The 115,343-nt window shown below is 63.4% G+C and carries 99 protein-coding genes, 1 tRNA gene and 1 pseudogene (1 of these 101 running past the window's edge); 54 read left to right on the top strand and 47 right to left on the bottom strand.

Going from position 1 to position 115,343, the window contains the following annotated elements:
• Nucleotides 1–612: the 5' portion of a LysR family transcriptional regulator gene (locus tag PCO31010_RS17665; RefSeq protein ID WP_039395699.1), read on the bottom strand. It extends 312 nt beyond the left edge of the window; the window shows 612 of its 924 coding nt (coding positions 1–612); it begins with the start codon at nt 610–612; its stop codon lies off the left edge, out of view.
• Nucleotides 613–782: 170 nt separating this feature from the next.
• Between PCO31010_RS17665 and PCO31010_RS17660 the strand changes: the two genes are divergently transcribed.
• The 3 genes from PCO31010_RS17660 to PCO31010_RS17650 are packed head-to-tail and all read left to right on the top strand — an operon-like array spanning nt 783 to nt 4,562.
• Nucleotides 783–1,808, top strand: coding sequence for a DUF1338 domain-containing protein (locus PCO31010_RS17660; RefSeq protein ID WP_150665407.1), 1,026 nt, complete (start codon nt 783–785; stop codon nt 1,806–1,808).
• 37 nt (nt 1,809–1,845) lie between these two features.
• Nucleotides 1,846–3,345, top strand: a complete 1,500-nt coding sequence (amaB, locus tag PCO31010_RS17655) for an L-piperidine-6-carboxylate dehydrogenase (RefSeq protein ID WP_150665406.1) — start codon at nt 1,846–1,848, stop codon at nt 3,343–3,345.
• Nucleotides 3,346–3,365: 20 nt separating this feature from the next.
• Nucleotides 3,366–4,562 carry an aminotransferase-like domain-containing protein gene (locus PCO31010_RS17650; RefSeq protein ID WP_150665405.1) on the top strand — a complete coding sequence of 399 codons (1,197 nt, stop codon included), beginning with the start codon at nt 3,366–3,368 and terminating at the stop codon, nt 4,560–4,562.
• Between the two features lie 91 nt (nt 4,563–4,653).
• Here the strand turns inward: PCO31010_RS17650 and PCO31010_RS17645 are convergent, their stop codons facing one another.
• The gene (locus tag PCO31010_RS17645; protein ID WP_150665404.1) at nt 4,654–6,108 is read right to left on the bottom strand and encodes a 2-hydroxymuconic semialdehyde dehydrogenase; all 1,455 of its coding nucleotides are present in this window, start codon (nt 6,106–6,108) and stop codon (nt 4,654–4,656) included.
• 231 nt (nt 6,109–6,339) lie between these two features.
• Here PCO31010_RS17645 and PCO31010_RS17640 point away from each other — a divergent pair, with 231 nt between their 5' ends.
• Nucleotides 6,340–7,077, top strand: coding sequence for a GntR family transcriptional regulator (locus tag PCO31010_RS17640; protein ID WP_150665403.1), 738 nt, complete (start codon nt 6,340–6,342; stop codon nt 7,075–7,077).
• An 18-nt stretch (nt 7,078–7,095) separates the two neighbouring features.
• Here the strand turns inward: PCO31010_RS17640 and PCO31010_RS17635 are convergent, their stop codons facing one another.
• The 3 genes from PCO31010_RS17635 to PCO31010_RS17625 are packed head-to-tail and all read right to left on the bottom strand — an operon-like array spanning nt 7,096 to nt 10,876.
• Complete coding sequence (locus PCO31010_RS17635) at nt 7,096–8,274, bottom strand: M20 aminoacylase family protein (protein ID WP_150665402.1); 1,179 nt, start codon at nt 8,272–8,274, stop codon at nt 7,096–7,098.
• Between the two features lie 36 nt (nt 8,275–8,310).
• A complete protein-coding gene (locus PCO31010_RS17630; RefSeq protein WP_150665401.1) occupies nt 8,311–9,552 on the bottom strand; it encodes a diaminopropionate ammonia-lyase in 1,242 nt (413 codons plus the stop codon).
• Nucleotides 9,553–9,607: 55 nt separating this feature from the next.
• Entirely contained in the window at nt 9,608–10,876 is a 1,269-nt protein-coding gene (locus PCO31010_RS17625) for a Zn-dependent hydrolase (protein ID WP_150665400.1), read from the bottom strand.
• A 160-nt stretch (nt 10,877–11,036) separates the two neighbouring features.
• Here PCO31010_RS17625 and PCO31010_RS17620 point away from each other — a divergent pair, with 160 nt between their 5' ends.
• On the top strand, nt 11,037–11,510 hold the full coding sequence (locus tag PCO31010_RS17620; protein ID WP_150665399.1) for an Lrp/AsnC family transcriptional regulator: 474 nt from the start codon (nt 11,037–11,039) through the stop codon (nt 11,508–11,510).
• 35 nt (nt 11,511–11,545) lie between these two features.
• Here the strand turns inward: PCO31010_RS17620 and PCO31010_RS17615 are convergent, their stop codons facing one another.
• The 3 genes from PCO31010_RS17615 to PCO31010_RS17605 all read right to left on the bottom strand — a co-directional run bounded on the left by PCO31010_RS17615 (nt 11,546) and on the right by PCO31010_RS17605 (nt 15,011).
• Nucleotides 11,546–12,682 carry a porin gene (locus tag PCO31010_RS17615; protein ID WP_246184660.1) on the bottom strand — a complete coding sequence of 379 codons (1,137 nt, stop codon included), beginning with the start codon at nt 12,680–12,682 and terminating at the stop codon, nt 11,546–11,548.
• Between the two features lie 89 nt (nt 12,683–12,771).
• Nucleotides 12,772–13,473: an HD domain-containing protein gene (locus tag PCO31010_RS17610; protein ID WP_150665398.1), complete on the bottom strand. Its 702-nt coding sequence runs from the start codon at nt 13,471–13,473 to the stop codon at nt 12,772–12,774.
• Nucleotides 13,474–13,478: 5 nt separating this feature from the next.
• Nucleotides 13,479–15,011, bottom strand: a complete 1,533-nt coding sequence (locus PCO31010_RS17605) for an alkaline phosphatase D family protein (RefSeq protein ID WP_150665397.1) — start codon at nt 15,009–15,011, stop codon at nt 13,479–13,481.
• Between the two features lie 123 nt (nt 15,012–15,134).
• Between PCO31010_RS17605 and PCO31010_RS17600 the strand changes: the two genes are divergently transcribed.
• Nucleotides 15,135–16,154 carry a LacI family DNA-binding transcriptional regulator gene (locus PCO31010_RS17600; protein WP_174984888.1) on the top strand — a complete coding sequence of 340 codons (1,020 nt, stop codon included), beginning with the start codon at nt 15,135–15,137 and terminating at the stop codon, nt 16,152–16,154.
• 53 nt (nt 16,155–16,207) lie between these two features.
• Here the strand turns inward: PCO31010_RS17600 and PCO31010_RS17595 are convergent, their stop codons facing one another.
• The 5 genes from PCO31010_RS17595 to PCO31010_RS17575 form a co-directional block, all read right to left on the bottom strand.
• On the bottom strand, nt 16,208–16,951 hold the full coding sequence (locus PCO31010_RS17595; protein WP_039402185.1) for an amino acid ABC transporter ATP-binding protein: 744 nt from the start codon (nt 16,949–16,951) through the stop codon (nt 16,208–16,210).
• Nucleotides 16,952–16,964: 13 nt separating this feature from the next.
• Nucleotides 16,965–18,104 (bottom strand): amino acid ABC transporter permease, encoded by a 1,140-nt coding sequence (locus tag PCO31010_RS17590; RefSeq protein WP_150665395.1) that lies wholly within the window; start codon nt 18,102–18,104, stop codon nt 16,965–16,967.
• Between the two features lie 26 nt (nt 18,105–18,130).
• Nucleotides 18,131–19,024: an ABC transporter substrate-binding protein gene (locus tag PCO31010_RS17585; RefSeq protein WP_150665394.1), complete on the bottom strand. Its 894-nt coding sequence runs from the start codon at nt 19,022–19,024 to the stop codon at nt 18,131–18,133.
• An 80-nt stretch (nt 19,025–19,104) separates the two neighbouring features.
• On the bottom strand, nt 19,105–20,172 hold the full coding sequence (locus PCO31010_RS17580) for a TauD/TfdA family dioxygenase (RefSeq protein ID WP_150665393.1): 1,068 nt from the start codon (nt 20,170–20,172) through the stop codon (nt 19,105–19,107).
• Nucleotides 20,173–20,641: 469 nt separating this feature from the next.
• On the bottom strand, nt 20,642–21,346 hold the full coding sequence (locus PCO31010_RS17575) for a GntR family transcriptional regulator (protein ID WP_150665392.1): 705 nt from the start codon (nt 21,344–21,346) through the stop codon (nt 20,642–20,644).
• Between the two features lie 301 nt (nt 21,347–21,647).
• Here PCO31010_RS17575 and PCO31010_RS17570 point away from each other — a divergent pair, with 301 nt between their 5' ends.
• The 3 genes from PCO31010_RS17570 (at nt 21,648) to PCO31010_RS17560 (ending at nt 24,121) form a co-directional block, all read left to right on the top strand.
• Nucleotides 21,648–22,031 carry a DoxX family protein gene (locus tag PCO31010_RS17570; protein ID WP_246184659.1) on the top strand — a complete coding sequence of 128 codons (384 nt, stop codon included), beginning with the start codon at nt 21,648–21,650 and terminating at the stop codon, nt 22,029–22,031.
• A gap of 206 nt (nt 22,032–22,237) precedes the next feature.
• Entirely contained in the window at nt 22,238–22,942 is a 705-nt protein-coding gene (locus PCO31010_RS17565) for a response regulator (protein ID WP_150665390.1), read from the top strand.
• Between the two features lie 39 nt (nt 22,943–22,981).
• Nucleotides 22,982–24,121: an ATP-binding protein gene (locus tag PCO31010_RS17560; RefSeq protein ID WP_150665389.1), complete on the top strand. Its 1,140-nt coding sequence runs from the start codon at nt 22,982–22,984 to the stop codon at nt 24,119–24,121.
• 6 nt (nt 24,122–24,127) lie between these two features.
• Here the strand turns inward: PCO31010_RS17560 and PCO31010_RS17555 are convergent, their stop codons facing one another.
• The 5 genes from PCO31010_RS17555 to PCO31010_RS17535 all read right to left on the bottom strand — a co-directional run bounded on the left by PCO31010_RS17555 (nt 24,128) and on the right by PCO31010_RS17535 (nt 30,460).
• Nucleotides 24,128–26,470, bottom strand: a complete 2,343-nt coding sequence (locus PCO31010_RS17555; RefSeq protein WP_150665388.1) for a patatin-like phospholipase family protein — start codon at nt 26,468–26,470, stop codon at nt 24,128–24,130.
• A 161-nt stretch (nt 26,471–26,631) separates the two neighbouring features.
• Nucleotides 26,632–27,333 carry a polysaccharide deacetylase family protein gene (locus PCO31010_RS17550; RefSeq protein WP_150665387.1) on the bottom strand — a complete coding sequence of 234 codons (702 nt, stop codon included), beginning with the start codon at nt 27,331–27,333 and terminating at the stop codon, nt 26,632–26,634.
• Between the two features lie 10 nt (nt 27,334–27,343).
• Nucleotides 27,344–28,552, bottom strand: a complete 1,209-nt coding sequence (locus PCO31010_RS17545; protein ID WP_150665386.1) for a glycosyltransferase — start codon at nt 28,550–28,552, stop codon at nt 27,344–27,346.
• A gap of 201 nt (nt 28,553–28,753) precedes the next feature.
• Entirely contained in the window at nt 28,754–29,266 is a 513-nt protein-coding gene (locus PCO31010_RS17540) for a single-stranded DNA-binding protein (RefSeq protein WP_039395618.1), read from the bottom strand.
• Between the two features lie 30 nt (nt 29,267–29,296).
• Nucleotides 29,297–30,460 (bottom strand): MFS transporter, encoded by a 1,164-nt coding sequence (locus tag PCO31010_RS17535; RefSeq protein WP_150665385.1) that lies wholly within the window; start codon nt 30,458–30,460, stop codon nt 29,297–29,299.
• A gap of 520 nt (nt 30,461–30,980) precedes the next feature.
• On the opposite strand from PCO31010_RS17535, the gene uvrA reads away from it, so the two are divergent.
• The 5 genes from uvrA (at nt 30,981) to PCO31010_RS17510 (ending at nt 37,048) form a co-directional block, all read left to right on the top strand.
• Entirely contained in the window at nt 30,981–33,845 is a 2,865-nt protein-coding gene (uvrA, locus tag PCO31010_RS17530) for an excinuclease ABC subunit UvrA (protein WP_150665384.1), read from the top strand.
• Nucleotides 33,846–33,872: 27 nt separating this feature from the next.
• Entirely contained in the window at nt 33,873–34,901 is a 1,029-nt protein-coding gene (locus tag PCO31010_RS17525; RefSeq protein WP_150665383.1) for an AI-2E family transporter, read from the top strand.
• A 100-nt stretch (nt 34,902–35,001) separates the two neighbouring features.
• Complete coding sequence (locus PCO31010_RS17520) at nt 35,002–35,676, top strand: helix-turn-helix transcriptional regulator (protein WP_150665382.1); 675 nt, start codon at nt 35,002–35,004, stop codon at nt 35,674–35,676.
• Nucleotides 35,673–36,653 (top strand): threo-3-hydroxy-L-aspartate ammonia-lyase, encoded by a 981-nt coding sequence (locus PCO31010_RS17515; RefSeq protein ID WP_150665381.1) that lies wholly within the window; start codon nt 35,673–35,675, stop codon nt 36,651–36,653. Before PCO31010_RS17520 ends, PCO31010_RS17515 begins: the two co-directional genes overlap by 4 nt.
• Nucleotides 36,650–37,048, top strand: a complete 399-nt coding sequence (locus PCO31010_RS17510) for a RidA family protein (protein WP_039395603.1) — start codon at nt 36,650–36,652, stop codon at nt 37,046–37,048. The genes PCO31010_RS17515 and PCO31010_RS17510 overlap by 4 nt, the downstream gene beginning before the upstream one ends.
• 110 nt (nt 37,049–37,158) lie before the next feature.
• Here PCO31010_RS17510 and PCO31010_RS17505 read toward each other — a convergent pair whose 3' ends face one another.
• Together PCO31010_RS17505 and PCO31010_RS17500 are read right to left on the bottom strand one after the other, a co-directional pair.
• A complete protein-coding gene (locus tag PCO31010_RS17505) occupies nt 37,159–37,623 on the bottom strand; it encodes a hypothetical protein (RefSeq protein WP_150665380.1) in 465 nt (154 codons plus the stop codon).
• A gap of 33 nt (nt 37,624–37,656) precedes the next feature.
• Nucleotides 37,657–38,109: a hypothetical protein gene (locus tag PCO31010_RS17500; RefSeq protein WP_150665379.1), complete on the bottom strand. Its 453-nt coding sequence runs from the start codon at nt 38,107–38,109 to the stop codon at nt 37,657–37,659.
• A gap of 278 nt (nt 38,110–38,387) precedes the next feature.
• On the opposite strand from PCO31010_RS17500, the gene PCO31010_RS17495 reads away from it, so the two are divergent.
• Complete coding sequence (locus PCO31010_RS17495; protein WP_150665378.1) at nt 38,388–39,389, top strand: hypothetical protein; 1,002 nt, start codon at nt 38,388–38,390, stop codon at nt 39,387–39,389.
• A gap of 74 nt (nt 39,390–39,463) precedes the next feature.
• Here the strand turns inward: PCO31010_RS17495 and PCO31010_RS17490 are convergent, their stop codons facing one another.
• The 5 genes from PCO31010_RS17490 to PCO31010_RS17470 all read right to left on the bottom strand — a co-directional run bounded on the left by PCO31010_RS17490 (nt 39,464) and on the right by PCO31010_RS17470 (nt 45,695).
• On the bottom strand, nt 39,464–40,012 hold the full coding sequence (locus tag PCO31010_RS17490; RefSeq protein ID WP_150665377.1) for a phosphonate degradation HD-domain oxygenase: 549 nt from the start codon (nt 40,010–40,012) through the stop codon (nt 39,464–39,466).
• Nucleotides 39,972–41,798: a Na/Pi cotransporter family protein gene (locus tag PCO31010_RS17485; RefSeq protein WP_150665376.1), complete on the bottom strand. Its 1,827-nt coding sequence runs from the start codon at nt 41,796–41,798 to the stop codon at nt 39,972–39,974. Before PCO31010_RS17485 ends, PCO31010_RS17490 begins: the two co-directional genes overlap by 41 nt.
• 252 nt (nt 41,799–42,050) lie before the next feature.
• Nucleotides 42,051–43,505, bottom strand: a complete 1,455-nt coding sequence (gene phnY / locus PCO31010_RS17480) for a phosphonoacetaldehyde dehydrogenase (protein ID WP_150665375.1) — start codon at nt 43,503–43,505, stop codon at nt 42,051–42,053.
• 116 nt (nt 43,506–43,621) lie between these two features.
• Nucleotides 43,622–44,875, bottom strand: a complete 1,254-nt coding sequence (gene phnA, locus PCO31010_RS17475; RefSeq protein WP_150665374.1) for a phosphonoacetate hydrolase — start codon at nt 44,873–44,875, stop codon at nt 43,622–43,624.
• Between the two features lie 94 nt (nt 44,876–44,969).
• The gene (locus tag PCO31010_RS17470) at nt 44,970–45,695 is read right to left on the bottom strand and encodes a phosphonate utilization associated transcriptional regulator (RefSeq protein WP_150665373.1); all 726 of its coding nucleotides are present in this window, start codon (nt 45,693–45,695) and stop codon (nt 44,970–44,972) included.
• 416 nt (nt 45,696–46,111) lie between these two features.
• Here PCO31010_RS17470 and PCO31010_RS17465 point away from each other — a divergent pair, with 416 nt between their 5' ends.
• The 7 genes from PCO31010_RS17465 (at nt 46,112) to PCO31010_RS17435 (ending at nt 63,790) form a co-directional block, all read left to right on the top strand.
• Nucleotides 46,112–47,152 carry a putative 2-aminoethylphosphonate ABC transporter substrate-binding protein gene (locus tag PCO31010_RS17465; protein WP_150665372.1) on the top strand — a complete coding sequence of 347 codons (1,041 nt, stop codon included), beginning with the start codon at nt 46,112–46,114 and terminating at the stop codon, nt 47,150–47,152.
• 106 nt (nt 47,153–47,258) lie between these two features.
• On the top strand, nt 47,259–48,341 hold the full coding sequence (locus tag PCO31010_RS17460; RefSeq protein WP_150665588.1) for a putative 2-aminoethylphosphonate ABC transporter ATP-binding protein: 1,083 nt from the start codon (nt 47,259–47,261) through the stop codon (nt 48,339–48,341).
• A gap of 5 nt (nt 48,342–48,346) precedes the next feature.
• Nucleotides 48,347–50,140: a putative 2-aminoethylphosphonate ABC transporter permease subunit gene (locus PCO31010_RS17455; protein ID WP_150665371.1), complete on the top strand. Its 1,794-nt coding sequence runs from the start codon at nt 48,347–48,349 to the stop codon at nt 50,138–50,140.
• 65 nt (nt 50,141–50,205) lie between these two features.
• On the top strand, nt 50,206–51,339 hold the full coding sequence (locus tag PCO31010_RS17450; RefSeq protein WP_150665370.1) for a 2-aminoethylphosphonate--pyruvate transaminase: 1,134 nt from the start codon (nt 50,206–50,208) through the stop codon (nt 51,337–51,339).
• A gap of 553 nt (nt 51,340–51,892) precedes the next feature.
• Nucleotides 51,893–61,648 (top strand): autotransporter-associated beta strand repeat-containing protein, encoded by a 9,756-nt coding sequence (locus tag PCO31010_RS17445; protein WP_174984885.1) that lies wholly within the window; start codon nt 51,893–51,895, stop codon nt 61,646–61,648.
• Between the two features lie 118 nt (nt 61,649–61,766).
• Nucleotides 61,767–62,147, top strand: coding sequence for a DUF488 domain-containing protein (locus tag PCO31010_RS17440; RefSeq protein ID WP_150665368.1), 381 nt, complete (start codon nt 61,767–61,769; stop codon nt 62,145–62,147).
• Between the two features lie 272 nt (nt 62,148–62,419).
• Complete coding sequence (locus PCO31010_RS17435) at nt 62,420–63,790, top strand: DHA2 family efflux MFS transporter permease subunit (RefSeq protein ID WP_150665367.1); 1,371 nt, start codon at nt 62,420–62,422, stop codon at nt 63,788–63,790.
• 87 nt (nt 63,791–63,877) lie between these two features.
• On the opposite strand, the pseudogene PCO31010_RS17430 reads toward PCO31010_RS17435, so the two are convergent.
• From PCO31010_RS17430 to PCO31010_RS17415, 4 genes and pseudogenes are all read right to left on the bottom strand, one after another.
• Nucleotides 63,878–65,160, bottom strand: a pseudogene (locus PCO31010_RS17430) (MFS transporter).
• 138 nt (nt 65,161–65,298) lie between these two features.
• Nucleotides 65,299–66,399, bottom strand: a complete 1,101-nt coding sequence (locus tag PCO31010_RS17425; protein ID WP_150665366.1) for a M14 family metallopeptidase — start codon at nt 66,397–66,399, stop codon at nt 65,299–65,301.
• A 243-nt stretch (nt 66,400–66,642) separates the two neighbouring features.
• Nucleotides 66,643–67,551: a LysR family transcriptional regulator gene (locus PCO31010_RS17420; protein ID WP_150665365.1), complete on the bottom strand. Its 909-nt coding sequence runs from the start codon at nt 67,549–67,551 to the stop codon at nt 66,643–66,645.
• Between the two features lie 158 nt (nt 67,552–67,709).
• On the bottom strand, nt 67,710–69,065 hold the full coding sequence (locus tag PCO31010_RS17415) for an MFS transporter (protein WP_150665364.1): 1,356 nt from the start codon (nt 69,063–69,065) through the stop codon (nt 67,710–67,712).
• A gap of 113 nt (nt 69,066–69,178) precedes the next feature.
• Here PCO31010_RS17415 and PCO31010_RS17410 point away from each other — a divergent pair, with 113 nt between their 5' ends.
• Both PCO31010_RS17410 and PCO31010_RS17405 read left to right on the top strand, forming a co-directional pair.
• Nucleotides 69,179–70,189 carry an asparaginase gene (locus PCO31010_RS17410; RefSeq protein ID WP_150665363.1) on the top strand — a complete coding sequence of 337 codons (1,011 nt, stop codon included), beginning with the start codon at nt 69,179–69,181 and terminating at the stop codon, nt 70,187–70,189.
• Nucleotides 70,190–70,237: 48 nt separating this feature from the next.
• A complete protein-coding gene (locus tag PCO31010_RS17405; RefSeq protein WP_174984882.1) occupies nt 70,238–70,918 on the top strand; it encodes a GntR family transcriptional regulator in 681 nt (226 codons plus the stop codon).
• A 48-nt stretch (nt 70,919–70,966) separates the two neighbouring features.
• Here PCO31010_RS17405 and purU read toward each other — a convergent pair whose 3' ends face one another.
• The 3 genes from purU to PCO31010_RS17390 form a co-directional block, all read right to left on the bottom strand.
• The gene (purU, locus tag PCO31010_RS17400) at nt 70,967–71,839 is read right to left on the bottom strand and encodes a formyltetrahydrofolate deformylase (RefSeq protein ID WP_046290690.1); all 873 of its coding nucleotides are present in this window, start codon (nt 71,837–71,839) and stop codon (nt 70,967–70,969) included.
• A gap of 141 nt (nt 71,840–71,980) precedes the next feature.
• Complete coding sequence (locus tag PCO31010_RS17395; protein ID WP_150665361.1) at nt 71,981–72,832, bottom strand: NUDIX hydrolase; 852 nt, start codon at nt 72,830–72,832, stop codon at nt 71,981–71,983.
• A 109-nt stretch (nt 72,833–72,941) separates the two neighbouring features.
• Nucleotides 72,942–75,431 (bottom strand): GcvT family protein, encoded by a 2,490-nt coding sequence (locus PCO31010_RS17390; RefSeq protein ID WP_150665360.1) that lies wholly within the window; start codon nt 75,429–75,431, stop codon nt 72,942–72,944.
• Nucleotides 75,432–75,696: 265 nt separating this feature from the next.
• Here PCO31010_RS17390 and PCO31010_RS17385 point away from each other — a divergent pair, with 265 nt between their 5' ends.
• Both PCO31010_RS17385 and PCO31010_RS26665 read left to right on the top strand, forming a co-directional pair.
• A complete protein-coding gene (locus PCO31010_RS17385) occupies nt 75,697–76,233 on the top strand; it encodes a dihydrofolate reductase family protein (protein ID WP_150665359.1) in 537 nt (178 codons plus the stop codon).
• The gene (locus PCO31010_RS26665; RefSeq protein ID WP_174984879.1) at nt 76,230–76,802 is read left to right on the top strand and encodes a TetR/AcrR family transcriptional regulator; all 573 of its coding nucleotides are present in this window, start codon (nt 76,230–76,232) and stop codon (nt 76,800–76,802) included. The genes PCO31010_RS17385 and PCO31010_RS26665 overlap by 4 nt, the downstream gene beginning before the upstream one ends.
• Here PCO31010_RS26665 and phnN read toward each other — a convergent pair.
• From phnN to phnF, 3 genes are read right to left on the bottom strand one after another with little or no spacing between them, the layout of a single operon-like run.
• Nucleotides 76,776–77,348, bottom strand: coding sequence for a phosphonate metabolism protein/1,5-bisphosphokinase (PRPP-forming) PhnN (gene phnN, locus PCO31010_RS17375; RefSeq protein WP_150665358.1), 573 nt, complete (start codon nt 77,346–77,348; stop codon nt 76,776–76,778). The two genes, PCO31010_RS26665 and phnN, sit on opposite strands and share 27 nt — an antisense overlap.
• The gene (locus PCO31010_RS17370) at nt 77,345–78,094 is read right to left on the bottom strand and encodes a DUF1045 domain-containing protein (RefSeq protein WP_150665357.1); all 750 of its coding nucleotides are present in this window, start codon (nt 78,092–78,094) and stop codon (nt 77,345–77,347) included. The genes phnN and PCO31010_RS17370 overlap by 4 nt, the downstream gene beginning before the upstream one ends.
• Nucleotides 78,091–78,852 carry a phosphonate metabolism transcriptional regulator PhnF gene (gene phnF, locus PCO31010_RS17365; RefSeq protein WP_150665356.1) on the bottom strand — a complete coding sequence of 254 codons (762 nt, stop codon included), beginning with the start codon at nt 78,850–78,852 and terminating at the stop codon, nt 78,091–78,093. The genes PCO31010_RS17370 and phnF overlap by 4 nt, the downstream gene beginning before the upstream one ends.
• Before the next feature lie 94 nt (nt 78,853–78,946).
• Between phnF and phnG the strand changes: the two genes are divergently transcribed.
• From phnG to PCO31010_RS17330, 7 genes are all read left to right on the top strand, one after another.
• Nucleotides 78,947–79,438, top strand: a complete 492-nt coding sequence (phnG, locus tag PCO31010_RS17360) for a phosphonate C-P lyase system protein PhnG (protein WP_150665355.1) — start codon at nt 78,947–78,949, stop codon at nt 79,436–79,438.
• Nucleotides 79,439–80,071, top strand: a complete 633-nt coding sequence (phnH, locus tag PCO31010_RS17355) for a phosphonate C-P lyase system protein PhnH (RefSeq protein ID WP_150665354.1) — start codon at nt 79,439–79,441, stop codon at nt 80,069–80,071.
• Nucleotides 80,071–81,273 (top strand): carbon-phosphorus lyase complex subunit, encoded by a 1,203-nt coding sequence (locus tag PCO31010_RS17350; RefSeq protein ID WP_150665353.1) that lies wholly within the window; start codon nt 80,071–80,073, stop codon nt 81,271–81,273. The genes phnH and PCO31010_RS17350 overlap by 1 nt, the downstream gene beginning before the upstream one ends.
• Nucleotides 81,270–82,196, top strand: a complete 927-nt coding sequence (locus tag PCO31010_RS17345; protein WP_150665352.1) for an alpha-D-ribose 1-methylphosphonate 5-phosphate C-P-lyase PhnJ — start codon at nt 81,270–81,272, stop codon at nt 82,194–82,196. The genes PCO31010_RS17350 and PCO31010_RS17345 overlap by 4 nt, the downstream gene beginning before the upstream one ends.
• An 8-nt stretch (nt 82,197–82,204) precedes the next feature.
• Nucleotides 82,205–83,008: a phosphonate C-P lyase system protein PhnK gene (gene phnK / locus PCO31010_RS17340; protein ID WP_174984921.1), complete on the top strand. Its 804-nt coding sequence runs from the start codon at nt 82,205–82,207 to the stop codon at nt 83,006–83,008.
• Nucleotides 83,009–83,088: 80 nt separating this feature from the next.
• Nucleotides 83,089–83,793 carry a phosphonate C-P lyase system protein PhnL gene (gene phnL / locus PCO31010_RS17335; RefSeq protein WP_150665586.1) on the top strand — a complete coding sequence of 235 codons (705 nt, stop codon included), beginning with the start codon at nt 83,089–83,091 and terminating at the stop codon, nt 83,791–83,793.
• A gap of 17 nt (nt 83,794–83,810) precedes the next feature.
• Nucleotides 83,811–84,956, top strand: a complete 1,146-nt coding sequence (locus tag PCO31010_RS17330) for an alpha-D-ribose 1-methylphosphonate 5-triphosphate diphosphatase (protein WP_150665351.1) — start codon at nt 83,811–83,813, stop codon at nt 84,954–84,956.
• 69 nt (nt 84,957–85,025) lie between these two features.
• Here the strand turns inward: PCO31010_RS17330 and phnE are convergent, their stop codons facing one another.
• The 7 genes from phnE to PCO31010_RS17295 form a co-directional block, all read right to left on the bottom strand.
• Complete coding sequence (phnE, locus tag PCO31010_RS17325; protein WP_150665585.1) at nt 85,026–85,832, bottom strand: phosphonate ABC transporter, permease protein PhnE; 807 nt, start codon at nt 85,830–85,832, stop codon at nt 85,026–85,028.
• 148 nt (nt 85,833–85,980) lie between these two features.
• A complete protein-coding gene (gene phnD, locus PCO31010_RS17320) occupies nt 85,981–86,949 on the bottom strand; it encodes a phosphonate ABC transporter substrate-binding protein (protein ID WP_150665350.1) in 969 nt (322 codons plus the stop codon).
• Between the two features lie 27 nt (nt 86,950–86,976).
• Nucleotides 86,977–87,846 (bottom strand): phosphonate ABC transporter ATP-binding protein, encoded by an 870-nt coding sequence (phnC, locus tag PCO31010_RS17315; protein ID WP_150665349.1) that lies wholly within the window; start codon nt 87,844–87,846, stop codon nt 86,977–86,979.
• 554 nt (nt 87,847–88,400) lie between these two features.
• Nucleotides 88,401–89,156, bottom strand: coding sequence for a DeoR/GlpR family DNA-binding transcription regulator (locus PCO31010_RS17310; RefSeq protein WP_039395533.1), 756 nt, complete (start codon nt 89,154–89,156; stop codon nt 88,401–88,403).
• 73 nt (nt 89,157–89,229) lie between these two features.
• Nucleotides 89,230–89,844, bottom strand: coding sequence for a LysE family translocator (locus PCO31010_RS17305; protein ID WP_150665348.1), 615 nt, complete (start codon nt 89,842–89,844; stop codon nt 89,230–89,232).
• 59 nt (nt 89,845–89,903) lie between these two features.
• Nucleotides 89,904–90,455, bottom strand: a complete 552-nt coding sequence (locus PCO31010_RS17300) for an adenine phosphoribosyltransferase (RefSeq protein ID WP_084009576.1) — start codon at nt 90,453–90,455, stop codon at nt 89,904–89,906.
• Nucleotides 90,456–90,579: 124 nt separating this feature from the next.
• Entirely contained in the window at nt 90,580–92,562 is a 1,983-nt protein-coding gene (locus PCO31010_RS17295; protein ID WP_150665347.1) for a monovalent cation:proton antiporter family protein, read from the bottom strand.
• 216 nt (nt 92,563–92,778) lie between these two features.
• Here PCO31010_RS17295 and PCO31010_RS17290 point away from each other — a divergent pair, with 216 nt between their 5' ends.
• The 11 genes from PCO31010_RS17290 (at nt 92,779) to rapZ (ending at nt 101,940) form a co-directional block, all read left to right on the top strand.
• Entirely contained in the window at nt 92,779–93,759 is a 981-nt protein-coding gene (locus tag PCO31010_RS17290; protein ID WP_039395525.1) for a KpsF/GutQ family sugar-phosphate isomerase, read from the top strand.
• Nucleotides 93,760–93,866: 107 nt separating this feature from the next.
• Nucleotides 93,867–94,352, top strand: coding sequence for a KdsC family phosphatase (locus PCO31010_RS17285; protein WP_246184674.1), 486 nt, complete (start codon nt 93,867–93,869; stop codon nt 94,350–94,352).
• 24 nt (nt 94,353–94,376) lie between these two features.
• Nucleotides 94,377–95,063, top strand: a complete 687-nt coding sequence (lptC, locus tag PCO31010_RS17280) for an LPS export ABC transporter periplasmic protein LptC (RefSeq protein ID WP_150665345.1) — start codon at nt 94,377–94,379, stop codon at nt 95,061–95,063.
• The gene (gene lptA / locus PCO31010_RS17275) at nt 95,060–95,758 is read left to right on the top strand and encodes a lipopolysaccharide transport periplasmic protein LptA (RefSeq protein ID WP_150665344.1); all 699 of its coding nucleotides are present in this window, start codon (nt 95,060–95,062) and stop codon (nt 95,756–95,758) included. Before lptC ends, lptA begins: the two co-directional genes overlap by 4 nt.
• Before the next feature lie 25 nt (nt 95,759–95,783).
• Nucleotides 95,784–96,554 (top strand): LPS export ABC transporter ATP-binding protein, encoded by a 771-nt coding sequence (gene lptB / locus PCO31010_RS17270; protein ID WP_150665584.1) that lies wholly within the window; start codon nt 95,784–95,786, stop codon nt 96,552–96,554.
• A gap of 93 nt (nt 96,555–96,647) precedes the next feature.
• A complete protein-coding gene (locus tag PCO31010_RS17265) occupies nt 96,648–98,138 on the top strand; it encodes an RNA polymerase factor sigma-54 (protein ID WP_150665343.1) in 1,491 nt (496 codons plus the stop codon).
• A 141-nt stretch (nt 98,139–98,279) separates the two neighbouring features.
• Nucleotides 98,280–98,636: a ribosome hibernation-promoting factor, HPF/YfiA family gene (gene hpf / locus PCO31010_RS17260; protein ID WP_039395515.1), complete on the top strand. Its 357-nt coding sequence runs from the start codon at nt 98,280–98,282 to the stop codon at nt 98,634–98,636.
• Between the two features lie 235 nt (nt 98,637–98,871).
• Nucleotides 98,872–99,327, top strand: a complete 456-nt coding sequence (gene ptsN / locus PCO31010_RS17255) for a PTS IIA-like nitrogen regulatory protein PtsN (RefSeq protein WP_150575389.1) — start codon at nt 98,872–98,874, stop codon at nt 99,325–99,327.
• Between the two features lie 90 nt (nt 99,328–99,417).
• A complete protein-coding gene (gene hprK / locus PCO31010_RS17250; protein WP_039395509.1) occupies nt 99,418–100,383 on the top strand; it encodes an HPr(Ser) kinase/phosphatase in 966 nt (321 codons plus the stop codon).
• Between the two features lie 184 nt (nt 100,384–100,567).
• Nucleotides 100,568–100,900, top strand: coding sequence for a PsiF family protein (locus PCO31010_RS17245; protein ID WP_150661073.1), 333 nt, complete (start codon nt 100,568–100,570; stop codon nt 100,898–100,900).
• A gap of 167 nt (nt 100,901–101,067) precedes the next feature.
• Nucleotides 101,068–101,940 (top strand): RNase adapter RapZ, encoded by an 873-nt coding sequence (gene rapZ / locus PCO31010_RS17240; protein WP_150665342.1) that lies wholly within the window; start codon nt 101,068–101,070, stop codon nt 101,938–101,940.
• A 16-nt stretch (nt 101,941–101,956) separates the two neighbouring features.
• Here rapZ and mutY read toward each other — a convergent pair whose 3' ends face one another.
• Nucleotides 101,957–103,123: an A/G-specific adenine glycosylase gene (gene mutY, locus PCO31010_RS17235; protein ID WP_150665341.1), complete on the bottom strand. Its 1,167-nt coding sequence runs from the start codon at nt 103,121–103,123 to the stop codon at nt 101,957–101,959.
• A 24-nt stretch (nt 103,124–103,147) separates the two neighbouring features.
• Nucleotides 103,148–103,978, bottom strand: a complete 831-nt coding sequence (mutM, locus tag PCO31010_RS17230; protein WP_150665340.1) for a bifunctional DNA-formamidopyrimidine glycosylase/DNA-(apurinic or apyrimidinic site) lyase — start codon at nt 103,976–103,978, stop codon at nt 103,148–103,150.
• A 79-nt stretch (nt 103,979–104,057) separates the two neighbouring features.
• On the opposite strand from mutM, the gene PCO31010_RS17225 reads away from it, so the two are divergent.
• From PCO31010_RS17225 to pth, 7 genes are all read left to right on the top strand, one after another.
• A complete protein-coding gene (locus PCO31010_RS17225; protein WP_150665339.1) occupies nt 104,058–105,992 on the top strand; it encodes a tetratricopeptide repeat protein in 1,935 nt (644 codons plus the stop codon).
• Between the two features lie 23 nt (nt 105,993–106,015).
• The gene (locus PCO31010_RS17220; RefSeq protein ID WP_150665338.1) at nt 106,016–106,660 is read left to right on the top strand and encodes an outer membrane lipoprotein LolB; all 645 of its coding nucleotides are present in this window, start codon (nt 106,016–106,018) and stop codon (nt 106,658–106,660) included.
• 52 nt (nt 106,661–106,712) lie between these two features.
• Entirely contained in the window at nt 106,713–107,582 is an 870-nt protein-coding gene (gene ispE / locus PCO31010_RS17215; RefSeq protein WP_150665337.1) for a 4-(cytidine 5'-diphospho)-2-C-methyl-D-erythritol kinase, read from the top strand.
• 54 nt (nt 107,583–107,636) lie between these two features.
• Nucleotides 107,637–107,713 (top strand) — tRNA-Gln (locus PCO31010_RS17210).
• 50 nt (nt 107,714–107,763) lie between these two features.
• Nucleotides 107,764–108,711: a ribose-phosphate pyrophosphokinase gene (locus PCO31010_RS17205; protein ID WP_039395490.1), complete on the top strand. Its 948-nt coding sequence runs from the start codon at nt 107,764–107,766 to the stop codon at nt 108,709–108,711.
• A 155-nt stretch (nt 108,712–108,866) separates the two neighbouring features.
• A complete protein-coding gene (locus tag PCO31010_RS17200) occupies nt 108,867–109,484 on the top strand; it encodes a 50S ribosomal protein L25/general stress protein Ctc (protein ID WP_150575381.1) in 618 nt (205 codons plus the stop codon).
• Nucleotides 109,485–109,607: 123 nt separating this feature from the next.
• Entirely contained in the window at nt 109,608–110,204 is a 597-nt protein-coding gene (gene pth, locus PCO31010_RS17195; protein ID WP_150665336.1) for an aminoacyl-tRNA hydrolase, read from the top strand.
• An 83-nt stretch (nt 110,205–110,287) separates the two neighbouring features.
• Here the strand turns inward: pth and PCO31010_RS17190 are convergent, their stop codons facing one another.
• A complete protein-coding gene (locus tag PCO31010_RS17190; RefSeq protein WP_039395480.1) occupies nt 110,288–110,545 on the bottom strand; it encodes a YfhL family 4Fe-4S dicluster ferredoxin in 258 nt (85 codons plus the stop codon).
• 493 nt (nt 110,546–111,038) lie between these two features.
• Here PCO31010_RS17190 and PCO31010_RS17185 point away from each other — a divergent pair, with 493 nt between their 5' ends.
• Complete coding sequence (locus PCO31010_RS17185; protein ID WP_246184673.1) at nt 111,039–111,806, top strand: transporter substrate-binding domain-containing protein; 768 nt, start codon at nt 111,039–111,041, stop codon at nt 111,804–111,806.
• A gap of 198 nt (nt 111,807–112,004) precedes the next feature.
• Here PCO31010_RS17185 and coaD read toward each other — a convergent pair whose 3' ends face one another.
• Nucleotides 112,005–112,499 (bottom strand): pantetheine-phosphate adenylyltransferase, encoded by a 495-nt coding sequence (gene coaD, locus PCO31010_RS17180; protein ID WP_150575378.1) that lies wholly within the window; start codon nt 112,497–112,499, stop codon nt 112,005–112,007.
• 55 nt (nt 112,500–112,554) lie between these two features.
• The gene (gene rsmD, locus PCO31010_RS17175) at nt 112,555–113,148 is read right to left on the bottom strand and encodes a 16S rRNA (guanine(966)-N(2))-methyltransferase RsmD (protein ID WP_150665334.1); all 594 of its coding nucleotides are present in this window, start codon (nt 113,146–113,148) and stop codon (nt 112,555–112,557) included.
• Nucleotides 113,149–113,451: 303 nt separating this feature from the next.
• Between rsmD and nodI the strand changes: the two genes are divergently transcribed.
• Both nodI and PCO31010_RS17165 read left to right on the top strand, forming a co-directional pair.
• Nucleotides 113,452–114,369, top strand: a complete 918-nt coding sequence (gene nodI, locus PCO31010_RS17170; RefSeq protein WP_150665333.1) for a nodulation factor ABC transporter ATP-binding protein NodI — start codon at nt 113,452–113,454, stop codon at nt 114,367–114,369.
• On the top strand, nt 114,362–115,162 hold the full coding sequence (locus PCO31010_RS17165; RefSeq protein WP_246184657.1) for an ABC transporter permease: 801 nt from the start codon (nt 114,362–114,364) through the stop codon (nt 115,160–115,162). The genes nodI and PCO31010_RS17165 overlap by 8 nt, the downstream gene beginning before the upstream one ends.
• Nucleotides 115,163–115,343 lie beyond the last annotated feature (181 nt).

Below are 115,343 nucleotides of genomic sequence, written 5' to 3'. Positions count from 1 at the left end.
CCACTGCGACCAGGCGCTCGGACGCGTTGTCGAGTGCAGCAACGGATACGTCAGCAAATCCGCCGCGGTGCGCACCGGTCCCTTCAGGATCGACGGACGGCACACCGGCACCACTTCTTCCCCAAACAGATAGTCCGACGACGTGCCCGGCCATGTCGGCTGGCCGAAGTGAATCGCCGCCTCGAAGTGCGTCTCGTCGAACGTAAAGAGGTCGGTGTGCACGCCCATGTTCACGCGAACGTCGGGATGCCGGTCGTCGAAGTCTTTCATTCTCGGAATCAACCACTCTGACGCGAACGTGGGCAGCACCGCCAGTTCCAGCGAGCCGCCGCCGCTACCGTGGGCCATGATGGACAGGGTGTCGCGATCCAGTTGTTCGAGCGTACGGCGCACCTGCGTGCCATAAAGCCGCCCAGCGCGGGTGAGCACCACGCGCTGCTTGGCACGTACGAACAGCCGCACGCCCAACTGCGTCTCCAGCGTGGCGATCTGACGCGACACCGCGCTCTCGGTCAAAAACAGCTCGCGGGCCGCATGGGTAAAGCTTTCGTGCCGGGCGGCCGCCTCGAACGCGAGCAGCGCCGCCGTGCCGGGGGTCTTGAATTTGCGCATGTTGATTCCAAAAACGCATCAAGTGGCAATTTTATCTCGCTTTACGCGAGACGCATCCATTCCAATAATGCAGTCACTGCAAGAAGGCATGACGGTGCGCCGCATGCCATGCCCTGACACCTTCACCCTGTGATGCCGCACGAGACGGCGTCCCCCTGCGAGACAACCTGATGCGCAACGCCAACGTGCAGTCCTTGCTGGTTTCCCTGATCGGGGAGGCGCGTACCGACGCGCTTTTCGCCACGCTCAATTCGCCGTCGATCCTTTCAGACTTCGAGCCGGGGCGCGTCACGCGCGCCGAACTGGCGCAAGCCATGAACATGGCGCTCTTCGAAGGGCTGCTCGCGCGCTCGCAAAACGGCCGCACCTATACCGAGGAGGCGATTGCCGCCGGGGGCGGCGTCTACTTCGACCACGGTGCGCTGCGCACCGTGCGCTGGGACCAGAACGGTGCCCTGCCGCCGGGCGAAGCGGCGTTCACGCGTATTCTGCGTCCGCTGGGTTTCAAGCTGAACGGCCGCTATCCGCTGGATCGCCTCGGCATGACGGGCCGCGCCTACGCGCATGAAGATGCCCCCGAAGAAATTTCGCAATTCTTCGTGAGCGAACTGCATCCCGAGCGTTTCTCGGAGACGTTCCAGCAAGCCGTGTCGCGCGTCGTCGGCACCTCGAAAGACCCGCTCACGCCGGCGGCCGTCGGACATCTGTGGGAACTGGAGCGCGACGGCACGTTGCCGCTGGAGAGCGCGCAGGCGCTACTGCCGGTGATCGTGGGCGCGTTTGCCCGTCAGCACGACGTGCCGAGCGAAGCCGACTACGAACTGTTGCTGGCAGAATCGGCCGAAATGGCGTGGATTTCCACCGAAGGCAATGCGTTCAACCACGCCACCGACCGCGTAGAAGATGTGTTCGCGCTGTCGGACGCCGAGAAGGCCAAGGGCCGCCCGATGAAGCCCGAAGTCGAGCGCTCGCGCTCGGGTCGTGTGTTCCAGACGGCCTATCGCGCCGACACCGTGCGTCGCGAGTTCCGTGGCAAGAACGGTGAAACGCTCACCCGCGACGTGCCGGGCTCGTTCTACGAATTCATCACGCGTCACCGCGAGTACGACACCGCCAATCGCTGCTGGAAAATCGATCTTCGTTTCGATGCCGGTAACGCGCAGGGCATTTTCAAGATGACGGCCAACGCCAAGTAATCAACGAATCAACGCTGAATTCCATAAGGGTATTAACGTGAACGCGACCTCCATCCTCAACGAACTGGGTATTGCCAAACTGGCCGAAGCGGGCGACATCGCCGTGCACTCGCCGATCAACGGCGAACTGATCGGCCGCGTGGCCAGCGCGTCGGTCGTCGACGCACAAGCCGCCCTCGCTCGCGCACACAAGGCGTTCACCGCATGGCGCAATGTACCCGCCCCGCGTCGCGGCGAGCTGGTGCGTCTGCTCGGCGAAAAGCTGCGCGAGCGCAAGCAGGCACTGGGCGCGCTCGTCACGCTCGAAGCGGGCAAGATCCTGCAAGAAGGTCTGGGTGAAGTGCAGGAAATGATCGACATTTGCGACTTCGCGGTCGGCCTGTCGCGTCAACTCTACGGCCTGACGATCGCCTCGGAGCGCCCCGGCCACCGCATGGCCGAGACGTGGCACCCGATGGGCGTCTGCACCGTCATCTCCGCCTTCAACTTCCCGGTCGCCGTGTGGTCGTGGAACGCTGCGCTGGCGCTGGTGTGCGGCAACGCCGTCGTGTGGAAGCCGTCGGAAAAGACGCCGCTGACCGCGCTGGCCGTCAACAAACTGATGGAAGAAGTGATTGCCGAATTCGGCGACGCACCGGAAGGCCTGACCGCGCTGATCATCGGCGGTCGCGACGTCGGTGAAGCGCTCGTCGCAGATCCGCGCTCGGCCATCGTGAGCGCCACGGGCAGTACCGAAATGGGTCGCAAGGTCGGCGTGGAAGTCGCTCGCCGCTTTGGCCGTTCGATTCTCGAACTCGGCGGCAACAACGCCGGTATCGTGACCGAAAGCGCCAACCCGGAACTGGCCCTGCGCGGCATTCTGTTCTCGGCGGTGGGCACTGCCGGTCAGCGTTGCACCACGCTGCGTCGCCTGTTCGTGCATGAGAGCGTGTACGACAAGACCGTCGATCGTCTGAAGACGCTGTACGGCAAGGTCGCCATCGGCAACCCGCTGGAGCGCGGCACGCTGATGGGCCCGCTGATCGACGAAGGCGCGTTCAAGCGCATGCAAAGCGCACTCGATCAGGCACGCGCACAAGGCGGCAAGGTGACGGGCGGTGAGCGTCACGCGGTGGCGGGCAACGAAGGCGGCTTCTACGTGAAACCGGCCATCGTCGAAATGCCGTCGCAAACGGAAGTCGTGCTGACGGAAACGTTCGCGCCGATTCTCTACGTGCTCAAGTACAGCGACTTCAACGAAGCCATCGACGCTAACAACGCGTCGTCGCATGGCCTGTCGTCGTGCGTGTTCACGAACGACCTGCGCGAAGCCGAGCGCTTCACGTCGTCGGCGGGTAGCGACTGCGGTATCGCCAACGTCAACATCGGACCGAGCGGCGCAGAAATCGGCGGCGCGTTCGGCGGCGAGAAGGAAACCGGCGGTGGCCGTGAGTCAGGTTCGGATGCATGGAAGGGTTATATGCGCCGCGCCACGAACACGGTGAACTACTCGTCCGCCCTGCCGCTCGCGCAAGGCATCGACTTCTCGATCGAGTGAAGTCGCGGTAGCCGACCGACATGTACGACTTTACGACTCCCTTCGCGAATCCGGCTGGCTCGCCGATTCGCGAGTTGTTCAAATACCTGTCCGAGCCGGGCATGATCTCGTTCGCCGGCGGTTATCCAGCGAGCGATCTTTTCGACGTCGACGGTCTGGCCGCCGCTCAGGCGCGTGCGTTCGCTCAGCCGACGCGTTGCCTGCAATACGGCCCGACCGACGGTCTCGCGGAACTCAAGGCGCAGATCATCGCGCTCATGGCGCAACGCGGTGCACCGTGTGCGTCCGAGGAATTGCTGGTGACGACCGGCTCGCAGCAGGGGCTCGACCTGTTGCTGCGCGTGATGGTCGCACCGGGCGATGTCGTCGTGACGGAACAGCCCGCCTATCCGGCAACGTTGCAGGCGCTGCGTCTGCAACAGGCGAAGATCGTCACGGTGCCGGTCGATGCAGACGGTCTCGATGTCGCACAGCTAAGCATGCTGCTGCGCGACGGCAAGATTGCCGTACCGAAGCTGCTCTACACGGTGCCGACGTTTGCCAACCCGACCGGGGCCACGCTCTCGCGCGAACGCCGTATTGCGTTGCTGAAGCTGGCAGTGGAATACCGTTTCGTGATCGTCGAAGACGATCCGTACGGCGATCTGCGCTTCTCCGGTGACGCCGTGCCTACGATGCTCGGTCTCACGGCCGACGTACCGGGATCGCGTGACTGGGTGGTGCATTTCTCCAGCCTGTCGAAGATCGTCGCGCCCGGCTTGCGGGTCGGTTGGACGGTCGCACCGCCGGAGATTGCGCGACGTTGTGTCGTCGCCAAGCAGACGGTCGATCTGTGCAGTGTGCCGTGGACGCAGGCCGTCGCTGCCGAGTATCTCGCGGAAGGGTCGCTCACGCGGCATTTGCCGAAGATCACCGAGGCCTACCGTCTCAAGTGCGAGGCGATGTGCAACGCCTTGCGCGACAAGCTTGGCGATGCGATTCAGTTCCACGCACCGCAAGGCGGCATGTTCGTGTGGGCGCGACTGGCGGCGGTGAAGACGAGTGCGCTGTTGCCAAACGCGATTGCCGAGAAGGTGCTGTTCGTGCCGGGCACGGCGTTCTTTGCCGACAACGCGGACGAAGCGTCGCTGCGTCTGTCGTTCGCGGCCCCCGCTGTGACGGCGATTGAAGAAGGTGTGGCACGTCTCGCACGTGCGATGGACGCGACGGGCAAGTAAGTCGCGTCATCATGACAAGGGCCTCGCAGGCCGTCCAAACATCGGACGGTTTGCGAGGCCCTTGGCGTTTATATGGCTCCGGGGTCAGCGCTTACAGCTTCACGCAGACGTTACGCAGCTCAGTGTAGAACTCCAGCGAGTGCACGCCGCCTTCGCGTCCGATGCCCGACTGCTTCGCGCCGCCGAACGCCGTGCGCAGGTCACGCAGGAACCACGCGTTGATCCAGCACACGCCCACTTCCAGCGCCGCGCCCATGCGGTGTGCGCGGCTGACATCCGACGTCCACACCGTCGCGGCCAGCCCGTAAGGCGTGGCATTCGCCATCGCGATCACTTCCTCTTCCGTATCGAACGGCGCGATGTGGCAGCACGGCCCGAAGATCTCTTCGCGGATCACCGACGCCGTCTCCGGCAGTCCCGTCCAGATGGTCGGCTGCACCCACGCACCGTCTTTCATCGATGCGGGCATGTCGGGGACACCACCACCGGTCACGACCGTCGCGCCTTCTTCGCGCGCCTTCGCGTAGTACGACAACACCTTCTCGCGATGCACCTGCGACACGAGCGGGCCGAAGGTCGTGCCTTGCGCGTACGGATCACCGATCTTCAGCGATTCGGCACGCTCCTTGAGCGCCGCCACGAAGCGCTCGAAGATCGGACGCTGCACGTACACGCGCTCCGTGCCGAGACACACCTGACCGCTGTTATCGAACGCCGAGCGCGTAATGCCCGCGACGGCCTTGTCGAAATCCGCGTCTGCAAACACGATGCCCGGGTTCTTGCCGCCCAACTCGAACGACACCGGACGCACGCCATTCGCCGCGGCCTTCATGATGGCTTCGCCGGTACGCGTCTCGCCCGTGAAGGTGATGCCGTTCACGCCCGGATGCTCCGTCAGGAACGCACCCGCAGACTCCGGCCCGAAGCCGTGCACCACGTTGTAGACGCCCGGCGGCACACCGACTTCGTTCATGACCTCGCCGAGTAGCGTGGCGGTCGCAGGTGTTTCTTCCGACGGCTTCACGACCACGGTGTTACCGAACGCCAGCGCGGGACCGACTTTCCACGTCATGAGCAGCAACGGCAGATTCCACGGGCAGACGACGGCGATCACACCGCGCGGCGTGCGCACGCCGTAGTTGAGCGCGTTGCCGCCGTCGGGCGTCGTCATCGCAAACGACTCGGTCGGCACGTTCTTGATCATGTCGGCGAACACCTTGAAGTTCGCCGCACCGCGCGGGATGTCGAGATGGCTCGCCAGCCCGTGCGGCTTGCCGGTGTCCGCAATCTCGGCGGCCAGGAAGTCGTCGAAGCGGCGGTTGATACCGTCGGCCACCGCATGCAGCAGCTCCACGCGCTGTGCGACGGTCATCTTGCCCCACGGGCCGTGAAGCGCAGCGCGGGCGGCACGCACGGCGGCGTCGACTTCGCTGCGCCCGGCCTCGTGAACGAGCCCGATCACGCTGTTGTCCACCGGATTACGGTTCTCGAAGGTGCGCGGGCTGGACACCCACTCACCGTTGATGAAGTTCTGGAAATCCTTCATGTCTCACACTCTCTGTCTGGTTGGATGCTGGATGCGGGTTGGCGTCAGCCCCCGATAACTGACAAAGGGCTGACGTCGGCATGGAGCACACGATAAATCCCTCGCCCGATCCTCGTCAACATTTTCTCGAGAATTTTTATTTATCTCGATTTTTTGTCGATTTTGCGACAATCCAAAGGAAGCCGCTTATACTCTCGGCACTCGTTCCCACAGGTCCTGACCGCCTGACACATGCATAGCCCGACCGCACCTTCCGCCCCGACTGCCGACGCCACGCTGGCGCAAAGCGCCTACATGCGTCTGCGCAGCGACATCGTCGAGGGCCATCTCGCGCCGGGCGAGAAGCTGCGCGTCGAGCATCTGAAGGATCGGTACGAAGTGGGGGCGGGGACGCTGCGCGAGGCGCTGGCGCTGCTGGTGGCGGACGCACTCGTCGTCCAGCACGGCCATCGCGGCTTTCGGGTGACGCCGATCTCGCTGGCCGATTTCATCGACATTACCGAGACGCGCGTGCAGTTGGAGACCGAGGCGCTACGCCAGTCGGTCGCGTTGGGGGACGATGCGTGGGAAGCCGATCTGACGAGCGCCTTCCACCTGCTCACGCTCGCCGAAGAGCGGCTGGGGAAGGATGGCGAGCAGGACGTCGGGCAGTTCGCCCAGTGGGAAGCGCGAAACCGCGCATTTCATGAGGTGTTGATTCGTGCTTGCCCGTCGCGCTGGCTGCACCACTTTCTGGCGATTCTCTATCGCCAGTCCGAACGCTATCGACGGCTGTCGATCACGCACCGTCCAGTGCCGCGCGACGTCCATGAAGAACATCAGGCGATCTTCGACGCGTGCCTCGCCCGCGACGCCGACCGCGCGGCAACATTGCTCGCCGCGCACATCCGCAAGACGCTGGAAGCCGTTCGCGAACTGCCTGACGCCGTGATCAACGCCGGGACGGTGCCACTCGCAGCCGTGCGCTAAACCGACAAGCGCAGACGCTCAGCGCGGCAAGCTGTCGCGCACGATCTGTGCGAAGTAACGCGCGCCGAGCGGCAGAATCGCGTCGTTGAAGTCGTAGCAAGCGTTGTGCAGCGGAATCGCGCCGGGCTCGTCGCCACTGCCGTTGCCGATGAACGCGAAGTTGCCCGGCACATGCTGCAAGAACACGCCGAAGTCTTCCGACGCCATCACCGGATCGGTCTCCACGTCGACCATTCCCTCGCCTGCCACCGTTTGCGCTGCGCGCACCGCCAGCGCCGTGTTGTCCGCCCAGTTCATCGTCGGCGCGAACTCATGCGTGTATTCGAATTCGCAGTGCGCGCCGTGCATCGCGCACGCGCCCATGCAGATGTCGCGCATGCGTGCTTCGATCAGTTGCTGCACGTCCGGCGTGTAGCTGCGCGTGTCGCCCCGGATCTCGACGTTCGTCGGAATCGCGTTGCGAATGCCGTCCGTGATGAACTCCGTGCACGACACCACCGCCGATAATCCCGGGTCGACGCTGCGCGACACCACCGTTTGCAACGCCACGACAATCTGTGCGCCGATCACCAGCGGATCGATACCCATGTGCGGCCGCGCTGCGTGCGTGCCCTTGCCACGAATCCGGATGACGAAGTTGTCCTCGCTGGCCATGATGCCGCCCACTCGGGTGGCAATGCGTCCCGTCGGAATGCCCGGCATGTTGTGAACGCCGTAGATCGCATCGATGGGAAAGCGCTCAAGCAGCCCGTCGGCAATCATCGCCTTCGCACCGCGACCGTGTTCCTCGGCGGGTTGGAAGATGAAACGCACCGTGCCGTTGAAGTCGCGCGACTCGGCAAGCAGCTTCGCCGCCCCCAGCACCATCGACATATGCCCATCGTGACCGCAGGCGTGCATCTTGCCGGGGACTTGCGACGCGTATTCGCGCCCTGACGCCTTCTCGTCGATCATCAACGCATCCATGTCGGCACGAATGCCAATCGCGCCCTTGCCGTCTCCAACGCGCAGATTCGCCACAATCCCCGTGCCGCCGATATTGCGATGCACGTCCAGTCCGAGGCTCTCCAGAATCGTCGCTACCGTCCGCGAGGTGCCGACCTCCTCGAACCCCGTCTCGGGCTGACGATGGAACGCATGCCGCCATCCGGTCAGCGCCGTGGCGAAATACGTCTCTTGTGCGGTGTCGTGACTCATACGTGGCTCCGGCAATAGGATTGATCGATGACGAGGTTAGCGTGCGAGCCACGCCCGCTGGCGCGCCTCGACCGACGTGGCTGGCTCGCCGACCAGTTCGGCATAGACGGACGGGGCCGTCGCGCCCTCGGTGCTGATGAGCAACACGCGCGAGTCCGACGTGAGACCGAGCGCCGACGCCATCGCTGGCGTGGCTGCCGCCAGCATCAACCCCGCCAGCCCGGCCACACCGGACTCCCCGGCGACGAACGGCACATCGTTGCCGGTGCCGCGTGCGAGCCGCTGCATAGCCTGCACTGCCTGCGCGTCCGTGACGGTCATGAACGCATCGACCGACGGTTGGAGGAAACGCCATGCGAGCGGCGACGTCTCGCCGCACGCCAACCCGGCCATCACCGAATCGACCGATCCCGACGCCGACGCGGCTTTCCCTGCGATGGCGCTCTGGTACAGACAGTCCGCCTGCTCGGGCTCGACCACCACGAACGTCGGCCGCCACACGCCCCAGCGCTCCCACAGATAGCTCACGATGCCCGCCGCCAATCCACCCACTCCGCCTTGCAGGAAAACGTGTGTGACGGGGCTGGCCGAACCCTTTTGCGACGCGTCGCCATCCAGCGCTTCCGAGACTTCCGCCGCCACCGTGCCGTAGCCTTGCATGACGTCGCGCGGGATGACTTCGTAACCATCGTAGGACGTATCCGAAACGACATGCCAGCCGTGACGCGATGCCAGCGCCGCCGCTTCTTCGACGGAGTCATCGTAATTGCCTGCGATGCGCACGATCTCTGCACCATATGCCGCAATCGCTCGCTCACGTTCTTCGCTGACATGTGCGTGCAGAACGATCACGCAGCGGCAGCCGATGCTTTGCGCAGCCGCCGCCAGCGCGCGACCGTGGTTGCCGTCCGTCGCGCTGATCGCCGTGAAACCGGCCAGCGCGTCGCGATGCTCGCCATTGAGCAGCGACTTCGCGGTGAACCCCTTCCCATCGAATTGACTCAGCAGCAAGCGCACGAGGGCAATCGGCGCACCCAGCGCTTTGAAACTGCCGAGTGCGGAGCGCAGCGCTTCGTCCTTCACCAGCACGCTGCGCACACCGAGCGACGCCGCCAGGTCCGGCAGCGAACGCAGCGGCGTAGCGCCGGGTGTCAGTCCCTCCCAGTGCGCAAGCCACTCACGGCTCTGCTGCGCGCGAGCGATGCTCATGATGTCCTGAAGGTCGGCGGGGTACGGCGCGCGTGCAGCCTGCGGGTTGACGTAAAGCTTGGGGGGCATGGGGGGCTCCGGTATTGCGGGATGTGACTGGATGTTCCTGAGAGCAGCCGCTGATTTACTGCGACACGCCCAAGCGTTGGGCAACGACGTCGAGCAGCACCTCGGCACCGCGTACCAACTGGTCGTCGTCGGTGTGTTCGCGCGGGTTGTGGCTGATGCCGCCACGGCTCGGCACGAAGATCATCGCGGCCGGGGCGATGCGCGCAATCATCTGCGCGTCGTGTCCCGCGCCCGACGTCATGCGCTTGTACGACAGACCGCGACGCTTGACGCAGGCTTCGATCACATCGGCCAGTTCGGCGTTGAAGACTACCGGCGTGAAGCGCGCCAGACGTTCCGTCGAAATGCGCACGCCTTCGGCTTGCGCGATCTCCGTCAGGAAATTGGCCAGACGCGCTTCGCTCTCGGCAAGACGCTGTTCGCTCGGATCACGCATGTCGACGGTGAACACCGCGCGGCGCGCAATTACATTGATGACACTCGGTTCGAACTTCATCGTGCCGACGGTCGCGAGCGTCGTGCCGGATTCGACGGCAATCCGGCGCAGCTCGGTCACCGTCGCCGAGGCCACATAGCCTGCGTCGTGACGCAGACGCGTCGGAGTCGTGCCCGCATGGTTGGCGTTGCCCTGCACGGTGATCTGCTGCCACGAGATGCCCTGCAAGTTCTCGACGACGCCGATCTCCAACCCCTCGGCTTCGAGAATCGGACCCTGCTCGATGTGCAGTTCGAGGTATTCGTGCGGGACGAGCGTGCCCGGCTCCATCTCACCGGCGTAACCAATGCGCACGAGTTCGTCGCCCAGACGCGCGCCGTCCGTCCCGATGGCGTCGAGCGCTTCGTCCACCGACAGCCCGCCCGCGTGCACGAGCGACCCCATCATGTCGGGGTGAAAGCGCGCGCCCTCCTCGTTGGTGAATGCCGCCACCGTGATCGGACGTGACGGCACAGTACCTGCGTCGCGAAACGCCCGCACGACGGCCAGACCACCGAGTACGCCATAGCATCCGTCGAGTGCACCGGCGTTGACGACCGTATCGATGTGCGAGCCCATCATCAGCGGGCGGGGCATGCCGCCCGACGCATCCTTCGTCGCCGAGGGCAGCGTGCCGAAGATATTGCCGATGCGGTCGATCTGCACGTCGAGATCGAGCGCGCGCATCCACGCGACGACCTGATCGCGGCCAGCCTTCTCGTCGTCGGTCAGCGCGACGCGCGTGCGTCCACCCGCGACGGGATCGGTGCCGATCTCGCCGAGTTCGCGAAGTTGTTGGAGCAGGACGGGGCCGTTCAGGCGAAGCGCGGGGGTTTTCGTGTCGGACATGAGGCGGTCAGTTGTTCTTGTAGGGGGGCGAAAGCGCGCTACGGCATAGACTTCGGAGGGTCGCCGCTAGCGGAGTATCATCGGACAGCCTGAATAATATTCCGGAGCGCGCGTACGATTTACGCGTTTTGGGCGTCTCTATCGAATTTTTATTACGCAAATGAGCCTCGACGGTTACGACATCGCCCTCCTTGCGGCGATTCAGCAGGATGCGACAACGCCTCAGCATGCGCTGGGAGCACAGGTCAATCTGTCGTCTGCGGCAGTGAACCGGCGGCTAAAGAAGCTCGCGGAGGAAGGCGTGACGCGCAAGACCGTCTCGCTGGTCGACCCGGAGCAGGTCGGTTATCCGCTCACGATCATCACGGAAGTCGAAGTCGAGAACGAGCGTCTCGATCTGCTCGACGCCATGAAGCGCAGCTTTCTTGCGTGTCCGCAGGTGCAGCAGTGCTATTACGTCGCGGGGGAATGCGACTTCGTGGTGATCATGGTCGTGCAGAACATGGCGCAGTACACGGCACTCACGCGTGCGCTCTTCTTCGAGAGTAACAACGTCAAACGCTTCAAGACGCTCGTCTCGATGAGCAACGTGAAGGTCGGGCTGGAGGTGCCGCTGGACGCCGTCGCGGGGTGAACCCAACGACGGCGCAGCAATGCGCTCGTTGCGGCTCAGAACTTATGCCGCACGCCTGCGGTGACATACATCTGCGAATTCACGCCCGCGTCGACGTAGACGGTGGCAATCGCCGCCTGTGCCGGACCAATGCCGTTGTAACCCGTGGCGTGCGCATACGTCACCACACAGAAGAGGTCCGTTCGCTTGCTGAGGCTGTAATCCACCGCAGCACTGACCTGGTGGTAGTGCGCTGACGAGTCCCCCGATGAATTCAGGTAGTCGTACCCCGTCTGCGCAGCGAGCGCGGGCGAAATCTGCCACACGGCGTAGACGCCATAGCTGTCGTAGCGCTGCGTCGTTCTGAAGGTCGAGGCGGCATCCGCGTTGTAGTACGACTGGCTGTAGTAGCCGCCGAGCGTGACATTGCCGAGCGTGTAACGTCCCCCTGCCCGGTAGATGTCGATGGACTTCGCACTGGCGTACGCGCGGTTCACGGCGCTCACGAAGAAGAAATCGGTCGTGCTCGACGGACGCGTCGCCGCGCGCGCGTTGCCGTTATCGATATGCAGGTACCCCGCTGCCAACCGCGCCGGGCCGAACGTGTAGGAGCCTGCGGCACTGTACGTCTGACCGGAAGCCTGCGCGCCCGCCACACCACCGAGCGCGTACATGCCTTCGATCTGCACGCCGCGCCACACCGGGCTCGTCCACTTCACGGAATTGCTCACACGCGCCGTGTTCTGCGAGTTGTCGACGTCGCCCGGCGCGGTCCAGTAGCCCGCGACGAAGAAATTGCCCTGCGTCGGCAGCACCTGATCGATCAGCGGGTCGTACTGCCGCCCGATCAGCACCGAGCCCCACTCACGGCTCGTCAGCCCTACATAGGCCTGACGCCCGAACTCCCGAGAGCCTTGCAGTAACTTGCCGTTGGTCGAATCGAAGCCGTTCTCCAGCTTGAAGACGGATTGCAGCCCGCCGCCGAGATCCTCGGCGCCGGTAATACCCCAGCGCGTGCCGAGACCGTTGCCCGTCACCATCGATATCTGGCTTTGCTTGCCACCCGCGTGATTCACATATTGCAGGCTGGTATCGATGATGCCGTACAGCGTCACCGAACTCTGCGCCAGCGCCATGGACGGCATCGCGCAAACGGCACCCAGCAGCAGACCTGCCGCGACGGGCATCTTCATCGTGTTGTTTCGCATAACTAATTAAATTGTCAACAGTTGACGAATTTTCATTCGTCAGCGTTATGAGATCAGGAAGGGTTCAGAAGCGATCAGGACGTTGGGCGTGTCGTTGTGATTTCGTCTCGCAGCAGCTCGACATAAGCGCGCATGGTGGTGATGCGGTGTTCTCCGATGCGTCGCGCGGTGGCGGTCGTCAACCCGTCGGCGAGGTGCAGCAGCTTGGTCTCGAAGTGATCGAGTGCAAAGCGCCGGTCGTCCAGTTCGCGACGCGTGGCGAAGGGATCGAGCGGGTCGTAAAGCCGCGAGCCATTGCGACCTGCGACGTAGAACGTGCGGGCGATGCCGATGGCGCCGATGGCGTCGAGCCGGTCAGCATCGCGCAGCACGCGCGCTTCACTTGACCGGGGTTCGATCCCCGCCGAGAAGCTATGCGCTTCGATGACGTGCGCGGTGGCGTCGATGCGGGCGGCGTCCCACCCCAGCGCGCGCAGCACTTCGCTCGCCTTCTCCGCCGACAGCCGCGACGCCTGTGCGCGGCGCGGGTCCGTCTTCTCCACTTGCACGCAGTCGTGCAGCAGCACCGACACGGCCAGCATCTCCAGATCGAGCGATGGGTCGTCGGCGGCGATCTCCGTCACCAGTTTCCACACGCGAATCAGATGCGACCAGTCGTGCGAGCCGTCGTCGCTGTCCTGCTGATCGGCAGAAACCCCCATGATCCGGAGCACGTCGGCAATCACGTCGCCATAGGGGAAGAAGGCTTGCAGCAGCGGATGAGTTATAGCGTTCATGGCGTTCAGATTTCCTGTGCGCCGGTCTTGCCGTTCTCGACGACGAAGCGTTTGCTCGTCCGGACGGTGCCACCGGGCTTGTCGGTAAAGTCGATCGTGCGCAGATCGGTGAGTAGCGAGTCGCGCGTGACCGTGCATCGCATGTAGCCGCGCCGCTGACTCTCGTAGTAATTGACGTGCGGGTTCAGCGGCAGTCCCTGCGCCATCGGCTTGTCGAGCGGCTCGGGCCACTGCGCGCTGATCGACGTACCCACCAGTTCGGTCATTGGTGCCGTGCGCGGGTCGTCACCCACATTGCGCACCACGGACGAGATCATGTACGAATGAATGTCGCCCGAGAGCGAGACCGGGTTGGGCACACGCGCCGCGGTGATCTGGTCGAGGATGCGATTGCGCTCGGCGGGATAGCCGTCCCACGATTGCAGGTAGCGGTAAAGGGCGTCATTGTGCCGCATGTCGAACGGCGTCATCTTGACGGTCGAGGCGATCACGTTCCACTGCGCAGGTGTGTTCTGCAAACGATCCTTGAGCCACAGTTCCTGTCCCGCGCCTAGCATCGAACGCTCAGGCGCATCGTTCGCCTTACATGCCTGCTCGTAGACGCCGAACGCGAACTTGCTATCCGACACCGAGGCGCACGGCGTCTCCGAATCGCGGAACTGGCGCGTGTCGGGAATCGTAAGACGCATCAGATTGCCGATGTCGTAGCCTCGCTGAATCTGCATGGCGGGCGACGCAGGTAGCGGCGCGTAGCGCACCGGCTGAAACTCATACCACGCCTGATACGCGGCCGCGCGACGATTGAGTTGTGCGACGTCTGTGGTGTTGTCTTCGAGGCCGTCGTGATTGTCGAGCGTGAGAATGAACGGGAAGGTTTCATGCGCACGTCGCAATGCGGCGTCAGTCTTGTACAGCGCGTGACGGCGACGGTAGTCGTCGAGCGTCATCGGCAGCGCGCGGCGCTCGTGGTCACGTACCCCGCCGCCACGGCTCACGTCGTAGATGTAATCGCCGACGTGCATCACAAACGACGGATCGTCGGCGGCCATGCCGTCATAAGCATCGAAATACCCTTGCTCCCAGTTTTGACACGACACGACATTGAAGCGGAAGCGCGAGATATCGGCGCGCTCGGACGGCAACGTGCGAGTGCGCCCGACCGGGCTCAGCTCGTTGCCGCAGCGAAAGGCGTACCAGTACTCGCGATCCGGTGCGAGTCCGGCGACATCGACGTGTACCGAATGTCCGTACATCGGCTGTGCGACGGCGACGCCGCGCCGCACGACCTTCGTCATCCGGCGGTCGGTCGCAACCATCCACTCGACGTTCACCGGTGTGCTGGCCACAGGACCCGTGTCGACGGTGTCGCGTGCGAGACGCGTCCAGAGTACGACGGCGTCCGCTGTCGGATCGCCACTGGCGACCGAGAACGGAAAGCGGGTGCCGTGCGATACGCTGCGCGCGCTCGATTGCCGGATGATCACCGCCGGAGCACCCACCAGAAGACCGGAGCCGGCGAGAAAGGTACGACGCTTCATTGCTGTTTCCCATTACACTGCGAATGCGTCGAAGTATGCATTTCGGATCGTGTCATACGTATGACTGACGGATTTTAACCACTAAACTCGAATTTTTAAAAATTCAACGCGTGAATGAACGCAATGAGCGATAAGAAGAAAAGCCCTGCGGCTGCGCGTCCGACGAGCCGCGATGTCGCCCGCCTGGCCGGTGTTTCCCAATCCACCGTGTCGCTGGTGTTCGGTGGCAAAGCCGAGGGGCGCGTCACGCCAGAGCGGCGCGAACAAATCCTTCAGGCGGCCCAGACGCTGGGCTATCGGCCGAACTCCTCGGCACGCGGCCTGAAGCTCGGCACGCAGAAGCTGCTGGCGCTTGGCGTGCCGAACGTCTCGAACCCCTACTTCGCTTCGGTCTTGAAGTCGGTCATCGGGAGCGCTGCGGCCAACGGTTACGCCACCGTGCTCATCAACACCGGCGAGTATGGGAACGATCCGGAGCGTCTGCTGCTCAGTCTCGATGCGCACGCCTTCGACGGCATGATCTTCTGGGAAGCGTCGTGGACGGCGCGGGCGCTGGAAATCATGCCGACGTCCGTTGTCGTGGTCGACGGCGATTCGTCTGCCGATGCCGACGTCTTCATCGCATCGGATGTGATCGTGCGGGAGATGGTCGATCATCTCGCATCGCTCGGGCACACGCGCATCGCACGTGTGGGCTTCGATCTGGAAGCCAACACGTTTCGCGTGCGCTCACGGGCCTATCGGGAAGGCTTGCAAGCGCATGGGCTGACGTACGACGCCCGCCGCGAGATCGAAGTGCCGTTCGGCGAAACCTCGTCGTCGAGCATCGAAGCATTGCTCTCGCAGCCCGACCGTCCGACGGCTTTCGTGTGCGACGACGACCTGCTCGCGCCGCTCGTCTATCGCGCCGCCACGCGTTGCGGGTTGAAGATCGGGGAGTCGGTGTCGGTCGTGGGCGTCGGTGATATCGAACTCGCGTCGCTGCTGGAGCCGCCGCTGACCACCATTGCCATTCCCACGCAATCGCTCGGCGAGTCGGCCGTCGACACCTTCCTACGCAAGCGCGCCGGACAACCGACGACGGTCAGCACCGTGCAAACGCGGCTGATCTTGCGGGATTCGACCGGCCCCTGCATCGTCTGAACGACGCGACAAAGAAAAACCCCCTCGAACTGTGAGGTGCGAGGGGGTATCTGTTACAGACGCTTGGCTTGCCGGATGCTTCGCAGGAAAGCCCGTGTGCGCTCTTGCTGCGGGTCACCGAAAATCTGCTCCGGCGGTCCCTCCTCGCATACGGCACCGTCGCACAGGAAGCAGACCTTCGACGCCACTTCGCGTGCGAAGCCCATCTCGTGCGTGGCGAGCAGCATCGTCATGCCCTCGTGCGCCAGATCGCGCACGATGTTGAGCACTTCGGACACCAGCTCCGGGTCGAGCGCCGACGTGATTTCGTCGAGCAACAACACCATCGGGTCCATCGCCAGCGCGCGTACGATGGCCACGCGTTGTTGCTGACCACCCGACATGCGGTCCGGATACTCGTTCGCCTTGTGCGCCAGACTGAAGCGCTCCAGCAACGCCATCGCGCGTTCTTCCGCTTCGCGCTTAGGCTGCTTGAGCACGCGAATCGGCGCGAGCGTGACGTTCTCCAGCACCGTCATGTGCGGGAACAGGTTGTAGCCCTGGAACACGATGCCGATATCCCGGCGCAGCGAATTGACGTCCACGCCGGGGCCGGTAATACGGTCGCCGTGCACGAGGATCTCGCCCGCGTCGATGGACTCCAGCCCGTTGATACAGCGCAGCAACGTCGACTTGCCGGAGCCGGACGGACCGATCAGGCACACCACCTGATGCTCCTCCACCGTCATCGCCAGACCGTTGATGACCGACACGTCGCCGTACGACTTGGCAATGTCGCGAATCTCGATGAATGACATGGTCGTTCGCTCCTCAGGCACCGCCAGCACGCATGCGGGCGCGGTCGCGTTTGGCCATCCGTTCCACGAAGCGCACCTGCGGAACCGAGATGATGATGAACAGGATGGCGACGGTCGTTGCCGCCGACAGGTTGTAGTGGTTCGACGCGATCACCATCGACTGGTTGAAGGCGTCGATCACGCCGACGACGTTCACGAGCGCCGTGTCCTTCTGCAACGCGATGAAGGCGTTGAGCAGCGGCGGAATGATCTGCCGGATGCCCTGCGGCAACACTACGAAGCGCAGCGTCTGCGTGTACGACAGGCCGAGCGAGCGCGCCGCCGCCACCTGCGACCAGTGCACGCCCTGAATACCGGCGCGATAGATCTCCGCCACGTACGCGCCGACGGTCAGCGTCAACGCGATCACGACGTAGGTCGTGAGCGACAAGTCCTTCAGGATCGGCACACCGGTGAGCGGCAAACCGAAGCCGACCAGATAGATCACCAGCACCGCAGGCATCGCGCGGAAGATGTCGACGTAGGCCGTAGCGATGAACCGCAACGGCTTGCCAGCATTACCCGGTGCGAACATGGCGAGTGCGACGACCAGGCCCCAGATCAGCACGAAGACTTCCGCAATCAGGAAGATCTTCACGTTCACCCAGAAGGCTTCGAGCACGAGCGGGAACGTCCCCGCGATGAGCGGGACGAGGAAAAACGTCTTCGCCACCGCGAGATCGTTCGCCAGCACAAACTGCAACGCGAGCACGACGATCAGTTGCGCGAGTGTGTAGCCCAGCGCGATCCAGCTTTGCACCCCGGCTTCGGCCTTCGCCACGCGCGCAGCGACGATGTCGCGACGCGACGTGGCGCTTCGGAAGTCCCGGTAACGCGCAAACGCGCGCACCAGCGGAATGAGCACGAGCAACGAGGCCAGCCCGAGCAGAACCGTACCGACCGGCACCCACCAGCCGCCCAGCTGATTGGCCATCAGCCCTTCACGCAGGGCACCGATCGTGTAGACGCTGCTGGCGACGGCAATCGCCGCCCCCAGCAATGCGCACAGGCACAGCACCGTGGGTGCCGACGGGGTGCCGCCCACGTTCAGACGGCGCTCCCGGCCCATGCCACCGAGGATGGACCCCGGGGCCTTTTGAGAGGATTGGCTCATATGGATTGACTCGGGTCGCCCCGACCTCACGGCGTCAGGATCGGCAGCTTGGCGGGATCGGCACCGAGGCTCGGCACGAGGTACTGCGTGGCCAGACGGTCGAACGTGCCGTCCTTCTTCATCTCGGCTATCAACTTGTTGAAGGCGGCCAGATTCGGCGAATCCTTGTTGACGAGACCACCCCACTGTTCGCTCGTGTCATAGCGGCCGACGACTTCAAAGCGGCCTTCGGACTTCTTCGCAATGGACAGCACGTTCGGCGTGTCATACAGCACAGCGTCGACCTGACCGGCGGCGAGTGCGGCGTACATGGCAGCGGCGTCCGTGTAGACCTTCGGGTGTTCGGCGACCTTCACCTTGTCCGTCAGATACGGCAGGATCGTGGTGCCCTGCTTCACGCCCAGACGCATCTTCTTAATGCTGTCCTTGTCGACCTTGGTGCCCGTCTTCACGAGAACGCCCTGATCCGAGCTGAAGTACGGATCGGTGAAGTTGACGACCTTCTTGCGCTCGTCGGTGATGGTGATTTCGCTCAGCGCGATATCGAAGCCCTTGGCCTGCCCCGTCACGACTTGCGCGAACGAGCGATTGACGACGATCACGCGATCCAGACCGGCGCGATAGGCCATGTTGGCGGCCATGCAGTACTCGAAGCCGTCCTTGATGGTGTCGGGCGAATCGCCGTTCCACCAGCCCGGTGCGGGCAGCACGGGACGCACCGACAGTGCGCCCGGCGTGACCGTTTCGAGCTTGACCGAGCCGCGCGTGCCGGTGACCTGGCAATTGCCGAAGTCGGGCGCTGCGGAGGCTGCCGTCGACAAGACGCAGAGGCCGCCCAGCACGAGCGGAATGAGCAGCGAGCGCAGATGAGTCGACTTGCGGGTTGCGCGGTTGTTGTCCTGCTGTTCGATCGGTTTCATGAGGGGGTCTCTCCTTGCGTCTTTGGTATGTGATTCGGGGCGCGAGCGCGGGGGCTTCAGTGGTTCAGTATCCCAGTGTGTCAGGCGGGCAATGCCGCAGCCGGTTGAGCGATGCCGCCATGCGGCTTGCCCGAGGCGACATCGCCCCAGAGAACGGCGTGATCGTCGGGCAGGGCACGGGAGTTCGGCATCGACAGCCACAGGCGCATGAGCATGCGGTCCTGACCGGTCTGCACATCGTCCACGAAAGCCGTGCGGCCGTGGTACACGATGTGATTGTTCAACAACTGAATGTCGCCCGGCGCGAAACGCATCTGGAAGCACTCTTCTTCGGCCAGCGCCATGAGCATCTGGATGGCTTCGTGCTCGGCGTCGCTGAGCTTGCGCACGCCCGGCAGCATCTGGGCGTTCTCAATATAGGTGAGCGAGAAGTGGCTCGTCAGCTTGCCGTCTCGCACGCCGAAAATCGGCAGGTCGTAAGCGATGTGTTCGCCACCGGCTTCCTCGCCGAAACGGCTGCGCGGAATCGCATTGCACAACAGCGCGTGCAGATCCGGACGGCGCTTGAGCATCTCGTTGTAGACGGTCGCGCTGCTCGCCAGCTTGCTCACACCGCCTTCCGATGCCTGACGCACGCACAGCAGACCGACCACGTCGCAGCGGTCCGTGTGAAAGCGCAATTGTCCCGGCGAGAGCGTACGTGCGCCGGAGGAGAGGAATTGCTTGCCCGAGCTGTCGACGGTCGCGCCGTAGAGCTTCGCACCGACGCCCATGCCTTCGTCCTTGATCTCGCGCATGACCTCGCCACGGCAGTTCTGGAACATCGGCGTGCCGAGGTGTGCGCCCAGCGCGTACCAGATGCGACGCAGTTGTTCGGCGTCATAGCGGCTGACGTCGAGACCACGAATCTTGACCATGCCGGAGCCGTTTTCGAGTTCTTCACGAACGTCGTCGAAGAACGCGCCCGCATCGGGCAGCGGGAAGTTCTGACGATTGATGTCGCGCCAGTCGACGTTGCGCGTTTGCGCCAGTGCGGCATCGATCTGATCGAGCACGTGTGCCGGGAATGTCTTGACCCAACGGTCGTTGTTCACCATTTCGGCACCGCGCCAGACGGCAGCGCCCTGAAGACTCTTCGACTCGGACATGAAACCTCCTGATAGATGTAATGAGTAGTTCGTCCTGCGTTGTATATACATGTAAAGACATTACACCCAGCTTTTCGATTCCGGCAATCAGGGGTTGCGTCGGATCAGGGAAAGTCCTAGCGCTGGAAAACAACACAGCGGCGAGGTGTCCTGGGTGCGCTCTACATCGCAGTGCGGGCGCGCGCAGCGCCTCTCTGGCAGACGACAGACGAGACAAGTTTCGGGCTCATAGCCCCGCGCGGGACTGCCCGAACAGCCGGGTACGCAAAACCCCGGTCACATGGACTATACGCGAACAAAATTGAGTCCGTATATCATTTATTATTTTCGTATACGATTTTGAGCGCACGAAGAGAGCTGAAAACGAAAAAGGGGAGTGCTTTCGCACTCCCCTTTCTCCTTCAGCTCTGGATGTTGCGCGTCTTCGAGAGGCGTTCCCAGCGTTGTTAGAACGGATTATACGGCGTGCTTACGCCTTCCCGTTCAACCGGAAATACGCCATCACTTCGCGTTGCGTTTGTTCGAGGTGTTTGCGCAGCAGACGCACAGCGGTTTTCGTATCGCCCGCAGCGCAGGCCTGATGGATGGCGATGTGTTCGTCGGTCGAGCGCTGGTGGTCGTTGACGGCCGAGAGGTGTGCGCGCAGAAAACGTCCCATGCGCTCTTGTGCGGCCTGCGCCGTGGCGACGAGGCGCGGGCGATTCGCCGGTGCGTAAAGTGCCTGATGGAATGCGAGATTCAGATCGCTCCACGATTGCGGTGTGTCGGCCTTCGCGTAGCGTTTCAACAATTGTTCGGCCAGCGCGAGATCGCTCGGCGCCATGTTCGGCACCGCAATCTCAAGCGCACGGCATTCGAGTGCGATGCGCATGTCGAGCATCTCGACGCAATCGTGCACCGTGAGCGGCGAAACAATCGCCCCCGAATGACGCTTGAGCGACACCCATCCCTCGGATTGCAGACGCATCAGCGCCTCACGTACCGGAATCTTGCTCACGCCCATTTGCGCCGCAATCTCGTCCTGACGAATCGGTGCGCCTTCCGGCAATTCGCCCGATACGATCTGACGGCGAATGGCGTCGTAAGCCCGGTCCGCCGTCGAGAGCGAAGCTTCATCGAGCGTGGCAGTGGCGGCGAGGTTGCCGGTCGCGTCTTCGCGAGAGGATTTGGTCACAGCGCAGAACCCGTCGAGGCCGAAGTGGATAACGCGTCGATTATACAAATTCCTATTTCCGTATACGTTTCGACGTCATCGCATGATTGAGCATTTCTTGGACATCCGGTGATCGCGTGTCCCTTCAAAGGTTTCACGTCGATTGTTCCGTCCATGCAACTTAAAGTTTCCCGGGCAGGTATTTCGTGCCGCGTATCGCATCGATATGATGAGCGCCACCTGCGACAGCACATCACGCAGGAACGCATCAATGCCGACGTCTTTGTCGAATGAAATTCGCTTTTGGATGAAAACAATCACCATGCATCGTTTCAACATTCAGTGGTTTGCACGGGTGCTGATGTCGGCCCTGTTCCTGATCGCCGGGGTTCGCAAGATCTTCGCCTTCAAGGCGACCGTCGGCTATTTCGCCGCCATCGGTCTGCCCTTTGCCGAAGTCGTGACCGCGCTGGTCATCCTGATCGAAGCCGGTGGTGCCATCGCGTTGATTCTGGGCTGGCGTCTCAAGCCGCTGGCGCTGCTGCTCGCGATCTACACCGTCGCAACGGCCCTCATCGGTCATAAGTTCTGGGCCGCCGACCCCGCGCAATTCAGCGGTCAACTGAACAACTTCTTCAAGAACATTGCGATTGCCGGTGGCTTCCTTCTGCTGGTCGCACAACCGGACACGTCGTCGAAGACGTAAAACCTTCGGCCCGGCGTGCCCGGGCGAGTCGCTCGGGCGCGCGCCCGGGGAACACCCCGAGAGGCTCACGGCCCTCGGGGTGTTCTTTATTAAGCAGATGCCGAAAACACAACGCATCGACGTTGGAGAATTGTCGAGTTTTGTCGCCAGGCAATACCAGCGCGACAGAAATCGTTACACTCGCGCCATCTCCCTTCAGCATCCACATGTCCGCCCGCATCCTCCTCGTTGAAGACGACGCCCGTCTGTCCGCCCTGGTTTGCGGCTACCTTCAGAAGCACGGCTATCAGGTCGAATGCGTGCTAGATGGCGCTCGGGCCGTGCAAACGATCCTGCGCCGCCGCCCCGATCTGGTGATTCTCGACGTCAATCTGCCGGGCAAGGACGGCTTCGAGATTTGTCGTGAAGCACGCGCGCAGTATCGCGGCATCGTCATCATGGTGACGGCGCGCGACGAGGAATTCGACGAAGTGCTGGGACTGGAGCTGGGCGCCGACGATTACGTCCACAAGCCGGTGGAGCCGCGTGTGCTGCTCGCCCGCATCAAGGCGCAGTTGCGTCGCAACGAGCACCTCATTCCCGCGAGCAACTCCCCGGAGAGCATCACGCTCGGCCGGTGCCGCATCGACCGGGGCACCCGGTCCGTCACGCTGCCGAATGGCAAGCAGCCCGACCTGACCTCCGCCGAATTCGATCTGCTCTGGGCACTCGCTTGCTCGGCGGGTGAAGTGGTGACGCGCGACGCGCTGGTGCGTCACTTGCGCGGCGTGGAGTTCGACGGCATCGACCGCTCGGTGGACGGCGGCATCTACAAGCTGCGACGCAAACTCAACGACGATCCCACCGCCCCGCAATGCATTCTGACGGTTCGCGGCAAGGGGTATCAACTCAACAAATCCTGCTGGGACTGACCCGGCACGACCTCACGACCGGCCAGCCCGGCGCACATCATGCCCGCCAACCCTTTCCAGCCCTATCGATACTGCCGGCTGCGGTGGCAGCGATTTCGTCGTTCATGGACCGACACGCGCGCCGACCGGCGTCCGAGTTGGTCGCGGCTGTTCGTGCGCACGTACACGAACCTGCTGGGGCTTTGTCTGCTGGTGCTCGCCGTCCCGGCGCTCTTCATCCTGTTTAACGCGCCGGACAGCGTATGGCGCACGAGTCTGGGGACGGCCCATTTTCTGGTGCCCGTGGTACTGAGCACGCTGCTGTTGCCTGCCATCGTCGCGTATCGGTGGATGCGCCCGGTCTGGGTCGACCTCGTGATGGTGCGCGAGCGTGCCATCGACTTCAGCGGCGGCCGCTTCCATACGCGCGCTAAAGAGTCGTACAGCGTCATCATCGGTCCGCTGGCGCGCACGCTCAACGCGCTGGCCGAGCGCATGGAAAAGCTGATCGCCACACAGCGCGATCTGACCAACGGCATCTCGCACGAACTGCGCACACCGCTCGCGCGTCTGCGCTTCGCACTCGAGATATTGCGCGACCCGACGTCGTCTGCCGACGCATGTCAGCAAGCGCTGGCGAGCATCGATCTGGACGTGACCGAACTCGACGAACTCATCGACATGAGTCTGACTTTCGCGCGACTGGAGTACAGCTCGCTTCAGTCGAATCTGGAAACCACGTCGGTTGCGCATTGGTTCGCCAATCAGGTACGCGACGCCTCCCTGCTCTACGCCGAGCGCGACATCACGTTGGAGTGCAATCTCGCGCCGTCGTATCAGGTCGTCATGGATAAACGACTGATGGCATACGCCATGCGCAATCTGCTGCGCAATGCGAGCCGGTATGCGCGCTCGCGCATCGTCGTGGGGATGCAATTGCGTCACGGGAACATCGGCATCTACGTGGAAGACGACGGCCCCGGCATTCCGCCGGACGACCGCAAACGAATCTTCGACGCTTTCGTGCGACTCGACCGCCGCACCGGCGGTTACGGACTCGGTCTCGCCATCACGCAGCAGGTCATGCAGGCACATAACGGCAACGTTGCCGCTACCGATCCCGTCACCCTGGGCGGGGCGCGCTTCGAAATCAGCTGGCCCGCCATCACGCCCACCGGCGCTCCCTCGGTAACGTCTTAAGCCAACTCAATACGTACGTCCCAGCTGGAAGTAGACGTTGTTGCGTCCGCCCGGCGCGAACGCCACACCGAAGTAGATCGGGCCGAACGACGTCGTGAGTGCGGTAAAGACGGTGACGCTGCGCTTGAGCGAACCGCTGCCGAAGGAGTCGTCCACCGCCCAGACATTGCCCGCTTCCACGCTCACCCCGACGAACAGACGCCGGATCGGCGATGCGCTGAACGACGCAATCCGGTTCATGTACGTGATGTTCCCGTACATCATGGAATTGCCCGCCAACTGATCTGCGGCGTACGCGGACAAGTGCTGGAAGCCACCGAGCGTGAAGCCGAGCGGGTTCGTCACGTTGGTGCCGCCGAAGTTGTTGCCCGCCTCCACCGTGGCGCTCACGCTGTGTCGCCCGTAGCTCATCGCCACCATGCCCTTGCCGTACACCTCGGTGTAGCTGTTGCTTCCCGCGAACAACGACCGCTCTGCGCGCAACTCCGTGAAGTAACCGCGACGGGCGAATTGCGGGTCGTCGAGCTGGTCGATCACCAGCTTTGCGCGAGCGCTCAACTGACGTCCGTAAATGTCGGGGAAGAGCAGTTGCTGCGTCGACTGTGTATCGTCGTCATCGTTGCCGATCGGCAGGTTGTATTGAGGCACCGCCGTGCCGTGCGCATACACCAGACCGACACGGAAGTCGCCCAGCGTCGCTATCGGGAAGCCAATGTCGACACCGGCACGCTCCGTGGTGAGGCGATACCGCGTGAGTCTGATATCGCCCGACTCGTCGTACACGTTGGCGTGACGGCGCTGAATCTCCACGTACGGCGCGATGTAAGCGCCCCACGGGTTGGCGAACGGTTGACGCAACTCACCATGAAACGCTAGGACGTCGCTGCCGAGCGTGGCGTCGGCACGGGCTTCGAGACCGCTGCTCGTCAACCACGGACGGCGATAGCCGAGGTGCAGACGGAAGCTGCCCTCTTCCTTCGACGTCGCCGACAAGCCGAGGCCGAACAGCAGGAAGTTCGGTCCCCAGCGCTTTTCCTGTGCGGTGATGACGAGCTTGTGCTCGCCGTTCTCTTCCACCATTTGCTGCGTGACGCTCTCGAAATCGTCCTCGTTGACGAGCGCGAGCAGATCCTTGTTCACTGCGGCCGGATCGTAGACGTCGCCCTCCTTTACATGCAGCGCCGCCCGGATGCGCTTCGCTGGCACCACCCCGCGCGAGTTGATCTCGACCTTCGTGATGCGTACCGCTTGCGCCGCCGCCTTGCCGTGCGCAGCACGCCACGTGGCATATTGCTCAGGACTCAGCGCGAGCCGCTGAAGCTGTGGCAGCGCGGCCTGTGCAGCGGCTTCGCCCGCCGCGATGCCCTGTGGCGCGTTCTCGAAGTCGGTGAATGTCAGACGGCCGAGATCGGGCTGAATCAGCACGTCGGTTGCGCGAAGCTGCTCGCGCTGGCGCGCCACGTTCTGGCGAATCAGAATGCCGACCATTTGCTGGAACACGTCCGCTGGCGACGACAGCGCGTTCAGCGGGCGCAGCGGCGAGCCGATGTCCACGGCAATCACGACATCCGCCCCCATCGAGCGCGCCGTCTCGATCGGCAGGTTGCTGACGATGCCGCCGTCGACCAGCGTGCGGCCATTGACGTCCACCGGCGAGAAGAGACCGGGCAGCGCCATGCTCGCGCGAATGGCCTGCGGCAACGAGCCGTGATCGAGCACGACCATCTGGCCGGTCTGCAAGTCGGCGGCAATCGCGCGGAACGGCACGGGGAGCTTGTCGAACGACACTGAGCCGCCGATGTTCGGCGTCCACTCCTGCAACAGGGCCTGAAGCCGGTTGCCATGCACCAGCCCCGACGGCAACTGGAAGCCGTTGCGACCGAAGCCAAGGGAGAAGCTATCGACGTAGTAACGCTCGTCTTCGCGCTGCGACTGCGGAAGATCGCTGCGATCGGTGACGTCGAACGCAACGTCCGCGAGGTTCACGTGTTCGAGACGAGCGCGCATGTCGGACGCACTCAGGCCGCTCGCGTACAAGCCGCCGACGACTGCGCCCATGCTCGTCGCCGCGACGCAGTCCACCGGAATGCGATTGTCTTCGAGCACCTTGAGCACGCCGAGGTGTGCGTAGCCTCGCGCACCGCCGCCCGAAAGCACCAACCCGACCGACGGACGGCCCGGATCGCCGCCTTCGACGCGACAGATCGTCCCGGGTGTCGCGGGTGCAGTGGGCGTTGCAGCCCGCGCCGCCGGGGTGAGCAGGACGAACAACCCACCGAGCAGCAGGCACGCGCCGAGCCAGCGAAAACCGTCCCCGTCGCGCAGATGAAGTTTGGGGAAACGGCTCATGGCTTACGGTGAGATTTGGGAAAAACGCAAGAATACCCGCTTTCCGTTTCACCTAATGGACCAAAAAAGCGACACAAATCCCGCAGGCTGCGTGTATGGGATCAGTCAGGCGGGCAGTGTTCCGACGGACGGTCGACCGTCCCGATTTGATGCGGCGTGCGCTAGCTCGCCAGACACTTGAACAACAGGCGGAAGGGGCCGACATCCGGCGCGACGGCGAGACGGGGCAGAAGGAAGGGGTCGTCGTCACGGTCGACCCGACCGCGTCGCGTGGTCGTGGCGTTGCGATACCCGGCGCGCTCGACGATGTCGCGCACGTGTCGGGTGACGTTGCCATACGGGTAGCAGAACGCCTCGATGTTCGTCCCGCAAATCGATTCGAGTTGGTGCTTGGCGCCGACGATCTCTGCCGCAGCGTCGTCCAGCGTCGGGTCCGGCAGCGACACGTGATTGAGCGTGTGCGCGCCGACCTCGTGCCCGCGACGCATCCACGTCAGGAGCCGGTCGCGGTCCATGAGCGGCGCGGGGGACGGGACGAGGTGGGCGTCCCAGTGATTGGTCCCGCCCAGATGATCTGCCACGAAATAGCAGGTCGCCGTGAAGCCCACCGAATCGAGCACCGGCATCGCGTGATCGAAGACGTTCTGGAAGCCGTCGTCGAACGTGATGCCGAACACTTTGGCGCGCCCCGGTGCACGAAGATACAACTGAAGCTCGCACATGCTCAGGCCCTGATAGCCGAAGCGGCGAAGCCAGGCCATCTGCGACGCAAACGTATCGGGGTCGACGCACAGCCCGCGCAGCGGATTGTCGTGCGGCGGCACTGTGCAAATCTGGTGATACATCAGAATCGGAACCGACATGGCAGGGGCCTCAGGCGGCTCGCTTCTGATTGCGTCTCTGACGACGCAGTGCAATGCGGAGCCACTGACGCATCGAGAGATTCGCGCGCGTCGGGGGTTGCGACCTGACGCGCGCGGCGGTGGCGTCCAGATACACGCCGTAGGTCGCCCCGACGAAATCGTCGAAATCGAACTCGGTGCGTCCCTTCATCCGTGCCATGTGCCCCATGTGCCGCATGCGCTCCGGTTTGTCGGCGATGTGCATCAGCACGTTGGCGATGGCTTGCGGATCACGCGGCGGCACAATCCAGCCGTCTACCCAAGGGGTAACGTTTTCCGGCAGTCCGCCGACCTTCGTCACGAGGCTGGCACAGCCAGCGGCCATCGCTTCGCGGCACGCATACGACAGGCTCTCGTGATAGGAGAGGACGAACGCGACATCGGTCGCTGCGAGCAGATGGTGGACGTGGTTGATCGGCCCTGTGAAGAGGATCTGCGCGTCGAGACCGCACTCCTCGACCATCGCACGTTGCTCGATGCTCGGCTCGGTGCCCGCGAGCCAGACACGAAAGCGCTGACGTGTCGCTTCGGGCAACAGTGTGAGCGCTACGACGAGGTCGGCCCATCCCTTCGCCTCGCCCGTGCCCGCCGCACTGCCGAGCACGATGCTGTCGTCTGCGCTTGCGCCGAGCAGAGCCGAGCGACGGCGCAGGCGCTCCTCCTCGTTGAGCAGTTCGGCACCCGGCGAACGCACGCCGTGTTTGATCACCACGATGTTCGGATAGGACGACTCGCGTCTGAGCATCGTGCGGACGTAATCGCTCACGGCGATGGTCCGGCTCGTGCCGAAACTCGCGCGCAACCAGTTGCCGAACGAGTTGACGGGATAGGTGTTGTGTTTGGTGAAGACGATTTCCGGGCGCACCGTCAGCCCGGCGACGGCCAGCATGACCTGACGATGATCGGGAGAACCGTTGACGTGCACGACATCGAAGCGGTGCTCGCGAATCAGCCGACGCAGGCGCAGCGTCTCTTGCCAGAAGCGATACCAGCGTGGTTTGAAATCGATGTCGACCGAAGTGATGCGCGGCAGCCGCTTGATCTGCTCACCGAGCCAGCTACCGGGAGGCGTAGCGACAGTGATCTCATGGTCGCGGCTCATGGCGAGCGCGAGTTCCCGGACGTAGGTGTCCTGCCCGCCGCCGCAACCGACGTGAAAGTTGGTGTAAAGAATCTTCATGCGTTCCGACCCGATGGTGTCTCCACGAATGGTAGAGAGACCCGGGGCGGGACGGTGTCGAGACTCAATGAGTTTTGTTTCGTTTTGTTGCCGGGCGTACGGGCGTACTGGTGAGTGAACGTATGGACGCAAAAAAACCCGGCAGCGCAACGCTTGCCGGGTTTTGTCGACGGGGCGAGATTTCGCCCCGGTCGTCTCGACTCAGAACGGAATATCGTCGTCCATGTCGTCGAAACCGCCGCCGGATTGCTTGGCCGGGGCTTGCTGACGGGCACCGCCGCCGCCACCGCCGCCACCACGCGAGTAACCGCCGCCACCGCCTTCGTCGCCACCACCGCCGCGCGAGTAGCCGCCACCGCCGCCACCTTCACCGCCGCCGCTACGGCCACCCAGCATCTGCATCTGGTCAGCCACGATTTCCGTGCTGTAACGCTCCGTGCCGTCCTGCGCCTGGTACTTGCGCGTACGGATACGGCCTTCGATGTACACCGACGAGCCCTTCTTCAGGTACTCGTTGACGATCTCCGCCAGACGGCCGAAGAACGACACACGGTGCCATTCCGTCATTTCCTTGAATTCGCCGGACTGCTTGTCCTTGTAACGGTCGGTCGTCGCCAGACGAATGTTCGCAACCGCATCGCCGCTCGGCATGTAGCGGACTTCGGGGTCGGCACCCAGATTGCCGACCAGAATCACTTTGTTGACTGATGCCATAAATCTTTCTCCGGTATTGCTGAAATCCGATCAGGATTGACGAGGCGCAGGGGTCCTCATCGGTGCGGCGATTATAAGCCACACGAAAGCACCGGCCGCACAAGTCAGGAAGATTGCGTTTTGACCGTAGTGGGTCATCAGAAAACCCCCTAGCGCTCCACCGCAGAACAAGCCGAGTGCCTGAGTCGTGTTGTACACCCCGACAGCCGCGCCCTTACGCTGTCCCGGCGCCAGCTTCGACACCAGCGACGGTTGCGATGCTTCGAGCACATTGAAGCCCAGGAAGTACACGAACAGCACCACGGCAATCACACCGACCGTCGGCGGCAATCCGCCGAGCGCCACCTGCGCAATGGCCACCAGTGCAATCGCCGAGAGCAGCACGGCCTTCATCTTGCCGCGCTTTTCCGCGGCGATGATCGCGGGCACCATCGCGATGAACGACAGCCCCATCACCGGCAGGTAAATCTCCCAGTGCTGCGCCACCGGCAATCCGGCCGCGACCAGCATGCGCGGCATCGCCACGAAGAGCGCCGTCTGCGTCGCGTGCAGCACGAACACGCCGAAGTTCAGACGCAGCAGTTCCGGGTTATGCAGCACTTCCGAGAATGGCGCAGGCCCAGCCTTGGCGTGGATGGGCGGCGTGGGCACCACCCACAGCACCACGAAAATCGCCAGCACCGCAAGTATGCCGATGGCCGAGAACAAGCCGCTCATGCCCAGCCAGTGATACAGGAACGGCGCACACACGATAGCCACGGCAAACGACACGCCGATGCTGCCACCGATCATCGCCATCGCCTTGGTACGGTTCGCGTCGCTCGTCAGATCCGCCACACAGGCCATGACGGCCGACGAGATCGCCCCGGCCCCCTGAATCGCGCGGCCGACGATGATCCACGTCAGATCGTGCGCCATCGCCGCCACCAGCGAGCCGATCGCGAACACGATCAGTCCGAAGATGATCACAGGCTTGCGCCCGAGGCGATCGGACGCCCACCCGTACGGGATATAGAGCAGGGATTGCGTCAGACCGTAGATACCGATGGCCAGGCCGACAAGGAAGGTGTCGTTACCGCCCGGAATCGTCTGTGCGAAGACCGAGAACACCGGCATGATCAGGAACAGCCCGAGCATGCGCAATGCAAAAATCCCCGCGAGCGACGCGCTGGCGCGCACTTCTAGCGGGGTCATGCGGCCCCCTCGGCCGCGTGTCGAGGCAGGAGATGCGGAAGTCACGGAATCAGTCGACATTACGTCCTGAGAGATGGAAAAAGCGCTTGCGGCCTCGGAATTGTCTGATGTTTGCATTCGGACGACGGGGTGTGTCGCCCCGCCTGGCAGGTTCGCAAACGAGACCCGGTAGGGTCCGGAATGCCCAACAGGCCCGCTAGGCTTGGCAGAACGGTCGGACGCCAGCCTCTGGAAATCGGGCGGTTCGTCCCCATCTGCCTCCCATGCCGCATCGGCGCCCGAGGCAGCCCGTCAGCAGGGATCAGCCCCGGCAATCAAACTTAGGTATATTAGCAGGTTTAGCCGCCCTGATTTCCCCCCAGCGGCCCGCCCGACCGCTCCCGCCGCCTGCTGCGTCGATGCCCGGCCAACGCCGTGCCGGCGCGGTCCGACGTCCCGGGAAACTCAGGCTCTTGGGGGCCGGAAACCGCCCCGCGACAATTCGCCGCGCGGATTCCTCGGCGACGACCCGGAACCGTCAATGGAAACCATTCGTATTCGTGGGGCTCGTACCCACAACCTCAAGAACGTCAATCTCGACCTGCCGCGTCACCAGCTTGTGGTGATCACCGGCCTGTCGGGCTCCGGCAAGTCGTCGCTCGCTTTCGATACGCTTTACGCGGAAGGTCAGCGTCGCTATGTCGAAAGCCTGTCGGCGTATGCCCGTCAGTTCCTGCAACTGATGGAAAAGCCCGACGTCGATCTCATCGAAGGCCTCTCGCCTGCGATCTCGATCGAGCAGAAGGCCACGTCGCACAACCCGCGCTCGACCGTCGGCACGGTCACCGAAATTCACGACTACCTGCGTCTGCTCTATGCGCGCGTGGGTACCCCGTACTGCCCCGATCACGGACTGCCGCTCGAATCGCAAAGCGTTTCGCAAATGGTCGACGCCGTGCTCGCGCTGCCAGAAGACACCAAGCTCATGATCCTCGCGCCCATCGTCGTCGATCGCAAGGGTGAGCATGCCGACCTCTTCGAATCGATGCAGGCACAGGGCTTCGTGCGCTTTCGCATCCGCTCGGGCGGCGGCGCGGCCAACGAAGGCACGGCACGCGTGTACGACATTGAATCGCTGCCCAAGCTCAAGAAGACGGAAAAACACTCCGTCGACGTGGTCATCGACCGCATCAAAGTGCGCGCCGATCTGAAGCAACGTCTGGCCGAGTCGTTCGAGACGGCGCTGCGTCTGGCCGACGGCCGCGCGATTGCGCTGGAAATGGATACGGACAAGGAACACGTCTTCAGCTCGAAGTTCGCGTGCCCGGTGTGCTCGTATTCGTTGCAGGAACTCGAACCGCGTCTGTTCTCGTTCAACAACCCGATGGGCGCATGCCCGACCTGCGACGGTCTGGGACAGATGACGTTCTTCGATCCGAAGCGCGTCGTCGCCTTCCCCGCACTATCGCTCGCGTCCGGTGCGATCAAGGGCTGGGACCGTCGCAACCAGTTCTACTTCCAGATGCTGCAAAGCCTCGCGGCGTTCTACGACTTCGACGTCGACACGCCCTTCGAGGAGATGCCGGAAGAGACGCAGAAGATCGTGCTCTACGGCTCAGGCGAGCAGGAGATTCCGTTCACCTACGTGAACGAGAAGGGCCGCACGTCGGTGCGCTCGCATGCCTTCGAAGGCATCATTCCGAACCTTGAGCGGCGCTATCGCGAAACCGACTCGGTCGCCGTGCGCGAAGAACTCGCCAAGTATCAGAACAACCGCGCTTGCCCCGATTGCGAAGGTAGCCGTCTGCGTCGCGAGGCGCGCTTCGTCAAAGTCGGCGAAGACAAGCAGGCACGTGCCATCTACGAGATCGGCAATCTGCCGCTGCGCGAAACGCTCGGCTACTTCCACGAGCTGGTGCTGCACGGCGCGAAGCGCGAGATTGCCGACAAGATCGTCAAGGAAATCGTGGCGCGTCTCACGTTCCTGAATAACGTCGGTCTCGACTACCTTTCGCTGGAACGTAGCGCCGATACGCTCTCGGGCGGTGAGGCGCAACGGATTCGTCTCGCGTCGCAGATCGGTTCGGGCCTGACGGGCGTGATGTATGTGCTCGACGAGCCGTCCATCGGTCTGCATCAGCGCGATAACGACCGTCTCATCGGCACGCTCAAGCACCTGCGCGATCTCGGCAACTCGGTGATCGTGGTCGAACACGACGAGGACATGATTCTCGCGAGCGACTACGTCGTCGACATGGGACTCGGCGCGGGCATTCACGGCGGCACTGTGATTGCGCAGGGCAGCCCCGAGCAGATCGAGAATGCCGCGGAATCGCTGACGGGCCAGTACCTCTCGGGCGCACGGCGCATCGAAGTGCCGACCGAGCGTCGTGCGCCGGGCGAGGACTATCTGCGCATCGTCGACGCCACGGGCAACAATCTGAAGAACGTCAATCTGGACCTGCCTGTCGGTCTGTTGACGTGCGTGACGGGCGTGTCCGGCTCGGGCAAGTCCACGCTCATCAACGACACGCTGTATCACGCCGTTGCGCGCCATCTGTATGGCTCGTCGGCCGAACCGGCACCGTATGAGCAGATCGATGGGCTGGAGCACTTCGACAAGGTCATCAACGTCGACCAGTCGCCCATCGGACGCACGCCGCGCTCGAACCCTGCCACGTACACGGGGCTGTTCACGCCGATTCGCGAACTGTTCGCCGGTGTGCCCGCTGCCAAGGAACGCGGCTACGACCCGGGCCGCTTCTCGTTCAACGTGAAGGGCGGACGCTGCGAAGCCTGTCAGGGCGACGGCGTCATCAAGGTCGAGATGCACTTCCTGCCGGACGTGTACGTGCCGTGCGACGTCTGCCACGGCAAACGCTACAACCGCGAAACGCTCGAAGTCCAGTACAAGGGACGCAACATCTCGGAAGTGCTCGACATGACGGTCGAGCAGGCGCACGAGTTCTTCAAGCCGGTGCCGGTCGTCGCGCGCAAGCTGAAGACGCTGCTCGACGTCGGTCTCGGCTACATCCGTCTCGGTCAGTCGGCCACCACACTCTCGGGCGGCGAAGCGCAGCGCGTGAAGCTCTCGCTCGAACTGTCCAAGCGCGACACGGGCCGAACGTTGTATATCCTTGACGAACCGACCACGGGCCTGCACTTCCACGATATCGAACTGTTGCTGACGGTGATTCACCGGTTGCGCGATCAGGGCAACACGGTCGTCATCATCGAACACAATCTGGACGTGATCAAAACGGCCGATTGGGTGATCGATCTCGGGCCGGAAGGCGGTGCGGGTGGCGGGCAGATCATCGCGCAAGGCACGCCCGAGCAAGTCGCAGCGAGCAAGGCTAGCTTCACCGGCAAGTATCTGGCGCCGTTGCTCAAGCGTGGCAAGTAACGCTTCATCGGAAAAGGACGTCATCTCATGGAACCGCGCTCTGGCTGGACTCCGGACCGGAACTTCTGGGTCGAAGCCGCAAGTTATGTCTTCGCGGCGGTGGCCCTCTGGCTGATCCTCGGTATCCACCTGCTGTCGGCGGTGCTGGCGGGCATGGTGGTGTATCAGCTTGTCCATGTGCTGGGGCCGCGCCTGCAATTGCGCATCTCCAGCGAGCGGGCACGGCTGGTCGCCGTGGCCTTGCTCTCGGCACTCATCGTCGCCCTCATGACGGCGCTGGTGTTCGGCATCATCACCTTCTTCCGCAGCGACGCGGGGCACCTCGAACACATCAATGGCCGCATGATGGAGGCAATCGAGCAGGCGCGCTCGCAACTGCCGATGTGGGTGACCGACCGTCTACCTGCGGATACCGACGACATTCATCAGGCCGTGACGGAATTCCTGAAGGATCACACGCAGGAGATGTCGCTTGTCGGCAAGGAAGCGCTGAACGCGATGGTGCACATCATCGTCGGGCTGGTGCTCGGCGCGCTCGTGGCGCTGTCGACGGTGCGTCCGGTGCAGCACATGCGCCCGCTGGCCGCCGCACTCACCCGCCGCGTGACGCTCTTCGGCGACGCCTTCCGTCGTATCGTCTTCGCACAGGTGAAGATCTCGCTCATCAACACGGTTTTCACGGCCATCTTCCTGATCGGTATCTTGCCGTTGTTCGGCATCCACCTGCCGCTGCGCAAGACGATGATCGTGGTGACGTTCGTGGTCGGCCTGCTGCCGGTCGTCGGCAACCTGATCTCGAACACGTTCATCGTGGTACTCGGTCTGTCGGTGTCGCTGTATGTGGCGATCTCGGCGCTGGTCTTCCTGATCGTCATCCACAAGCTCGAATACTTCCTGAACGCGCGCATCGTCGGCACGCAGATTCAGTCGCGTGCCTGGGAGCTGCTGCTGGCCATGATCGTGATGGAGGCCGCATTCGGCCTACCGGGGTTGATCGCCGCGCCCATCTACTACGGCTACCTCAAGAGCGAACTGGCGGAAAAGAAGCTCGTCTGAGCGCCTGACTGTACACAGCCACGCCCGCTGCCCACCGGCACCGGGCGTGTTTTTTGATGTGAATTTGACATTTCGTCACCCAGTGACATAATGTCAAATCATGAAATCCACCAAATCTCCTGCTACGGGCAAGCTCGACGAGAACACGCTGCTATTGCGTGAGGGACGCAAGATCGTCGAAGCGCTCGGTCAGACCTTCGCACCGCTCGTGGAAGTGGTGCTGCACGACCTGACCGATCCCGACCATGCCATCGTGGCCATCGCCAACAATCTGTCAGGTCGCGAGCCAGGCGACGCCGTCACGGAGATGGGACTTGCACGTATCGCCGACCCGGCGTTTCCCGAGGTCATCGCGAACTACGCCAACCGGTTTCCGGATGGGCGTCCGGCCAAGAGCACGTCCATCGGGCTGAAGAACAGCGAGGGCGAGTACGTCGCCGCCATCTGTCTGAATATGGACATTTCGATGTTGGCGGCAGCGGCAGCGAGCATTCAGCAACTGGTGAGCGTGCCCAATCAGGCACCCGCCACCGTCAGCGAGACGCTGGCCAGCCGACGCCTCGACGACATCCGCCCGCTCATCGCCGACTTCGCGGCGCAGCGCAACACCACCCCGCAAGGCCTGACGCTCGCGCAACGCCGCGAAGCGATCCGTCTCATCGAGGCGCGTGGCCTGCTGGACCTGCGTCACGCGCATGCCGAAGTGGCGCGCACGCTCGGCGTCGCCCGTTCGACCGTCTACACCTATCTCTCCGATCCGAAAGGTTCCTCATGACTACCCCCACGTTGGCGATTACGTATGGCGACGTCGTCGCCGCTCACGACCGGATTCGCGAAGCGGCGCATCGCACGCCGGTGCTCACGTCGCGCACGGCCGACGCCATGACCGGCGCCCGCCTTTTCTTCAAGGCCGAGAACTTCCAGCGCATGGGCGCGTTCAAGTTTCGCGGCGCTTACAACGCGATATCCCAGTTCACGGCCGAGCAGAAGCGCGGCGGCGTGCTGGCGTTCTCGTCGGGCAACCACGCACAGGCCATCGCATTGTCGGCCCGCGAGTTGGGCGTGCCCGCCGTCATCCTGATGCCGCAGGACGCCCCGCAAATGAAGATCGACGCCACGCGTGGGTACGGTGCGGAAGTGATCCTGTTCGATCGCTACAAGGAAGATCGCGAAGCGCTGTCGAAGCGTCTCGCCGAGGAACGCGGCATGACGCTGATCCCGCCGTACGACCATCCGCACGTGATGGCCGGTCAGGGCACAGCCGTCAAGGAACTCATTGAAGACGCCGGCGAACTCGACATGCTGCTGGTGTGTCTGGGCGGTGGCGGTTTGCTCTCGGGCAGCGCCGTCGCGGCGCGCGCGCTCAATCCGAATATCGAGATCTACGGCGTGGAGCCGGAGGCCGGGAACGACGGGCAGCAGAGCTTGCGCACGGGCGAGATCGTTCAAATCGAGACGCCCCGCACCATCGCCGACGGCGCACAGACGCAGCACCTCGGTCAGTACACGTTCCCGGTGATTCGCTCGCTGGTGGACGACATCCTGACCGTGACCGACGACGAACTCGTGCAGACGATGAAGTTCTTCGCGAGCCGCATGAAGATTGTGGTCGAGCCGACGGGTTGTCTCGCGGCCGCTGCCGCGATGCAGGGCAAGGTCGACGTTCGCGGCAAACGCGTGGGCGTCATCCTGTCTGGCGGCAACGTCGATCTCGCACGCTTTGCAAAACTTACGCTCGGGGAGGCCGTATGAGCACGCAGGAACGAGGTATCGAATCGGTGAACGTACCGACATTGCAACCGCCGCGAGGCCACTATTCGCACGGGGTTTGCGCGAACGGCTTCGTGTTCGTCTCGGGACAGTTGCCGGTCACGCCTGAGGGCGAGCGCCTGGTCGGCGCGCCATTCGCCGTGCAGGCAAAGCAGGCGCTGGACAACGTGGCGGCCATCCTTGCCGCCTGCGGCACGAGCGTCAGCCGTCTGGTGCAGGTGCGCGTGTACATTACGAACGTCGACGACTGGGGTCCGTTCAACGAGGTCTACGCCGAGTGGGCGGGCGAAGCGAAACCGGCGCGTTGTGTGGTGCCGGTGCCAGCGCTGAGTCATGGCGTTGCGGTGGAGATCGAGGCGACGGCGCTGGCGGGGTGAAGCGCATGCGCGTCGGGACTCGCAAGACGGCGCATGGGGTGCACCACTTCGTGTGAATCAAAGTACAAATGCCCGCTTTCGCGGGCATTTGTCTGAGAGCGCCATATCCTCTATATCAGCTCATGTTCGGCCAGGCGCGCCCGCACGATATCCAATATTCGGACCATCTCCGCGTCGTCAGTGTTCTCTTCACACATCGCGCGCCAGGCCGCTTCGCGCTCGAACTTCGGCACGCCCAACAACTCCTCGAATACTCGAGTGATCTCACTCTCCATTTCCTCTGGGAGCGGCTCATCTTCGGTTGACGAGGGGCTCGCCATACGCGAACTTCGAAGGACGCCCGACGACTGCCCCGTCTCGCCAGAACTCCCGTACTGGGACAATAGTGCATCGCGAAGCTCGGCGGAACGATCGATCTTCGAATCGGCCATTACCGTGCCGCCTTCCGCCTCAGCCACATTTCGCGTTTGTTCAAAGTCAGCACCGAAACCCTCCGCAGGCGGCGATGTTGCCTCCGCCTGCTGTATGTCCGGCGTCGTGATTTTCTGAGCGGTTGCTTGGGTATTCACTTCCATGACGAATCTCCATCGTTGGGGGAGATTTCAGCTTCAGGTCGACGATTCCGGTTGCACACTCAAGCGCATTTCGGCGCTAGCAATGGCCGCTCTCGCAAGGTGCCAATCCTTACCATCGAACATCTGCGGAATTAGATTGCCTTTAAAGTAGGACTTGAAGGTTTCGAGCTCGCTTTTGTTGCAATCGCTCAACAGCTTTTCCCAGATCGCAATGCGCTCGGCAGCCGCCGCCTTCATCATGTCCACAATCCGCTGCCCGCACTCGCTTCCGCCTCCGGACGCGAGACCGCACGACATAGGTGCCAACAGCCCGGTGGCGCCGTCGACCTGAGCACCCGTCGTCGCCGCGCCATCTTCAAACCAAGCCACATTTCGCGTTCCTTCCAAGTCAGCATTGAAACCTTCCGCAGGTGGCGATGTTGTCCCGGCCTGCTGGATCTCGGACGTTGTGATTTGTTGAGCGACCGTTTGCGCACTCACGTTCATGACGAATCTCCGTCGGGTGGGGGGGAGATTTCATCGTGTCACCTATCGAACGCAAACCTTTGCGATTCGGACGGTCACCTTCGGGTTGACGTCTCCCGACAACGCAACTTGGGACCTTCCGCAAGATGGTGATGGGAAGACACATCATGGATCGATCGACGGCACGCCCGCTTACATCAACAACTCCAAGCGTTTGCGCCCGGCCCCGGGGAATTTGAGGCGGTCTGATCGATCAGACCGGTACACTTCGCTCTACGAATCCCAAAGTTCATCGAAACATGACGACACCCGATCTCCAGACACCGACACGCGCGCCTTCCGATGCCCCCTTCGCTCCTCCGTCTGCACCGCTGACTCAGCAGCGTATCGATGACGAACCGCTGCGGCTGGTCACGAGCTTTAACGACATCTTCGTCGTCGTCGCGTCGTGGCTGCTTTCGTTCGGCACGGTGTGGCTCACGGCATCGCTGCCCTCGTGGCTGCAGATGCTGATCGCCGCCGCCATCACGTGGGGACTCTCGGAGATCTTCGTGCGGCGTCGCCGTATGGCGCTGCCCGCACTCTGCTTCTCGTTCAGCTTCGTTAGCACCGCAGCAATGCTCGGTTTCGGGAACGCGTCACTGCTGCATCAGGGAGGAGAAAGCGTGCGTGCCTCGATGAGCTGGTGGACGCTCGTCGCCACCTGCGTCTGCACGGCGCTCGGTGCCACCCTCTTTTGGTGGCGCTTCCGCGTACCCGCTGTGATTGCCATGGGCGTGGCGGGCGTTGTCGCAGTAGTGTGGGCGCATGTGCTGGTACTGACCGAGAACAATGGCTGGCTGCTGGTGGCGAACGTCGTCGTCGGGTTGGCGATTTTCATCTGGGCACTGCGATGGGATGCACAGGATCCGCAACGCACGAGCATCCGCTCCGATGTGGCCTTCTGGCTGCACCTGCTCGCCGCCTGCATGGTCACGCATCCGATCTTCTGGATGCTCGCACCGAATCACCCCGGCGCGGTCATCGCCGTATTCGTGCTGCTCACTGCCGTGTCGCTCGCCATCGACCGTCGCGCGCTGATGCTGTCGTCGCTGCTATACGTCATGAGCGCAATCTTGCGGATGTTCATGACGCCCGCCGCGAACGGCGACGAACTCTACACGCACTCCAGCATGTCGCTGCCAGCCACGGCGGTGATCGTCGGCGGCGTGCTGCTGTTGCTCTCGGTGTTCTGGCAACCGTCGCGTCGGGTCGTGCTTCGCCTGCTGCCGTCGGCATGGCGCGCGAAGTTGCCGCACTGAATCGCATCTGACGTCAAAAGCAAAAAGGCCGCGCCGGATTCTTCCCGGCGCGGCCTTACTTCTTTTCACTCACGTCACTGAATCGTCACGCGCTCCAGCACCTTCATGTAGTGATCGAGCGGCGGCGTCTGCATACCGGCGATCTTCGCGCGGTCGTCCCAGCGACGCAGGCGAAGCGCCGCCTCGGCATGCTCGCGTGCAAGAAACGCCTTCGCTTCGTCATCGCCGAACACGCCACCTTGCAGCGCGAGACTGCGCACCGAATCCACCGACAGCTTGCCGTAGTACTCGGGATCGACGGCGCAAAGGCAACGCTTGGCGTCCACATGCAGACGAATCGGATCGAGGACCGCGTCGCTGAAGAGCGGCCTGAGGAACGGCAGTGCGAAGTATTGATGCAGATCGTCGATGCCGCGCTCGGTGGGCGTTTCGCCCTGAAGATTGAGCAGATGGCCGAGATCGTGAAGGAAACTGGCGGCGACGAGCGCCTCGTCGGCGCCCTCGCTTTCGGCGAGCGCGCCGCTTTGCAGCGCGTGCTCCAGTTGGGTGACGGGTTCGCCGCTGTAAGCGATCGAACCGAATTTATCGAACAGGGTGCGGATGTCCGGCAGGCTCAGGGCCATCGTGAGAACTCTCGTTGTCATCGCGAGAATCGGGGGCAGCCCCGGCAGCGGCCGTCGCGACATCGGCAAACGCCGCCAGTTTCGACGCCTTCGTTTCCTTCGGCGTCTTCATATCCTTGTTGTCCTTGCCGTCCTTGGCTTCCTTCGGCTTGTCGCGCATGCGGCTCTTGCGCAGCGCGCCCGCGTCGTCGAGTACCGGATACGCCGTCGAACAGAACAGCGAATTCAGACGCTTCATGTCGCTGATGATATCCAGGTGCAGCGAAGACGTCTCGATACTCTGCACCGACTGGCCCGCCAGACGATTCAGGTGCGTGTACGAATACGCGCGCTCCAGATCGCGGAAGCTCTCCTTCTCAGCCATCAACCGCTGCGCGCTGCGTAAATCCGTATTCAGAAACACCGACAGGCCGAGTTGCAGGTTCGTCACCAGCCGCGCGTGCATGTCGCAAATCTCCTGCAACCCCGCCTCCGAGAACGACAGCTTGTGCGATATCTTCTTCTCCTCGACCTCCACCACCATGCGCTCGATGATGTCGCCCGCATGCTCGAGATTGATAGTGAGCGAGATGATGTCCGTCCAGCGGCGGCTGTCCTGCTCGCTGAGGTTTTCGCGCGACACGCGCGTCAGGTACATCTTCACGGCGGTGTAAAGATGGTCGACATCGTCGTCCAGACGGCGCGTTTCTCGGGCGCGCGCCACGTCATTACTCTTGATGACGTAAAGCAACCCGTTGAGCATCTGCTCGATGAGGTCGCCCATGCGCAACGTTTCACGCGTGGCATTCGCCAGCGCTACCGAAGGCATTTCCAGCGCGCTCTCGTCGAGATGTCGGGCACGCGTAACACCATCGGCTTCCGGCTTTTCGGCCAACAGACGCACGCACAAACGCGCCATCGGCTCGGTGAACGCGAGGCAGACAAGGCAGCGAACGAGGTTGTACAGCACGTGGAAGTTGACGACGGCTTGCGCAGGGGCGTCCGAGAGCCAGCTCACCAGCATCGGCGCATAGTCGACGAACGGCAGCACGATCAGGCAGCCGATCAGCTTGAAGATGAGGCTGCCGAACACCACACGACGCCCCGCCGCGTTCTGACCGGCCGACGTCAGCATCGCCAGCATGCCGCTGCCGAGGTTCGCGCCGATCACGAGACACAGCGCCACTTTGAGCGAGATGACACCGGAAGACGCCAGCGTCGCCGTCAGCAGCACGGCGGCGAGGCTCGAATACGACACCATCGCGAAGAGCGCGCCGATCAGCGTGTCGAGCATGACGTCGCCCGTCAGCGAGCCGAACAGCACCTTCACCCCGGCGGCTTCGGTCATGGGCGTGGTCGCGCCCACGATCAGTTGCAACGCCAGGATGATCAGCCCGAGGCCGATGGACACGCGGCCCAGCTGGCCTGCGCGCGTCTGCTTTCGTGAGAGGAAGAAGATGACGCCGAAGAAGATCAGCAGCGGCGAGAGCCAGTGCAGATCGAACGTCAGGATCCGCGCCATCAGGGCGGTACCGACGTCGGCCCCCAGCATGATCGACAGGGCGGGCGCCAGCGCGATCAGCCCCTGCGCGCCGAACGACGACACGATGAGCGCCGTCGCGTTACTGCTCTGCACGAGGCCCGTGACGAGCACGCCCGCCGCAAAGGCGAGGAAGCGGTTCGAGATGCTGTGCGACAGAATGCGTCGCAGGTCGGCACCATAGACGCGCAGGACCCCGGTACGCACAATGTGCGTCCCCCAGATCAGCATCGCCACGCCGGAAAGAAGGTTGAGCAGAGTCAGCATGCCAGTGTTCCGTGATCTTATTGTCGACGGGACAGGCAGCGCTTCGCGCCGCCAACATGACGCGTGGCCTGGTTTTCTAAACCGGCATCCCGCGTCAGACGAACACTGGCGTCGGGATGCATGTTAAGTTCACGCAAGTAAGTTCACGCGTCATGCGTATCCCCAATCGATACACCGTACACCAATTTGACCAGCGCAACAATCCTGTCATCAAATTGTCACAATTTTTGCGCTGGTTCTGCTACGTCTCGCTCAGACGCCCCACGGCAAGGTGAAGGTCTTGGTGTTAGTGAAGCTTTTCATCGCCTCCTGAACCCCTTCCTTATAGCCAAGCCCGGAGTCCTTGATACCACCGAACGGCGTCAGTTCGATGCGATACCCCGGCACTTCCCACACGTTGACGGTCCCGACCTGCAATTCGTTGGTAAAACGCGTCACATAATCAAGCCGGTTCGTACAAACGCCGGACGACAGGCCGAACGCAGTGCCGTTGGAGATGGCGATGGCTTCGTCGATGCTGCCGAACGTGATGATCGGCGACACCGGCCCGAAGGTCTCTTCGCGCACCACCGTCATCTTCGGGTCGACACGGTCGATCACCGTCGGCGAATACAGTGCGCCCTCGCGCTTATTGCCGACCAGCAGACGCGCCCCCTGCGACACCGCTTCGTTCACTCGCGACTCGAACAGGCGCGCGGCCGCTTCGTCGATCACCGTGCCCATGTCGTTGTCGCCATCGGCCGGATCGCCGTACTTCCACGCACGGGTCTTCTCGACCACGAGTTCGGTGAACTGCGCGGCGATGTCCTTGTGCACCAGCATGCGCTTGACCGCCGTGCAACGCTGACCCGAGTTCTTGTACGACCCTTGCACCGCGAGATCGGTCGCGCGCTCCAGATCGGCGTCCTCCATCACGATCAGCGGGTCGTTGCCGCCCAGCTCCAGCACGATGCGGCGATAACCCGCCTTGGACGCGATGTACTTGCCGATCGACACGCCGCCCGTGAACGTGATCATGTCGATGTTCTCGTTCGTGATCAGCTCGTCGGCAATCTCCATCGGATCGCCGGTGATCACTTGCAGCATCTCCGGCGGCAGACCGGCTTCATACAGCGTGTCGGCCAAATAGTAAGCTGAGAGCGGCACCTTCTCGGACGGCTTGAGCACCATCCGATTATTCGTCGCAATCGACGGCGCGACCTTGTGCGCCACCTGATTCATGGGGTGATTAAACGGCGTGATAGCCGCAATCGCGCCCAGCAGCGGCTCGCGCTGCGTCACCACACGACGCTTCTTGCCGTGCGGCGTGAGATCGCATGAGAACGCCTGTCCGTCGTCCTTGAGCGCTTCGCCTGCGGCGAAACCCAGCACGTCGGCGACGCGGCCGATTTCGTAGACGGCGTCTTTCTTGCAGAGCCCCGACTCCATCGTGATGATGGCCGCCGCCTCCGCCGTGCGTGCGCGCAACAGTGCGGCCGCCTTCTCCAGAATGTTGGCGCGCTCGAAACGCGTGAGCGTGGAGCGGTACTGCTTGGCAATCGAGAACGCGCGACGCACATCGTCGAGCGAGGCTTTCGGCACGGTGCCGACCAGATCGCCCGAATACGGATTGAACACTTCGATGATCCGTTCGCGGGTCACTTTTTCGCCACCGATGCGAAGCGCTTCGGCGCGGAACTCGGGGTGCAGCTTGTGCGGCGCGTTCATGGGGTTCTCCACTGCGTCTCTAACTGGACAGGGGCCGGGTCGTTCGAACGTTCTGAGGTTCGTTCGACCCTGGCGCTCATGCTCTGCTCTTGGGTCAGACGTCAATCCAACGTGTCTTAAACGTGATTCAGCGCCACATCGAGAATGTCGAAGTTACGAAGTCGCGCCTTGCCCGGAATCCCTTCGGTCTTGCGATTGAAGAGCAACGGCACCGTCTGCTCCGAGATACCGCCGTGCGAGCGCAGCGGCACCGTCAGTCCCGACAGATCGTGGCGGCTCGCGCTGGTGCCCAGCACGACCGACTGATCGCTCACGACCACCAGATCGCCTACGCGATCGGGCGGCAGCTCGAAACGTGCACAGGCTTCGGCGTTGGTCAGCACCACCTCAATGCCCGGCAGCGCGGCGATGCGTGTGCGAATGGCGTCGCGATCGGCGTCTTTGGGCAGATAGATCGTGGCGTAGGAACCGAGCGCACCGTGGTGCACCACGTACGGATCGGTGATCGGCAGGATCACGCGTGCGCCGCCCGCTTCCACGCCCTTGCCGAACCAGTCGTCGAGCAAGTCCTGCAAATAGATGACGTTGGGCTGGCCGGTCTTCGGATCGTGCTTGGCGTTCATGCCGTGATCGGCGGTCAAGCCGATGACCGCACCGAGTTCGTCCATCCGCGCGAGGTACTTGTCCATCATCGCGTAGAAGGCGTTCGCGCCGTCCGTGCCCGGGGCCCACTTGTGCTGGATGTAGTCCGTCGTCGAGAGATACATCAGGTCGATGTGACGCGTCTCCAGCAAGCGCACGCCCGCCGCGAACACGAACTCGGAGAGTTCTGCGCTATAGACGTCCGGCACCGGCATGCCGACGAGGTCGACCACGTCTTCGATGCCGTTCTCTTCTAGCGTGACCTGATCGGCCTTCTCCGACGAGAAGCAGATGCCCTTCATGCGATAGCCGAGCAACTTGCGCAGCTTGTCCTTGGCGGTCACGACGGCAAGACTCGCACCGGCGTCGGCAGCCGCCGCAAACACGGTGCCCGCGCGCAGGTAGGCGGGGTCGTTCATCATGACTTCCGCGCCACGACCGCCGTTGGCGGCCGGGTCGAAGAAGTAGTTGCCGCAGATGCCGTGCACGGCGGGGGGCGCGCCGGTCACGATCGACAGGTTGTTCGGGTTGGTGAACGACGGCACGACACAGTCGCCCTGGAAGACGGCACCCTCAGCGAGCAAACGCTTCAGATAGGGCGCAACGCCAGCGGCGGCAGCGGCTTCGATGTACTCGAACTGGCAACCGTCGACGCATACGATGACGGTCGGTTGCTTCGGCAGGCGGTACTGACGGCCGTTCACTTGAATCTGTGCGGGCTGGTTCACGTCGGTTCTCCTCAATAACCACTCGGTTGACCGTAATGGGCATCGCGCTTCGTGCGATGGCCTGCATGCGGCCGAAATATCAACAAGACAATCCTTAGCCTGCCTTTGCCTGCGGCCCAGCCCCCGATGCACCGGGCGCACGCGCGAGCATTTCGCGAATACGCGTACGGCCTCGCACCAGGTGGTCGCGCGTGACTTGCGCGGCACGCTCGGGATCGCGCGACGCAATCGCGCTCACGATGTCCCGGTGCTCACGCTCCGACTTCGGCGGCGCGGACGAGTCGCCGGTCAGCGCTTCGTGACGGAACAGGCTCAGCTCCTTGACCAGACGGCGATACGTTTCCAGCAACTTGCGGTTGCCGACCATCTCGACGAGCGCATCGTGAAACGCCAGGTTGAGTCGGTAGTAGCCCTCGCTGTCGCCGTTTTCTACCGCGTGATGCATCGCCTCGACGGATTCACGCAAGCGCGTGAGTTGCTCGGAGGTGATTACCTCGGCCAGCGTGCGGGCGACGTACTCGTCGAGGACGCCACGCAGCGCGTAAATCTCTTCGGCCTCTTCAAGCGAGATGACCCGCACGAAGACGCCGCGATTCTTTTCGGTTCGCAGCAGGCCTGCTTCTTCCAGCGCCCGGAACGCTTCACGCACCGGACCGCGCGACACGCCAAGGCTGCCCGCCACCTCGATCTCGTTGAGCTTGGTCCCCGGCGTGAGCGTGCCCGCCATGATCTGGCGCTCGATTTCGTGCTGGACGAGCGTGGTGAGCGACTGGCTCTGCAACAACTCGATTGCGGTTGGCGACGTGGGCTTCGGAGTCATACCGGCCTTCCCTTTTTCAAAACAGTGCTCTGGACATTGATGCCATCGCGTGACGTCGGCGCCCTAGCACCGGGACACAAACCGCCGTCCCATCGAAACTTGGCAATTTGTGGCATCACGTGATTATTTTTGTTGTTGACATTCAAGCACAGCAATTTGTAGATTGTCAACAAAACACATCCGACATTGCAGACAGATTTTGCAACACCGTCGGGTCGAGTCGATTGCGGCAGCGACAAAACCCTATCTGAATCAACGATTTCCATACTATTGGAGGTATTTGACGAACAGATGACAAAAGCCAAGGGTTTCAAGAAAACGACATAATTTGCCAATATCATGCAACAAATCGCCTCACAGAAGGCTGTCGAGTGTACTTACAACGCGACCCTGATCGCGACCCACAGGAGCCATCCATGAATTCATCCTTGCGCCGTGCCATGCGCGCTGCCGCCGTCCTCGCCGCAGGACTCGTCTGCGCTGCACAGGCCGGTCACGCGCTCGCGAAGACCACGCTGACCGTCTATACCGCGTGGGAAGTCGAGGTCATGCGTCCGTATGCCGAAGCGTTCCAGAAGGCGAATCCGGACATCGAGATCAAGTACGTGCGCGACTCCACTGGCGTAGTCACGGCCAAGGTACTCGCGGAGAAGGCCAACCCGCAGGCAGACGTGATCGCGGGGCTTGCCGCGTCGAGTCTCGAACTCATCAAGCAGGAAGGCCTGCTCACGCCGTACGCGCCTAAGGGCTTCGATCAACTCACGCGCGCCTATAGCGATAAGGCTAATCCGCCGTCGTGGGTCGGTCTCGATGTGTGGGGCGCGACCGTCTGTTTCAACACCGTGGAAGCGGCCAAGCGCAATCTGCCCAAGCCCACGTCGTGGGAAGACCTCGCCAAGCCCATCTATAAGGGGATGATCGTGATGCCCAACCCGGCTACGTCCGGCACAGGCTTTCTCGACGTCACGGCCTGGTTGCAGATGTTCGGCAAGGACGGCGGCTGGAAGTACATGGACGCGCTCGACAAGAACATCGTGAAGTACACGCACTCGGGCTCGAAGCCGTGTCGCGACGCGGGCGCGGGCGAGTACCCCATCGGCATTTCGTTCGAATTCAATGCGCATCGCACCAAGGCGGCGGGCGCGCCCATCGATCTCGTGTTCCCCAAGGAAGGGCTGGGCTACGACATCGAAGCGGCGGGCATCGTGAAGACGACCAAGAAGCTCGACGCCGCCAAGCGTTACATGGACTGGCTCGCAAGCAAGGAAGCCAACGAGATGTACGCGAAGGACTGGGCCATCGTGGCTTACCCGGGTGTCGCGAAGAAGTTCGAGACCATTCCGGCCAACTACCCCGACATGCTCGTGAAGAACGACTTCACGGACATCGCGAAGAGCCGCGAGTCGGTGCTTGCCGAGTGGCAGAAACGCTACGGCGCGAAGTCGGAGAAGAAGTGACGACGTGATGACGCAGCGTGCGGCCCGCATTGATCGCATCGATCGCATCAATCGCGCCGCACGCGCACTCACGCACACCGGCACAACCATGCAGGAGGTCTCCCGAATGAGCGACGACACGTATCTCCACCTAGCAGGCATCCACAAGCGCTTCGACAGCACCGTGGTGCTGCATGACATCCACCTCACCGTGCGGCGTGGCGAAATGCTCTGCTTCCTCGGTCCGTCGGGCTGCGGCAAGACCACGCTGCTGCGCATCATCGCCGGGCTGGAGGCGCAGACGCAGGGCACGCTGTCGCAAAACGGACGGGACATCTCGTCGTTGCCGCCGATGCAGCGCGATTACGGCATCGTCTTCCAGTCGTACGCACTCTTTCCGAATCTGAGCGTCGCACAGAACGTGGCGTATGGACTGACGAACCGTCGCGTGCCACGCGCCGAGCGCGACGCGCGCGTGGCCGAACTGCTATCGATGGTCGGGTTGCCCGATGCAGGCGGCAAATTTCCCGGTCAGCTCTCCGGTGGCCAGCAGCAACGCATTGCGATTGCACGGGCACTCGCGACGTCGCCCGGCCTGTTGCTGCTCGACGAACCGCTCTCGGCGCTCGATGCCCGCGTGCGCGTGCGGCTGCGCAGCGAGATCCGCGCGCTGCAACAACGGCTGGGCATCACCACGATTCTCGTTACGCACGATCAGGAAGAAGCGCTGTCGATGGCCGACCGCATCGTCGTGATGAACAACGGCGTCATCGAACAGGTCGGCACGCCCGGTGATATCTATCAGCATCCGGCCACGCCGTTCGTCGCGGACTTCGTGGGCAAGACGAACATCCTGCCCGCACGTCTGGGCGACGCGGGACGCGTTCACGTCGGCCAGTACGAGCTGACGTGCGGCACGCTCAACGGCTGCCGCTCGGGCGAAGACATCCGCGTCTTCTTCCGGCCGGAGGACGTGCGCGTGCGCGATCTGGACGACCTCGACGACACCGCCAACGTGTTCGACGGCAACGTCGAGAAGATCGAGTTTCTCGGGGCCTTCTCGCGCGTGACGCTGCGCATGCACGCCTGCGACCACGCGCTCTACGCCGACCTCTCGCCTGCGGACATGCAGGCCCTGCAACCGTCGACGGGCGGCGCACTGCGCTTCTCGGTGCCGAGCGCCGCCGTGCGCGTCTTCCGTCAGGGGTAGCCACGATGAGTTCCTTAAGTTCAGCAGGCTCGACACTGACGGCCAATCCGGCATCGCCCAAGACGACGGATCGCCCGCCGCCGTCAGCGGTGCGTCCGGTAAGACTCGCCTCGCACTGGACGGATCGTCTCGCACAGGCACTGCTGCTGGTCGCTGCCGCAGCAGGCGTGCTCTTTCTGCTCGCGCCGATGGCGGCGATTCTCGTCAAGAGCGTGCAGGACAACGACGGACACTTCGTCGGGTTGCGACACTTTCGCGAATATTTCCACTCCCCTGCGCTCTTCGGCTCGATCTGGAACAGCGTATGGATCTCGATGGTGACGACCTGCATTACGGTGCCGCTCGCCTTCATCTTCGCGTACGCGCTCACGCGCAGCTGCATCCGCCACAAGACCCTGCTGCGCAACATCGCACTGATTCCGATTCTCGGCCCGACGCTGCTGCCCGCCATCTCGTTCATCTTCTGGTTCGGCAATCAGGGACTGCTGCGTCCGTTCATGGGCGACGTGGACATCTACGGCCCGCTGGGCATCGTGATGTCGCTCGTGAACGCCACGTTCCCGCATGCGCTGATGATTCTGATCACCGCGCTCTCGCTCACCGATGCACGACTGTATGAAGCAGCCGATGCACTCGGTACGCCCGCACTGCGACGCTTTCTCACCATTACGCTGCCCGGCGCGAAGTACGGGGTGATCAGCGCGGCGATGATCGTCTTCACCTACGCGATATCGGACTTCGGTATTCCCAAGGTCATCGGCGGTGATTTCAATGTGCTGGCCACCGACATCTACAAGCTGGTGATCGGACAGCAGGATTTCTCCAAGGGCGCAGTCGTCGGACTGGTGCTGCTGGTGCCCGTCGGCATTACCTATCTGGTGGACTCGGTCGTGCAGCGCAAGCAGCAGGCGCTGCTCTCCGCGCGCGCGGTGCCATATGTGCCGAAGCCGTCACGCGGATTCGACTGGCTCATGGCCACGCTGTGCTGGGGGATGGCCGCGATCATGCTCGCGATTCTGGGCATGGCGGTGTACGCGTCGTTCGTGAAGTTCTGGCCATACAACTTCAGTCTGTCGCTTGGTCACTATCGTTTCGGGCTGATCGAAAGCGGTGCCGTGGACTCGTACCTCAACAGCTTGCAGATGGCGTTCTGGTGCGCTGTGTGGGGAACGGCAGCGATCTTCGTCATCGCCTACCTGCTGGAGAAGACGCGCGGCATGGCGTGGGTGCGCGGCTTCATCCGCATGATGGCCGTGCTGCCGATGGGTGTGCCGGGGCTGGTACTAGGTCTGGGCTACATTTTCTTCTTCGTCTCCGAGGCAAACCCGCTGCACAACCTGTACGGCACGCTCGCGATTCTGGTGATCGTCAACGTCGTGCATTACTACTCGTCGAGTCACCTCACGGCAGTCACGGCGCTCAAGCAGATCGACCCCGAGTTCGAGTACGTGTCGGCGTCGCTCAAGGTGCCCTTCTACCGCACATTCTGGCGCGTGTCCGCGCCGATCTGCCTGCCGTCGATCATCGACATCAGCCGCTATCTCTTCGTCAACGCGATGACGACGGTCTCCGCCGTCGTCTTCCTTTACTCCGCAGATACGTCGCTCGCGTCGGTCGCCATCGTCAACATGGATGAGACCGGGTCCATCGGACCCGCCGCCGCGATGGCCACGCTCGTGGTGCTCACGTCGATGCTGGTGTGCCTGCTCTATCACGGCGTGCAGATCGTGGTGGAGCGTTACACGCAGGCGTGGCGTCGGCCGTCCGGCAAGGTGCCGGGCACGCGCAACGGACATTGAAGTTGGTTTTGGTCGCGCACTTACTTACGAATTTCAGCTATTTCCCCGCTTAATAGGAGGCGGTCATGATTCTCGGTCAGGAACCGATTCTGCTCACCCCCGGCCCGCTCACCACGTCGCCGGCCACCCGACAGGCCATGCTGCGCGACTGGGGTTCGTGGGACGCCCAGTTCAACCGCATCACCGCGTCGCTGTGCCGCGATCTGGTGGACATTGTGCACGGTGGCGACGAATACGTCTGCGTCCCGCTGCAAGGCTCGGGGACGTTCTCCGTCGAAGCGGCGATCGGTACGCTCACGCCACGCAACGCTCGCATTCTCGTGCCGGATAACGGTGCGTACTGCCAGCGCATTCTGAAGATCTGCCGCTATCTCGGCCGGGACGCCATCGCCCTGCCCATCGCCGAAGATCAGGCAGCCAGTGCGGCGGCCATCGACGAAGCGCTCTCGCGCGATCCGTCGATCACGCACGTCGCACAGGTCCATCTCGAAACCGGCGCGGGCGTGCTGAACCCGCTGGCCGATATCGCACGGGTCTGCCAGAAGCACGGCAAGGGGCTGATCGTCGACGCGATGAGTTCGTTCGGCGCGGTGGAAATCGATGTGCGTTCGATGCCGTTCGACGCGTTGATCGCCGCAAGTGGCAAGTGTCTCGAAGGCGTGCCGGGCATGGGCTTCGTCATTGCGAAGAAGACGGTGCTCGAAGCGAGCAGTGGCAACAGCCACTCGCTGGCGATGGACTTGCACGACCAGTACACCTACATGCAGAAGACCACGCAATGGCGCTTCACGCCGCCGACACACGTGGTCGCCGCGCTGCGCGCCGCCGTCGATCAGTTCCTCGCCGAGGGCGGACAGCCGGTGCGCGGTGAGCGCTACCAGAAGAACTGCCGTGCGTTGGTGGACGGTATGGCGTCGCTGGGCTTCCGTCCATTCCTCGAAGCAGAGGTACAAGCGCCGGTCATCGTGACGTTCCATGCGCCGACCGACAGCAAGTACGACTTCAAGGCGTTCTACGCAGCCGTGCGCGAGCGCGGTTACATCCTCTACCCCGGCAAACTGACGCAAATCGAGACGTTCCGGGTCGGCTGCATCGGTGCCATCGACGACAACGAGATGCGTAACGTCGTCACGGCGATCTCGCAGTCGCTGGCGTCGCTGGGCATTCGTCAGGTCGCGCCGCTCACGCGCGCTGCGTAGGTAGCGACACATCGTTGTTCGTCTACCGTTGTAAGACGGCGAGTGAACCAAGCGGTCGCTCGCCGTCGATGATTTAGGGAATCGTCCGAAACTCTGCGTTTCTCGCGGCGCTGCAATGGCGTCGCTTCGTCCTTCACAAGGCCACGCACGGCCTTGATTCCCCTGCCAAATCCCGCGTCCCGCGATGTCACTCGGCGGGCCTCGTCAGCGGCATACCCCGGGCGCTTTCCCATCGCGCTTTCTAGAATGGCCCGCACATTTATCGCGCATTAGCGCTTCGTCCTGCAGCCCTGTCACTGCATTGCTGCTGTCGTCGCCTCCCCCCGAATGCCGCCGCCAAGGGCGCGTTGCCATCGCGCATCGCCCCCTTTCTGCACTCCATGCCATTGGGAACCGGAGCACGATGAACAAGCACCTCTATCGTTTGGTCTGGCGGCATTGCCGCGTCGATGTCGTCCCCGCGCCGGAAACAGCGCATCAGAATGCGGGCGCGCCGGCGTCGCGTGTGCGTCGTGCAAGACGGTTCCCGATCCTTCGAGCGGCAGTTCCCTCGATGTCGCTCACGCGCGTATGCCTTGCCTGCATCGTGGTACTCGGCGCGTTGGCACCAGCGACGTCCTGGGCGACCTGCACGACAGCAGGCAATATCGTGACGTGTAGCGGCGCCGCGAATCCGCTCGCACCGTCCTATTCGAATGCCGCGAGCAACTTGCAGGTCACCGTCAACAGCAGCGCCGGTGTCGGTGTGTTGCTCGGCGTGGGCGGCACGGCGTTGTCGCTCACGGGGAGCAACGTCACGCTCGTGAACGGCGGCACCATCGACCCATCGCTGCTGGGCGGCATCGGGCTACTCGCATCGGGCACCGTGATCGGCAACGGCACTGCCGGTGGCAGTACGCAGACCGTGACGAACAACGCGATCATGCGAGGCACTGTGGGAGTGTTGGGCGTCAATCTGCCAGGGCTGACGGGTTTGGCGCTAACAGTGCAGAACGCCACTGGCGGCACCACGACCCTCAACAACAGCGGCACGTTGGGAGCCACGCCTATCCTCGGGGTCACGCTCACGGGGAACGGCAGCGCACCGGTGGTGGTGGCGTATGGGGGCGCGGGCGTCAACTTCTCCAACACGGGGACCATTCTCGGACGCGTCGCCTTTCAGCCCAACGGCACGACGGGCACAGGCAATACGTTCAGCAATGAGGGCACGCTAAGCGGCAGTGTCTCGCTCGGCGCGAACAGCAACAACACGTTCACGGCAGTCACCGGCTCCACGTTCAACGACGGCGGCAGTACCGGCATTGGCGCGCTTCCCGTCGTCGGCTTCAACCTGGGCTTCGCGGCGGCGGGCGTGATCGACGGAGGCGCAGGAGGCACCAACGCGCTGGTGCTTCGCAACTCCGCCAACAACGCGACCACGACGGGCACCGGCACGCTGAACGGCGCGAGCTACGTGAACTTCACGAGCGCCACCGTGAATGGCGGCACGTGGACGTTCACCGGTCCGCTGGCCGTCACATCGACGACGCTCAACGGTGGTCTCGCCGTTTTTGATAACGCAGGCAGTTTCGGCACCGGCTCGCTCACGGTCAACGGCGGGGCCATGCAAGCGGCCAGTGCGGGACTAACGATTGCCTTGCCAACGACGCTGGGCACCAACGGCCTCTCTGTCTCAGGGACCAACCCGCTGACGTTGGGCGGGGTCGTCAGCGGTACCGGCAGCGTGTCGCTGGGCGGCACGGGAAGCCTCTCGCTCTCAGGCATCAACACCTACTCCGGAGGGACATTTCTCTCCAGCGGCACGCTCGTCGCGGGCAGCAGCACAGCGCTTGGGAGCGGCACGGTTCAGGTATCGGGCACCACCGGAGTACTCGACGCCAGCGCACCGGTGTCGCTCGCCAATACGATTGCCATCGGTGGCGGCAGTACGTTGATGCTCGGCGGCAGCACGGCGCTCACGCTGTCAGGTCTGATCGGCGGTAGCGGGAGCCTGGCCAAACAGGGCGCGCAGACCGTCACGCTGACAGGGGCCAATACGTTCAGCGGGGGTGTCAATGTCGTGGCGGGAACGCTGGCGTTGTCGGGCGCAGGCAGCTTGCAGATCGGCGGTACCCCGCTTGCGCTTTCCGGGGCCGGTGCCGTCTTCGATATGTCGGCGGCGAACGGCGACAGAACCGTCTCGGGATTGTCCGGCGTCGGCAACACGCAAATCGCGCTCGGCGCCAACAATCTGACGCTCGGCAGTAGCGCGAACAGCACGTTCGCTGGTGCCATCGGCGGCACGGGCGGCATCGTGAAGACGAATGCCAACACGCAGACGCTGAGCGGCGTGAACACCTTTACCGGCGGCACCCGAATCAACGCGGGTGGTATTACGCTCGGGGCCGGTGGTTCACTCGCCAGCACCGGTGCGGTGTCTCTGCTCGGCGGCGGTACCACGTTCGACATCAGTCAGGCGTCGGCGCAAACCATCGGCGCGCTGTCGGGCATCGCCAACACGTCGGTCGCACTCGGCAACAACGCGCTGACGTTTGGCGACGCGACCAATCAGACGTTCGCCGGTGCGTTCACGGGCAGTGGCGGGAGCCTCGTCAAGCAAGGCACAGGTGTCGTGACGCTGACCGGCACAAGCACTGCCGGGGGCGGGATCAATGTGCGTGCAGGCACGTTGACGCTTCAGGGGGCTGCCTTCGCCAACGCCACCCCGCTCGCGTTGACAGGCAGCACAGCGACGCTGGATCTCTCCACCGCCGCGAACATGACGTTCGGCGCGCTCTCCGGCGTAACCGGATCGACGGTCCTCATCGGCAATCAGACGCTCACTGTCGGAGACGCCGGAAACACGACATTCGGTGGCTCGATTTCCGGGACCGGTGGCCTTGTCAAGCAAGGCACGGGGTCGCTGCTGCTCTCCGGCGCGCAGACGTTTACGGGCGGCATCGACGTCGCAGCGGGACGTCTCGCACTTCAGGGGAATAATGCGCTGGCGGGCAGTAACGTCGTCACGCTCGCCGACGGTGCGACGTTCGACATCGGCGGCGCGGGGCCGGTCGCCATCGGCTCACTGATCGGCACAGCCAATAGCCAGGTCACACTGGGCAGCAACACGCTCACACTCGGCGATGCGGCGAGCCAGACGTTCGCAGGTAGCCTCGGCGGTACGGGCGGCATCGTCAAACAAGGCACCGGCACGCAAACACTGACCGGACAGAATGCCTTCACCGGTCAGATCACCATCAATCAGGGAACGCTCGCCCTTGGCGGCACGGGCACGCTGTCGGCGAATCCGGTCAGCATCGCGGGCGGTGCGGCACTCGATATCAGCGCCGGTGAAAATCAGACGATCAGCGCGCTGTCGGGTGCGGTCGGCAGCACGATCAATCTGGGCGACAACACGCTCTCCTTCGGTGACAACACCAACCAGACCTTTGCGGGCACGCTGACCGGCACCGGTGGCGGCATCGTCAAGTTCGGGACAGGCACGCAAACCATCACCGCCCAACAAACGTTTACGGGCAGCGTCGTCGTAGGCGGCGGTTCGCTTGTGATCGGTGCGGGGGGCGGATTGTCGGCGCAGAACGCGGTGACGCTCGGCGATAGCTCCACATCGCTGGACATCAGCGCCGCCGGTTCGCAGACCATCGGCTCACTCAGCGGCGGCACCGCGCAGGTGCAGTTGGGTGCGAACACGCTGACCTTCGGCGACAACACGGGGGAGACGTTCAACGGCAGCATTCACGGCACAGGGGGGCTTATCAAACAAGGCGGGGGCGTGCAGACGCTTGGCGGTGCGAGCGACTTCTCCGGCGGCGTGACGGTCAACGCTGGCGGGCTGCAGCTGGGCAACGGGAACGCGCTCGGCACGGGAGCGCTCACGCTTGCCGACCAGACCACACTCGACACGACGCAAGCGCTGACGCTCGCTAACAACATCACGCTCGGCGGCACGTCTGCGGTGCTTGGTAGCGCGGATCTGACACTGACGGGTGCTGTGACGGGAAATGGCGCCCTTCAGAAGGCGGGGGCTGCGACGCTCACGCTCGCAGGCGCGGGAGGATGGACGGGAGGCACCACCATCAACGACGGGGTGCTCGCACTCGGCGGTAGCGGCTCGCTGGCGTCGCAAGGCGCTGTCGTGCTGGGCGGCCCGACAGCAACGTTCGACGTTAGCGGCGCGGCCGCGCCGCTAACCATCGGCGCGTTATCGGGCACCGGCGGAACACTCGCGCTTGGCGCCACCATGCTGACCTTCGGTGACGCCACCGACCAGACACTCGCCGCCACGATCACCGGCACGGGCGGGCTCGTCAAACAGGGCGCGGGCAAACAAACAATCACCGCAACGCAAATGTATATGGGTCCCATCGCCATCGCCGACGGAACGCTGGCACTGGGGGGCGGCGCAGCGCTTCAAGGGGGTAACGCGCTCTGGCTCAGAGGCGCTAACAGCGTATTCGATATCAGCAATGGCGCCGCCTCGACCCTCGGCGCTCTCAGCGGCGTGACCGGCAGTGCCATCTCGCTGGGTGCGCAAACGCTGACGTTGACCAATTTCCATGACGCGACATACAGCGGCGCGATTCACGGCACAGGCGCGCTCGTCTTCTCAGGCTCCAGTGTCCAGACACTCTCGGGTGCCAGCGATTTCTCCGGCGGCGTGCGTGTCGGTTCTGGCGGACTGGTCGTCGGCAACGACCTCGCGCTGGGCACGGGGGCAGCGACATTCGGAAACAACGTAACGCTCGACAGCACGCAAGCTGTCACCCTCGGCAACAGCGCCACACTGCTCGGCACGCTGACCGTCCTAGGCAGTCACGACCTCACGCTCAATGGCGCGCTGTCGGGAAGCGGTGGCATCACCAAGTTGGGCGGCGCAACGCTCACGCTGGGCGGCAACAACACGTATGCGGGCGCGACGGCGATCAATGCGGGCATGCTGGCGCTCGGGGCCGGTGCGTCGCTCAATGCCACGGGCAGCGTGAGCGTCGCCGGCGGTGCAACGCTCGATCTTTCAGCAGGCAACGGCACGCAAGTAATCGGTGCAATCGACGGTGCAGGCACTGTGAACATCGGTGCACTGGTCACCGAAATTGGCGGAGCGGGCAACGATACGTTCAGCGGCGGACTCACCGGCACGGGATCGGTCGTCAAGATCGGCGCGGGCACCGAAACGCTCACAGGACAAAACAGCTACACAGGCGGCACCGTCATTCAGGCGGGCACGCTGGCCCTCGGCGGCGCAGGCACGCTCGCTACGAATGGTGCCGTCACCCTTTCCAACGCAGGATCGACGTTCGACATCTCGGGGGCCAATGGACCGCTCACCATCGGCGGGCTCTCCGCCGATGCGGGCACGCAGATTCGATTGGGGATCAACACGCTCACGTTCGGCGATGCAACAACGCATACCGTCGCAGCGGTCATCAGCGGTGCAGGCAATCTCGTCAAACAAGGCAGCGGCGCGACGACACTGCTCGGCACACAGCTGTACACCGGCACCACCACAATTACCAACGGCACACTCGCGCTCGGCGCCGGGGCCAGCCTCGCGCCGGGCGCGTCCGTGTCACTCACCGGGACGGGGGCAGTGCTCGACCTCAGCGCGGCGGGGAATCAATCGCTGGGACATCTGTACGGCACCGGTGGCAGCGTCGTGCTGGGCGGCGGCAGTTCGCTGACGGTCGGCAACAACGATAACGACACGCTCGCCAGTGCCATCTCCGGGACCGGCGCGCTGATCATGGACGGCAGCGGCAGGCTCACGCTCGGTGCGCAGAACACGTTCACGGGGAACGTCAGCGTGAATAACGGCACGCTCGCACTGGATGCCAATGGCACGCTGTCGAATGCGAACAATGTGACGGTCGCGTCCGGTGCGACATTCGATGTGAGCGCCGCCACGACGCCCGTCATCGGTGCGCTCAGCGGAATCGCTGGCAGCACCGTCGACTTCGGCACGCAGACGCTCACGCTGGGCAGCACCAACAACGCCATTTTCAGCGGCGCGCTCAATGGCACGGGCGGCCTCATCAAGCAAGGCAGTGGCACACAGACGCTGAACGGTAGCGTCGCGTTGACGAGCGATGTCCGCATCGACGCGGGAACGCTGGCGCTGAGCAACGGCACGCAGCTCGGCGGCAAGAGCGCCAATCTCAACGGCGCGACGGCCGTCCTCGATCTCTCCACGGGTCCCAATCAGACCGCTGCGACGGTGAGCGGTGTCGCAGGCAGCGCCCTCAATCTCGGCGGCACGACGCTGACGCTTGCGGACGCTGCGGGCAGCGCACTGGCGTCCGACATTCACGGCGCAGGCGGCAGTCTCGTGAAGCTCGGTAGCGGCGTTCAGACGCTCTCGGGGAATAGCGATTTCACTGGCGGCGTCGACGTTCAGGCAGGTGGCATTTCAGTGGGTAGTAATACGGCGTTGGGTACGGGCACAGTGAACTTCTCCGACGGGACATCGATCGACGCCACGCAAGCCAGCACGCTCGGCAATCAGATCACCCTCGGTGGCAATCTCACCGTCGTCGGCACGAACGACCTCACGCTTAACGGTGCGATCAGCGGCGCAGGTGGCATCACGAAGAACGGCGCGGCCACGCTCACCCTCAACGGTCAGAACACGTACGCCGGGGCGACCCACGTCAACGCCGGGACGCTCGCACTCGGCGCAGGCGCGAGTCTGAATGCGGCGGGCGTCGTCGATGTGCAGACCGGCGCGACCTTCGATCTGTCGGCGGGCAACGGCACGCAAACGTTCGGTGCACTCACCGGTGGCGGCAACGTCAACATGGGCAGCAATACGCTGGAGGTCGGCGCGAGCGGGCTGAACGAGACGTACAGCGGCGGCGTGATGGGCACCGGCAGTCTGGTGAAGGTCGGGACCGGCGTCGAGACGATGACCGGCTCGAATACCTTCACTGGCGGCACGGTCGTGCAGGCCGGGACGCTGGCACTCGGCGGTGCGGGAACGCTATCCTCCAACGGCACAGTCACGCTACAGAACGCGGGCGCAACGCTCGACATTTCCGGCGCAAACGGCAATCGCGCGATCGGCGCGCTGACGGCACAGGCGGGCACCAACGTCACACTCGGGAGCAATACGCTGGCATTCGGCGATGCGTCGAGCCACACCGTGAGCGGTACGATCAGCGGCACGGGCGGCATCGTCAAGCAAGGCAGCGGCACGCAAACACTCCTCGGTCAGCAACAGTTCACCGGCACGACCACCGTCGCAGACGGCACGCTCGCGCTCGGCGCGACCGGTCGACTGGCCAGTGGGGCGAACGTTGCGATCACAGGCGCGAATGCGACGTTCGATATCGCGGCGGCCGGTAATCAAACACTCGCGACACTTGCAGGCACCGGCGGCACTGTGAACGTTGGCGGCAATACGCTGACCTTCGGCGATGCCACCCATCAGACGCTTGGCGCAGGTATCGCGGGCACCGGCGGCATCGTCAAAGCCGGTGCAGGCACGCAGACGTTGACGGGACAGAGCACGTTCACCGGTGGTATCGACGTGGCGGGCGGCACGCTGGCGCTCGGGGCGGGTGGCGCGCTTGGCGGGGCGAACGACGTCACGCTTGCGGGTGGCACCGCGCTCGATCTCTCCGGCGCGACGACACCGGTCACTGTCCGGGGACTCGATGGTGCCGCCAACACCACGGTCTCGCTCGGCGGGCAATCGCTCACGCTGGGTGGTGCCGCGAACAACGCTTTCGACGGCAGCATCACCGGTACCGGCGGCATCACAAAGCAAGGGAGCGGCACGGTAACGCTCGGCGGAAACAATACGTTCTCAGGACAAACGACAGTGTCCGGCGGCACGTTGAAGTTGGGCGCGTCCGGGCGGCTCGGCAACACTTCGGGCATCTCGCTTGGCAACGCAGGGTCTACGCTCGACGCATCCGCCACGACGGCACCGCTCGTGCTCGCGACGCTCAACGGCGGCACCGGCACGCAGGTCATTCTCGGCAGCGGTGGGCTCACGACCGGCGACACCGGCAATCACGTCTTTGACGGCACGCTGTCCGGCGCGGGCGGGCTGGTCAAGAGCGGGAGTGGTTCGCTGTCGCTGGGGGCAGCCAACACATTCACCGGCGGCACGACGTTGAACGCAGGCACGCTGACCGTCGGCAACAGAGCGTCGCTCGGCACCGGCGGCCTTGCCGTGAACGGTAGTGGCGCACTCAACGCAAGTGCGCCAGCGACGCTCGCGAACGGCATCACACTCAACAACGGATCGACACTGTCCGTCGGCGGCACCGCTGCGCTGACGCTTGGCGGGAGCATTTCCGGTAACGGCGGCTTGTCGTTGAACAACCCGCAGGGCGTCACACTCGGCGGCGCGAACACCTTCACGGGCGGCACGACAGTGAATGGCGGCGGCGTCACGCTCACGTCGCCCGGTGGGTTAGGCACCGGCGGGCTGACCGTCGCACAGGGCAGCGTGACGACACAAGGCGTCAACGTCACACTGCCGTCGCTGAACGGCACGACACAGGGCGGACTCACGATTAACGGCGGTTCGGTATCGGTGGCGACGGGCAATTTCCCCGGCAGCGTTTCCGGCACGGGCGGTCTCACGAAGACCGGTGGCGGCACGCTCACGCTGGGCGCGCAAAATCCGTTGACGGGACCGACCACCGTCGCGGGCGGCACGCTAGGTATCGGTGGACTGCCCAACTCGCCGGTCACCGTCCAGACAGGAGCCACGCTGACGACACCTGCACCGGTCAGCGCCGGTGGCTCGGGTGCGGGCGCGCAGACCGGACCGCTGACAGGCGCAAGCGGAAGTCAGATCGTCATCAGTGCGCCAGGGTCGACGCTCAGTGTCGGTGGCAACCTCACGCTGGCGCCGAGTTCGACGTTGCAGGTCAACGCGGCCCCGGGCACAGCGCCGAGTCAGGTCAGCACCACCGGGAGCGCCACGGTCGGCGGCAGCAATCTCGTCGTCAACGCGGCACCGGGGACACAACCGGCAGATGCATCGGGGGCCGTCGTCGTATCGGCGACGGGCGGCGTCTCCGGGCAATTCGCATCGACGTCCACCAACCTCCTCTACCTCACGCCACAGGTCAGCTACACGCCGACCTCCGTGTTGCTGACGTTCGCGCCGAACGGTACGCCCCTGCCCGCCGGTGCCGTCACGCCGAATCAGCGCGCGGTAGCCGCCGCGGTCGCATCGCTGGGCACCGGCAGTGCGCTCTATCAGGCCGCGCTCGGTCTGACGGCCGCCACCGCGCCCGCTGCGTTCGAAAGTCTCGACGGGAGTCTGCATGCGTCAGTGGCGTCGATGCTGCTGGGTCAGTCGCAGATTGCACGCGACGCGGTCTCGCAGCGACTCCGCGACAGTCTCTCGCTCGCACTGGAGTGCAATACAGCAGCATCGGGCGACGAACGTGCGGGCAACCGCATGACGTCACCGGATCAGCGCGACGATTGCCGTTCACAACCGCGCGCGACACAGGCATGGGCATCCGTCTACGGCAACGACGGGCAGATGCGTAACCGCTCTGTCGCCGATGGCGGCTCGGGGGCTGCGACACTGCATCGCCGTGGCATGGGCATGCTCGTCGGGGTGGACGCGCCCTTTGCCGACGCATGGCGCGCGGGCATGTTCGGCGGACTGGGGCACAGCACGTTCAACACAGGTGCCAGCGCGTCGGGCAACAGCAACGATGCGCAGATCGGCGCATATGTGAATCGGCGCTTCGGACGTCTGGGTGCCACGGTCGGCGGCGCATACGGCTGGCAGCAGATCAGCACGCAACGCGCCATCGCCATCGGTCCTGTCGCACAGACAGCACGGGCGAAATACGACGCTGCCGTATGGCAGGTGTTCGGCGAGGCGGCGTGGCGTCTCGATGCCGGGCGCGTCGTCGAGCCCTTCGCGAACGTGGCTTACACACGCGTGCGCACCGACGCGTTCGACGAATCCGGCAGCATTGCCGGACTCCATGCCGACGAACAGTCGCACGGCATCACGTTCTCCACCGTAGGCCTGCGCGGTGAGATCCCCTTCGCCACAGGGACCGGGCTTGCGGCATCGGGACGCTTACGACTGTCAGCCGGGTGGCGTCATGCCTACGGCGCGAACGCCCCGGACATGCAACTGGCGTTCTCGGGGACGTCTGCGGCCTTCACCGTGGGCGGCGTGCCGATTGCCCGTGACGCAGCGGTCGTGAGCGCCGGTATCGATGCCTTCGTCAGCGATGCCGTCACGCTCGGCGTGAGCTATACGGGTCAGTTTGGCGGCAAGGTCAGCGACAACTCGGTGTACGGCAACGTCAATTGGCGCTTCTGATGTGTCCTGTCGTGGGGACTCGCCTCTAACGACCGCCTCCGGTAAGCTCCGAAGTATTGCGCGCCCGCTCAGCGCGAGCTGCGCGCGCTCACTCGATCACTACCGGAGGCCGTCCCCCATGCCGTCCTACAACATTCGCTTCAAGCGCGTCTACGACGCCCCCGACGCTGCCGACGGCCAGCGTGTTCTCGCCGACCGCCTCTGGCCGCGCGGGTTGGCCAAGGTCAAGGCGCACATCGACTTCTGGGCAAAGGACGTCACGCCGAGTACACCGCTGCGCAAGTGGTTTCACGAGCATCCCGAGGCGTTCGCGGAGTTCCGCACTCGCTTCCTCGAAGAGCTTTCGACATTGGATGCAGATCACAACGCGATGCTCGCCGAGTTGCGCAAGCGTCTGACCGAAGGTCCGGTCACATTACTCACGGCCGCACATCGACTGGAAGACGACGAAGCGCATACGCACCTTGACGTCCTCCGTGACTTTCTTGAGTCGCATTAACGACTTACGAAGTTCATCAGATAAAACGTGATATCGCCCTACAGCACGGCATTCCGCTGTTTGAAACGACGCATCGCGCTATCACCTCGTCCGAAACCCGCATGACGCCTCGCTTCCCCTCTCAACGGGACGAGCAGCACCGGAATTTGCTATAACCGCAGAAAGCGTCATCTGCTTCAACGTCTGCGCTTTACCCCGGTACCCCCCGTGCTGCACCTCTTGCCGTACCTCGTTCGCTTACTCTCGTTGCCGCGACGGCAACGCCATGCCTCATGCTTGTTCCACTGATAGTTGCCTGCGCGCTGTTCATGGAGAACATGGATTCCACCGTGTTGTCCACCTCCTTGCCGTTGATCGCGAAAGATCTCGGCGAGAGCCCGATCACGCTCAAGCTCGCCCTCACGACGTACCTCATCAGCCTCGCGGTCTTCATTCCGGTCAGCGGATGGATCGCCGATCGCTTCGGCACGCGTAACGTCTTTCGCACCGCCATCGGCGTGTTCGTCGTCAGCTCCATCTGCTGTGGCATCTCGACCAACTTGCCGGAGCTGGTGATTGCACGCTTCGTGCAGGGCATGGGCGGCGCGATGATGGTACCCGTGGGGCGACTCGCACTGCTCAAGTCCGTGGAGAAGCGCGACATGGTGCGCGCGCTCAACTACCTCACGATCCCGGCGCTGGTCGGCCCGGTGCTCGGTCCGCCGCTCGGCGGCTTCATCACGACGTACTGGCACTGGCGCTGGATCTTCTTCATCAACATCCCCATCGGCGTGCTCGGTTTCATCCTCGCGACGAAATACATCCCCGATCTGTATGAAGACGAAGTGCCGCCGCTCGACGTCAAGGGCTTCCTGCTCTCGGGTTTCGGGTTATCGATTCTGATGCTCGGCCTGTCGACCATCGGCCGGCATCTGATTCCGACGCCGCTCGCCCTCGGGCTGGTCGCCGTCGGCGCTACGCTGATCGTCGCGTATCTGCGTCATGCGAAAGGGATTGCGCATCCGTTGTTGCGACTCGATCTGTTTCGCATCCCCACGTTCCGCGCGGGTGTCGGTGGCGGCACGCTGTTTCGCATCGGCGTCGGCGCGACACCGTTTCTCTTGCCGCTGATGCTGCAACTCGGCTTCGGCATGACGCCGCTGGAGTCGGGCGCACTGACGTTCATTTCCGCCGCCGGTGCGATGTTCATGAAGACGCTCTCTCTGCGCATTCTTCAGCGCTGGGGGTTCCGTCGCGTACTGATGACGAATGCGGTCATTGCGGCCGCGACCATCGGAGGGTATGGACTCTTTACCGACCAGACCTCGCACCTGGTGATTCTCGGCACGCTGCTGTTCGGCGGTTGCTTCCGCTCGCTGCAATTCACGAGTCTGAATGCGATTTCCTACGCCGACGTGCCGGGGCATCGCATGAGTCAGGCCACGAGCCTCGCCAGCGTCGCACAACAGGTGTCGCTCACGCTCGGGATTACGATTGGTGCGGCAGTGTTGCAGACGTCGTCGTGGCTGCATGGGCGCGACCATGTGACGAACGTCGACTTCCCGTGGGCGTTTCTCGTCGTCGGCCTGATCGCCGTGAGCTCGACGATTTCGATTGCGCGGCTTTCGCGCGATGCGGGCAGCGAACTGGCACAGCGCACCTGATACGTTTCGCGCGCGATAAAAAAGCCCGAGACTACGCGTCCCGGGCTTTTGCGTTTGTGCGATGTGCCGCTTCTGGCGACACGGACTTCATAGACGCAACTTCAACGCCCTGATCCGCAGCAACGCCATCATGCTGATCACTGCCGCGCCCATCAGGTAGAAACTCGGCGCGAGTTTGCTACCGGTGACCTGTATCAGCCAGGTGATGATGAAGGGGGCGAAGCCGCCGAAGATCGTGACCGCCAGGTTGTAAGCGATCGACATACCCGTCGTACGGGTTTGCGTCGGGAACAGCTCACTGAGCAGTGCAGGCATGCCGCCGTAGTACGCCACGCTCACCAGCCCGATACCGATCTGCATGGCCATCATGGTGCCGAACGTGGCATGAGGTCGAGCACGTAAAACGCCGGCCAGGACAGCAGCAGGAACACCACGGCGGCACCGAGCATCATGCCCGTGCGCCCGTGCTTGTCCGACAGGTGCCCCACGATCGGCGCGCCCACTGTCTGAATCACGCCGGTGGCGATGATGGCCGTGAAAACCGTCGAAGCCGAAACACCGAGCTGCTTGACAGCATACGTCGGCATGAACAGGATCAGGTAGGCCGAAACCGTGGCGAGCACGACGACGCCGATGGCGAGCAACAGGCGTTCCTTCTGGCTCGAGAACGTATCGGCCAGCGGCGATTGCGTGGTCTCGGCCGCCACGAACTCGGGCGTCTCGTCCATGTGCGTGCGGATGTAATACGCCACCGGGCCGATCGTCAGGCCGAACAGGAACGGGATACGCCATCCCCAGCTTTGCATCTGGGCATCGCTCAGACTGCTCGTGAGCACGGCCCCGAAGACCGATGCCAGCAAGGTCGTCATGCCCTGACTCGACGACTGCCAGCTCGCGTAGAAGCCTCGGCGCGACGGCGCTTGTTCCGCGAGATACGCTGTGGCACTGCCATACTCCCCACCAGCTGAAAAGCCCTGGATCATCCGCGCGAGAACCAGACCGATCGGCGCAAGCACGCCAATGGAAGCGTAGGTCGGCATCAGGCCGATGATGAGTGTGCCGGCCATCATCAACGTGATCGACAACGTGAGTGCGGCCTTTCGGCCAGCCTTGTCGGCATAAACGCCGAGCACGATCGCGCCGAGCGGACGCATGAAGAACGACACGCCAAACGTGCCCAGCGTGAGCAGCAACGACACGGTCGAGTCGCCCGCCGGAAAAAACAGCCTGGAGATCGTGACGGCGAAAAAGCCGTAGACGACAAGGTCGAACCATTCGAGGGCATTGCCGATGGTGGCGGCCGCGATGACCCGCCACGCAGGCGTGGCGGGCTTCGCATCGGCCGACATTGCGAGAGACGCATTGTTCATTGCGATTCCTTGAAGTGCAGAAGACTTGCCGAATCGAGGGTGACGCGACACCCGCGAGATGCCGCGCCGACCCGATAGATCATCAACCACGCGAGATGATGCGTGACGACGCACGCGCACCCGGAAGCGGGCGCAGCATCACGTCGTTGACAGCCCGCAAAGCGCCTGAAGCACAGCGACCCGGCTTTGGCCGAGCACCATGCCCTTCCACACGTCGTGATCGCAATAGAACGCGTCGCGCACGCGCCGACGCAACGCCGTTGCAACGTCGGTCGGCGCGTCCGGATGCGCGCGCAGCCAGGCTTCGCCACGCAGCGCGCCGACGACAGCCTCGAACGGCTGCGTGCCGTACTCCATCGCCATCAGGGTCGGGCGCGATTCGGGGCAGCACGTGTAGATCGTCGAGGCAAGCTGCCCCGTCACGTCCACCGACGCCGACGTGCCTGCAAACGGCACCGCGATGTCCGCGCCCCACCATTGCCGCGCGCGATCGACTTCCTGCTCGTTGCGCCGACCTGCAAAGATCTTCTCGCCGTGTCCCTGCGGCCCGAGTCCGGTGTGGTAATCGATCCAACCGATGTCCGCGAAGCTCGCGGCCTGCGTGCGCAGGACATGCGAGACAGTCTGCAGCGAACGGCTTTGTGCCTGACCTCCGTAGAACAGGCCACTGGCGTGCGTGTATTGCCCGCTGGAAACCGCGTTGCGGAAACGTTGTACGCCGTGGCGTTCTATGTACTCGGCGATGGCGCGCTCGTTCTGCGGCGTGGGCGGCCATTCAGACGGCACGAGCCAGTCGTGGACATCGCCATAGTCGGCGTTGACCGGCAGCGGTTGCGCGCCGAAGGCCTGCGCGTTGCGATTCAGGTCGATGTTGTCTTCGTTGGTACGACTGCCCCACGAGAAACCATACGGATTGACCGCGTGGATCAGCAGCAGGGCCACACCGGCCTCGGCCGCTCGTGCAAGCATCGGCGCGTCGTCAAGCAACGCCACCTGGCAACCTGAGCCGCAATGCCCCTCGGCGCCGTGCGTGGCCGACGTCAGGATCAGCAGGCGGCGGGCGTTCGGCGGCGCGATCATCGCCACGTCGGTCGACAAGGCTTCGCCCTGCGCGCCAGTGGCGTCGACCGGGTACGAATCGATCCGGTCGGTGTGCCGTCGTGCTGCGCTCAGAAAACGCTCGCGCGCCTCGGCGTAGGTCGAAGAAAAGTAACGCTCGGTGTCTTGCGATGTCGTCATCCCCATCCTCCTTGCCCGCACACCGGCCTGGCCGGTGCAGGTATCGGTTGTTGTAGTGACTCGTCTGCGTCGCCGTACTGTGCCACCGGAGAGGGCGCCACGTTAAACGTCGGCAGACGGGTTACGGGGATCTTATCGCTGCGCCCCTATACCCAAAAGATAAGAAATATATTCCTGATATCAGCATTTCTTATCGCACGAGGCGGGTGAATCAACAGGAGGCGATCGTCATGCGCAGCCGTCTCAGACGTCGGCCGCCGTGAAACTCGCCGCCGCTTCCGCGAGGCAGTTCATCAGACAGCGCGCCGCCGGCGTGGGCTGCGACCCCGGCCGTGTCACGAGCGACAGCCACGCCATAGGCAGCGGTTCGGCGGGGTGAAACAGGCTCAGGTTCGCGATGCGCTGGCGCCGGTCGAGCACCACGCGCGAGAAGATCCCGAGCGCGTCGGAGTTCTCCATGATGCTCAACGCCGTCACGATCGAGCGACACGAGATCACGTCTTGCGGTGGGTTCAGGCGATAGTCCCGGAACACGCGACTCAGATAATCGGTCGCACTGTCGCCAATGCCCGGCACGAGCCACAGGCTGTCGCGCAATTCCGCAATCGACTTCGCGCCGCGCAGCGGATGCCGCTTGCGACCGACCACGACCAGTTGCATGGGCAGCAGCACGGTGCGCTCGAATCCGTCGGCGGCACCGCCTTCGAGTTCGGTCAACACGGCGAAGTCGAGACGCCCGGCTTCCAACTGGTCCTGTGTGTGGGGGGGCGCAGACTCGCTGATCGTGAGTTCGACGCGCGGCATGCGCTCGCGAAAGCGCTGCAACGCCGACGGAAACAGCGACAGCGCTGCGGTCGACGAAATCGCGATGTTCAGGCTGCCGCCCGCACCGTCGCGCATCTGGTCGAGCTCATCTTGCGCCTTGCGCGCTTCCTCGAGAATCAGATGGGCGCGTTTGAGCAATGCCTGACCGTACGGCGTGAGCTCGATCCCCTTGCTGCCGCGATGCAGCAGATGCGTGTCGACGTTGCGTTCGAGCTCGCGCATGATGCGTGTGACCGCTGGCTGGGACAGACCGAGCACGCGCGCTGCGCTGCGAATGCTTTGCTGCTGGGCCACGATGGTGAAGGCGTGCAGATGCTGAAGGTTCATGCGGGCGTCTCGCGCGACCGCCGACCGGTGTTAGGTACCGGTCGGCGTATCGTCTCTGTTTTGTTTCTGCTTTCCTGAGCGGCATCGACATGCCGGTGATCAGGAAATGATATCGCGAGAGGCGCGAGTCCCCGCTTTCTGTTGCATGCCGGTCAGGATCAGGCCGACACCGTCTCGCCCTCACGACGCGTGAGCTTCGGGCCGACACCCGGCTTGACCTGCAGCATGGCGAACACGCCGACCGCCGTGGCGACGGCCGTGGCAATGAACATCGACGAATAGCCATACTTGGCCGACAGAATCCCGGCAAGCGTGGGGGCAAGCACTGAGGCAATGTTCGCGATGAAGTGCATCAGACCGCTGAACGTGCCCACGCGCGTGGGTGCCGTGTCGATCACCACCGCCCAGTACACCGAGTTCGGCAGGGCATTCAGCGCGTTGCCGAGCGTCATCAGCGCGATCACCGCCCAAACGCTTTGTGCCTGCGACACCAGCAGGAAGCACAGCGTCGTGCAGGTCAGCGCGGCGGCCGCGAACCAGCTACGGGCGATCACCAGCTTGCCCGTCTTGCGATACAGCCAGTCCGAGATGCGACCGCCGAGCAACACCGTCACACACGCGCCCGTCCACGGGATCATGCCGATATACCAGAGCGACGACAGCGTGAAATGGAATTCGTCCGCAAGATACTTCGGTGTCCACGTCAACAGCATGAAGTTCACGTAGATGAAGGCAAAGTAGCCGATCGAGTTGAACACCAGTGTCTTGCTCTTGAAGAAGCTCCACCACGGCATGTCGCTCGCAGCTGCGGCGGCGGACGTGTTCTGCGCCGGACGTCCCGCCTGAATCAGCGCCACTTCGGCGGCGTTCACGCGCGGGTTCTCTTCGGGGCGATTCGTATAGACGCGTGCGAACAGCGCAATCAGCACGAAACCCGCAATGCCGAGCACAACATACATCGTGCGCCAGCTATCGGTCAGCAACAGCAGGCCGACGGCCACCGGTGCCGTGAGCAGCGCGCCCAGCGGCGTGCTCAACAGGCCGATCGACACCGCGAAGCCGCGCTCAGACGGCGACGCCCATGCAGACATCGTCTTGTTGATGATGGAGTAGGCCGGTCCCTCGGCGAAACCGAACAGCACACGAATCGTGGCGAACCCGGTCAGTGCCGAGCCACCAAATACCGCAATCCCGATGTCGCCCGCCCAGATCATGGCAATGGCGAACGCCGACCATGCGATGCCGGCAATCACCCATACCTTCTTGGCGCCCAGACGGTCCGACAGTGCGCCACCGAAGAGCGCGCCGAACATGTAGCCGTAGCCGAAGTAGCCGAGTACGGCCCCCCAGCCCGCCCGGTCGAAGCCGTATTCGGCCGTGATCTGCGCGGCGGAATACGAAATTGCGCCGCGGTCGATGTAGTTCACCAGGGCAATCACCACGATCAGCGCGAATACGGCGAACCGGTATCGCGTCGCTCCAGCGGCCGGATGGCCCACGGTTGTTGGTTGCATGACGTCTCCTCATTGTCGGTCTGTGCGAAGCGCTCGATGCCCTTCGCAAACGATTGTCGATTATATATAATGCACAATGCATATCAACTGAAATCAAAAACCCAGCCTCCACCATGTCCAATTCGCTTCCCGTGGTTGCCGTCGCCTCGCTTGGCGGCACGATCAGCATGACGCCCTCCGACGCCGCAGGCGGCGTCGTCCCTACGCTAGACGCCGCGCAACTGGCGCGCTCGGTGCCCGGTTTATCCGAGGCCGCGACGATCACGACGGCATCGATTCGTCAGCTTCCCAGCGCATCGCTGCGCTACGACGATTTGATGGAGGTGCTTACCTGGGCCGAGCAACAGATCGCGGCGGGCGCCGTCGGTGTGGTGCTCACCCAGGGCACCGACACGCTGGAGGAGACGGCATTCCTGCTGGACTTGTTCTGGAAGCTGCCCGCACCGCTGATCCTGACCGGCGCGATGCGCGCGCCGCAGGCGGCCGGTGCCGACGGTCCGGCCAATCTGCTGTCGGCCGTGCGCACGGCGATCCATCCCGACAGTGCAGGCCGGGGCGTGTTGGTGGTGATGAACGACACGGCGCACTATGCACGCTGGGTCAGCAAGGGCGATTCGCTGGCGGTTCAGGCCTTCGTGTCGCTCGACGGCGGCGTTGCTGCACGCCTGGTGGAAGGTCGCCCGACGTTTTTCCACGCCGCCCCGATGCGTGCGCAGCCGTTGGCACGACCGGTTCGTGCGTGGCCGAAGGTGGCTTTGGTGAGCGCCGTGCTGGGCGACGAGGGCGAGCTTGCCGAGCTCGCCGTGCAAGCGGGTTATGAGGCCGTGGTGATCGCGGCGCAGGGCGCGGGCCACGTGTCGTTCGGCTTTGCCGAGCGTATCGGCGAGTTGACAAAAAAGGTCCCGGTGGTGATCGCGAGCCGGGCAGCGGGTGGCTCGACGGCGTCACAAACTTACGGCTACGTGGGGGCGGAAATCGATCTGGTCCGACGCGGGGCCGTGATGTCCGGCTGGCTCTCGGGACTCAAGTCACGACTGCTCGTGACGGCGCTCCTTGCCTCGGGCGTGGCACCCGGCGCCGTGACGGAGGCCCTGACAAATTGGAGTAAACTCACGCGTCGATAATCCTCACACCACACCGCTTTGAAAAGCACGTCCTCCGCATCTGCCAGCGTGTCCGGCACCTCTGGCCGCCGCCGTCTCACGGCATATCAATATGCCATCGAGACACTGCGTACCGAGATTCTGCAAGGCAAGCTCAAAGCGGGCGACCGCCTGCGGCAGGACGACCTCGCGCGCCGTCTGGAGATGTCGACCACGCCGGTGCGCGAAGCACTGCGCACGCTCGTCTCCGAGGGGCTGGTGTTCTTCGACGTTCACCGCGGCGCGGTGGTGCGCGGTCTGACGGTCGACGACGTCAACGAGCTCTACCGATTGCGCAAGACGCTCGAACCGATGATGGCCGAGCAGGCGATGGCCACGATCAGCGAAGCGGACATCGCGCGCGCACAGGCGCTTCATGCGGAAATGCTCGCCACGCAGGACGTCGCCAAATGGACCGAGCTGAATCAGGCGTTTCACGCAGCACTGTGGGCCTCGCAGGACGAATCGCGTCTGGCGCATCTCATCAAGACGTTACGCGATGCGTCCGGTCCTTACATTGCGCTGTCGCTGTATATGCGTCCGGTGCACGTCGAGGTCAGTAATCACGAGCACCAGCAGATGCTAGACGAGTACCGTGCACGCGACGTGGCCGCCGCCAGGCGGCATACGGAAGATCACCTCGACGCCACGCTGCGCATCATCGTCAAGGCCATCGAGCAGAGCGAAGCCGAAGCGGCCGCCAACGACTGATTGCATCGTCTGCGGCGCGCTGCCCATCCGTATTTTTGAACTGGCCGCTTAGCGGAAGATCACCGTCTTGTGGCCGTTGAGCAGAATGCGGTGCTCGGCGTGAAAGCGCACGGCGCGCGCGAGGGCCACACATTCCACGTCGCGCCCGATGGCGGTCAGTTGCTCCGGGTCCATCGTGTGGTCGACGCGCTCGACTTCCTGTTCGATGATCGGACCTTCGTCGAGATCGGACGTCACGTAATGCGCCGTCGCCCCGATCAGCTTCACGCCACGGTCGAACGCCTGATAGTACGGCTTTGCACCCTTGAAGCTCGGCAGGAACGAATGGTGGATGTTGATGGCGCGGCCCGCCAGCTTCTTGCACAGGTCGCTGGAGAGCACCTGCATGTAGCGGGCCAGCACCACCAGATCGATGTTGTTGTCTTCAACCAGCTCGAACACCTTGGCTTCCTGCGCTGCCTTCGACTCGGGCGTCGCGTTCATGAGCGGCAGATAGTGGAACGGGATGTTGTAGCTCGCCGCCAGTTGGTAGAAATCCTTGTGGTTCGAGACGATCACCGGGATTTCGACGTTGAGCTGGCCGGTCTTGTAGCGGAACAGCAGGTCGTTCAGGCAGTGCCCGATCTTCGACACCATCAGCATGACGCGCGGCTTGATCGACGCGTCGACCAGTTCCCATTCCATCTCGAACTGCTCGGCCAGCGGGGCGAAGTCACGCTGGAGCGACGCCAGATCGGTCTGGCCCGGCAGTTGTTGAAAATGCACGCGCATGAAGAAGCCGCCCGTGAAGCGATCGTTGAACTGCGCCGAGTCGAGAATGTTGCCGCCGCGCTCGACCAGGAAACCGGCCACCGTGTGGACGATGCCGGGACGGTCCGGGCAGGACAACTTCAGAATGTAGCTATTTTCGATCGGTGCCATGATTGCTCCTGGGCAAAGGCTTGCAATGAGCGTTGCAGTGTTGAAATTCGGTAATTCGTTGATTTGGTCGATGCGCTCGATTCGCTCGATTCGATGCCGGGCCGCGTGCGCACTCGGCATTCGGCGCAGTCCGGCGCGGGCTTACTCGTCCGCTGGCTTGAACAACGCCTCGATACCGGCGCAGTCCTTCACGCGAATCGCGCCTTCGCGCAGCAGGAAGTCGAGGCTCGCGAGGCTTGCATCGACCGTCATCTTGCCGCGCGCGATCACGTCGCGTACGTCGCCCGCCGAGCACAGCCAGTGCGCGCTCGCCTCGCCGTCCTGATTCTCGGGAACGAACCCGCGCGGCAGCGCAAGATCGTAGACGAAAATCTGCTCGGACTGCACGCCCTCGGGAATTTCCGCGAGGATGTGCAGCGTACGGCCCGGACGCGCTTCGTTGGCCAGATGCGCCGGAATACCCGCTTCTTCCCAGCATTCCTTGACCAGCGTGTCGCCCACGCCGATGCCGTTACCGATGCCACCCGCCGACAGGTTGTCGAGACAGCCCGGATCGGTGGCCTTGAGCACGCTGCGGCGCGCGATCCACATCTTCGGCGCTTCGCCGACGAAGCGAGCGGGCACGTAGCCGTTCACATGCACGGCGAACGTGCGCGTGCCGAAAAAGCGGGAGGCGGCGCGTTCGATCCACGCCAGCGGCGTGTCGTACAGGCGTTGACGGATTGCGTAATGTTCGTTGCGCCAGCCGGTGATGCGCCCCTCGGCAGCGAGGGCTTCGATCACGGGCGCCAGCGCCGCCGTGCGGGCTTCGCACGTATCGTGACGCGGATGAATGCGCACGGCGAGCGAGCTGATCTCGAACACCTCGGGCCAGCGGCACAGCGACTCGACGTCGCTACGGCGAATCCAACCAAAACGCTGCGAACCGATCACGAGCGGCAGATGCGCTCGGTCGTCGAAGCGGCGCGCCGCCGCAATACAAGCAAAAGACATACGTCAGAGACCGGACGCGCGCCAGGCGTTGGCGCACGAAATCGAGGCAAAAGCGGCATTTTACAGAAGCGGCGACGAGTTCGCCCGAAGCGTGGCTCATGAGGGGCGTTCAGCCCTTTACCCGCTCGCCTTTCGGGTCATACAGCGCGCGCAGTTGTACGCGCGCGTCGAGCAGTTCGCCCGCGAGATCGACCTGATAGCGACCGGCCTCGACGTACTCGGCGGACACCGGGCCGTCCGGGTTGGTCAGATAGGCGAGGCCCACGGGCGCGTCGATGGTGTGGCCGAAGGCCGCCGAGGAGATGAACCCGACAGGCTGACCGTCGCGCAACACCGCTTCCCCGCCCCACAGCATCTTGTCGCTCGCGCCATCGAGGGCGACGCTGACGAGCCGACGGCGCACGCCTTTCGACTTCGCAAGCTCGACGGCGGTACGTCCCGTGAAGGCGATGTCGCTCGCCAGCTTGCAGGCGAACGTCAAACCCGCCTCGACCGGGTTCGCATCCGGCGTCAGTTCGCGTCCCCATGCGCGATAGCCCTTCTCGATGCGTAACGAATCAATGGCGTAGTAGCCCGCGTCCTTCAATCCGAACGCAACGCCCGCCGTATGCAAGGTTTCGTAGACGCCAACCGCGAATTCGACCGGCACGTACAGCTCCCAGCCGAGTTCGCCTACGTAGGTCAGGCGCGTCGCGCGCACCGTCGCGTAGCCGAGATCGATCTCGCGGCTCGTGCCGAACGGGAACGCCTCGTTGGAGAAATCGGCTTTGGATACCTGCTGCAACAGCGCGCGCGAGTTCGGTCCCATCAGCGCAAGCACGGCATACTGGCCGGTGACGTCGACCACGGTACAGCGCGGATCGTCGGGCTGGCTGGCGATGCGCCGCTCCAGATAGTCCATGTCGCGTGTCGTCTGCGCCGAGCCCGTGACCATCAGGTACTGGTCCGGCGCGAGGCGCGTGAGTGTGAAGTCCGATTCGTAGCCGCCACGCTCGTTGAGCATCGCGGTGTAGACGGTGCGCCCTGGCGCGACGGCAACGTCGTTGCTGCATAACGTCTGCAATACCCGTTCGGCGTCGCGTCCCTTGATCAGCAGCTTCGAGAACGAGCTCATGTCGAACAGCGCTACGGCGTCGCGGCACGCATGATGCTCCGCCCCGCTCCACGCATGCCAGTTCTGCTGACCGAAGCTGTAATCGATGCTCGCCTGTTCGGGCGACGGCGCAAAGAAGTTCGGCCGCTCCCATCCCATCTTGCTACCGAAGCACGCGCCCTTCGCGAGCAACGTCGCGTACAGCGGCGAGCGCCGGAACGGACGCGCCGTATCGAGTTCGCGATTCGGCCACGGCATGGCGTAATGCAGACCCAGCGTTTCCTTCACGCGATCGTGCAGCCACGTGTCGTTGCCGTTAAAGCCCGCGAAGCGACGGATGTCGACTGGCCAGAGGTCCATCGTCGGCTCGCCCGCCACGATCCACTCTGCAAGCGCCATCCCTGCACCGCCGGCCGACGCAATGCCCATCGAATTGAAGCCTGCACCGACGTAGAAATTCCGTAGCTCGGGCGCTTCGCCGAGGATGAAGTTGTTGTCCGGCGTGAACGATTCCGGCCCGTTGTAGAACTGGCGGATCTGCGCCGTCTCCAGCGCGGGCACGCGAATGAGCGCGTTCTCCATGAGGATTTCGAACTGGTCCCAGTCGTCGGGCAACAGCTGGAATTCGAAATTCTCCGGAATGCCGTTCATGCCCCACGGCTTGGCATTCGGCTCGAAACCGCCCATCACGAGACCGCCAACCTCTTCCTTGAAGTAGATGTAGCCGTCGGGATCGCGCATGACCGGCAAATCGGTATGCACGCCCGGGATACGGTCGGTGACGATGTAATAGTGCTCGGCGGAATGCAATGGCACGGTGACACCGCACATGCGACCGACGGCCTTGGCCCACTGACCGGCACAGTTGACGACGATCTCGGCATCGATGCGTCCGTGCTCGCCGTCCTTGTTCTGCCACGACACACCCGTCGCCGTGCGAATACCGTTGGGCGACGCCGTGTGAATCTGCGTGATGCGCGTGTTCTCCGCGATGCGCACGCCACGGCTACGCGCCCCGCGTGCGAGCGCCTGCGTGAGGTCGGTCGGATTGGCCTTGCCGTCGCCGGGCAGCCATACGGCCCCCACGAGATCGTCGGTACGCATGACCGGCCAGAGTTCGCCCGCTTCGCGCGCCGAGATCACATCGCATTGCACGCCGTAGGCACGCGCCACGGCGGCCGTGCGCTTGAGCTGCGTCATGCGCTCGGCGCTGCGCGCCACCGACAGCGAACCGCACTGCTTCCATCCCGTGCCAAGCCCCGTTTCCGCCTCCAGCTCGCTGTAGAGCTTCGTGGAATAGCGGATGAGCTTCGTCATGCTCTCCTGCGAACGCAACTGCCCCACCAGCCCGGCGGCATGCCACGTGGTGCCGCACGACAGCTGCCCCTGCTCCAGCAACACGACATCGGTCCAGCCGAGCTTGGCCAGGTGATAGGCAACGGAACAGCCGACGATCCCGCCGCCGACGATGACGACGCGGGAATGAGTGGGCAAGGCTGAAGGCATGGACGGACTCCGGAAAGGCTTGCACCGGCCAGCGCCGGGCAATGACATGAGCGATGACGCGAGACTACTCAAACTTCGAAATCATTGCAATAATTTGCAACATTACAACACACAATGCAACACTATATCGATGGCACATGAGCGACATCGATGCCGCGATCACACGTGTGCCATGCCTGCATCGACATGCCGTCGCCCGTACGCCTTGTGTTTGGCTGACGTCTGCGCAAAAATATACGACGTATAAATAATGACGAAAAACGCCATGACGACAGCGCACGCTTTTATCGCCACCAGCCTCGACGGTTTCATCGCCCGACCCGATGGCGACATCGACTGGTTGCTGCAACGCGACGATCCCACCGAGGATCACGGCTACGCCGCCTTCATCGCCGACAAGGACGCGATCGTGATGGGGCGCGGTACGTACGAGAAGGTGCTGACGATGGGCCCGTGGGCCTACGATCTGCCCGTGACGGTGTTGTCGACGCAATTGGCGAACACGCCGGTACCCGATGCGCTCAAGGGAAAAGTGCGCTTCTCCGACCTGTCACCGGTGGCACTGATGCAGGCGTTAGCGCGGGAGAACGTGGGCCGCGTCTATGTCGACGGTGGAAAGGTGGTGCAGTCGTTTTTGCGCGATGGGCTGATCGCGGACATCGTCGTCACGACGGTGCCGGTGCTGATCGGTGCAGGCAAACCGCTGTTCGGCGCATTGTCGGATGACGTGGACTTGCAGTTGATCGACAGCCAGCGCTTTGCGTCGGGATTGGTGCAGTCCGCTTATCGGGTCGTGGCATGAGGCGGCCGCGCGGACGGCCCGCGCAGGGCACCGGGGTCACGCGAGACGCCATCCTGGCAACGGCGCTCGCGCTGCTCGACGAGGCGGAAAGTACCGGTGGAAAGGGACTGAGCATGCGCGCGCTCGCCAGTCGGCTCGGCGTCACGCCCATGAGCCTTTACCATCACGTCGAGGATTACGCCGGGTTGTTGCGCGCGTTGTCGGACGCGGTGTACGCCGACGTGCTCAAAGACATCGAAGCGGGCCTCGCGTGTCATGAGGAAGTGCGCGAGATTCTGATCCGGTATCACGCCGCCGTGCGTCGCCACCCGCAACTGACGCTCGCGATCTTCGCTACGCCCGAGGCGTTGGCCGGTGTGACGCGCGAGATCACCGACCGGCTGACCGGGCTGCTGCAAACCATGACGACGGAACCGCTTCTGTGGCGGGACATCCTGATCGATCATGCGCACGGCAGTGGCCTGCCCTTTGCGCATGACGACACGCCCGCCGCGCCACCACCGGACGATGGCGACTATCGGCGGGCGCTCGACTGTCTGTTGTCAGCGCTCGGACCGCGACGTCAATAAGGCGAGCAGCGTATCGCCCGCCGCTTCGAGTGCGCCGTCGTTATCGACCACCGAAAGCGGAACACCTTCGGGCGGCGTCCATGCCACGTTGTGCGCGACACGCTTGTCGAGCGCGTCGCCGGATTCGCGGCCACGCTTCGCGAGACGTTGCGCCCGCACGTCCGGATCGACGCGAATCTCCACCAGATGCAGACGCTCGGCATAGCGCGCGACGACCTGTGCGAGAAACGCACGCGAGCCATTCACCACGACATTCGCGCCCGCATGCATCCACGCATCGATTTCGACGCCGATGCCGTAACGGTAATCGTGGCTTTCCCAGTCGAGTGCGAAGCAACCGAGCGAATGCCGCGCCGAAAACTCAGCGTGCGACAACGCGATGTGGTTCTCTCCTTCCGACGGCGCACGCGTAATGTAACGATGCGCGAAACACACCAGCGAATGGGAAGACGACGCGTGATCGAGCTTCGCTCGTGCGTACGCAAGCAACGAGTCCTTGCCCGCACCGGACGGCCCCATCACGTAAAACAAGCGTGCGTGATTCATTCAGCTTCCCTGAAGGCAAAACGTTCGAACATGACGAAAGGCTCGGCGGGCGTCGGCTGCACGAAGATGGCGAGACTGTCGACGCGCATCGGCCCGAGCGCCTGTACGCGCGGCTGCCACCAATCGGTGATGACCGTGGCGTCGCCTGCCGTCACACGGTCGGAGAGCGTGACGTGGAAACGAAATTCGTCGAACACGTACGGATATCCCCACTGCGCCAGCCACTCGCGCTGACGCGACGTTAGCAGATGCGGATTTCGTTTGGCCAGTTCGGTGTCGTTCATCGGCGCGCGCAGCGTGTCGAATGCCTGCACGCAATCGGCCGCCAGCGCATTCACCGCCTTCTCGTCGGCAGCGCCCGCCTTCGGACGCAACGCGACGAAGCCAGGCGACTTGCCATTGTCGGTGCCGATAACGTCGGTATGGACCGTCAAATCGAACGGGACGTGACGCGCCGCCACCGCCGCCGCAATGCCCGACAGATCGCTCAGTTGCGCCTGCGGCGCGAGCCGCATCGGGGCTTTGAGCGTGGCATGCAATCCATAGCGTCGCGGATCGACGGTGAGGTCGTACAGCGAACGCGACAACCCTTCCACTGTCGGCGCATGAAGCACGCGCGCCGTGATCGCATCGCGCCCGAGCCAGCGGCTGCCTTCGTGCCACCAGCACGAACCAGATGGCGGCGCGTAGTAGATCGCAAAGCGCGCCACCGACAAGTCGAGTTGCTGCTGCTTTACCTCGTTCATTCTGTCGCCCCCTGCACCACGAGCTGCATACGGTCTGCCGGGAAGTAGGCAATGCCGTATTTGATCGGCTTGCCTGCTTCGTCCACATCCGTACTTTCTACGCTCAGCACAGGCTGCTGACGGTTGATCCCAAGGTGTCGTGCGATGTCGGCGTCGGGCATGCGCGCGCCGATACGACTCTCGAGACGCGTGTAGTCCTTCACGCCAAAGATAGCGAGCGTGGCGCTGATCGACTCATGCTCTGCGAACACATCCGGAAAGTCGGGAAAGCGCGACGCCGGAAACCAGTTCTCGCTGTACGCCAACGGCAGTTCGATGCCCTGCGTGTCAAGACTGCGACGGGTCAGTTCCAGCCGATAGACCGGCGCACCTGCACGCAACCCGAGCGCGTGCGCGACGCTGCCTTCGGCCTTGAGCTTGTGCGCGGAAATGATCTGCTGCGCGGTCTTCAGATTGTTCTGCGAGAGGTTCTCGGTAAAGCGCGTGCGGCGTCCGATCACATAACCGATGGCGGCCGCCTGCACGAAGGTGCCGCGTCCGTGCTCGACGTTCACGAGCCCTTGCTCGGCCAGACCGAGAATCGCGCGGCGCACCGTGTGTCGGTTCACGCCGAAACGCTGCGCAAGGTCCGTCTCGCTCGGCAGACGATCGTCCGGCGAGCCTTCCCCATAACGACGCTCGCCGATTTCTGTGGCCAGAATCTGCGCGATCTGCCGCCAGACCGCAACACCGCCGCCACGTTCGAGTTGTGCTGTCATCAAATTGACACCCCGGAAAGTTGTAATGAGGCCGCGAGCAGTACCCCATCTGAAGTTATTGCGATCATACACACGTCTATACGACTAGACAATTATGCCAATCACATCTCCCGACACCGCCCGTGACGAGGACGGCGCCGCCCCGCAGGAAAAGGCGGACCGCGCCCGGTGGCTAGCGTTGTTTGCGCGCGCCACGCGCGACGAACTCGACGACGCCATCGCCCGTTGCTCCGACGCCCCGCAATTCATCTGGCTGCGCGCCCCGCAGACCGGCCTTGTGCTGGTACAGGGCCGCGTGGGTGGCAGCGGCGACCGCTTCAATCTCGGTGAGACGACGGTCACGCGTTGCACGCTGCGCCAGCAGGACGGCGTGGTCGGCACCGGCTATGTGCTGGGCCGCGACGCCGAGCGCGCGGTGCGTGTGGCGCGTCTGGACGCCCTGATGCAAATGCCGCAGCACCGCAGCGTGCTTGCCGCCGGTCCGCTCGCGGCGATCTCTCGACGTCTGGCTGCCACCGCAGCGCAGAACGACGCCGACGTGGCCGCCAGCCGCGTCGAGTTCTTCACCATGGTCCGGGAGGCCTGAATGTTGACGGCAACCATGCCCGACTGGTCGGCACTGCAACCCGGTTTCGACGATCCGGTACACGACGCTCAGGGCGTCTTCCGCGCAGTCCTCGACGCGCTTGCCCGCCCCGGCCAATTGCGTCAGGTCGGCCAGCGTCTTGGCCATAGCGACGAAGCCAGCATTGCCGCACGCGCCACGCTGCTCGCGCTGGCCGACGCTACGACGCCTGTCTGGCTGCAAGCCCCGCTGGGCGAAGTCGCCAGCGCCCTGCGCTTTCACACGGGTGCACCGCTGCTCAGCGGCGAGGCAGGCCTCGCGCAAGCGCAATTCGCGCTGCTCACCGATCCCGCCAGTTGCCCGGCCCTTGAGCGCTTCGCCTTCGGCACGGCCGAATCGCCGGAGCACAGCGCCACGTTGATCGTCGACGTTCCCGCGCTAAGCGAGGGTCACACCGGCGACGGACTGCATCTGCGTTTGCGCGGCCCGGGCATTCAGACCCATGCGGACGTCACCGTCGGTGGTCTGGATGCTGCCTTCTGGCAGGCCCGCGCTGCACTCGCACCGCGCTTTCCCGCCGGTCTCGACCTGTTAATCGCCGCTGGCGACACGGTGCTCGGGTTGCCGCGCACCACGCATGTGGAGGTTTGCTGATGTACGTCGCAGTCAAAGGTGGCGAGCGCGCCATCGAACAATCCTGGGACCTGCTCGCCCGCGCGCGACGCGGCAATCCCGACATCCCCGCGCTCACCGTCACGCAAATTCGCGAACAGATGCGTCTCGCGGTCTCGCGCGTGATGAGCGAAGGCGCGTTGTACGACGAAACGCTCGCGGCGCTGGCCATCAAGCAGGCATCGGGCGATCTGGTCGAAGCGATCTTCTTGCTGCGTGCGTATCGAACGACGCTGCCGCGTCTGGGTACCACGAAGCCGATCGATACGGCGTCGATGCGTCTGTCGCGTCGCATCTCGGCCACGTTCAAGGACGTGCCCGGCGGTCAGGTGCTCGGGGCCACGTACGACTACACGCAGCGTCTGCTGGACTTCGCGTTGCTGGCCGAAGGTGAGACGTCCGACGCGCCGCTCGCTGGCGAACTTCGCACGAACGCCGCACCGGCCGCAGCGCCGCAACCGAGCGCCGTCGCTGAGGTACCGGACGTGCCGCCCATTGCGGCCACCACGCGCGTCACCGACATCATGAAGCGCGACGGTCTGCTCGAACCGCTGAACACCGACGGCGCCGACCCCGAGCCGCACGACCTCGTGCACTCGCCGCTCTTCACCCCAGCGTCGCGCACGGCGCGGTTGCAGAACCTCGCACGCGGCGACGAAGGCTTCCTGCTCGCGCTCGGCTATTCCACACAGCGCGGCTACGGCAATGATCACCCGTTCGCGGGCGAAATCCGTCTGGGTCAGGTGTCCATCGAGATCGAACCGGAAGAACTCGGCTTCGCCATCGACATCGGCGAGATCGCAGTGACCGAGTGCCAGATGGTCACGCAGTTCGGTGGCAATCAGGACATTCCGCCGCAGTTCACGCAGGGTTACGGACTGGCGTTCGGCCACAACGAGCGCAAGGCGATGGCCATGTCGCTCGTCGACCGCGCATTGCGCACGAACGAACTGGGCGACGAAGCCACCTCGCCCGCGCAGCAACAGGAATTCGTGCTTTATCACAGCGACAACGTCGAGGCGTCGGGCTTCGTGCAGCACTTGAAGCTGCCGCACTACGTCGACTTCCAGGCCGAGCTGGAACTGGTGCGCCGTCTGCGCGCCGAGCATGCCGCCAAATACAGCACACAAGCGAGCGACGACGCCACCGCCCCTGCCGCTCAGAACTCTCAGGAGGCAGCATGAACGACGCCGCCACGTTGCAAGACACCGCCCAACCGTCTGCGGCCAGCGCCGCCACGGCCGACGGCTACAACTTCGCGTTCCTCGACGAACACACCAAGCGCATGATCCGTCGCAGCCTGCTCAAGGCGGTGGCCATTCCCGGCTATCAGGTGCCGTTCGGCAGCCGCGAAATGCCGCTGCCGTATGGCTGGGGCACGGGCGGGATTCAGGTCAGCGCCGCCGTGATCGGGGCCGACGACACGCTCAAGGTCATCGATCAGGGCGCGGACGACACGACCAATGCCGTGAACATCCGGCGCTTTTTTGCGCGCACGGCCGGTGTCGCCACCACGACGAAGACGTCGGAGGCGACCGTCATCCAGACACGCCACCGCATTCCTGAAGTCTCGCTGCACGACGGCCAGATCCTCGTGTTTCAGGTGCCAATGCCCGAACCGATGTTCCGTCTGGAACCGCGCATCGTTGAGTCGCGCAAGCTGCATGCGCTCGGCGAATACGGCCTGATGCGCGTGCGTCTGTACGAGGACATCGTGCGTCACGGCGCGATCGCGACGACTTACGACTACCCGGTCATCGTCAACGGGCGCTACCTGATGTCGCCCTCCCCGATTCCGAAATTCGACAATCCCAAGCTGCATATGAATCCGGCGCTGCAACTCTTCGGTGCGGGACGCGAACGACGTCTGTACGCGATTCCGCCGTACACGTCGGTCGAGAGTCTCGACTTCGACGATCACCCGTTCGAAATCCAGAAGTGGGATGCGCATTGCGCCCTGTGCGGCGCCACCGACAGCTTCCTCGACGAAGTCATTACCGACGACGAAGGCACCCGCATGTACGTGTGTTCGGACAGCGATTACTGCGGCGACCGCACGTCCGCGAACATGGCAGACGTGGCGCACGCCGCGAAGGAGCGCGCATGAACGCCGCGATGGACTCGGTGCAACGCAATGTTGCCCCCCTGGACGAACCGCTGATGCGCGTAGCGGGACTGGGCAAACACTACGGCGACCGCATCGGCTGCGCCGACGTGAGCTTCGATCTGTGGCCGGGCGAAGTGGTCTGCGTGGTCGGCGAGTCCGGCTCGGGCAAGTCGACGCTGCTTAACGCGCTGGCCCTGCGTCACGAAATCGACGCCGGATCGCTCCACTATCGCGGCACCGACGGTGCGCTGCACGACCTGAGCGCGCTGGACGAAGCGCACAAGCGTCGTCTGCTTCGCACCGAGTGGGGGTTCGTCGAGCAAAACCCGCGTGACGGGCTGCGCATGAACGTGTCGGCAGGCGGCAACATCGGCGACCGTCTGATGGCGGTCGGTGCGCGTCACTTTGGCGATATCCGCGAGAAGGCCCGTCACTGGATGGCGCAGGTCGAACTCGATCCGGCGCGCGTGGACGAGATGCCTGGTGCGTTCTCGGGCGGCATGCAGCAGCGTCTGCAAATCGCCCGCAATCTCGTGACCGAGCCGCGTCTCGTGTTCATGGACGAGCCGACCGCCGGACTCGACGTGTCGGTGCAGGCGCGTCTGCTGGATCTGCTGCGCTCGCTTGTGGAGCGCCTTCATCTTGCCGCCATCATCGTCACGCACGATATCGGGGTAGCGCGACTCATCGCACATCGCCTGATCGTCATGCAGGCGGGGCGCGTGGTCGAAGCCGGGCTGACCGATCAGGTCCTCGACGACCCGCAACATCCCTACACGCAATTGTTGGTTTCCTCGGTACTGCCCGTATGAACTCCGGAACGAACCTTACTACGTCTGCGACGTCGCTCAGCGGTGCGGCACTTACGTTGGGCACGCGCGAAGACGACGTCATGCTGCGCGCACAAGGTCTGCACAAGACTTTCCGTCTGCACGCGCAAGGCGGCGCAGCGATTCCGGCACTCGAAGGTGTCGACCTCACGGTGCGACGCGGCGAATGCGTAGCGCTCGTCGGTCCCTCGGGCTCAGGCAAGAGCACGCTGCTGCGTTGTCTGTACGGCAACTACCTCGCGGGCGAAGGCCGCATCGAGATCCGTCACGATGCCGGTCAGGGCGAACACTGGGTGGATCTGACGACCGCCACCGCCCGCGAAGTGCTCTCCGTACGACGCACCACGCTCGGCTACGTCAGCCAGTTTCTGCGTGTGATTCCGCGCGTCACCACGCTCGACATCGTGGCGGAGCCGCTGCAACGTCTGGGTCACGGCGACGCCGACGCAGCCGGTCGTGCGCGCGATCTGCTCGCGCGCCTGAACATCCCCGAGCGTCTCTGGTCGCTCGCCCCGGCGACGTTCTCCGGCGGCGAACAGCAGCGCATCAACATCGCGCGCGGGCTGATCGCCGCCGCGCCAGTGCTGCTGCTCGACGAGCCGACGGCGTCGCTCGACGCACAGAACCGCGCCGTGGTCTCGCAACTGATTACCGAAGCCCGTGCAGCGGGGAGCGCCATCGTGGGCATCTTCCACGACGAGGCGACCCGCGACGAAGTGGCGACGCGAACGCTCGCCATGCGTCCGGTGCTTCGTCCCGCACATTGATCCCCCGGAGTCTGTCCATGCTTATCAAGAACGCTCGCATCGTCACGCCCGACACGACCTTCACCGGCGTGGTCGAGGTCCGCGAGGGTCTCATCCACGCGGTGGAGGAAGGGACGACGCAGTCCGCCGAAGCCGTCGACTGGGAAGGCGATTATCTGGTGCCGGGGCTTGTCGAGTTGCACACCGACAATCTGGAGAAGCACCTCGCGCCACGCCCCGGCGTGTACTGGAACACGCACGCCGCGTTTGCGATTCACGACGCTCAGGTCGCCGCCGCCGGTATCACGACGGTGTTCGACTCGCTGGTGATCGGCGAGCGCGACGCTTCGGGACTGCGCAGCCGCAAGCTGCAGGCCGAGTGCGGTCAGGCACTGCTCGACACCATCGAAGCGGGGCTGTTCCGTGCGGACCACTTCCTGCATCTGCGTTGCGAAATCGCGACGCAGGACGCGGCCGACACGTTCGCCGACATGTGCGACCACCCGCTGCTGCGTCTCGTGTCGGTGATGGATCACACGCCGGGTCAGCGTCAGTGGCACGACCCGGTGCTGCACCGTCAGTATCACGAGCGCAACGGCAAGGTGCCGGACGCGCAGTGGGAAGCAATGCTGGCCGATCTGCGTGCGCAGCAGCAGAGGTATGCGATTCCGCATCGCCGCTCCATCGTGGAGATGAGCCGTGCGCGCGGCCTGCCGCTCGCGAGCCACGACGACACCTCGCTCGAACACGTGGAAGAAGCGCAGCGCGACGGTGTGGCGTTGTCGGAATTTCCGACGACGCTGGTCGCCGCGCGTGCTGCGCACGACAAGTCGATTGGCGTGATCATGGGGGCACCGAACGTGGTGCGTGGCGGTTCGCACTCGGGCAATGTGGCGGCGGCAGAATTGGCACGTGAAGATGTGCTCGACATTCTGTCGTCGGACTATGTCCCGGCGAGTTTGCTGCAAGCGGCATTCCAGTTGCACAACGATCACGCCGACTGCGGCTGGACGCTCTCAAAGGCCATGCGCACGGTGTCGTGGAATCCGGCGCAGTCGGCAGGTCTCACGGATCGCGGCGGCATCAAGCCGGGCCTGCGTGCCGATATGGTGCGCGTGGCCGTGCGCCCCGGCATGCCGCCGATTCCGCGTGAGACGTATATGGTGGGGCAGCGGATCGCTTGATGGCGAATCGGTTGCACCATTGAGAAAGGCCGCTGACGCGGCCTTTTTCTTTGTGTGACGATCGCTACGTCAGATCACCATCTTGCGCACGCGGGCCGAGAAGACGTCGATACACGTCACCACGATCACCATGATCACCATCACCGCGCACGTCTGGGCGTACTGGAAGCTGCGAATGACTTCGTAGAGCACCACACCGATGCCGCCTGCGCCCACCATCCCGACCACCGACGCCGAACGCACGTTCGACTCGAAGCGGTACAGCGTGTACGAGATCCACAGCGGCATGACCTGCGGCAGCACGCCGTACAGGATTTCATCGATGGCGCGAGCGCCCGTCGCGCGCACGCCTTCCACCGGACGCGGGTCGATCGCTTCGACCGCCTCGGCGAACAGCTTCGAGAGCGTGCCCGTCGTGTGCACCCACAGCGCGAGCACACCGGCGAAGGGGCCGAGGCCCACCGCCACGATGAAGAGCATCGCGAAAACCATTTCGTTAATCGCGCGGCATGCGTCCATCACGCGACGCACCGGCTGATACACCCACGCCGGCACCATGTTCGACGCCGAGAGCAAACCCATCGGAATCGAGCAGACGACAGCGAGTACCGTCCCCCACACTGCGATGTGAATCGTTACGAGCATCTCGTTGACGTACACCCGCCAGTCGCGGAAGTCGGGCGGGAAGAAATCGTGCGCGAACTGGCTCATGTTGCCGGAATCGCGAATCAGATCGAGCGGACGCATGTCGGCGCCGCTCCACGACCACACCAGGACCAGAAAGAAGATGCCCCAACTGATCAGGGACAGCCAAGAACGCTTGGGCGGCTCGCCCGGCAGGCGGCCATTGGCAGTGATTGATGCGCTGGTGTTCATGTCGAGTACCACGTGTCGTACCGGCGCGGCTGCCACCGGCGAATTTCGTATGACGGAGAAGATGGCGAACCCGACATCGGGTTCGCCATCACTTGAATCGTCTTGCTGACTTCTTCCCGCTGACTTCTTCCTGCTGACTTCTTCCGGCTTACTTCGTCTTGTTCAGCTCTTTGTCGAGCGCTGCCAGCTTGCCGTCGAGGTCGGCGAGTTGCGTCTTCTTCTTGGCGGCGTCGATGTTGGCGTCCGACTCAAGCTGCACCTTCTGCTTGAACAGTTCGAGCTGACGGATCGGCAGCAGCTGAGCATCCGACGACGCGCGGAAACCGCCGTAGTTGTAGATGTTCTTCAGCACTTCCTTCTCGTGCGCGTCCTTGCCGTAAGAGAGGAAGAAATCGCGGATCTTCTTCTTCGTGCCGTCCGGCAGGTCCTTGCGCCACAGCAGCGGATCCGACGGAATCAGCGGCGACTTCCAGATCACGTGCACCAGCTTGGCCTTCTCCGGCTGCGTGGCTTCGAGCTTGTTGAGCTCTTCGGTGTTGTTCGTCGCAACGTCGACCTGATTGTTGATCACTGCCATCAGGTTTGCGCCGTGGTTCGAGCTACGCGCCGTCTTGAAGTACGTGCGCGGGTCGATGTTGTTCTTCGCGAACACGTAGTAGCCCGGCACCAGCGTGCCCGACGTCGACGTCGGATCGCCCAGACCGAAGTTGATCTTCTTGCCGTTCTTGATCACGTCGTCGAGCGTCTTGTACGGGCTCGACGCGTTCGAGATCAGCAGCGAGTAGTAGCCCTCGGTGCGGTCGGCATACATGATCTTGGCGAAGACCTCGCCTTGCGAACGGTCAACGGCTTCCATCGCGCCCTTGTTGCCCATCCATGCGAGCTGCACCTTGTTGAAGCGCATGCCTTCGATTACACCGGCGTAGTCGGTGGCGAAGAACGGGGTCACCTTGATGCCCGTTTGCTTCTCCATATCGTCGATCAGCGGCTGCCAGCGTTGGCGCAGGGCTGCGCTGGAATCCGTCGAGATGATGCCGAAGTTGATTTCCTGCGCGTTTGCCGCCGCTACCGAGGCGAACATGGCCGCGCCGGCCAGCAGGGTTTTCCACAGTTTCATGAGAGCAAGCTCCTGGTCAGATAGGACTTAAGTGAGGCTTAGGGACATCGAGGTGAGGAATGGGGCTTGCGCGTCGGCCGGCTTCGCTTCGCCAGTTGCCGAGGCTTCGGAATCTTCCGAGCTTTCGTTGAGCAGTTCGCCCGCTTGCACGCCGTACAGACGGCGCAGCAGGTCCGGCGTGAGCGCCGAGGACGGGCCGTCGTACACCACGCGGCCCTGATGCAGCGCCACGGTGCGCACGCAGTAGCGCATGGCAACGTCCACCTGGTGCAGCGAAACGACGACCGTCAGCTTGTGATCGCGGTTCATGCGCGCGAGCATGTCCATGACCTTGCGCGCCGACTCCGGATCGAGCGACGCAATCGGCTCGTCCGCGAGAATGATCTTGGCGCCCTGCACGAGCGTGCGTGCGAGTGCCGCGCGCTGTTGCTGACCGCCCGAGAGCGTGCTGGCGCGCTGGAAGGCAAAGTCGGCGATGCCGACTTCTGCCAGTGCCGTAAGGGCAGCCTGACGCTCAGCGGTCGTAAAGCGGAACATCAGACTGCGCCACAGCGGCACGCGAGCCAGCAGCCCCGTGAGTACGTTGGTGATGACCGGCAGGCGGCCCACCAGATTGAATTGCTGAAAGACGAAGCCGATGTCACGGCGAATCTGACGCACTTCGCGCACGATGCGGCCGTCGCGCTGGATCGGACGACCCATAATTTCGATGCTGCCCGGCTGCTGGTCGGCAGGTACGAAGCCCGCGATGTGACGCATCAGCGTCGACTTGCCCGAGCCGGAGGCCCCGATCAGGGCGATCATTTCGCCCGGCATGACTTTGAGCGCCACTTCGTCGAGCGCACGGCGGCTCCCGAAGGTCTTGGTCAGTCGCTCGATTCGAATCGCTTCGTCCACGGTTCACCTGTGAGTCAGTTCGCCGGTCGGCCCCGATGCTCTGTGACTTGCGACGTCCTCCTTGAGGCGTTGTCGCTCGCATCGCTCGACTAGCTGTTTTGTGGCAATTTGTGCCAAAAGTGAACGCAGTCTAAAAAGCCCGGATGACAAGACAGTGACAATCGATCAGCTTTTTTTCGCCCAGCCAAAACCCTTATGTGTTCAATGGTTTGGCAACGTTTTCGGGGTGATGTAACGCGTCGGAGAAAAGCTGACTACGTCAGGAAGGGTGACATGATGCGGGGGCGTCGCCGCTCCCATTCGCCAACTTTGTCTACATATTTTTGGCATCCTGACGAACACGTATCGACAGGAAAAACCACCGCATAGGGCCGTGCGACAAGCCCCTCGCGGCGTGTTTGGCGGGAAAGATTTTCAGGGAGCGAAACGCGTCGTGGCGACGTGTGGCGTGCTGTGGCGACCTAAGGCACACGTGTGCAAGCAGGCGCTGCGATGTGCGACTGAGTAATGGGACGAGAGAGAAAGAAGACCGGTCCCGAACGGACCGGTCGTCGTCAGGCGATGAGCAATTCCGGGCCGCGCGCGCGAAGCTGGGCCAGCATGCTCTTGTGCGGGGCAGCGTCGCTGATGAGATAGCGGGCCGCTTCGAAGTGACGGATGCGCACGGGCGTCACGCGACCGAACTTGGTGTGGTCTGCGACGACGGCCGACACATTCGCACACAGCAGCATGCGCGCGCGCAGTTCGGCCGCAGCGCGGTTGAAATCGGTGATCCCGCCGTCTTCCGTCACGCCGCCCACACCGATGAATGCGAAGTCGGCGTGATATTGCGAAATCTGGTTGATGGCGTCCCAGCCCTGCACGGCGTCTTCGTTGTCCTGCAACTCACCGCCGAGCAGCGTCACGCGGTTGTCGTGATGGCGTCCGAGCAGGCGCGCGATCTGCCAGTCGTTGGTGTAGATGCGAAGACGGTGTTTGGAGAGCAGCGCCTGTGCGACAGCGCGCGTGGTCGTGCCGTAGTCGATGATGACCGACGCGCCGTCGGGCACCAGCTCCGCGGCGCGCACGCCGATGGCGCGCTTGCCCACGGCGTTGACGTTCTCACGCAGCGTCCAGTCGGGCTCACTCCGGTCGGCGGCCAGCGCACCGCCGTGGGTCATGAGCAGCAGACCGCGCGCGGCGAGCGTGTTGAGGTCGCGTCGCACGGTCTCGCGCGACACACCCAGCTCCCGCACCAGATCGCTGATCGCCAGCGCCCCGGTCTTGGCAAGTTGTTCGAGCACGTATTGTTGGCGTTGTTCGGCAAGCATGATCGAGCAATATCAGTTGGACTACGAATGACGGGACGACGTCCACGAAAACGGGAACGTCACGTGTCGTGCATTACCCCTGTAACGCGACACGCAATCCCAGACCGATGAAGATCGCGCCGGCCACGCGGTCGAGCCAGCGCCCCGCCCCCGGACGACGCTTGAGCCACGTCCCCAGCACGCCCGCGAACCAGCCGTAGACGCTGAACACGACGATGGTCTGCGCCATGAACACGAGGCCGAGCAGCCCCATCTGCCAGCCCGGATGAGCGGCGTCGGCGCTCACGAATTGCGGCAGGAATACGAGGAAGAACAGCGTGACCTTCGGGTTGAGCATGTTCGCGAACACGCTCTGACGGAAGACGGCACCGAGCGACTGCGGCTCAGTGTCGTTCGCCAGCGTCAGTGCACCGCGCGCGCGCAGCGCCTTGATGCCGATCCAGATGAGATAGGCCGCACCGAGCAGCTTGATCGTCTCGAACGCCCACGGCGACGAGCGCAGCACGGCCGCGAGGCCCACTGCGGCAATCGTCGTGTGGAAAAGGCAGCCGAAGGTGAAACCGGCCGCAGCGGCCAGTCCCGCGCGGCGGCCCTGCGCAATACCGCGCGCGATGACCTGCATGTTGTCGGGCCCGGGCGCAAGCGTGATAGCCACCGAGGTCAGCAGGAACAGCCAGAGATTGGGCATCGGTGCGTCCGGGTCGGAAGGTCAGAAATTGTTCGGTGCGCGCAGTGCGCTCAGTACGCTTAGTGCCCTTCGAACGAGCACAGCAGGAAGAGATCCAGCCCGGCATCGCGAATCAGCTTCGATCCGCCCAGCTCCGGCAGGTCGACGATGGCCGCCCCCTCGATGACCGTCGCGCCGAGGCGCTCCAGCAACTTCTTACCGGCAAGCATCGTGCCGCCCGTGGCCACCAGATCGTCGATCAGCAGCACGCGGTCGCCGGGACCGCAGGCGTCGGCGTGAATCTCTACGGTCGCGCTGCCGTATTCCAGCTCGTACTCTTCGGCGACCGTCTGATAGGGCAGCTTGCCCTTCTTGCGAATGGGGATGAATCCGATGTTCAGCTCGTACGCGAGGATCGAGCCGAGAATGAAGCCACGCGCATCGAGACCCGCAATATAGTCGGGGCGTTGCGCCATGTAGCGATGTACGAACACATCGATGAGCACCCGCAAGGTGCGCGGGTTCTTGAGCAACGGGGTGATGTCGCGGAACTGCACGCCGGGTGCGGGCCAGTCCGGCACGGTGCGGATCTGGCTTTTGATATAGGCGGCAGGGGACTCGTCGATCTGCACGGGGATCCTTCTTTCGGTACTGATAGGGAACACGCCACATTATGCCAAAAAGGCCCGGCCTCCCTGTGACGGTCCGACTTTCCGCCCGATTTGGCGTCCCGGGTCGGCGTCCCGGGTTGCCGCCCTAATCGTGTCCCAGCAACCGCGTCTCCGCTGCCACTAGCTTGTCGGGCAGGCCGCGCAACACCACGATGTCTTCGGCCATCAGACGCGTCTCCGCCACCGGCTCCACGCCGCGAATGCCGTGGCGGCGGATCGCCGTCACCGTCACCCCGAGTTTGTCCAGCCGAAGCTCGCCGAGCGTGCGGCCGACGGCCGCCGCGTTGAGCGTGAGGGGCACCGATTGCAGGCGCACCTGCTCGCGCTCGCCGCCTTCGTCTTCGTCGTCCAGCCCGTGAAAGTAGCCGCGCAACAGGCTGTAGCGCTCGTTACGCGCCTGCGCCACCCGACGCAACACCCGGCGCATCGGCACGCCCATGAGCACCAGCGCGTGCGAGGCGAGCATCAGGCTCCCCTCCACGATTTCCGGAACGACTTCGGTGGCCCCGGCGGCGATGAGGTCGTCGATATGCGTATCGTCGACCGTGCGAACAACCACGGGCAGCGTCGGCTCCAATGCCTGCACCTGCGCGAGCACCTTGAGCGCCGCCGGCGTGCTGTCGTACGTCACCACAATCCCCGCCGCCCGGTGAATCCCCGCCGCGACGAGCGCTTCGCGCCGGGCCGCGTCGCCGAACACTACGGTCTCGCCGGAACTGGCGGCCTCCATCACGCGGTCGGGGTCGAGGTCGAGCGCCACGTAGCCGATCCCCTCCTGCTCCAGCATGCGCGCCAGGTTCTGACCGCATCGGCCGTAACCGCAGATGATCACGTGCCCCGACGTCTTGATGCTCTGCGTCGCAATCTTCGTCATCTGCAACGACTGCATCATCCATTCGTTGGCGACGAAGCGCAGCGCAATGCGGTCGGCGTTGATGATGAGGAACGGCGCGCACAGCATCGAGAGCAACATCCCGGCGAGTACCGCCTGCGACAGCGACGGGTCGAGCAGACTCCGGTCGATCACAAGATTGAGCAGCACGAAGCCGAATTCGCCCGCCTGCGCCAGCCCCAGCCCGGTGCGGATTGCCGTGCCCGGCGGGCTGCCGAACAGACGCGCCAGCCCTGCGATGAGCGTGAATTTGACGATCAGCGGACCGATGAAGAACAACAGCACGAGCAACGGCTGCTTGAGTACGATGCCCGGATTGAGCAGCATGCCGGTCGTGATGAAGAACAGGCCGAGCAGCACGTCGCGAAACGGCTTGATGTCGTCTTCCACCTGATGGCGAAACGGCGTCTCGGCAATCAGCATGCCCGCAATGAACGCGCCCAACGCCATCGACAGCCCGAGATGCTCGGTGATGTAGGCCAGCCCCAGCGTGAGCAACAGCAGGTTGAGCATGAAGAGCTCTTGCGAGCGACGCGCGGCCACGATGTGGAACCAGCGTCCAACGAGTTTTTGCCCAATCCAGAGGAGCAACGCCAGTGCGCCGGTGATCTTGAGCGCCGCCAGCGAGAGGGCGAGCACCAGCGCCTTCGAGTTGCCGCCGAGCGCGGAGATCACGATCAGCAACGGCACCACGGCCAGATCCTGGAACAGCAGCACGCCCATGATGTTGCGGCCGTGCTCCGTCTCCAGTTCAAGCCGCTCGGCGAGCATCTTGGTGACGATGGCCGTCGAGGACATGGCGAGCGCGCCGCCCAGCGCCACCGAGGCCTGCCATGAGAACGACCAGAACAGGTTGACGAGTGCGCCCAGTCCGACGGCGACGAGCAACGTCCCGAGAACCTGTGAAACGCCGAGTCCGAGCACCACTCTTCTCATGCTCTTTAGCTTGGGCAATGAGAATTCGATGCCGATGGAGAACATCAGGAAGACGACGCCGAACTCCGCGAGGTATTGCACACGCTGCGAATCGGCGGCCAGCCCCAGCGCATGCGGGCCGATGACGATGCCCACGCTGAGATAGCCCAGCATCGGCGGCAGATGGAGCATGCGAAACAGCACCACCCCGACGCAGGCGGCAAATAACAATACGAGAGTGAGTTCGAGCGGCGATGCCATCAGCTAGGGTCGGTTTCCTGAGTGAATCCGGGTGAGCGGGGTGCGTTGTCTTGCCAATGTCATGCAAGGGCCGTGCCAGCGTACGTCCGGACGGCGGCCACGGGAGAGGAAACCGGACCGGTTCGGGCGATGTCCCGAATGGCGCTGGGCGGGGCGCAGGGCCAGACGTGGCGCGGCTGTCCTTCGACGCCACGTCCGTTTTGATATACTCCGCGCATGATAGCGAAAATCAATCCAGGCCGGGCACTAGAGGTCGCCCGGGAGGTGTTGCGCACTGAAGCCGACGCCATCGAACGCGTGTCCGCGCACCTCGACGACAGCTTCTTCGAAGCGGTCTCGCTGCTGCTTGCCTGCCGTGGGCGCGTCGTCGTCACCGGGATGGGCAAGTCCGGCCACATCGGCCGCAAACTCGCTGCCACGTTCGCCAGCACCGGCACTCCCGCATTCTTCGTTCACCCCGCAGAAGCCAGCCACGGCGATTTGGGCATGATCACGGCCGACGACGTCGTCGTCGCCCTGTCCAACTCCGGCGAAACGGGTGAGCTCGTCAGCATCCTGCCGATGATCAAGCGCATTGGCGCGAAGCTCATCGCCATGACCGGCAACGCCGCATCGAGCCTTGGCCGTCTGTCCGACGTGCATCTCGACGCGCACGTCGAGAAAGAAGCCTGCCCGCTGGGCCTCGCGCCCACCGCCAGCACCACAGCCGCCCTCGCCCTCGGCGACGCGCTCGCCGTCACGCTGCTCGACGCACGCGGCTTCGGCGCGGAAGACTTCGCCCGCTCGCATCCGGGTGGCGCGCTGGGCCGTCGGTTGCTGACCTTCGTGCGCGATGTCATGCGCACCGGCGACGCCGTGCCGCGCGTGCGCTCCGACGCCAATCTCTCCGACGCCCTGATCGAGATGACCGCCAAGGGTCTCGGCATGACCGCCATCGTGGATGCCGACGATCGCGTCGTCGGTATCTTCACGGACGGCGACTTGCGTCGTTTGTTCAAGCGTACACTCGATTTCACCTCGTTGAAGCTGGCCGACGTCATGAAGGCCGATCCGCGCACCATCGATCCGGACAAGCTCGCCGCAGAAGCCGCCGAACTGATGGAACGCTTCGGCATCATGCAGTTGCTCGTGACGGAAAACGGCCGCCTTGTCGGCGCCCTGAACGTCCACGACCTGTTCGCCGCCAAGGTCGTGTGAGTTTTCTGCCAATGAGTCAAACGAGTCAACCGAATCCCGCCAATACTTCGGGCATCGCTCAGTTCGATGTCGCCGCTGCCACGCAACGCGCGGCGCGTCTGCGCGTCATGGTGTTCGACGTCGACGGCGTGCTGACCGATGGCGGCCTGCGCTACGGCCCGACAGGCGAAGTCATCAAGACCTTCGACTCGCTCGACGGTCACGGCCTGAAGTTGCTCAGCGAAGCCGGCATCGTCACCGCCATCATCACGGGACGCCAGTCGGATATCGTCGCCAAACGCGCCGCGGATCTACGTGTCGCACACGTCTATCAGGGCGTGCACGACAAGCGCGCCGCGTTTGAAGACCTGTGCGCCAAAGTGGGCGTGACGGCCGACGTCTGCGGACATATCGGCGACGACTGGCCCGACCTGCCCGTGCTCACGCGTGTAGGCTTCGCCGCCTGCCCGGCCAATGCGCATGTCGAAGTGAAGGCACGCTGTCACTGGATCGCGAGTACGCGCGGCGGCGAAGGGGCTGCACGCGAGTTGTGCGACTTCATCTTGCGCGCGCAGGGGCGTTACGACGCCCTGCTCGCCGAAGCCATCGCCTGACGCGCCGGGAGAGTCGATCCACTCATGGCCATCCAACGCGTCTCGCCCGCTTCGCTGATCGCGATTGCCGTCCTGGCAAGCCTTGCCGCCGGCACGTACTGGCTCGTTCAGCGCACGCTGCCGTCCGACGCCGACCGCGCGCCGTACGTGAAGCAGCACATCCCCGATTACTACGCCGACGACATGGTGATTTCCATGCTCGCGCCCAACGGGGTGACGCAGTACCGCGTCAACGCCGTCCACATGACGCACTTCGAAGACGATCAGACCACGGCCATGACGATGCCCGCCGTGCGCGCCTTCACGCCGGATCAGCCCGAAGTCACCGCCACGAGCAAGCGTGGCACGCTCAACGCCGATATGTCGATCGTCGATCTGTACGACGACGCGGTCGTGGTGCGTCAGCCGGGGCCGCGCGATCCCGAAATGCGTGCCCTGTCCGAGCACTTCCAGGTGCTCGTGAACGAAGACATCGTGCGCACCGAGAAGCCGGTGCAGCTGTTCCGCGGGTCGTCCGTGATGTATGGCGACGGCATGATTTTCAATAACATCTCGCGCGCCGTACAATTGCTCGGCAATGTTCACGGCACGATCCAGCCGGCGGAACTGGGCGCCAAGCGCCCGCCGCCGTCAGGCCAGTCCACACTGCCTGTTAAGCCGACCGCTCCACGCGCGCCATCTCAGACTCCACAGGGCCCCAAGACCCCATGACCGATCGCCTTTCACTGCGACCCGCCTCTGTATCGCTGCGTGCGCTTCGCGCGCTGGCCGCCGCCTTCGCCGTTCTTGGCGCACTGGCTGCACCGCTGGCCCACGCCGAACGCGCCGACCGCGACAAGCCGCTCAATATCGAGTCGGACCACATGAGCTATGACGACCTCAAGCAGGTCAACATCTTCACCGGCAACGTGACGATGACCAAGGGGACGATTCTCCTGAAGGCCGATCGCGTCGAAGTGACTCAGGATCCGGAGGGCTATCAGTACGCCACCGCTTACTACAAGCCGGGCGGCCCGCTCGCCTACATGCGTCAGAAACGCGACGGCATGGATGAGTACATCGACGGCTGGGGCCAGACCATCTATTACAACGGCAAGACCGAAGTCGCGACGCTCACCACGCAGGCCACGCTCAAGCGGCTGGCCGGTGGCACGAAGGTGCTCGACGAGATTCACGGCAGCGTGATCACGTACGACACCTACAATGAGGTCTACACGGCCAACAGCGGCGCCGATCAGGTCAACCCCAACAATCCGAACGGTCGCGTGCGCGCCACGCTCGCACCGCGCAACGCCACGGGCGCGCAGGCACAGGCACCGGGCGCTGCCAGCAAGCCGGCCACCGCGCCCAAGGGCGACCTGCCGCCGCTGTCGCCTTCCAAGAACATCGGGAATCCGCGTGAGTAATTCTGCCAATAGCAACGCCTCGACCATCAACCCGGGCAACGCCCCGGTGGGCAAGCCCAGCGCGCTCGTCGTGCGCTCGCTCAAGAAGCAGTACGGCGCGCGTACCGTCGTCAAGGACGTGTCGCTCGACGTGAAGAGCGGCGAGGTCGTGGGTCTGCTTGGCCCGAACGGCGCGGGCAAGACAACGTCGTTCTACATGATCGTGGGACTGGTGCCTGCCGACGATGGCGAAATCCAGCTCGATGGCAACCTCATCAGCGAACTGCCGATCCACGAGCGCGCCCGCATGGGCGTCTCGTATCTGCCGCAGGAAGCGTCGGTGTTCCGCAAACTCACGGTCGAAGACAACATTCGCGCCGTGCTCGAATTGCAGGTCGATGCACAGGGCAAACCCCTCAAGCGCGACGAAATCGAACGCCGCATCGAAGCCCTGCTCGACGAGCTTCAAGTGGGCCATCTGCGCGAAAATCCGGCGATGTCGCTCTCGGGTGGCGAGCGTCGTCGCGTGGAAATCGCACGCGCCCTGGCCACACAGCCGCGTTTTATTTTGCTCGACGAACCGTTCGCGGGCGTCGACCCGATCGCCGTGCTGGAAATTCAGCGGATCGTGCGCTTTCTCAAGGACCGAGGCATCGGTGTCCTGATTACCGACCACAACGTGCGCGAGACGCTGGGTATCTGCGATCACGCGTACATCATCAGCGAAGGCTCGGTGCTCGCCGCCGGCACGCCTGACCAGATCGTTGCCGACGAAAGCGTGCGTCGCGTCTATCTGGGCGAAAATTTCCGGATGTAAAGCAGATTTTTCGCATGTAAACCCTGCCTCCGATAGGAGTCAGGGACGGTTCCGTTGGCGTGACAAAGCCTCTACAATGAAGGCGAGACCGCTATGAAACCGACTCTTCAACTCCGCACCTCGCAGCACCTGACCCTCACGCCGCAGTTGCAGCAATCGATCCGGTTGTTGCAACTGTCGACGCTCGAACTCCAACAGGAAGTCGAGCACGCGCTCACCCAGAACCCGATGCTCGAACGCGAGGACGATTGGCTCGCCGGTTCGGTACGTGTGGGCACAGACGGGTCGCTGCGCAACGAGCGGAGTTCGTCGTCCAGCAGTTCGAACGACAACGGCCACGAGTCCGCCAACGGCCACGACGAAGCGCGCGAACTCGATGGCGAGGCCCGCTTCGACGACAACGCGTCGGACAATGGCAGCGACTGGAGCCTGAACGACTTCGCCCGCTCCGGCAGCGCATCGGACGACGACGACAATGCGCGTCCGCAACTGCATGTCGACCATCCCAATCTCCGCGAACATCTGCTGGCCCAGTTGCGCCTGACCAAGGCGAGTCCGCGCGACCGCGCGCTGGTGGAATTCCTGATCGAATCGCTGGACGAAGACGGCTACCTCGGTAGCCTGCTCGACGAGATTCAGGCCGAAATGCCCGAAGAGCTGGCGCTCGAAACGGAAGAAATCAACGCGGCGCTGGCGCTGCTGCAAAGCTTCGATCCGGCGGGCGTGGGTGCCCGCAGTCCGGCCGAGTGCCTGCGTCTACAGCTCCAGCGACTACCCGCAAGCGGTGTGCGCACCCTGTCGCTGCGCATCGTCACCGATCACCTGGAACTGCTGGCCGCGCGCGATTACACGCGTCTGCGCCGCCTGCTGGGTGTCGGCGAAGACGGTCTGCGCGCCGCGCATCAGCTGATTCGCTCGCTGGACCCCTTCCCGGGCTCGGCTTACGGCTCGCCTCAGGCCGACTACGTCGTGCCGGACGTGCTGGTACGCAAGCAAGGGAGCGGCTGGACGGCGGAGCTGAATCCGGAAGTGATGCCGCGTCTGCGCATCAACGAGATGTATGCGCGCATTCTCCGAAATAACCGGAACGATCCGGGAACCGGCAACCTCCAACAGCAGTTGCAGGAAGCGCGCTGGCTGATCAAGAACATCCAGCAACGCTTCGACACGATCCTGCGGGTGGCGCAGGCGATTGTCGAGCGTCAAAAGAACTTCTTCACGCATGGCGAAATCGGCATGCGGCCCTTGGTTTTACGCGAGATTGCTGATACGCTGGGTTTACATGAATCCACGATTTCACGGGTGACGACGAGTAAGTACATGCTCACTCCATTTGGAACCTTCGAGCTTAAGTACTTCTTCGGATCACACGTGGCAACGGAAGCCGGAGGCGCTGCGTCATCGACCGCCATCCGCGCACTCATCAAGCAACTCATAGGAGCTGAAGACCCGCAGAGCCCCCTTTCCGATAGCCGTATCGCGGAACTGCTGGCAGAGCAAGGTTTTGTGGTGGCGCGGCGCACTGTCGCGAAGTACCGCGAGGCCATGCGAATCCCCGCAGTGAACTTGCGCAAATCTTTGTAGGACAGTCCTGGTGCGCCATGTTGGCCGCTGGGGCATAACGCCGCAGTGCGACATTGCGTCACGTCAATGGCTCGCACCCTCGCTAGCCAGCGTCAACGTTGACGCGGCCTGCACTTCGGCATTTCAGCAAGGAGAGCAGCTATGAATCTGAAGATCAGTGGACACCATCTCGAACTCACGCCTTCGCTGCGCGAATTTGTCGTCAACAAGCTTAACCGCGTGTTGAATCATTTCGACCAGCTAATCGGCGCCGAGGTGATCCTCTCTGTCGACAAGACCAAGGAGAAGAGCGGACGCCAGATCGCGAGCGTCACGGTGTTTCTCAAGGGCAAGGAAATTTTCGTCGAGAAGTGTGACGAGAATATGTATGCCGCCATCGACAAGCTGATCGACATGCTCGACCGCAAGGTAATGCAGTACAAGGACAAGGTTCAGGATCACGGTCGCGAGGCCATCAAGCACCACGAACTTCCTCCTGAGGCGGAACCGCTGCAATAGCATCTTCAGGCGTGGTAATCGCATTGGCTGATACCGACGAAAACCCGCAAGGAACCACCCGAGCGCATATCCGTCTGTTGTAAGTCTGGCATCACCCACCGCGGGGCCGTTGAACGGCCCCTTTTGTATGGTTCGCCCCACTTCCGTGACTTGCCGCGAGCGCGGCGGCGAGTGGTCTATAATGCGAGGTCAATCGGGGGTTGGAGGGCGACTAAGCGTTCGCCCGCATTACAAGATGAACCGTTTAGCCAAACTCATACTCGAGTCCAACATCCTGCTTGGACTGTCCGTTACCAGCAAGAAGCGCCTGTTCGAACAGGTCGGCCTCCTCTTCGAGAACAATGCCGGGCTTTCTCGCGCTGTGGTAACCGACAATCTCTTCGCCCGTGAGCGTCTCGGCTCGACGGGTCTTGGAGAAGGCGTGGCGATTCCGCATGGACGCATTAAAGGCCTGAAGGTCCCAGCCGCCGCGTTCATCCGCCTGGAAGAGGCCATTCCGTTCGAAGCGCCCGACGGTCAGCCGGTTTCCCTCCTGTTTGTGTTGCTCGTGCCCGAGCAGGCGACGCAGCAGCACCTCGAAATCCTGTCCGAAATTGCCCAGTTGCTCTCGGACCCCGAGATGCGCAGTATCCTGATCAACGCGCCTAGCGCCAAAGATGTCCACACCGCGCTGACGAACTGGAAGCCCTGAGTCGTCCCGAGTCGTCTGCGCACCGGTACGAATCGCCGCGAACACACACGAATTCCGTAGCTCCCACACCCAACCGAACGAGGCGACGCGGTGGAACTGACCGGCATCAACGCGCAAAGCATTTTCGACGACAACGCCGCGACGTTGCGTCTGTCGTGGCTCACGGGCCATGAAGGTTGGGAGCGCGGCTTTACGCCGGAGAGCGTGGCTACGGCCACCTCCAGCGCCGACCTCGTGGGCCACCTGAACCTCATCCACCCGAACCGGATTCAGGTGCTCGGCGAAGCGGAGCTACGCTACTACCAGCGTCTTACGGACGAAAACCGCAAGCGTCACATGGGTGAAGTCATCGCGCTGGAACCGCCGTTCCTCGTGGTGGCAGACGGCCTTGAAGCGCCGCCCGATCTGGTGCTGCGCTGTACACGCTCCTCCACCCCGCTGTTCACCACGCCGCTGTCGACGGCCTCCGTCATCGACAGCCTGCGTCTGTACATTTCTCGCGTTTTCGCGCCGCGTTGCACAATGCACGGCGTTTTCATCGACATTCTGGGCATGGGCGTGCTGCTCACCGGCGACTCCGGTCTCGGCAAAAGCGAACTCGGTCTGGAACTGATCAGCCGTGGACACGGCCTGGTGGCGGACGATGCGGTCGATTTCGTGCGTCTCGGGCCGGATTTCGTCGAAGGCCGCTGCCCGCCGCTGCTGCAAAACCTGCTGGAAGTGCGCGGTCTCGGTCTGCTCGACATCAAGACCATCTTCGGTGAGACGGCTGTGCGCCGGAAGATGAAGCTCAAGCTGATCGTGCAACTGGTGCGCCGTCCCGATGGCGAATTCCAGCGCCTGCCGCTCGAAGCGCAGACGGTCGACGTGCTGGGCCTGCCGATCAACAAAGTGATTCTGCAAGTGGCCGCCGGGCGAAACCTCGCCGTGCTGGTCGAAGCGGCCGTGCGAAACACGATTCTGCAACTGCGCGGGATCGATACGCTCAAGGACTTCATGGAGCGTCAGCGCCAGGCCATGCAGGACCCGGACGGCATGCAGGGCAAATTGCTCTGAGCGTTCGCGATTCGGCGGCCCGAATCCACCGAGTCGGCCGAATCCGCCGAAACCTTCCGGGTATACCGCTATTTTTGCGTTTTTCTGTCAACGCCGCGCGATTGCGGCGCGTTTTCTAACATGTTGTAATCGCAACGCGGTTCATCCCCGTGCCCGTGCGTCACGACCTTTTGGAGAGACGATCATGAAAAAAGCACTCGCTGCACTGCTTCTGGTATCCCCGCTGCTCGCATCGCCCGTGTTCGCTCAAACGGCCGCCGCCCCGGCATCTGCCCCCAAAGCGACCAACGCCCAACAAGACAAGATGAAGGCTTGCAACTCGCAAGCGACCGGCAAGAAGGGTGACGACCGCAAGGCCTTCATGAAGCAGTGTCTGTCCGCTGGCGGGGCCGCACCGGCCGCCAAGCAGACGCAGCAGGAAAAGATGAAGACCTGCAATACGCAAGCGAGCGGCAAGAAGGGCGACGATCGCAAGGCGTTCATGAAGCAGTGCCTGTCGAACGCTCCGGCGGCCTAAGTTTTACGCCTGACGAGCCTGACGGCGCCCCACGCGGGCGCCGTTTTCGCTTGCAGAACGGGGATTCTCGAAAACGCAGCGAAAACGGTAGAAACTCCCTAGTTTTTGCCTACGCGACACCCGTACGACACAATCGCTTACCATGATGGTTGTATTCGGGAAATGTCATGAAGATCGTACTGATTACCGGCGTCTCCGGTTCGGGCAAATCGCTCGCCCTGAACGTCCTCGAGGATGCGGGTTACTACTGCGTCGACAATCTGCCGTCGCGCTTTTTGCCTGAACTCGCCGTCTACCTCGGAACACAACACTACACGCGCCTCGCGGTCGCCATCGACGCGCGCAGCGGCGGCTCGCTCGCCGATCTGCCGCCGATCATTGGCGGCCTGCGCCGTTTCGGCCATGACGTTCGTGTGCTGTTCCTCAATGCGACCACGCAAACGCTGGTGCAGCGCTTCTCGGAGACGCGCCGCCGTCACCCGCTTTCCGCAACTGGCGACGACACGCTCTCGGCCACCGGCTCGCTTGTCGAAGCCATCGAGAAAGAGCGTGAGATGCTCAGCAGCGTCACCGAGCTGGGTCATCAGATCGACACCAGCAATCTGCGCGCGAGTGCACTGCGCCGCTGGATTCGCGAATTCGTGCAACACGATCAGACCGGCCTCACGCTGATGTTCGAATCGTTCGGATTCAAACATGGCGTGCCGCTCGACGCCGACCTTGTCTTCGATGTCCGCTCGCTGCCCAATCCGTATTACGACGTGCAATTGCGCCCGCTGACCGGGCGCGATCAACCCGTGATCGATTTCCTGTCCGCCATTCCCGAAGTGGACGAGATGATCAACGACATCGGCGCCTATCTGCAAAAGTGGTTGCCGAGCTATATGCGCGACAACCGCAGCTATCTGACGGTCGCCATCGGATGTACGGGCGGGCAGCATCGCTCCGTGTTTATCTCCGAGACGCTCGGCGCGCGCTTTCGCGACGAAGCGAGCGTGCTCGTGCGTCACCGCGAACTCGCCCCCATCGATACGAAGTGAAGGGTCGCCGGCTGGCTTACGCCGGCAGCGACAACTGACCGTCGTTCACACCGTGCAGCGACAGCGCGTCGGCGATCTTGCGAATCGGTGACGGCAACCCGGCGGCCGCGACCCCCTCCCCATCCAGCCATGAACGGTTGGCATCGTCGATCGATGTTGCCGCTGTCGCTGATGATGCGCACAGCGTCACCATCCACGGTCGCAAATGCAATTTGAAGTGCGTGAAGACGTGCGTGAGACCGTGCAGCGGCATGAGCGACTGCACCGCGCCGACCTTCGCGCCAAGTGCCGCCGCATGCCCCGTCAGACGCTCGCGCAGTAACGCGTCGTCGGCGTCGCGTGCGTCGGTCGGCGGCGTGAGTTCCGGCAGGCTCCACAGACCACCCCAGATACCGCTGTCGGGACGTCGCTCGAACAACACGCGATCGCCTGCGCGGATGACCAGCACGTCGACATAGCGCTCCGGCTGCGCCTTTTTCGGCTTGGAGGTCGGCAACGTCCGCTCGCGCCCCGTCGCATGCGCGACGCAATCGCTGTCGAACGGACACTCGCCGCAGCGTGGCTTGCCGCGGGCGCACAGCGTCGCGCCGAGGTCCATCATCCCTTGCGTGTAGGCTGGCAAATCGCTTTGCGGCAACAGCGATTCCGCCAGCGTCCACATCTCTCGCTCGATCTTCGGCGTGCCCGGGAAGCCTTCGATACCGAACACGCGCGCGAGCACCCGTTTGACATTGCCGTCGAGGATGGCGGCGTGCGCGTCGTAGGCAAATGCGGCAATCGCCGCCGCAGTGGACCGGCCAATGCCTGGCAGCGTGGCGAGCGTTTCAGGGTCTGATGGGAAACGTCCGCCGTGGGTCTCTACGACGACCTGCGCGCAGCGATGCAGGTTGCGCGCACGCGAGTAGTAGCCAAGACCGCTCCACAGCGCCATCACATCGTCTTGCGGTGCGCTGGCCAGTGCGGCGACGTCGGGGAAGCGCTCGAGAAAGCGGCCGTAATACGGGATCACCGTGGCGACCTGCGTCTGCTGAAGCATGATCTCGGACAGCCAGATGCGGTAGGCGTCGCGCGTGTTCTGCCACGGCAGGTCGTGACGGCCGTGTTCGGCCTGCCAGGCGATCAGACGCTGCGCGAAGGTGTCCGCAAGCGTACCGACGGCGATGTCGTTGGGGGCGTCTTTCATGGGGTTTTCGGGAGAAGCTTTAATTTATTTCTGGCATTTCGGACAGAAGAACGTGGAGCGCTGTCCCTGCACGATCTGCCGGATCGTCGTGCCACACACGCGACACGGCTGGCCCGCGCGATCGTAGACGAAATACTCCTGCTGGAAATAGCCGCTCTGACCGTCGCTGCCGACGAAATCTCGCAACGTGCTGCCGCCCTTCTCGATCGCAGCGGCGAGCACCGTCTTGACGGCTTGCGCAAGCTTCTCGGCACGCGGGCGCGACAGCTTGCCCGCTGCCATGCGTGGATGAATGCCTGCACGGAACAGGCTCTCCGAGGCGTAGATATTGCCCACCCCCACGACGATGCTGCCCGCGAGCAGTGCCTGTTTGATGGAGACGGTGCGTCCGCGCGTGCCCGCGTAAAGCCAAGCGCCGTCGAAGTCGTCGGTCAGTGGCTCGACGCCAAGACTTGCAAGCAGCGGATGCAGCAGCACATCGCCCGACGCGCGCGGATGGAAGAGGACTGCCCCAAAGCGGCGCGGGTCGCGATAACGCAGCGCGCAACGCTCGAAGACGAGGTCGATATGGTCGTGAACGCCTGCGCTCGGCAGCGACTGCGGTTCCGGCATGACGCGCAACGTCCCGGTCATGCCCAGATGCACGAGCAACCAGCCGGGCGCGTATTCGAGCAGCAGGTACTTGCCGCGACGGGTGACGCCGATGAGCGTTTCGCCGCGCAGGAGGGCGTCGAGCCCATCGGGCACCGGCCAGCGCAACGACCCGTTACGCACGTCGATGCGCGCGATACGCGTGCCGGCTACGTGCGGCGCGATACCGCGGCGGGTGACTTCGACTTCTGGGAGTTCAGGCATGCCTGCGAACGTTTGCTGAGGATTTAGACTCTATTGTATCGGGCGCGCTACAATCGCTCGAAACCTGCCGTGGATCCCTATGCCGAACACCCGATTCCAGTCCATTCCCGCCGCTGACCGTACTGCGGAAACCGTGGCACCCGTGGTTTTGCGCCTGCGCGGCGCCCTGGCTCGCGGGGCCTGGGCCGGAGCCACGGCGCTTGGCGTGACCTGCGCCAGCGCAATCATGGCATTCCTGCCATCTTCGAACGCCTTCGCCCAATCCGGACCGGCGGCGCAGACCGCACCCAAGGCACCTGCCGCGCCCGCCAAGGCCAGCGCACCGGGTGCCGCGAGCGGTGCTTCCACCGATGTCGACAGCGAAGACGTCGCACCGAATGCGAACGTCCCGCGTGAGAAGCTGCCGAATGTTGCGCTTAGCAGCGAGATCGTCTTCGAAGTGATGGCCGCCGAACTGAGCCTGCAACAAGGCAATCTGGCCCCCGCTTTCAATACCTACGTCGCCCTCGCTAACCGCACGAAGGATCCGCGCATGGCGCGCCGCGCGGTTGAGATCGCACTCGGCGCACGCCAGCTCGGCGACGCGCTGATTGCCGCCAAGCTGTGGCATCAGCTCGATCCGTCGTGGCGTCCGGCGACCCAACTGCTGGCCAGCCTCGAAGTTGGCACCGGCCATCTGGCCGAGGCCGAACCGCTGCTGGTCGACGAACTGAACAAGGTGCCCGAAGCGCGTCGCGGTCAGGCCATCCTCGAATTGCAGCAGATGATCGCCCGCAGCCCGGAGCGCGCCACCGGCATCGACTCGCTCAAGCGCATGCTGGCGAACGACATGCAGCGTCCGGAAGCGCAACTGGCCATCGCCCGTTCGCAGCTCGACGCAGGCGACACCGCCGGCGCACGCACGTCGCTCGAAACTGCGCTCAAGCTCAAGCCCGATTACGAAGCCGCAGCCCTGCTCTACGGCCAGATGGGTCCGGCGGAGCGCACCGGCGCGATCGCCAGCCTGAAGTCGTTCCTCGATCGGAATCCGAACGCCAAGGAAGCTCGCTTCGCCTACGCCAAGTTGCTGCTCGCCGACAATCAGCTCGACGCGGCGCAAAAGCAATTCGAAACGTTGGAAAAGCGTTACCCGCATGAACTGTCGACGCTGATGGCGCTCGCGCTGCTGAACCTGCACGCCAACCATCCGGAACAGGCCGAGCAGTATTTGCAGAAGTACGCGACGGAAGCCGAGCAGCAGAACACCGACGGCGCGCAGGCATACGTCTACCTCGCGCAGATCGCACAGGACCGCAAGGACTACCCGGCCGCCGACAAGTGGCTCTCGAAGATTCGCGAAGACAGCAACGCCTATCTGCCGGCGCAAATCGGCCGCGCGCAGTTGCTGGCGGATCAGGGCAAGCTCGAGGAAGGCCGTGCGCTGTTGCATGGCATCAAGTCGAGCGAGCCGCGTGAGCAACTTGCACTCAAACGTGCCGAATCGGATCTGCTGGTCAAATCCAAGCGTTACGACGATGCGGAGAAGTTGCTCGCCGTCGAAGTCAAAAACCATCCGGACGATGCCGACCTGCTCTATCAGTACGGCATGGTGGCCGAACTGAACAAGCACTATGACGTGATGGAAAAGGCGATGCGTCGCGTGATGGCATCGCAGCCGGATAACGCGCAGGCGTACAACGCGTTGGGCTACTCGCTCACGGAACGCAATACGCGACTGCCGGAAGCGCTCAAGCTGCTGCAAAAAGCGTCGTCGCTCTCGCCGGAAGATCCGTACATCATGGACAGCCTCGGCTGGGTGAAGTACCGCCTTGGCGACAAGTCGCAGGCGCTCGAACTGCTGCGCCGTGCGTACGGCATTCAGGCGCAGGCGGAAATCGGCGCGCATCTGGGCGAAGTGCTGTGGGAGTCGGGTCAGCAAGACGAAGCGCGCAAGACCTGGCGCGAAGCGCTCAAGCTCGATGGCGACGACGACACGCTGCGCTCGACGATGAAGCGTTACAACGTCGCGCCGTAATGACCGTAATGACGTTAGCGCGTATGGTCGAGAAGTCTCTATTCGCGTCGCGCGCGGTGACACGCCGTGCCGACGCATCGAAGTTCGTTCGTGCGGCCGCCCTCGTGGTGGCCTGCGCGGCGAGCGTCATCGCAACAGGATGTGCCAGCCTCGCACCGCCAACACCCGTCGAGCCGACTGCGGGCACCACCGTCGAACACTATCGCGGCCGCTTCTCGGTGCGTTACGAGCAGAACGGCGAAGCACGCAATACGTACGGCAATTTCGACTGGCAGCAGAACGGCGAGAACGCCACCGTCCAATTGCTCGACCCGCTGGGTCAGACGCAAGCGATCGTGCGCGAGAATCCGCGAAGTGCCTCGTTGGAACTGCCGGGCAAAGCACCGCTCACCGGGCCTCGTCTCGAAGATGTGATGCACGATGCGCTCGGCTTCGCGTTGCCTGTGGGCGGCCTGCGTTACTGGCTACGCATGCAGGGTGCGCCGGGGTCGCAGGCGAGCATCGAACGCGATCCGCAAACGCAGCGCCCCACCCATCTGACGCAGGATGGCTGGACCATCGACTATCAGGCATATTTCGACGGCACACCGTTGCGCGTCAAACGTGTCGATCTGTCGCGCGATCTCGACGGCTCTCCGCTCGCCGTGCGACTCGTGATCGACGAATAAGCCTGCGCCCCGCTCCCCCACCCATTCACAGTCTTCCGTTTTTTGCCTCGCCATGTACGAAATCCTGCGTGACTGCCCGGCCCCGGCCAAGCTGAACCTGTTCCTGCACATCGTCGGGCAACGGCCTAACGGGTATCACGAACTGCAAACCGTCTTTCAACTGATCGACTGGGCCGACACGCTGCATTTCGAGCGCCGCGACGACGGGCAGATCGTTCACACGAATCCGCTGCCCGGCGTGCCGCCGGAGACCGATCTGACGGTGCGCGCCGCGCGCCTGCTGCAAGAACACTGCGGCGTGCGTTTCGGCGTGGATATCGGCATCGAGAAGCGCTTGCCGGCCGGTGGTGGCATTGGTGGCGGCAGTTCCGACGCCGCGACGACGTTGCTCGCGCTCAACCGCATGTGGCAACTCGATCTTCCGCGCGAAACCCTCCAGACATTGGCCCTGAAACTCGGTGCAGACGTGCCGTTTTTCGTTTTCGGCCGCAATGCCTTCGCAGAGGGCCTTGGCGAAGAGCTGCACGCCGTGGATTTGCCGCAGCGCCACTTCCTCGTGGTGAACCCGCGCGTACACGTCGCAACCAACAAAATATTTACGGATCCCCTGTTGACAAGGGATACGAAGATCGTCACAATGGCGTTCTTTCTTGAGCACGCCAACAAAAACGTGTTCGAAACGGATGAAATCTTCCGTAACGACATGCAGGCGGTTGTCACTCGAGAATACGCGGAAGTCGCTGCTGTGATTGACTGGTTCAGAACCTTCACCACTGCACGTATGACGGGATCCGGCGCTAGCGTGTTTGGCGTATTCGACACGAAAGCAGATGCGGAAGCGGCATGCAAGCGATTGCCAGAGCGCTGGATGGGTCAAGTGACCACTAGCCTGGCCGAACATCCAATGTTCGCCTTCGCGTAAAAGGGTTTTACTTTGTTGCGTTTCCTACGACGCAGCGAAGGCATCGGTTAGTGTAGGGGAGTCGCCAAGTTGGTTAAGGCACCGGATTTTGATTCCGGCATACGAGGGTTCGAGTCCTTCCTCCCCTGCCAATTTCTTCTGTCGTAAAGTCTCAGCATCCAAACGTCCCGCAGGTAGCCAGATGAGTAGTGATAACCTGATGGTATTCACCGGGAACGCCAATCCCGCCTTGGCCCAAGCGGTCGTCGATACTCTCGGTATCCCTCTCGGCAAAGCCATGGCCAGCCGGTTCTCGGATGGTGAGATTCAAGTCGAAATTCAGGAAAACGTGCGCGGCAAGGACGTCTTCGTCCTCCAGTCGACGTGCGCTCCGACCAACGACAATCTGATGGAACTGATGATCATGGTCGACGCGCTCAAGCGCGCTTCTGCCGGCCGGATCACCGCTGCCATCCCGTATTTCGGCTATGCCCGTCAGGATCGTCGCCCCCGCTCGGCGCGCGTGGCGATCTCGGCGAAGGTCGTAGCCAACATGCTGCAAATCGCAGGCGTCGAACGCATCATCACGATGGACCTGCACGCCGACCAGATTCAGGGCTTCTTCGATATCCCGGTCGACAACATCTACGCTTCGCCGCTGCTGCTGCAAGACGTGCGCGCGCAGAACCACGAAAACCTGCTGGTGGTGTCGCCCGACGTCGGCGGCGTGGTCCGTGCCCGTGCCCTCGCCAAGCAACTGCATTGCGATCTGGCCATCATCGACAAGCGTCGTCCGAAGGCCAACGTCGCTGAAGTGATGAACATCATCGGTGAGGTCGAAGGCCGTACCTGCGTCATCATGGATGACATGGTCGACACCGCCGGTACGCTGTGCAAGGCCGCACAAGTGCTGAAGGAACGTGGCGCGAAGAAGGTGTATGCCTACTGTACGCACCCGGTGCTTTCGGGCGGTGCCGCAGCGCGCATCAACGCCTCGGAGCTGGATGAAGTGGTCGTCACCGACACGATCCCGCTGCGCGACGACTCGAAGGGCGGCAAGATTCGCCAACTGAGCTGCGCGAACCTGCTGGCCGAGACGTTCTCGCGTATCCGTCGTGGCGACTCGGTGATGTCGCTGTTCGCGGAATAAGCGTTCGGTAAAATTTTGCGACGGCGCCTGTGTGGCGCCGTTGTTATGTCGGCGGGGAGCCTATCCCCGCCTTTGTCGTTCCTGAAACCCGTGTTTTTTGGCGGGAAATTCAGGAAGAAATCGCTGCCTGGTCGCGGGCAGTTCAAGGAGTTGTTATGAAAGTCGTCGCTTTTGAGCGTAATCTGCAAGGTACGGGTGCGAGCCGCCGCCTGCGCAATGCCGGTAAGACCGCAGGCATCGTGTACGGTGGTGAAGCTGCTCCGCAACTGATCGAACTCGATCACAACGCGCTGTGGCACGCCCTGCGTAAAGAAGCTTTCCACTCGTCGATTCTCGAGCTGGAAGTCGCCGGCAAGACCGAACAAGTGCTGCTGCGCGATGTGCAGTACCACCCGTTCAAGCAACTGGTTCTGCACGTTGACTTCCAACGTGTCGACGCGAACAAGCCGATCCACGTCAAGGTGCCCCTGCACTTCCTGGGCGCAGAAAACGCCCCGGCCGTGAAGCTGGCTTCGAACGTGATCAGCCACACGCTGAACGATCTGGACGTTAGCTGCCTGCCGGGCAAGCTGCCGGAATTCCTGGAAGTCGACCTGTCGACGCTGGAAGCTGGCAAGACGGTTCATGCCAAGGACGTCAAGCTGCCCGCCGGCGTGACGCTGACGCTGCACGTCGAGCAAGAAAACCCGGTGGTCGCACAAGCCGTGCAACCGGCTGGCGCTGCTGCTGACGAAGCTGCCGCTTCGGCCGAAGGCGAAACGCCGGCTGCCTAAGCCTCGTTCGCCAGCATTCAGCGGCGACGCTGGACGCAAGACCCGCCGCGATGTCATGTCCGGCGGGTTTTTTTATGGCGGTACGCATGTCACCATGACGCGTACCAAGATCCTGATACCGAAATGATCAAGCTGATCGTAGGGCTCGGCAATCCGGGCGCCGAATACACTGCGACGCGTCACAACGCGGGTTTCTGGTTCGTCGACGCGCTGGCGCAGCAATGCGGCGCATCGCTCACCAGCCAGAAGAACTTCCACGGCTTCGCCGCGCGTACGCGCGTCGCCGGGCAGGAAGTGTGGCTGCTGGAGCCGCAAACCTTCATGAACCGCTCGGGGCAGTCGGTCGTCGCACTCGCTCGCTTCTATAAGATCCTGCCGGACGAGATCCTCGTCGTGCACGACGAACTCGATCTGTTGCCGGGCACGGTCAAGCTCAAGCGCGGCGGTGGCAGCGGTGGGCACAATGGCCTCAAGGATATTGCCGCACATCTGACGACGCCGGAATTCTGGCGCCTGCGTCTGGGCATTGGACATCCCCGCACGCTGCAACCGGCTGGTAGCCAGCAGCAAGTCGCGGACTTCGTGCTTAAGCCACCGCGCAAGGAAGAGCAGGAGCAGATCGACGACGCCATGTCGCGGTCGCTCGACATCGTCGACCTGGTCGTCAAGGGTGAGATGGAAAAGGCGATGATGCGTCTGCACGCGTCGCCGGGGAAGTGATCCGGCCGGTGAGACGTGGAATCGTCAGCGATGCAGAATGAGCGGTCAGGTGCCGCTCATGCCGCGCGTGGCGCTCAGGCCATTCAGGCTGACTTGGCTGCTTGCAGATGGGTGTACTTCTCCAGCAGTTGCGTGGGCGTCTCGACATGCTCCGGATTGATGGGGATACACTCCACCGGACACACCTGCACACACTGCGGTTCGTCGAAGTGTCCGACACACTCCGTGCATTTGTTCGGATCGATCTCATAGATCTCGACCCCCATCGAAATTGCGTCGTTCGGGCACTCAGGCTCGCACACATCGCAATTGATGCATTCGTCGGTAATCATCAGTGCCACTGTTGACTCGCTTTCCTCTGACCGTTCATTGACTTGCGTGAACCCCGGCGAACGGCGGCCGTTACGGTTCCTGGAACAATTCCCCAATTATACGAAAGTTAGCAGGTGTCCACTTGCCGTGGGTGCGCCGGATGCCCCTTATGCATCCCTTTATGCACCCTGTGATGCACCTTGCCTCATGCACCGGTTCGTCCGCCGACCGGTTCACTTTGGTGCACAACGCACCGCCGCGCGGAATGCCTACACGTGCATAAGCGCTCGTCAGCCTCCCTCACCGCCCCATTTCGACTTCACGGCTATCGCCATCAACGCTCCCGAGCGGCTGGCACGGTTAGTGCTTTATCACTGAGCACCACTGGTCGTACCAGTTCGACCGCTGTGACCTGCGTGCGTTATCGCGTACGCAAGCCCCCATTTCACGTCATCGTCGTTGTCCAAAAGCCAAGGAGTTCGAGTCATGCCTGCGTTCCTTCATCAAGCCGGTCGTCGCCGGATGCTGCAAGCGGTTGTCGTTGCGTCGCTGGGAGGTCTCGCAGGCCTCGCCCATGCCGATGCCCTCCAGAGCATCGCCAAGACCGGCGTCATCCGCATTGCCATCCCGCAGGACTTCCCGCCGTTCGGCTCGATCGGCACCGACCTCAAGGTGCACGGCTACGACATCGACATGGCGGAGCTGATCGGCAAGGAGATCGGTGCGAAGGTCGAACTCGTACCGGTCATCAGCACGAACCGTATCGCTTATCTGACGACGGGCAAAGTCGACATCGTCATTTCATCCCTTGGCAAGAACGCCGAACGCGAGAAGGCAATCGATTTCACGAAGGCGTACGCGCCGTTCGCGAAGAGCATCTATGGTCCGCAAGACATCGCGATCAAGGTGCCCGCCGACCTCGCCAACAAGACCATTGCGGTGACGCGTGGCTCGACGGAAGACCTCGCATTGACCGCCGTTGCACCGCCGAGCGCGAACATCAAGCGATATGAGGACAACAATGCGACGGCGGCGTCGTATCTCGCCGGTCAGGTTCAGCTCGTGACGCTGGGCGATATCGTGGCGAACGCCGTACGCGAGAAGAGCAAACAGCGCGCCTTCGATCTGAAATTCCCGGTTGAAGAAACGCCCTGCTACATCGGTGTGGGCAAAGGTGAAACGGCGATGGTGGCGAAGCTCAACGCGATCATCGACAAGGCGAAGGCCGACGGTCGACTGAACGCGATGTCCGTCAAATGGATGCAGGCACCGTTGCCGAAGGGCTTCTGATGCTCATCGCGGACGAATGCCCGATCAGACAGTCGCTTCGATTCGCGATCTGAACTGCGACGCGATGCGCCGCTTAGGTAATCGAACTTAAGCAATTGCGCTTAAACATGTCCGCAACAAAAAACCCCGCAGTGTCGAAACACGCTGCGGGGTTTTTGCTGACATCATGCGAAACGACCGGTAACGGCGTACGCGTGCTTAGCTCTTCGGCGTCATTTCGCCGACTTTCGTGACCAGCCACTTTTCGACGGACGGGAACACGAACTTGCTGACGTCGCCACCCAGTTGAGCAATCTCGCGCACGATGGTGCCCGAGATGAACTGGTATTGGTCGGACGGCGTCATGAACATGGTCTCGACGTCGGGCAGCAGGTAGCGGTTCATACCCGCCATCTGGAACTCGTACTCGAAGTCGGACACGGCGCGCAGCCCGCGCACGATCACGCGCGCCTGATGCTTACGCACGAAGTCCTTGAGCAGACCGGAGAAGCCTTCGACGCTCACGTTCGGATAGTGACCGAGCACTTCGCGCGCGATGTCGATCCGCTCTTCGAGCGAAAAGAACGGCTTCTTGTTTCGGCTGTCGGCCACTCCGACCACGAGCTTGTCGAAGATGCCCGCCGCACGGCGGACCAGATCCTCATGGCCTCGGGTCAACGGGTCGAACGTCCCCGGATAGATCGCCACTACCATGCCAACGTCTCCTCGCGGCTGGGGACCGCTGCTGCGTACTTATTCATTGTGGTCTCTAGGTTTTCGGAATCGATTCAAGCAAATGATAATGCACCGCTCCAGCTTTCGCCCGGCGCAAGCACACGAGGCCCAGCTCGGCGAGTGCCTCGTCCTCCAGGGGGACGTCCGACTCGGCATAGATCACGCCATTCGGCGCGAGCAGACGGGCGGCGGGCGCCAGCAGATCGTTCAGCCAGCCACTCGCGAACGGCGGATCGAGGAAAATGACATCGAAAACCCCGGGTGAGAGTGTGGTTATCAGGCGTCTGGCATCCGCCTGTACGATCTCGATCTGGTTGGCGTCGAGTTTGGCCTGATTGGCGCGCAACTGACGAATGGCCGGCGCGGCGGACTCGACCAGCAACACCCGCTGCGCACCGCGCGAAGCGGCCTCGAAGCCGAGCGCACCGCTGCCCGCGAAGGCGTCCAGGCACTGCATGCCCGTCAGGTCCTGCCCGAGCCAGTTGAACAGCGTCTCCCGCACGCGATCAGGGGTCGGACGCAGACCGTCGCCCGGCGGCACCGGCAGCGGCGTGCGCTTCCACTGACCGCCAATGATGCGGACCTGCTGCGGCGCGCCACGCGCCACGTTACCTGCACCGGACTTCATGGCGTCCTCCGCAATACGGCTTGACTGGGGGCACCGCGGACGGTGGAAAAATGGGGTCGCGCGCGTCGTTGCGCACGCAGAGAATCCAAAATCATGACAATTCACGCTACATTGTTGAGGCGAAACATACCACATCGCCCGCGCCTTATGCCCCATAGGCCATGCCCCATAAGGGATGGCGGCGCGCGGCGGTGCACAAATCCCGGCCGGTGAACGTCCAGTTATGCGACGCAGTCCCAGCGTTGATCCAACGCAGCACCATCGTTGTCGCCCGGCCACGCGACAGGAGACCGCAGATCCGCCATGACCGATGCCGCCATAGAGGTAACCGAGCTATGCAAGGCCTATGACGGCCGCCCCGTGGTCGATCACCTGTCGCTGCACGTCGCACCGGGCGAGTGCTTCGGCCTGCTAGGGCCCAACGGTGCGGGCAAGACGACCACGCTACGCATGCTGCTGGGCCTTGTCACGCCCGACGCCGGCGAGATCAGGCTCGGCGGCCTGCCCGTCCCGAAACTCGCACCGGAGGCCCGACGCCGCGTCGGCGTCGTGCCGCAGTTCGACAATCTGGACCCCGACTTCACAGTGCGCGAAAACCTGGCGGTCTTCGGACGTTATTTCGGACTCGCCTCGGCCGATATCAAGGAACGCGTCCCAGCGCTGCTGGCGTTCGCCCGTCTCGAGTCGAAGGCGGATGCCCGCGTCGCCCAACTCTCGGGCGGCATGAAGCGACGCCTCACGCTCGCCCGCGCCCTCATCAACAATCCCGACGTGCTCGTGCTCGACGAGCCGACCACCGGACTTGATCCTCAAGCCCGGCATCTGATCTGGGAGCGGCTGAAATCGCTGATGAACGAGGGCAAGACGATTCTGCTCACTACCCACTTCATGGAAGAAGCCGAGCGACTGTGCCACCGCCTTTGCGTGATCGACGCAGGACGCAAGATCGCCGAAGGCACACCGCCGGAACTCGTGGCGCGCGAAATCGGCTGCGATGTCGTGGAAGTCTTCGGCGACGTCCCGCACGCCCTCCTCGCCAGCCTCGCCCCATTCGCCGAGCGCATCGAAACCAGCGGCGAGACCCACTTCTGTTACGTTCGCGACGCCGCGCCGGTCGTGAATGCCTTGCAGGACCAGCCGGGGGTGCGGTATCTGCACCGTCGGGCCAATCTGGAGGACGTCTTTCTTAAGCTCACGGGACGGGAGATGCGAGATGACTGAGCATCACATGTCGGCAGATACGCCTCGCTACCTGCCGGGCGTCACGCCGTGGATGGGTGTCTGGCGACGCAACTTCCTCGTCTGGCGCAAGCTCGCGATTGCCTCGATGTTCGGCAATCTCGCGGACCCGATGATCTACCTCTTCGGTCTGGGCTTCGGTCTCGGCATGATGGTCGGCAATGTCGACGGTACGTCATACATCGCATTTCTCGCCGCGGGCACCGTCGGCTCCAGCGTGATGTTTTCCGCGAGCTTCGAGTCGATGTATTCGGGCTTCTCGCGCATGCATGTGCAACGCACTTGGGAAGCGCTGATGCATACCCCGCTGACGCTGGGTGACATCGTGCTCGGCGAGGTCGTCTGGGCCGCCAGCAAAGCCATGCTCTCGGGCGTCGCGATCCTGCTGGTGGCAAGCGTGCTCGGGTACGCGCGCATCGACAGTCTCGCCGTGGTCCTGCCAGCGGTTCTGCTCGCGGGGCTGGCTTTCGCCAGTCTCGCCATGGTAATGACAGCACTCGCGCCCAGCTACGACTTCTTCATGTTCTACCAGACGCTCGTGATGACCCCGATGCTGCTGCTCTCAGGGGTGTTCTTCCCGTTATCGCAACTCCCGGCGGCAGCACGTCATGTGACGGAATGGTTACCGCTCGCGCACGCTGTCGCGCTGATCCGTCCCGCCATGCTGGGGCGTGCCATCGATCTGCCGTGGCTGCATGTGGGCGCACTTGTCGTCTACACCGTCGTGGGCTTCTCCGTCGCGCTGGTGCTGTTGCGTCGCCGGATACTTCGATAGGGTTCGTGAGCGAAGCCGACACGTCGGCCGCAAAGCAAAACGGCACCGGAAATTGAACTGACCCCGTAAAGTTGGACGGGTAAGTTATGCCGCTAAGGGCTGAGTGACGTGTCCCCGGTAACTGGACAGTTTAAAACTGGAGAGGGATTGCCTCTTTGGGTTTTACTGACCATTTTTGGAC

It is taken from the genome of Pandoraea commovens (assembly GCF_902459615.1).
Classification (GTDB): Bacteria; Pseudomonadota; Gammaproteobacteria; order Burkholderiales; family Burkholderiaceae; genus Pandoraea; species Pandoraea commovens.
The sequence above is the reverse complement of the archived record's forward strand: the minus strand, read 5'-3'. Positions and strand labels throughout refer to the sequence as shown.

Excerpts from the sequence above, each read along its gene's own strand:
- PCO31010_RS17660 (WP_150665407.1), top strand. The coding sequence starts at position 783 with ATGCGCAACGCCAACGTGCAGTCCTTGCTGGTTTCCCTGATCGGGGAG.
- PCO31010_RS17650 (WP_150665405.1), top strand. The coding sequence starts at position 3,366 with ATGTACGACTTTACGACTCCCTTCGCGAATCCGGCTGGCTCGCCGATT.
- PCO31010_RS17645 (WP_150665404.1), bottom strand. The coding sequence starts at position 6,108 with ATGAAGGATTTCCAGAACTTCATCAACGGTGAGTGGGTGTCCAGCCCG.
- PCO31010_RS17640 (WP_150665403.1), top strand. The coding sequence starts at position 6,340 with ATGCATAGCCCGACCGCACCTTCCGCCCCGACTGCCGACGCCACGCTG.
- PCO31010_RS17635 (WP_150665402.1), bottom strand. The coding sequence starts at position 8,274 with ATGAGTCACGACACCGCACAAGAGACGTATTTCGCCACGGCGCTGACC.
- PCO31010_RS17630 (WP_150665401.1), bottom strand. The coding sequence starts at position 9,552 with ATGCCCCCCAAGCTTTACGTCAACCCGCAGGCTGCACGCGCGCCGTAC.
- PCO31010_RS17625 (WP_150665400.1), bottom strand. The coding sequence starts at position 10,876 with ATGTCCGACACGAAAACCCCCGCGCTTCGCCTGAACGGCCCCGTCCTG.
- PCO31010_RS17620 (WP_150665399.1), top strand. The coding sequence starts at position 11,037 with ATGAGCCTCGACGGTTACGACATCGCCCTCCTTGCGGCGATTCAGCAG.
- PCO31010_RS17615 (WP_246184660.1), bottom strand. The coding sequence starts at position 12,682 with ATGAAGATGCCCGTCGCGGCAGGTCTGCTGCTGGGTGCCGTTTGCGCG.
- PCO31010_RS17610 (WP_150665398.1), bottom strand. The coding sequence starts at position 13,473 with ATGAACGCTATAACTCATCCGCTGCTGCAAGCCTTCTTCCCCTATGGC.
- PCO31010_RS17605 (WP_150665397.1), bottom strand. The coding sequence starts at position 15,011 with ATGAAGCGTCGTACCTTTCTCGCCGGCTCCGGTCTTCTGGTGGGTGCT.
- PCO31010_RS17600 (WP_174984888.1), top strand. The coding sequence starts at position 15,135 with ATGAGCGATAAGAAGAAAAGCCCTGCGGCTGCGCGTCCGACGAGCCGC.
- PCO31010_RS17595 (WP_039402185.1), bottom strand. The coding sequence starts at position 16,951 with ATGTCATTCATCGAGATTCGCGACATTGCCAAGTCGTACGGCGACGTG.
- PCO31010_RS17590 (WP_150665395.1), bottom strand. The coding sequence starts at position 18,104 with ATGAGCCAATCCTCTCAAAAGGCCCCGGGGTCCATCCTCGGTGGCATG.
- PCO31010_RS17585 (WP_150665394.1), bottom strand. The coding sequence starts at position 19,024 with ATGAAACCGATCGAACAGCAGGACAACAACCGCGCAACCCGCAAGTCG.
- PCO31010_RS17580 (WP_150665393.1), bottom strand. The coding sequence starts at position 20,172 with ATGTCCGAGTCGAAGAGTCTTCAGGGCGCTGCCGTCTGGCGCGGTGCC.
- PCO31010_RS17570 (WP_246184659.1), top strand. The coding sequence starts at position 21,648 with ATGCATCGTTTCAACATTCAGTGGTTTGCACGGGTGCTGATGTCGGCC.
- PCO31010_RS17565 (WP_150665390.1), top strand. The coding sequence starts at position 22,238 with ATGTCCGCCCGCATCCTCCTCGTTGAAGACGACGCCCGTCTGTCCGCC.
- PCO31010_RS17560 (WP_150665389.1), top strand. The coding sequence starts at position 22,982 with ATGCCCGCCAACCCTTTCCAGCCCTATCGATACTGCCGGCTGCGGTGG.
- PCO31010_RS17555 (WP_150665388.1), bottom strand. The coding sequence starts at position 26,470 with ATGAGCCGTTTCCCCAAACTTCATCTGCGCGACGGGGACGGTTTTCGC.
- PCO31010_RS17550 (WP_150665387.1), bottom strand. The coding sequence starts at position 27,333 with ATGTCGGTTCCGATTCTGATGTATCACCAGATTTGCACAGTGCCGCCG.
- PCO31010_RS17545 (WP_150665386.1), bottom strand. The coding sequence starts at position 28,552 with ATGAAGATTCTTTACACCAACTTTCACGTCGGTTGCGGCGGCGGGCAG.
- PCO31010_RS17540 (WP_039395618.1), bottom strand. The coding sequence starts at position 29,266 with ATGGCATCAGTCAACAAAGTGATTCTGGTCGGCAATCTGGGTGCCGAC.
- PCO31010_RS17535 (WP_150665385.1), bottom strand. The coding sequence starts at position 30,460 with ATGACCCCGCTAGAAGTGCGCGCCAGCGCGTCGCTCGCGGGGATTTTT.
- uvrA (WP_150665384.1), top strand. The coding sequence starts at position 30,981 with ATGGAAACCATTCGTATTCGTGGGGCTCGTACCCACAACCTCAAGAAC.
- PCO31010_RS17525 (WP_150665383.1), top strand. The coding sequence starts at position 33,873 with ATGGAACCGCGCTCTGGCTGGACTCCGGACCGGAACTTCTGGGTCGAA.
- PCO31010_RS17520 (WP_150665382.1), top strand. The coding sequence starts at position 35,002 with ATGAAATCCACCAAATCTCCTGCTACGGGCAAGCTCGACGAGAACACG.
- PCO31010_RS17515 (WP_150665381.1), top strand. The coding sequence starts at position 35,673 with ATGACTACCCCCACGTTGGCGATTACGTATGGCGACGTCGTCGCCGCT.
- PCO31010_RS17510 (WP_039395603.1), top strand. The coding sequence starts at position 36,650 with ATGAGCACGCAGGAACGAGGTATCGAATCGGTGAACGTACCGACATTG.
- PCO31010_RS17505 (WP_150665380.1), bottom strand. The coding sequence starts at position 37,623 with ATGGAAGTGAATACCCAAGCAACCGCTCAGAAAATCACGACGCCGGAC.
- PCO31010_RS17500 (WP_150665379.1), bottom strand. The coding sequence starts at position 38,109 with ATGAACGTGAGTGCGCAAACGGTCGCTCAACAAATCACAACGTCCGAG.
- PCO31010_RS17495 (WP_150665378.1), top strand. The coding sequence starts at position 38,388 with ATGACGACACCCGATCTCCAGACACCGACACGCGCGCCTTCCGATGCC.
- PCO31010_RS17490 (WP_150665377.1), bottom strand. The coding sequence starts at position 40,012 with ATGGCCCTGAGCCTGCCGGACATCCGCACCCTGTTCGATAAATTCGGT.
- PCO31010_RS17485 (WP_150665376.1), bottom strand. The coding sequence starts at position 41,798 with ATGCTGACTCTGCTCAACCTTCTTTCCGGCGTGGCGATGCTGATCTGG.
- phnY (WP_150665375.1), bottom strand. The coding sequence starts at position 43,505 with ATGAACGCGCCGCACAAGCTGCACCCCGAGTTCCGCGCCGAAGCGCTT.
- PCO31010_RS17470 (WP_150665373.1), bottom strand. The coding sequence starts at position 45,695 with ATGACTCCGAAGCCCACGTCGCCAACCGCAATCGAGTTGTTGCAGAGC.
- PCO31010_RS17465 (WP_150665372.1), top strand. The coding sequence starts at position 46,112 with ATGAATTCATCCTTGCGCCGTGCCATGCGCGCTGCCGCCGTCCTCGCC.
- PCO31010_RS17460 (WP_150665588.1), top strand. The coding sequence starts at position 47,259 with ATGAGCGACGACACGTATCTCCACCTAGCAGGCATCCACAAGCGCTTC.
- PCO31010_RS17455 (WP_150665371.1), top strand. The coding sequence starts at position 48,347 with ATGAGTTCCTTAAGTTCAGCAGGCTCGACACTGACGGCCAATCCGGCA.
- PCO31010_RS17450 (WP_150665370.1), top strand. The coding sequence starts at position 50,206 with ATGATTCTCGGTCAGGAACCGATTCTGCTCACCCCCGGCCCGCTCACC.
- PCO31010_RS17445 (WP_174984885.1), top strand. The coding sequence starts at position 51,893 with ATGTCGCTCACGCGCGTATGCCTTGCCTGCATCGTGGTACTCGGCGCG.
- PCO31010_RS17440 (WP_150665368.1), top strand. The coding sequence starts at position 61,767 with ATGCCGTCCTACAACATTCGCTTCAAGCGCGTCTACGACGCCCCCGAC.
- PCO31010_RS17435 (WP_150665367.1), top strand. The coding sequence starts at position 62,420 with ATGCTTGTTCCACTGATAGTTGCCTGCGCGCTGTTCATGGAGAACATG.
- PCO31010_RS17425 (WP_150665366.1), bottom strand. The coding sequence starts at position 66,399 with ATGACGACATCGCAAGACACCGAGCGTTACTTTTCTTCGACCTACGCC.
- PCO31010_RS17420 (WP_150665365.1), bottom strand. The coding sequence starts at position 67,551 with ATGAACCTTCAGCATCTGCACGCCTTCACCATCGTGGCCCAGCAGCAA.
- PCO31010_RS17415 (WP_150665364.1), bottom strand. The coding sequence starts at position 69,065 with ATGCAACCAACAACCGTGGGCCATCCGGCCGCTGGAGCGACGCGATAC.
- PCO31010_RS17410 (WP_150665363.1), top strand. The coding sequence starts at position 69,179 with ATGTCCAATTCGCTTCCCGTGGTTGCCGTCGCCTCGCTTGGCGGCACG.
- purU (WP_046290690.1), bottom strand. The coding sequence starts at position 71,839 with ATGGCACCGATCGAAAATAGCTACATTCTGAAGTTGTCCTGCCCGGAC.
- PCO31010_RS17395 (WP_150665361.1), bottom strand. The coding sequence starts at position 72,832 with ATGTCTTTTGCTTGTATTGCGGCGGCGCGCCGCTTCGACGACCGAGCG.
- PCO31010_RS17390 (WP_150665360.1), bottom strand. The coding sequence starts at position 75,431 with ATGCCTTCAGCCTTGCCCACTCATTCCCGCGTCGTCATCGTCGGCGGC.
- PCO31010_RS17385 (WP_150665359.1), top strand. The coding sequence starts at position 75,697 with ATGACGACAGCGCACGCTTTTATCGCCACCAGCCTCGACGGTTTCATC.
- PCO31010_RS26665 (WP_174984879.1), top strand. The coding sequence starts at position 76,230 with ATGAGGCGGCCGCGCGGACGGCCCGCGCAGGGCACCGGGGTCACGCGA.
- phnN (WP_150665358.1), bottom strand. The coding sequence starts at position 77,348 with ATGAATCACGCACGCTTGTTTTACGTGATGGGGCCGTCCGGTGCGGGC.
- PCO31010_RS17370 (WP_150665357.1), bottom strand. The coding sequence starts at position 78,094 with ATGAACGAGGTAAAGCAGCAGCAACTCGACTTGTCGGTGGCGCGCTTT.
- phnF (WP_150665356.1), bottom strand. The coding sequence starts at position 78,852 with ATGACAGCACAACTCGAACGTGGCGGCGGTGTTGCGGTCTGGCGGCAG.
- phnG (WP_150665355.1), top strand. The coding sequence starts at position 78,947 with ATGCCAATCACATCTCCCGACACCGCCCGTGACGAGGACGGCGCCGCC.
- phnH (WP_150665354.1), top strand. The coding sequence starts at position 79,439 with ATGTTGACGGCAACCATGCCCGACTGGTCGGCACTGCAACCCGGTTTC.
- PCO31010_RS17350 (WP_150665353.1), top strand. The coding sequence starts at position 80,071 with ATGTACGTCGCAGTCAAAGGTGGCGAGCGCGCCATCGAACAATCCTGG.
- PCO31010_RS17345 (WP_150665352.1), top strand. The coding sequence starts at position 81,270 with ATGAACGACGCCGCCACGTTGCAAGACACCGCCCAACCGTCTGCGGCC.
- phnK (WP_174984921.1), top strand. The coding sequence starts at position 82,205 with ATGGACTCGGTGCAACGCAATGTTGCCCCCCTGGACGAACCGCTGATG.
- phnL (WP_150665586.1), top strand. The coding sequence starts at position 83,089 with ATGCTGCGCGCACAAGGTCTGCACAAGACTTTCCGTCTGCACGCGCAA.
- PCO31010_RS17330 (WP_150665351.1), top strand. The coding sequence starts at position 83,811 with ATGCTTATCAAGAACGCTCGCATCGTCACGCCCGACACGACCTTCACC.
- phnE (WP_150665585.1), bottom strand. The coding sequence starts at position 85,832 with ATGAACACCAGCGCATCAATCACTGCCAATGGCCGCCTGCCGGGCGAG.
- phnD (WP_150665350.1), bottom strand. The coding sequence starts at position 86,949 with ATGAAACTGTGGAAAACCCTGCTGGCCGGCGCGGCCATGTTCGCCTCG.
- PCO31010_RS17310 (WP_039395533.1), bottom strand. The coding sequence starts at position 89,156 with ATGCTTGCCGAACAACGCCAACAATACGTGCTCGAACAACTTGCCAAG.
- PCO31010_RS17305 (WP_150665348.1), bottom strand. The coding sequence starts at position 89,844 with ATGCCCAATCTCTGGCTGTTCCTGCTGACCTCGGTGGCTATCACGCTT.
- PCO31010_RS17295 (WP_150665347.1), bottom strand. The coding sequence starts at position 92,562 with ATGGCATCGCCGCTCGAACTCACTCTCGTATTGTTATTTGCCGCCTGC.
- PCO31010_RS17290 (WP_039395525.1), top strand. The coding sequence starts at position 92,779 with ATGATAGCGAAAATCAATCCAGGCCGGGCACTAGAGGTCGCCCGGGAG.
- PCO31010_RS17285 (WP_246184674.1), top strand. The coding sequence starts at position 93,867 with ATGGTGTTCGACGTCGACGGCGTGCTGACCGATGGCGGCCTGCGCTAC.
- lptC (WP_150665345.1), top strand. The coding sequence starts at position 94,377 with ATGGCCATCCAACGCGTCTCGCCCGCTTCGCTGATCGCGATTGCCGTC.
- lptA (WP_150665344.1), top strand. The coding sequence starts at position 95,060 with ATGACCGATCGCCTTTCACTGCGACCCGCCTCTGTATCGCTGCGTGCG.
- PCO31010_RS17265 (WP_150665343.1), top strand. The coding sequence starts at position 96,648 with ATGAAACCGACTCTTCAACTCCGCACCTCGCAGCACCTGACCCTCACG.
- hpf (WP_039395515.1), top strand. The coding sequence starts at position 98,280 with ATGAATCTGAAGATCAGTGGACACCATCTCGAACTCACGCCTTCGCTG.
- ptsN (WP_150575389.1), top strand. The coding sequence starts at position 98,872 with ATGAACCGTTTAGCCAAACTCATACTCGAGTCCAACATCCTGCTTGGA.
- PCO31010_RS17245 (WP_150661073.1), top strand. The coding sequence starts at position 100,568 with ATGAAAAAAGCACTCGCTGCACTGCTTCTGGTATCCCCGCTGCTCGCA.
- rapZ (WP_150665342.1), top strand. The coding sequence starts at position 101,068 with ATGAAGATCGTACTGATTACCGGCGTCTCCGGTTCGGGCAAATCGCTC.
- mutY (WP_150665341.1), bottom strand. The coding sequence starts at position 103,123 with ATGAAAGACGCCCCCAACGACATCGCCGTCGGTACGCTTGCGGACACC.
- mutM (WP_150665340.1), bottom strand. The coding sequence starts at position 103,978 with ATGCCTGAACTCCCAGAAGTCGAAGTCACCCGCCGCGGTATCGCGCCG.
- PCO31010_RS17225 (WP_150665339.1), top strand. The coding sequence starts at position 104,058 with ATGCCGAACACCCGATTCCAGTCCATTCCCGCCGCTGACCGTACTGCG.
- PCO31010_RS17220 (WP_150665338.1), top strand. The coding sequence starts at position 106,016 with ATGGTCGAGAAGTCTCTATTCGCGTCGCGCGCGGTGACACGCCGTGCC.
- ispE (WP_150665337.1), top strand. The coding sequence starts at position 106,713 with ATGTACGAAATCCTGCGTGACTGCCCGGCCCCGGCCAAGCTGAACCTG.
- PCO31010_RS17205 (WP_039395490.1), top strand. The coding sequence starts at position 107,764 with ATGAGTAGTGATAACCTGATGGTATTCACCGGGAACGCCAATCCCGCC.
- PCO31010_RS17200 (WP_150575381.1), top strand. The coding sequence starts at position 108,867 with ATGAAAGTCGTCGCTTTTGAGCGTAATCTGCAAGGTACGGGTGCGAGC.
- pth (WP_150665336.1), top strand. The coding sequence starts at position 109,608 with ATGATCAAGCTGATCGTAGGGCTCGGCAATCCGGGCGCCGAATACACT.
- PCO31010_RS17185 (WP_246184673.1), top strand. The coding sequence starts at position 111,039 with ATGCTGCAAGCGGTTGTCGTTGCGTCGCTGGGAGGTCTCGCAGGCCTC.
- coaD (WP_150575378.1), bottom strand. The coding sequence starts at position 112,499 with ATGGTAGTGGCGATCTATCCGGGGACGTTCGACCCGTTGACCCGAGGC.
- rsmD (WP_150665334.1), bottom strand. The coding sequence starts at position 113,148 with ATGAAGTCCGGTGCAGGTAACGTGGCGCGTGGCGCGCCGCAGCAGGTC.
- nodI (WP_150665333.1), top strand. The coding sequence starts at position 113,452 with ATGACCGATGCCGCCATAGAGGTAACCGAGCTATGCAAGGCCTATGAC.
- PCO31010_RS17165 (WP_246184657.1), top strand. The coding sequence starts at position 114,362 with ATGACTGAGCATCACATGTCGGCAGATACGCCTCGCTACCTGCCGGGC.